The sequence below is a fragment of the Nonomuraea sp. NPDC049750 genome (assembly GCF_040659625.1).
Taxonomy (GTDB): domain Bacteria; phylum Actinomycetota; class Actinomycetes; order Streptosporangiales; family Streptosporangiaceae; genus Nonomuraea.
The window spans coordinates 57,672-173,014 of the sequence record NZ_JBFANB010000021.1; the positions used below are offsets into that span (position 1 = coordinate 57,672).

Genomic DNA, 115,343 nt, shown 5'->3' on the forward strand with positions numbered 1-115,343 from the left:
TGCCGAGCGAATCGAGGCCGAGACCGGGGAGATCGGCATTTTCGGCGAGCTTGTCATCAGGCGGCAGAAACGGCAGCAGTGGCCGCAGGAGTTCTTCGAATCGGGCATCCCACATGACAGCTGATTTCCTTTCTACGGTTATCGCTAACGAGCCCACGGCGCCGACGCTATCCGGCGGCAAGGCGAATGTCCATAATGGGTGGTTCAGATGAGCGCAGATTATTCGCGACCCCTCTACGCGCATTTCCTGCGCGGCCTCGGTATGGCGCCCGAGCGGCCGGCCTTCCGGGCCGGGCCGGACACGGCGAGTTACGCCGAGCTCCATCGGTCGGCGCTGCGCTGGGCCGGCGCGCTGCTGCGGGCCTCGCCCCGCCCGCTCGGTGCCGTAGGGGTTCTGGCCGACAAAGGGGGCACGGCATACGCGGGCCTGCTCGCCGGCCTGTACGCGGGCGCGGCGGTGGTGCCGCTCCAGCCCGACTTCCCGGCCGCCAGGACCCGCCAGATGATCGAGGCCGCCGGGGTGTCGGCGCTGATCGTCGATGATCGCGGCCAGAAGCGGGCGGCCGAGCTCCGCGCCCAGGGGGTGGACGTGCTCGTCCTCACCCCCGACGCGCTCGGCGGCGGGCGGGCACTCGCCGCGCCGCGGCCGGTCGACCCCGCCGACACCGCGTACGTGCTGTTCACCTCGGGGTCGACGGGCCGTCCCAAGGGGGTGCCCATCACCCACGGGAACACCGCGCACTACTTCGACCTGCTGGCCGGACGCTACGACTTCACCCCTGACGACGTGTTCTCGCAGACCTTCGACCTGACCTTCGACTGCGCGATGTTCGACCTGTTCTGCGCCTGGGCCGCCGGCGGGACCGCGGTGGCCGTGCCGCCGCACGCGTACGGAGACCTGCCCCGATACCTGGCCGAGCAGGGGATCACCGTGTGGTTCTCCACCCCCAGCGCGATCTCCCTGGTGCGCAGGACGGGCGGGCTCGATGCGGGCGCGATGCCTACCCTGCGCTGGAGCTTCTTCGCCGGAGAGGCGCTGAAGTGCGCGGACGCCGCCGACTGGCAGCGGGCGGCGAGCGCCTCCATCGTGGAGAACCTCTACGGCCCGACCGAGCTGACGATCACGATCACCGGTCACCGCTGGTCGGGGCAGACCTCGCCCGGCCGCTGCGTCAACGGCCTGTCCCCGATCGGCACGGTGCATCCCGGCCACGGCCACCTCCTGGTGGACGAGGACGGCCGGACCGTCCACGACGAGGGGGAGCTGTGGATCACCGGGCCGCAGCTGACCCCGGGATACCTCGATCCGGCCGACGACAAGGGCCGATTCGTCGAGCGGGACGGCCGCACCTGGTACAACACCGGCGACCGCGTCCGGGTCGCGGACAACGGCGAACTCGTCTACCTCGGCAGAGCCGACGCCCAGATCCAGGTGCACGGCTGGCGGGTCGAACTGGCCGAGATCGATCACGCCGTGCGCGGCGTCGCCGGAGTGGCGGACGCGGTCACCGTGAGTGCCGAAAAGGACGGCACCGCCGTGCCCGTCGTGTTCTACACCGGCGTTCGGCTGCCCCCTACCGATTTCACCACCCGGCTCGTCGAGACACTGCCGGCCGGTCTCATTCCGCGGCACTATCGGTATCTCGACGAGCTGCCGCTGAATCCCAACAGAAAAGTCGACAGAGCGGGTCTGCGAGAGCTGGCCGCGGGCCTGGTGGGTAAACGTGAGCGGGTCGCGGAAGAGGGGAGGGGCGCTTTAGGGGGGCGGTAGGGGTCTATTGGAAATCAGGGTTCGGGATAACTTTTCAATGATTTGCTTTTTCATTGATCGACATTCCTGGAAATTCCTTTTCCCACCTGGGCGGGAGGACGATATTGGACGGGACGCGGTTTCTTCGATCGGGCCTCATCCACGATCTGCTCGATGAGGCCATGGACGCGAGACCCGAGGGCGACGCGGTCCGCGACGCGCGCGGCGCGTGGAGCTACCAGCGGGTCGGCGAGCTCAGCCACGCCGTCGCCCGCCGGCTGGCGGCCAGTGGCGTGGGCCCGGGGGACCGGGTCATCGTCCAGCTGGCCAACCGGCGGGAGACGGTGCCCATCGTCTACGGCCTCTCGCGGCTCGGCGCGATCTTCGTGCCGCTGCACCCCGAGATGAAGGCCTTCCATCTGCGCTCCGTCCTTCAGGACGCGGAGCCCACGCTGGTCATCGGGGGCGGCGAGGCCATGCGCGAGGTCGCCACCATGCCGGTGCGCGACATCGACGACTTCTGGCCCGAGGTCGAGGAGCTGGCGGGGCAGCCGGCCGCGCAGGAGCCGACCACGCGTGAGCACCCGGCCACGCGTGAGCCGGCCGCGCGTGAGCCGGTCAAGGTCCTGCCCTCGGACGTCGCCATCCTGATCTACACCTCGGGCAGCACCGCCGCGCCCAAGGGGGTGATCTGCCCGCACGCGCAGGTCACCTTCGCCGCCTCGGCGATCAACGCGGTGCTCGGATACGGGCCGGACGACGTGGTCTTCTGCCGGCTGCCCATGTCCTTCGACTACGGCCTCTACCAGATCTTCCTCGCCGCCCTCGGCGGCGCGGAACTGGTCCTGGCCGAGGACGGATCCGACCTCATGCTGCTCGGCCAGATCAGCGACGCCGGCGCGACCGTCGTGCCCGTCGTCCCGTCGCTGGGCGGCATGATCGCGACCCTGGCCCGGCGGGCGACCGGCTCGGTGTCGAAGGTGCGGATGTTCACCAACACCGGGGCCGCGCTGCCGGAGGCGACCATCCGCAGCCTGCGCGCCTGCGCCCCCGGCGCCCGGGTGGTGCGCATGTACGGCATCACCGAGTGCAAGCGCGTCACGATCATGGAGCCGGAGCTCGACCGGGACCGGCCCGGCGCGGTCGGCCGTCCGCTGCCCGGCACCCGGGTGGAGATCCTCGACAGCGCGGGCCGCTCGTTGCCGGCCGGGGAGACCGGGGAGATCGTGGTCGCCGGTCCCAACGTGATGGCCGGTTACTGGCGCGACCCCGAGCTCACCGCCCGCGCCTACCGCCGCGAGCCGGTCACCGGCGAGGTCCGCCTGCACACCGGCGACTACGGCCGGCTCGACCAGGACGGCTACCTGTACTTCGAAGGCCGCAGAGACGACATGTTCAAACGCCGGGGCACCCGGATGAGCACGACCGAGATCGAGGCGGCCGCCATGGACGTCCCCGGCGTGCGCGCGGCCGTGGTGCTGCCCCCGGCCGACGGCCGTGACCTCGTGGTCTTCGTCGAGGCCGATCTGGCGCCCAGCAGCGTGCTCAACGCGCTGAAACAGCGGCTCGAACCCGCGAAGGTGCCGGCCGCCTGTCATGTCCTGCCCCGCTTCCCGCTGACGCTCAACGGCAAGAACGAGCGCAAACAGCTGGCCCTGCTGCTCGACGGAGGTCACGCGTGAACTGGTACGCCGAGCTCGCCGCTCGCTACGGCTCCCCGCTGTACGTCTACGACCTGGACCGCGTCGCCACCGCGCAGAAGGACCTGCGTCAGGCCCTGCCCGGCGGGTTCTCGCTGTTCTACTCCTTCAAGGCCAACCCGCACCCGGAGATCGCGCGAGCGCTGCGCGACGGCGGCGCGCTCGCCGAGATCAGCTCGACCGGCGAGCTGAACGCGGCATTCGCCGCGGGCTTCGACGGCTCCGAGGTGCTCCTCACCGGACCGGGCAAGACCACCGAGGAGCTGGAGGTCGCCGTCGACGGCGGCGTCCGCCTGTTCTCCGTCGAGTCGCCCACCGACCTGTGGCATGTCGGGCAGGTCGCCTCACGGCGCGGCGTGCTCGTGGACTGCCTGCTGCGCGTCAACAGCGCCGAGCCCGGCGCCGCCACCAGCATCCGGATGACCGGTGCGCCCTCCCAGTTCGGCTTCGACGAGGAGACGATCCCCGCGCTGATGCCGGAGCTCCGGGCGGTGCCCGGCACGCGGCTGGCGGGGGCGCACCTCTTCTCCCTGAGCAACTCCAAGGACGAGGAGAGCCTCGTCGCCGAGTTCGACCACACCATCTCGGTGGCCGCGCGCCTGGAGCGGGAGACGGGCCTGCCGATCCGCCTGCTGGACATCGGCGGCGGATTCGCCGCGCCGTACCTCACCGGGGGAGAGCGGCCCGTGTACGGCGGCCTGCGCGCCGGGCTGGAGAGGGTCCTCGACGCGAAGTTCGCCGGCTGGCGGGCGGGCACGCCCCAGATCGCCTGCGAGTCCGGCCGTTACCTGGCCGGCGACTGCGGCACGCTGGTCTGCACCGTGGTCAACGTCAAGGAGAGCCGCGGCCGCAGATTCGTCATCCTGGACGCCGGCATCAACACCCTCGGCGGCATGTCCGGCCTGGGCAGGCTCCTACCGGTCTCGGTGGAGCTCAACGGCGCCACCCACGAGGGCGAACGGTCGCCCGCGACCCTGGTCGGCCCGCTCTGCACCCCCGGCGACATCCTCGCCAGGAACGTCTCACTGCCCCCGCTGGCACCCGGCGACGTCGTGACCATCCCCAACGCGGGCGCCTACGGCATGACCGCGAGCCTCGTGATGTTCCTGGGCCACCCCGCGCCCATCGAGGTCGTCGCGCACGGCCACCAGGTGGTGTCCGTCTCCCGGATCGAATTCAACCGCAAGTACGAGTGACACCCCCAGATCGACTTCAGCCGCAAGTACGAGTGACACCCCCGGATCGACTTCAGCCGCGAGTACGAGTGACACCCCCCGGATTGACGTCAACCGCAAGTACGAAATGACATGAGTGAGCGGAGTGTGTGTCTTGAGCGAGCAGCGTCGCTTCCTCGCCGACCTGGTGCACGACCTGACCGTCGAGGTCCTGCGGACCGTGCTCCCAGACGCCCCCGACGCGGTGGATCCCCAGCGCGGCTTCAGGGAACTGGGACTCGACTCGCTGGCCGCCGTCGAGCTGCACGACCGCCTGGCCCAGGCGGTCGGCGCCGAACTGCCGGTCACGATCGCCTTCGACCACCCCACCCCCGAGGCGGTCGTCGAGTACCTGTTCACCGACGTGCTCGGGCTGGCCGATACGGAGGCGGCCGAAGTCGAGCCGGTCACCGCCGGGGCACGGGCGGACGAGCCGCTCGCCATCATCGGCGTCGGCTGCCGCTATCCGGGCGGGATCACCACTCCCGAAGAGCTGTGGCGGCTGGTCGCCGAGAGCGGGGAGACCCTCACCGGGTTCCCCGTCGACCGGGGCTGGGACCTCGACCGGCTGTTCGACGACGACCCGGACGCGCCCAACGCCACCTATGTCCGGTCGGGTCACTTCCTGCACGACGCCGGTGAGTTCGACGCCGACTTCTTCGGCATCAACCCGCGTGAGGCCGTCGCCATGGACCCCCAGCAGCGGCTGGTGCTCGAAGCCTCCTGGGAGGCGTTCGAGCGGGCGGGCATCGACCCGCGCTCGCTGCGCGGCAGCCAGGCCGGCGTGTTCATCGGCGCCGAGCCGCAGGACTACGGCCCCCGGCTGGACAAGGCGCCGGAAGAGGTCGAGGGCTACCTCGTGACGGGCAACGCCCCGAGCGTGGTGTCCGGCCGGATCGCCTACGCCCTCGGTCTCGAAGGGCCCACGCTCACCGTCGACACCGCCTGCTCCGCCTCCCTGGTCGCCCTGCACCTGGCCTGTCAGGCGCTGCGTAACGGCGAGACCGACCTCGCGCTGGCCGGTGGCGTGACCGTGATGTCCACCCCCGGCACCTACACCGCGTTCAGCCGGCAGCGGGTGCTCGCCGCGGACGGCCGGTGCAAGGCGTTCGCCGCCTCCGCCGATGGCACCGGCTTCTCCGAGGGCGTCGGCATCCTCGCGATCGAGCGGCTGTCGGACGCGCGCCGCCGGGGCCACCCCGTGCTCGCGGTCATCAGGGGCTCGGCGATCAACCAGGACGGCGCGAGCAGCGGCCTGACCGCGCCGAACGGTCCTTCCCAGGAACGCGTGATCCGGCGGGCGCTGGGCAACGCGGGCCTGTCTCCGGCCGACGTCGACGTGGTCGAGGCGCACGGCACCGGCACCAAGCTGGGCGACCCGATCGAGGCGCACGCCCTGATGGCCACGTACGGCCGCGACCGGGGCGAGCGCGGGCCGCTGCGCATCGGCTCCCTCAAGTCGAACATCGGGCACACCCAGGCGGCGGCCGGCGTCGCCGGTGTGATCAAGATGGCCATGGCCATGCGCCACGAGACGCTGCCGCGCACCCTGCACGTGGACGAGCCCTCGCCGTACGTCAACTGGTCCCTCGGCGCGGTCGAACTGCTCACCGAGAGCCGCCCCTGGCCCGCGGGCGGTGCCCCGCGGCGAGCCGGCGTCTCCTCCTTCGGCGTCAGCGGCACCAACGCGCACCTGATCCTGGAGGAGCCGCCCGTAGCAGCCACCCCGGATGGGGACGGCGGTCCGCCCCCGGCCGTCGTCCCCCTGGTGTTGTCGGGCAAAGCGCCCGAGGCGCTGCGCGCGCAGGCCGCCCGGCTGGCGGCCCATCTGGCGGAACACGAGGACCTTCGCCCGGCCGACGTCGCCCACTCGCTGGTGACCTCGCGCTCGACCTGGCAGCACCGCGCGGTGGTCGCCGCCGGTGACCGGACCGACCTGCTCGCCGGGCTGACCGCGCTGTCCGAAGGCGAGCCCGCCGCCGAGGTGACCGAGGGCGAGGCCACCGCCGAGCGCCGCGTCGTCTTCATCTTCCCCGGTCAGGGCTCGCAGTGGGCCGGCATGGCGGTGGACCTCCTGGACACCTCGCCGGTCTTCGCCCGGAGCATGGCGGAGTGCGCGGCGGAGATCGAGACCCACGTCGACTGGCGGCTGCTCGACGTGCTGCGCGGCGAGCCGGGCGCGCCCTCGCTGGACCGGCTCGAGGTCGTCCAGCCGGTGCTGTTCGCGGTGATGGTGTCGGTGGCCGCCCTCTGGAAGTCGCTGGGCGTGCGGCCCGCCGCCGTCGTCGGCCACTCCCAGGGCGAGGTCGCCGCCGCGTACGTGGCCGGCGGGCTGTCCCTGGCCGACGCCGTACGCGTGATCGTGCTGCGCAGCCGCCTGTTCGCCGAGCGCCTGGTGGGCAAGGGCGCGATCGCGGCCATCGCCGCGGCGGCCGGTGAGGTGGAGGAACGGCTGGCCCGCTGGGACGGACGGCTGTCCATCGGCGCGAAGAACGGCCCATCGTCGTGCACCGCGGTGGGCGACGAGCAGGCGCTCGCCGAGCTCGTCGCCGAGTACGAGGCGGCGGGCGTCCGCGCCCGTCTCCTGGCCAGCACCGTCGCCTCCCACTGCGACCAGGTCGACCCGCTGCGCGAGGAGCTGACCCGGCTGCTCGAAACCGTGTCCCCGGCCCCGGGAGAGGTGCCGTTCCACTCCACGGTCACGGGTCAACTCCTGGACACCGGCGAGCTGACCGCCGACTACTGGTTCCACAACGCTCGCCAGCCGATCGAGTTCCAGGCCGTGATCGAGGAGCTGCTCGCCGGAGGACACGACGCGTTCCTCGAAATGAGCGCCCACCCGGTGCTCGTGATGAGCGTGCAGGACACGATCGACGAGGCCGGAGCCGACGCGTTCGCCGGCGGCACCCTGCGCCGTGGGGAAGGCGATCTGCGCCGCGCGCTGACCTCGGTCGCGGAGGCGTACGTGCGTGGCGTGGCCGTCGACTGGGCCGCCCTCCTCCCCGGCGCGAACCTGGTCGAGCTGCCCACGTACGCCTTCCAGCACCGCCACTACTGGCTGGAGACCCGCACCTCGGCCGGTGACGTCGCCTCGGCGGGGCTGACCGACGCCGGCCATCCGCTGCTGGGCGCGGCCGTGACACTCGCCGAATCCGGTGGCGCCCTCCTGACCGGACGGCTCTCGCTCCAGCTGCACCCCTGGCTGGCCGACCACGCCGCCGCGGGCACGCCGCTCCTGCCCGGCACCGCCTTCGTCGAGCTCGCCATCCGGGCGGGCGACCAGGTCGGCTGCGGCCTGCTGGAGGAGCTGACGCTGGAGGCCCCGCTGGTCGTACCCGAGCGCGGCGGGGTGTGGCTGCAGGTGTCCGTCGGAGCGCCCGAGGACGCGGGACGACGCGGCATCACCGTGCACTCACGGGCGGAGGACGCCCCGGCCGACGCGCCGTGGATCCGCCACGCGAGCGGGTACGTCGCCCCCGATGACGCACCCGAGGTCTTCGACCTGGCCCAGTGGCCGCCGGAGGGCGCGACGCCCGCGGACCTCGACGGCCTCTACGACCGGCTCGCCGACGCCGGCTACGGCTACGGCCCGCTGTTCCAAGGGCTGAAGGCGGCGTGGCTGCGCGGTGACGAGGTCTTCGCCGAGGTCAGGCTGCCCGAGCAGGCGACCCGCGACGCCGAGCTGTACGGCCTGCATCCGGCGCTGCTCGACGCGGCGCTGCACGCGGGGTCGCTGCTGGACCCCGCCGACGATCGCCTGAGCCTGCCCTTCGCCTGGACCAGCGTGTCCCTGCGCGCCACGGGTGCGGCGGCCGTGCGGGTCCGGCTGTCGCCCTCGGGTCCCGACACCCTGTCGCTGTGGCTGGCCGACGCCTCGGGCGCGCCCGTCGCCACGGTGGGCTCGCTGGTCTCGCGGTCGGCTTCGGCGCAGCAGCTCTCCGCCGCCTCGGTGGCCCATGGGGATTCGCTGTTCCGCGTTGAGTGGACGGCGGCGCCTGCCGCGCAGCCGACGCCGGCTCTGGCCGGGGGCGCCGCGGTGCTCGGGCCGGACCCGTACGGCCTGCGCCGGACGGGCGTCGCGAGGGCCGAGTACGCTGACCTGGCGGCGCTGACCTCGTCGGATCCGCTCCCCGACACCGTGTTCGTGAGCTTCCGGTCGGACAGAGTGAGCTTCTCGCCGGATGGCTCCGCACCGTTCGTGGGCGTCGGGTCGGACGGCACCGCACCGTTCGTGGGCGTCGGGTCGGACGGCACCGCACCGTTCGTGGGCGTCGGGTCGGACGGCTCCGAACCGTTTGCGGGCGTCGGACCGGACGGCTCCGCACCGGGAGAAGTGGTGGGTGGCGCGCGGTCGGCCACGCATCGGGCGCTGGGGCTCGTACAGGCATGGCTGGCCGACGAGCGGCTGACCTCGGCGCGGCTCGTCGTGGTGACCCGCGGCGCGGTGGCGGCGGGGTCGGACGCGGAGGTTCGGGACCTGGCGAGCGCGCCGGTCTGGGGCCTGCTGCGGTCCGCGCAGTCGGAGCATCCCGGCCGGTTCGTGCTGCTGGATCTCGACGACTCCGAGGTGCCGGTGCCCGCCGTGCTGGCGGCGCTCGCCGAGCCGCAGCTGGCCGTGCGATCCGGCGAGGTACTGGTGCCCAGGCTGGCCCGCGCGGCCACCAAGGACACGCTGGCCCTGCCCGTGGGCGTCGCGGAATGGCGCCTGGACGCGGCGGTCAAGGGCAGCCTGGACGGCCTGTCCCTGGTTCCCTGCCCGGAAGCGGCCCGCCCGCTGGGGCCGGACGAGGTGCGGGTGTCGGTGCGGGCGGCCGGTCTCAACTTCCGCGACCTGGTCGTCACCCTCGGCATGGTGCCCGAACACGGCGAGCCCATCGGCGGCGAGGTCGCGGGCGTAGTGCTGGAGGTCGGGTCGGCCGTGGCCGATCTGGCGCCCGGTGATCGAGTGCTGGGGCTGCTGGACGGGGCCTTCGGTCCCGTGGGAGTGACGGATCGGCGGTTGCTGGCGCCGATGCCCGCCGGTTGGTCGTTCGCGCAGGCGGCGTCGGTGCCGGTGGCGTTCCTGACCGCCTACTACGGCCTGGCCGATCTGGCCGACCTTAAAGCAGGTGACCGGGTGCTGGTGCACGCGGCCGCCGGTGGGGTCGGAATGGCGGCGGTGCAGCTCGCCCGGTCGTTCGGCGCGGAGGTGTTCGGTACGGCGAGCCCCGGCAAGTGGGCGTCGACGACCCTGGACGACGCGCATGTGGCTTCCTCACGGACACTGGAGTTCGCGCAGAAGTTCGGCCAGATCGACGTGGTGCTCAACTCGCTGGCCGGTGAGTTCACCGACGCCTCCCTGGACATGGTCGCCGAGGGCGGCCGGTTCCTGGAGATCGGCAAGACCGATCTGCGCGAACCCGGCCAGGTCGCCGACACTCACCCCGGCCTGCGTTACCTCCCCTACTCCCTGATGGAGGCCGGTCCCGACCGGCTGGGCGAGCTGCTGGCCGAGGTGATGGCCCTGTTCGAGCGGGGCGCGCTGTCGCTGCCGCCGGTCCGGGTCTGGGACGTGCGGCGGGCCGGCGAGGCGCTGCGGTTCATGTCGCTCGCCCGGCACACCGGCAAGATCGTGCTGTCGATGCCGCCCACGTTCGGCGGCGGCGGGACGGTGCTGGTCACCGGTGGCACGGGCGGCCTGGGCGCGCTGGTGGCGCGCCATCTGGTGACGGTGCACGGCGTACGGGATCTGCTGCTCGTGAGCCGGTCCGGGATCTCGGCCGCCGGAGCGCCGGAACTGCTGGAGGAGCTGTCCGGGGCGGGCGCGCGGGTGCGGGTCGTGGCCTGCGACGTGGCCGATCGGGCGGCCCTGGCCGAGGTGCTGGCCGAGGTACAGGCCCCGCTGCGCGGGGTGGTGCACACCGCCGGGGCGCTGGACGACGGCGTGGTGGCCGCGCTGACGCCGGAGCGCGTGGACGCGGTGCTGCGGCCCAAGGTCGACGGGGCGTGGAACCTGCACGAGCTGACGCGGGATCTCGACGTGTCGGCGTTCGTGCTGTTCTCCTCCGCGGCCGGTGTCCTGGGCGATGCCGGGCAGGGCAACTACGCGGCGGCGAACGTGTTCATGGACGCGCTGGCCGCGCACCGGCGCGCGCACGGCCTCGCCGCAGTATCGCTGGCCTGGGGCTTCTGGGAACAGCGCAGCAACATGAGCGCCCATCTGCAGGACGCCGACATAGCGCGGATGGAGCGGTCGGGCGCCCGTGGCCTGTCCTCCGAGGACGGGCTGGCGCTCTTCGACGCCGCCCTGACGGTGGACGAGGCCCTGCTGGCGCCGATCCGCCTCGACCTCGCCGCGATGCGGCGCGACCCCGCCGGGGTCCAGCCGATGCTGCGCGGCCTGGTGCACGCGCCCGCGCAGCGCAACGTCGCGGCGGGCGCCGTACCCGGCGGTGTCGCCTCCGCGCTGGAGCGGCAGCTGGCCGGGCTGCCCGAGAACGACCGCGACCAGGTGCTGGTCTCCCTGATCCGGGCGCAGGCCGCCACCGTGCTCGGCCACGCCGACGCCGGCTCGGTGGACGCCGGCCGGGCGTTCAAGGAGCTCGGCTTCGACTCGCTGACCGCCATCGAGCTGCGCAACCGGCTCAACGCCGCCACCGGGCTGCGGCTGCCCGCGACGCTGGTCTTCGACTATCCGACGCCCGCCGCGCTCGCCCAGCACATCAAGGGCAGGCTGCTCGGCGCGGCGGCCACCGTCGCGCCGGTCGCCACCCCCGCCGCCCCGCTCGACGACGATCCGATCGTCATCGTCGGGATGGGCTGCCGCTATCCCGGCGGTGTCGACTCGCCGGAGGCGCTGTGGCGCCTGCTCGCCGAAGGCCGGGACGCGATGTCGGAGTTCCCCGCCGACCGCGGCTGGGACCTGGAGCGGCTCTACGACCCCGACACCGAGAGCGCCGGCAGCAGCTATGTGCGGGTCGGCGGCTTCGTGTACGAGGCCGGGGACTTCGACGCGGCCTTCTTCGGGATCTCGCCGCGTGAGGCCCTGGCCACCGATCCGCAGCAGCGGCTGCTGCTCGAAGCCGCCTGGGAGACCCTCGAACGCGCGGGCATCGACCCCGGCGACCTCAGGGGCAGCTCGACGGGCGTGTTCGTCGGCGCCTCCGCCACCGGCTACGGCACCGGGCCCGGGCCCCTGCCCGAGGAGGTGGAGGGATACCTGATCACCGGCAACTCCAGCTCGGTGATGTCCGGCCGCGTCGCCTACGCGCTCGGCCTGGAGGGCCCGGCCGTCACCTTGGACACGGCGTGCTCGTCGTCCCTGGTCGCGCTGCATCTGGCCTGCGAGTCGCTGCGCCGTGGCGAGAGCACGCTCGCGCTCGCCGGTGGGGTGACCGTGCTGTCCACGCCGGAGATCTTCGTGGAGTTCAGCCGGCAGCGGGGTCTGGCGCGGGATGGGCGGTGCAAGGCGTTCGCGGAGGCGGCGGACGGTACGGCGTTCGCCGAGGGTGTGGGTCTGTTGCTGCTGGAGCGGTTGTCCGACGCGCGCCGTCACGGCCACCAGGTGATGGCGGTCGTGCGGGGGAGTGCGGTCAATCAGGACGGCGCCAGCAACGGGCTCACCGCCCCGAACGGGCCGTCCCAGCAGCGGGTGATCCGCCAGGCGGTGGCCAACGCCGGTCTCGGCCTGGCCGACATCGACGCGGTCGAGGCCCACGGCACCGGCACCACGCTCGGGGACCCGATCGAGGCGCAGGCGCTGCTGGCCACGTACGGGCAAGACCGTCCGCAGGATCGGCCGCTGTGGCTGGGCACGGTCAAATCCAACATCGGGCACACCCAGTGCGCGGCCGGCGTCGCCGGTGTGATCAAGATGGTCCTGGCGATGCGGCACGGCGTACTGCCGAAGACGCTGCACGTCGACGCCCCGTCCTCGCACGTGGACTGGTCGGCGGGCGCGGTGTCGCTGGTGACCGAGGCGACCCCCTGGCAGGACCGCGACGGGCGGCCACGCCGGGCGGGCGTGTCGTCGTTCGGCATCAGCGGGACCAACGCGCACGTGGTGATCGAGGGCGTTCCGGCCGAGGAGCCGGTCCCCGCTGGGGCGCCGGTTGCCGACGTACCGGTGCCGGTGGTGGTCTCCGCGCGTGGCGCGGACGCGGTGCGGGCGCAGGCGGAGCGGCTGCGGGACTTCGTGGCGGCTGCCGAGGACATGGTCCCCGCGCAGGTGGGGTACTCGCTGGTCAGAACGCGGTCGCTGCTGAGCCATCGGGCCGTCGTGGTGGCGGCCGATCGGGCGGAGCTGGTCGCGGGTCTGGCGCGGGTCGCCGAAGGGGCCGAGCCGGTCGATGTCGTGAGCGGTCCCGGGGACACTGAGGGCGCCGGGCTGGGATTCATGTTCACCGGCCAGGGAAGCCAGCGGGTAGGGATGGGCCTGGAGCTGACCAGGGCGTTCCCCACCTTCAAGGAGCACCTGGAGGCGGTCGCGGCGGGTTTGGACCGCCATCTGGACGTGCCCCTGACCGAGGTGATGTGGGGCAGGCCGGACCTCCTGGACCAGACGCAGTACGCCCAGACGGGGCTGTTCGCCGTGGAAGTGGCCCTCTATCGGCTCCTGGAGTCGTGGGGGATGGCGCCGGACTACCTGATGGGCCATTCGGTGGGCGAACTCGCGGCGGCGCACGTCGCGGGCGTGCTGTCACTGGAGGACGCGTGCGCGCTCGTGGCGGCGCGGGGCCGGCTGATGCGGGGGCTTCCGCAGGGCGGGGCGATGCTCGCGGTCGCGGCCGGAGAGGCGACGGTCGCCAAGCTGCTGGCCGAGCTCTCCGACGTGGCGGGCCAGGTGGAGATCGCGTCGGTGAACGGACCGGCCTCGATCGTGGTCTCGGGCGACGAGCCCGCGGTGGAGCGGGTGGCGGCGGAGTTCGGCCGGCGCGGGTTGAGGTGCCGGCGGCTGCGGGTCAGCGACGCGTTCCACTCCCACCGCATGGAGCCGATCCTCGGCGCCTTCGGTGAGGTGGCCGCCGGACTGGAGTACCAGGACGCGGCGATCCCGGTGGTGTCGAACCTGACCGGTGAGCCGGTGTCGCGGTTCTCGGCCGAGTACTGGGTGCGGCACGTGCGGGAGCCGGTACGGTTCGCCGACGGCGTCGCCTTCCTGCGCGAGCGGGGCGTACGGACCCTCCTGGAGCTGGGTCCCGACGCGGTGCTGTCGGGGCTGGTGCAGGAAGGCGCCACGGACCGGGAACCCACACCGGTCGCGGTGCCGCTGCTGCGGCGAGACCGGGACGAGGCCGGGCAACTGGTCACGGCCATCGGCAGGGCGTACGCGCGCGGGGCGGAGGTGGACTGGGACACCTTCTACGCTGGAGCCGGGCGGGTGGATCTGCCCACCTACGCCTTCCAGCGTCGCCATTACTGGCTGAGGCTCGCCCACCACGGCGGCGATCCCGCCTCGCTCGGGCTCGAAGCCGCGGCTCACCCGCTACTGGGCGCCGCGGTCGAGCTGCCCGACACCGGTGGGTCGCTGTACACCGGCAGGCTCTCGCTCGCCGGTCACCCCTGGCTGGCCGATCACCGGATCCTCGGCACCGTGCTGGTTCCGGGCACGGCCTTCGTCGAGCTCGCCGTCGCGGCCGGTCACCAGGCCGGGTGCGACCTCGTCGAAGAGCTGACCCTGGAGGCACCCCTCGTGCTGGGGGAGCGGGACGCCGTCACGATCGAGGTGATCGTCTCCGGGGCGGACGACTCGGGCCGCCGTACGGTGACCGTCTACTCGCGGGCCACCACGGGCGAACGGCCCTGGACCCGGCACGCGACCGGGACGCTCGCCGTCGCGGACCAACCACCCGCCTTCGACCTGGCCGAATGGCCGCCGCCCGGCGCCACGCCCATCGACGTCGGCGACCTCTACGCGCGGCTGGCCGTCGAAGGCACCGAATACGGGCCCGCCTTCCGAGGGCTGCGCGCGGCCTGGCGGCGCGACGGCGCGGTGTTCGCCGACATTGAGCTGCCCGACGGCGTGGTGGCGGACGCGGGCAGCTTCGGCCTGCATCCCGCGCTGTTCGACGCCGTGCTGCACGCCATCGGGCTGGCGACCGAGGATCCCCGGGACGGCAGGGCGATGGCGCCCGGGGATCCTCGGGTCGAGCTGCCCTTCAGCTGGACCGACGTCAGCCTGTACGCGACCGGCGCCACCGCCGCCCGCGTCCAGGTGTCCGCCGACGGCTCGGGCGCGCCGCTGCTGACCGTTGCGGACGCGACGGGCGCGCCGCTGGCCAGCGTGGGCTCGCTGGCCATGCGGCCCGTCTCCGGCGCCGGGCTCGGCGCCGGCCGGAGCGGGGCGGGCGCCTCGCCGTACCAGGTGAAGTGGACGCGCGTGGCCGTCGGCGGCTCGCGCGACGACTGGGCGGTGCTCGGCGCCGACGACGGCGAACTGCTCACGGGCCTGCGCGCCGCGGGACTCTCCGCGCGCGTCGTCCCGGACCTGGCCGCGCTGGCCGCGCTGAGCCCGCCGCCGACGACGGTTCTGGTCCGCGCCGGGTACGAGCCTGCGGGGCTGGTCTCCGCAGGACGCGAACTCGCGTCGGCGGGGCTGGGCCCGGCCGGGCATCAGCCCGCGTCGGCGGATCCTTCGGCGGACGCGCGCGAGCTGACCGGCCGGACGCTCGGCCTGCTGCAGGGCTGGCTGGCCGATGAGCGCTTCGGCGCCGCCAAGCTGGTGCTGGTGACCGGTGACTCCGTAAGGACCGGCGCCGACGACGACACCCCCGACCTGGCCCACGCCCCCGTCTGGGGTCTGGTACGTGCCGCGCAGGCCGAGAACCCCGGCCGGTTCCTCCTCGTCGACGTGGACGGCACGGCGGACTCCTACCGGGCGTTGCCCTCCGTACTGACTGGTCAGGAGCCTGAGCTGGCCCTTCGCGAGGGCGACGCGCTCGCGCCGCGGCTGGCCAGGACCGGCGAGGACGGCCTGCTGAAGCCGCCGCCCGGTGCGGAGTCCTGGCATCTGGAGATCACCGAGCCGGGGACGATCGACGCCCTGGCGGCGATTGCCTGCGACGCGGCCCGGCGGCCCTTGGAGGAGTTCGAGGTACGCGTGTCCATGCGGGCCTGCGGCCTGAACTTCCGCGACGTCCTGATGGCCCTCGGCATGTACCCGGGCGAGACGTCCATCGGCGGCGAGGGCGCCGGCGTGGTCGTCGAGGTCGGCTCCGGCGTCACCCGGTTCGCCCCCGGAGACCGGGTGTTCGGGCTGTTCGAGGGTGGTTTCGGGCCCTATACGGTGACCGATCACCGGATGGTGGTGCACATGCCGGACGGCTGGTCCTTCGTGGACGCGGCCGCCGTGCCGGCCGTCTTCGCGACCGCTTACTACGGCCTTGTTGATCTGGCCGACCTTAAAACAGGGGACCGGGTGCTGGTGCACGCGGCCGCCGGTGGGGTCGGTATGGCGGCGGTGCAGCTCGCGCGGTGGCTGGGCGCGGAGGTGTTCGGTACGGCGAGTCCCGCCAAGTGGGCGTCGCTGCCGCTGGACGACGCGCATGTGGCCTCGTCGCGGACGCTGGAGTTCGCGGAGAAGTTCGGCCAGGTCGATGTGGTGCTCAACTCGCTCGCGGGTGAGTTCACCGACGCCTCCCTGGGCATGCTGGCTCCCGGTGGCCGGTTCGTGGAGATGGGCAAGACCGACATCCGGGACGTGGAGACGATCGCCCCCGGCGTCCGCTACGCGCCGTTCGACCTCTCCGACGCCGGGCCGGACCGGACCCAGGAGATCCTGACCGAGCTGGTGAAGCTGTTCGAGGAGGGCACCTTCGCACCCCTGCCGACCCGCGTCTGGGACGTGCGACGCGCGCCCGAGGCGTTCCGGTACATGGCGCAGGCCCGGCACACCGGCAAGATCGTGCTGACCGTGCCCACGCCCATCGGCGGCGCCGGCACCGTGCTCGTCACCGGCGGCACGGGCGGGCTCGGCGCGCTGGTGGCCCGGCATCTGGTGGCCGAGCACGGCGTGCGCGACCTGCTGCTGGTCGGCCGCAGGGGGCTCGACGCCCCGGGCGCCGACCGGCTGCGCGCGGAGCTCATCGAGCAGGGGGCCCGCGTCGAGGTCGTGGCGTGCGACGTCGCCGACCGCGACGCGCTCGCGGAGCTGCTCGCGGGCCGTTCGCTGACCGCGGTCGTGCACACGGCGGGCGTCGTGGCCGACGGCGTCATCGGCTCGCTCACGCCCGAGCAGGTGGACACGGTCTGGCGGCCCAAAGCCAACGCCGCCTGGCATCTTCACCAACTCACGAAAAATCTGGACCTGTCGGCGTTCGTGCTCTTCTCCTCCTCGGCCGGCACGCTCGACGCCGCCGGGCAGGGCAACTACGCGGCGGCCAACGCCTTCCTCGATGCGCTGGCCGCGCACCGCAGGGCGGCCGGTCTGCCGGGGCTCTCGCTGGCCTGGGGCATGTGGGCGCCGGAGGTGGGCGGCATGACCGCCCAGCTCGGCGAGGCCGACCTGCGCCGGCTGCGTCACTCGGGCCTGCTGCCGCTGTCGGCCGAGGCGGGGCTGGCGCTGTTCGACGAGTCGCTCGCGCTCGACGAGGCCGCGCTGGTGCCGATCCGGCTGGATCTCGCGGCCGTGCGGTCGCGGGAGGAAGGGCCGCCGCCGATGCTCCGTGGCCTGGTCACCGCCCCTGTCGGGCGGGCGCCCGTCACGGCCTCGGTCACGGCCCCCGCCGCCGCACCCGTCTCGTTGACGGACCGGCTGACCCCGTTGTCCAGGGCGGCGCGTGACCGCATGCTGCTCAGCCTGGTACGCACCCACGTCGCCGCCGTGCTCGGCCACGACACCGAGGACCCGGTCGATCCGGTGCGGGGGTTCAAGGAGCTGGGGTTCGACTCGCTGACCGCGGTCGAGCTGCGCAACCGGCTGAGCGCGGCGGCGGACGTACGCCTGCCCGCCACGCTCGTCTTCGACTACCCGACGCCGGAAGCCGTGGCCGCCTTCATCAAGACCGAACTGCTCGGCGACGACGACCCGGCCGCCGAACCGCTGGAGGCCGAGCTGGCCGAGCTCGAACAGGCGTTGGACCGGCTCGTACCGGATCCCGACGGGCACGCGCGGATCACCGCCCGGCTCAAGGCGCTCACGGCGAAGTGGGCCGAGGCGCACGGCCGGACGGAGGACCCGGCGGAGCCGACGCTCGAATCGGCCAGCGCCGAAGAACTTTTCAATATTCTCGACAAAGAATTCTGATGCCATGTCATGGCCGCCGACAAAGAGTCCGATTTTCCGTCCCGAGTACCGTTCATGCCACCGAACCATCCCTGAAGAGGAGGGCACGGATGGCCCTTCAGGCCGATGCGCGGAATATGAATCGGTGATTAGCATCCGTTCTATGAGCAGACCTGCGGACAATCCAAGGAGCGAAGAGGACGACATCGTTCGGTTGAATTCCGTACGACAGACGTACCACACGAGGAAGGGCAGCTTCGAGGCGCTGAGCGGCGTCACGATCGGCTGCCGGAAACGGGCGCTCACCGCGGTCATCGGGCCGTCGCGATCCGGCAAGAGCACGCTGCTGCGCTGCGCGTCAGGACTGGAGCGGCCGGCGTCAGGGTCGGTGCTCCTCGACGGCGAGGAGCTGACCGACCTCGACGACGCGTCGCTGACCAGGCTGCGGCGTGACCGGCTCGGTTTCGTCTTCCAAGGGTCCAATCTGCTGCCCGCGCTCAACGTGGCGGAGAACATCGCGCTGCCCGGCTACCTGACCGGCCGGAGCGTCGACACCGTCCTGCTGGACCGGGTGATCGCCCAGATCGGCCTGACCGACCACCTGCACGACCTGCCGCACCGGCTGTCCTTCGCCGAGCAGCAGCGGGTGGCGGTGGCGCGGGCCCTGGTCGGCCGGGCGCCGGTGATCTTCGCCGACGAGCCCACCTGCGCGCAGGACAACGAGGGCGTCGGCCAGGTGCTCGGCCTGCTGCGCGAAGCGGCGCGGGCGGGACAGACGGTGGTGGTGGCCACGCACGACTCGCGGATCGCGGCCTACGCCGACCACGTCTTCTTCATGGCCGGCGGCCGGGTCGTGGAGGAGCTGGAGCTCCCGCCCGGCAAGGCGGCGGCGGAACGGATGGCCCACCTGGCGATGTGGGACCGGGGAGAGCCGTCCTGATGTGGCGCCTGGCCCTGCGCACACTGTCCCACCGCAGGGGCGCGTTCTCGGCGGTGCTCGCCACGGTCTTCGCCGCCACCGCCATCGTGGCGGCCTGCGCGGGGCTGATGGCGGCGGGGATCCAGGCCGCGTTCCCGCCCGAGCGGCTGGCCGGCGCCGCGGTGGTGGTCGCGGGCGACCCGTCCTACCGGCTGCCGGACGCCGACCCCCGCGACGACGACGCCGAATGGGCGAGCCTGTCCGAGACCGTACGCCTGAGTCGGTCCCTGCTGGAGACCGTGCGGGCGGTGCCCGGCGTCGCCGACGTCATCGGCGACGTCTCCATCCCCGTCACCATGCTCGGCGGGGCCGCGCCCCGGGCCACGGGGCACGAATGGACCTCGGCGGGGCTGCTGCCGTACGAGCTGCGGTCCGGCAGCGCGCCCGCGACGGCCGGAGACGTCGTGCTGGACGCGGCGCTCGCCGCGCGATCGGGCGGCCACGTGGGTGACAGGATCCAGGTCGTGGCCCGTGGCGCCGTCGCCACCTTCCGGGTGACCGGCGTGGTCGCCCCGGCGGCGGGACGTACCGCTACGGCGGCCGCGATGTTCTTCACGCCCTACGACGCGCGGTGGCTGTCCGGCCATCCGGACTCGGTGGACGCGATAGCCGTGATCCCCGTGCCAGGGACGGGCGAGCAGGCGCTCGCCGACCGGGTGCGCGCCACCCTGCGCGGCCAGTCCGCGGTGACGCTCACCGGGGACGACCGCGGGCTCGCCGAGTTCGCGCAGGCGCGCGCCGGCCGCGAGAACCTGATCACCATCGCCGGCCTGATCGGCGGCACGACGCTCCTGGTCGGCATGCTCGTCCTGGTCAGCACCATGAAACTCCTGGTCGAGCACCGGGCGCCGGAGCTGACGCTGCTGCAGGCGATGGGCACGCCGCCGCGCCGCGTCCGCCTGATGATGTTCGGTGAGGTGACGACGATCGCGGTGGTCGCCACGGCGGCGGGCACGGTGCTCGGTGGCCACCTCGGCGGTCAGTTGTTCGGGCACCTGGTGCGCGACGGAGTCGTACCGGCGGCGCTGCGGTTCGACCCGGGCTGGCTCCCGGCCGCGCTCGCGGCCGCGGTGTGCCTGTGCACCGGGCTGGCGGCCGCCTTCTTCCCGATCTGGCGGGCCGCGCGACCTCGCCCGGCCACGGCGCTCAGCTCGGTGCCGCAGGACCATGGGCTCGACCGGGCACGGGCGGCGCTCGCCCTGATCTGCCTCGGCGTGGTGGGCACGACGATCTGCTCGGCCATGGTGATGATCCGCTCGGCCGCGGTGAGCGTCGCCTGCCTCGCCGCGATCGTGGTGATCCTCGGCGTGGCCGTGGTGGCGTCCAGGATGACCAAGGCCATGAGCGGGCTGGTCGGCCGGGCCGTACGCGCCCGGCCCAGGACGATCGGCCGCCTCGCCCTGCTCAACAGCTGCGCCCGGCCGTTCGGCATGGCCACCGCGATCCTGCCCATCATGCTCGCGACCGGGATCAGCACCGCGAACATCTATCTGCAGATGACGCAGGCCGACCAGGTCCGGCAGGTCCGCCTGGAAGACCTGCGGGCCGACCACGTGATCACCGGCGGCCTCGGTCCCGGTCTGCTCGGCCGCGTCCGGTCCGTCCCAGGGGTCATGGCCGCGTCGGAGCTGGCGACCAGCAGCGGGTTCGTCGAGAGCCCGTACGACCCATCGCAGAGCGAGCACGGCTGGCCGCTCCTGGGCCTCACGGCGGACGGCGCGGCGGGGGTCACGGACATCTCCCTCACCGCGGGCACGCTCACCGGGCTGCGTGGCGACTCCGTCGCCCTCACCCGGCAGCACGCCCGCGAGCTCGGCAAGGGGATCGGCGACGCGATCACCCTGCGACTGGGAGACGGCGCCAAAGTGGACCTGAGGGTGGTCGCGCTGCTCGCGGACCGGCCCGGCGGCGAGATGATCCTCATGCCCGCCACGCTGCTCGCCGCCCACACGACCGCCGGCTCGCCGACCCAGATCCTGGTCCGGGCGGCGCCCGGCGGCGACCCGCGCAAACTGCGCGCCGACCTCGTCGAGGCGACGGGCCGCCTGCCCACGCTGCGGGTCAGTGACGGCATCGGGCCGTCCATGACCGCCGTCGAGCAGGGGCGGACCCGGGCCTGGATCAACTATCTGTTCACCGGAGTGATCATCATCTTCGCCGGCATCTCGGTGATCAGCGCCCAGGCGATGGGAGCCGGCTCGCGGCGCAGAGAGTTCCGTCTGCAGCGCCTGATCGGGTTCACCCGTGGCCAGATCCTGCGCATGGTGGGGATCGAGGCCGTGGTGGTCGCCATGGTCGGCGTCGTGCTCGGCACGGCGGCGGTCGCCCCCATCCTGATTCCGTTCGCCATGGCGGTCAACGGCTCACCGATGCCCCCGGGGCCGGCATGGGTCTATCTGGCCGTGATCTGCTCCGCCACGCTGTCCGCCCTGGTGGCGACGCTGTCTCCCGTGTGGGCGATCATCCGGCCGCGCACAGGGGAGCGTGAGGGGTCCCCTAGGGGTCGGGCGGTCATCCGCGCATAGGTAGCGTCCCATTCGACGCGATAAATAATTTGGAGGAATTGTTCATGCGTGTTCTGTTCACTCAACACGCGGCAAACGCGCACCTCTTTCTGATGGTCCCCATCGCCTGGGCGATGAAAGCCGCGGGCCACGAAGTAATCGTTGCCGGCCAGCCGGACATCGTCGACGCCATTACCCGGACCGGCTTGACCGCTTTATCGGTCGGCGGAAAGTCCGATGTGGCCGAGCGGCTGCTGGAAACACCGCTTGACCGGCAGATCTACGGCTCCGGATACGACATCGCGGAGGAGCGCCCCGAGGTGCTCACGTACGAGTACGTCCGCGACTGCCTGGACGCCTTCTGCTCCCCGATGGCCCTGGACTTCATCACTGACGAGTCCATGTACGCCGACCTGGTCGCCTTCTGCCGGAGCTGGCAGCCCGACCTGGTGGTCTGGGATTCCATCACCTTTCCGGGCCCCGTGGCCGCCCGGGCCTGCGGCGCGGCGCAGGTACGGACGACCTTCGGCCGCGATCACTGGGCGCGGATGCGCTCGTTGTTCCTCCGGCTGCGCGCGGAGCGACCGGACGATCCGCGTGAGGACCCCGTGGTCGAGTGGATCACGGCGAAGCTGGCCGCGTACGGCTGCGACTTCGACGAGGAGGTGATCCTCGGCCAGGCCACGGTCGACTCCATGCCGGCCTGGCTGCGCTTCCCCGGCGAGGACGACCACCTGCGCGTCCGTTTCATCCCCTACAACGGCCCCTCGACCATCCCGGCCTGGCTCCGGGAGCCGCCGTCCCGGCGGCGCGTCTGCTTCACCCTAGGGGTGTCCGGCAGGGAGGTCTGGGGTGGGCGCGGCAGCGTCGGGGCCGCCGAGCTGTTCGAGGCCGTGGCCGACCTGGACGTCGAGGTGGTCGCGACCCTGAAGGAGAACCAGCTGGACGGCGCGAAGGTCCCGCCGAACGTCCGCATCGTGGACTTCGTCCCGCTCAACTCCCTGCTGCCCGGCTGCTCGGCCATCGTCCACCATGGCGGCACGGGGACCACCTGCACGGCCATCACCCAGGGTGTGCCCCAGCTCATCGTCCCCGCCCAGCTCTACGACGAGACGGGCATGGCCCTTCAGATCGCCCAGCAGGGAGCGGGCCTGGTCATCGAGCCCGAGCAGCTCTCGGCGCGGACGCTGCGCGACGGGCTGGTGCGGCTGCTGGATGACGAGGGGTTCCGGCGGAACGCGGTCCGGATCCAGCAGGACATGGCGAAGACGCCGACCCCCGCCGACGGCGTACGTGATCTAGAAGAGCTGGTCGCCCGTCACCAGGCGGCTTCCCCGACCCGGAGATGAGCCGTGGACAACGAGACCAGGCTGCTGGAATACCTCAGGCGGGCCACCGCCGACCTGCGGGAGACCCGCCGCCGGCTGCGGCAGGCCGAGGACAGGGACGCCGAGCCCATCGCGATCGTCGGGATGAGCTGCCGCTTCCCCGGCGACGCCGGCACGCCCGAGGAGTTGTGGCGGCTGCTGGTCGCCGGGACCGACGCGATCTCGCCGTTCCCCTCCGACCGGGGCTGGGACGTCGACCTCTATGACCCGGATCCGGACAGTCCCGGCAAGAGCCTGACGAGTTCCGGCGGATTCCTGCACGACGCCGCTCAGTTCGACCCGCACTTCTTCGGGATCAGCCCGCGCGAGGCGCTGGCGATGGATCCGCAGCAGCGGCTGCTGCTGGAGACCGCGTGGGAGGCCTTCGAAGGCGCGGGCATCGATCCGGCCTCCGCGCGGGGCAGCGCCACGGGCGTCTTCGCCGGAGTCATCTACCACGACTACGGCTCCAGGGTCCGCGCCGTGCCCGCCGACCTCGGCGGCTACATCGGCAACGGCAGCGACGGAAGCATCGCCTCCGGCCGGGTCTCCTACCTGATGGGCCTGGAAGGCCCGGCGATCACGGTGGACACGGCGTGCTCGTCCTCCCTGGTGGCGCTGCACCTCGCGGCCCAGGCCCTGCGCCAGGACGAGTGCGCCATGGCGCTGGCCGGCGGGGTCACGGTGATGTCTACCCCGAGCACGTTCGTGGAGTTCAGCAGGCAGCGCGGGCTGTCGCCGGACGGCCGGTGCAAGGCGTTCTCGGCGGCCGCCGACGGGACGGGCTGGGGTGAGGGCGCGGGCATGCTCCTGCTGGAGCGCCTGTCGGACGCCACCCGCAACGGCCACCAGGTGCTGGCCGTGATCCGCGGCAGCGCGATCAACCAGGACGGCGCCAGCAGCGGGCTGACCGTGCCCAACGGCCCGTCCCAGCAGCGGGTGATCGCCCGGGCGCTGGCCGCCGCGGGCCTGACGCCCGCCGAGGTCGACGTGGTCGAGGCGCACGGCACCGGTACGACGCTGGGCGACCCCATCGAGGCGCGCGCCCTGTTCGCCGCCTACGGCCAGGGCCGCCCGCAGGACAGACCCCTCTACCTGGGCTCGATCAAGTCGAACATCGGCCACACCCAGGCCGCCGCCGGCGTGGCCGGGGTGATCAAGATGGTGCTCGCGATGCGGCACGGCACCCTGCCCAAGACCCTGTACGCCGACGAGCCCTCGCCGAACGTGGACTGGTCGTCCGGCAGCATCGCCCTGCTCACCGAGAACGTCCCCTGGGACACGGTGGAGGACACCCCGCGCCGCGCGGCCATCTCCTCGTTCGGCGTCAGCGGCACCAACGCGCACGTCATCATCGAGGAACACCCGCACGCCGAGACCCCCCGCGAGCAGACGGCCTGCCCGGTGGTGCCCTGGATGGTCACGGCCAAGAGCGAGCAGGCGCTGCGGGCCCAGGCCGGGCGACTGGCCGCCCGCGTCGAGCAGGACCCCGGGCTGCCGCCGGTCGACGTCGGCCACTCCCTGGTCAGCTCGCGCGCCGCCCTCCCGTACCGCGCGGCGGTGATCGGCGACGACCGTGACACCCTCCTGGCGGGCCTGCGCGCCGTCGCGGACGCGGTCCCCGCCCCGAACGTCGTGTACGGCACGGCGACCGCCTCGCCCCGGGTGGCCTTCGTCTTCCCCGGCCAGGCCGTCCTGTCGAAGGACATGATCCTCGGGCTGCTCGACGCCGCGCCGCCGTTCGCCGCCCGCATGGCGGAGTGCGCGGACGCGCTCGAGAAGTTCGTGGACTGGAAGCTGATGGACGTCCTGCGCGGCGAGTCGCCCGCGTGGCCACTCGACCGGATGGACGTGATCCAGCCCGCGGCCTGGGCGGTCATGGTCTCGCTGGCGCGCCTGTGGCGCTCCTACGGCGTCGAGCCCGAGGCCGTCGTGGGGCACTCCCAGGGCGAGATCGCCGCCGCGTGCGTGGCGGGAGCGCTGTCCCTCGAAGACGCGGCCAAGGTGGTGGCCCTCCGCAGCCGGGCCATCACCGAGGACCTGTCCGGCCGCGGCGGCATGCTGGCCGTCTCGCTCCCGCCCGCCGAGGCGCTCGACCGGCTCGCCCCGTGGGCGGAGCGCCTGTCGATAGCGGCGGTGAACAGCCCGACCGCGGTCGTGGTCGCCGGCGACTCGGCGGCACTGAACGAACTGCTCGACCTCCTGAAGGCCGAGAACGTCAGAGCCAAGATGATCCCGGTCGACTACCCCTCGCACACGGCCTACGCCGAGCCGCTGCGCGACCGGCTGCTGGCCGACCTGGCCGGGATCGTCCCCTGGACGGCCGAGGTGGCGTTCTGCTCCACGGTGACCGGCGAGCCGCTCGACACCGCCGAGCTCGACGCCGCCTACTGGTACACCAACCTGCGCCGCCCGGTGCGCTTCGAGCAGGCGGTCCAGAGCCTGGTCCAGCAGGGCTACGGAATGTTCGTCGAGGTCAGCCCGCACCCGACGCTGACCGCCGCGGTCCAGGAGACGGCCGAGGCCGCGGGCGCCGGCGTGGTGGCCATCGGCTCGCTGCGCCGCGACGAGGACGCGGCGGCCAGGTTCGTCACCTCGGTCGCGGAGTCCTGCGCGCACGGCGCGCCGGTCGACTGGACGCCGCTGTTCGCCTCGGCCGACGCCCGCAGGGTGGACCTGCCCACGTACGCCTTCCAGCGCGAACGCTACTGGCTGGAGGCCGGCGACTCGGCCGACGTCGAGCAGGCGGGCCTGACCGCGGCCGACCACCCCTTCCTCGGCGGGGCGCTGTCCCTGGCCGACTCCGACGAGGTCGTCCTCACCGGCCGGCTGTCGCTGCGCTCGCACCCCTGGCTGGCCGGCCACACGGTGTCCGGCACGGTCCTGTTCCCCGGTGCGGCCTTCGCCGAGCTGGCCGTCAGCGCGGGCCGCCAGGTCGGCTGCGCCCTGCTGGAGGAGCTGGTCCTGGAGGCACCGCTGCCGCTGCCCGCGCAGGCCGCCGTGGTGGTGCAGGTACGGATCGACGCGCCGGACGAGACCGGGCGACGGCCGCTGACGCTGCACGCGCGCCCCGAGGACGACACGGACTGGACCCGGCACGCGACCGGCGTCGTGTCGGCCGCCCGTCCCGCCGCGGACTTCGACCTGTCCGCCTGGCCGCCGCCGGGCGCCGAGGCCATCGACGTGACCGATGTCTACGACCGCCTCGCCGAGCGCGGTCTGGACTACGACGGGCCGTTCCGCGGGCTCCAGGCCGCGTGGCGGCTCGGGGACGAGGTGTTCGCCGAGGTCACCCTGCCACAGCGGGAGACGGGGGGCTTCGGCCTGCATCCCGCGCTGCTCGACGCCGCGTTGCACGCGGAGTCGCTGCTGGACGGCGCCGCCGCAGGGGTGAGCCTGCCGTTCACCTGGTCCGGTTTGTCGCTGTACGCGGAGGGCGCGTCCACGTTGCGGGTCCGCCTGACCCCGTCGGGTCCGGACGAGATCTCGCTGCGGCTGGCGGACCCCTCGGGAGCCCCGGTGGCCGCCGTGGAGTCGCTGCTGTCCCGGCCGCTCGCGTCGTCGGCGCCGGATCCGCGCCGCGAGTCGCTGTTCCGCGTCAGCTGGATCGCCTCGCCGTACACCGGCGACCCGACGCCGACGCCCTCGCCGAGCCGCTGCGCCGTGGTCGACGCGAGCGGGCTGGGTTCTGGGCTCGCCGCTGCCCTGGGCGCTCCCGTCTATCCCGATCTGGCCTCCTTGCCGTCGGCTCCCGAGCTGGTGTTCGTCACCTTCTCGGGCGGCGGAGACGTGCGGGAGGCGATCCATCGGGCCCTGGCCACCGTACGGTCCTGGCTGGCCGACGACCGGTTCGAGGAGTCCACGTTCGCCCTGGTCACCAGGGGAGCGGTCGCCCTGGACGGCGAGGACGTGACCGACCTGGCCGCCGCCGCGGTGCTCGGCCTGATGCGGTCCGCGCAGTCGGAGCACCCCGGCCGGTTCGTGACGCTGGATCTCGACGACTCCGAGGTGCCGGTGCCCGCAGTGCTCGCCGCGCTCTCCGAGCCGCGGCTGGCCGTACGCGGCGGAGCGGTATGGGTGCCCAGGCTGGCGCGGGCCACGACCGGCGAGGCGCTGCTGCCGCCCTTGGGCGGCGAGCCGTGGCGGCTCGAAGCCACCGGCACGGGCACGCTGGACGGCCTGGCGCTGGTCCCGTGCCCGGAGGCGGCCCGCCCGCTGGAACCGGGCGAGGTACGGCTGTCGATACGGGCGGCCGGGATGAACTTCCGCGACGTCGTCGTGGCACTGGGCATGGTCCCGGAGCGCGACGTCCCGATCGGCGGTGAGGTCGCCGGTGTGGTGCTGGAAGTGGGCTCGGCCGTGACCGATCTGGTGCCCGGTGATCGGGTGCTGGGGCTGCTCGATGGCGCGTACGGTCCCGTGGGAGTGACCGATCGGCGGTTGCTGGCTCCCATGCCCGCCGGTTGGTCGTTCGCGGAGGCCGCGTCGGTGCCGGCGGCGTTCCTGACGGCGTTCTACGGCCTGGTGGACGTGGCCGGTGTGCGGGCCGGTGATCGGGTGCTGGTGCACGCGGCCGCCGGTGGGGTCGGCATGGCCGCCGTACAGGTGGCGCGCTGGCTGGGCGCGGAGGTGTTCGGTACGGCGAGTCCCGGCAAGTGGGCGTCGTTGCCGCTGGATGAGGAGCATGTGGCCTCGTCGCGGACACTGGAGTTCGCGGAGAAGTTCGGCCAGGTGGACGTGGTGCTCAACTCGCTGGCCGGGGAGTTCATCGACGCCTCGCTGGACATGTTGCCGGTCGGTGGCCGGTTCGTGGAGATGGGCAAGACCGACATCCGGGACGCGGAGACGATCGCCCCCGGGGTCCGTTACACCGCCTTCGACCTGATCGACACGGGGCCGGAGCGTCTGGGCGAGATGCTGGCCGAGGTCCTGGGCCTGTTCGAGGAGGGCGTGTTCGAGCGGTCGCCCATCCAGGTGTGGGACGTGCGGCGGGCGCGGGAGGCGTTCCGGTTCATGTCGCAGGCCCGGCATGTCGGGAAGGTCGTACTGACGTTGCCGGTCCCGTTCGACCGGGACGGCACCGTGCTGGTGACCGGAGGCACCGGGATGATCGGCGGGCTGGTGGCCCGGCACCTTGTGGCTGAGCACGGCGTATGCGATCTGGTGCTCGTGGGCCGCAGAGGCATCGAGGCCCCCGGCGCGGAGGAACTGCGCGCCGAACTCGCGGCCTCGGGAGCGCGGGCCGAGATCGTGGCGTGCGACGTCGCCGACCGTACGGCGCTGGCCGGGCTCCTGGACCGCCTGCGCGCGGAACATCGGCTGTCCGCCGTGGTGCACGCGGCCGGGGCGCTGGATGACGGAATGGTGGAGTCGCTCACGGCCGAGCAGGTCGACGCGGTGGTGGGCGCCAAGGCCGAGGCGGCCTGGCAGCTGCACCAGCTGACCGAGGGCCTGGATCTGTCGGCGTTCGTGCTGTTCTCCTCGGCGGCGGGCGTGCTGGGTGAGGCCGGGCAGGGCAACTACGCGGCGGCGAACGCGTTCCTGGACGCGCTGGCGGCCCACCGGCGGGCGCACGGTCTCGCCGCGATGTCGCTGGCCTGGGGCTTCTGGGAGCAACGCAGCGGCATGACCGCGCACCTCGACGACACCGCCATGAGTGGCATGGCACGGTCCGGCTTCGTCCAGATCCCCTCCGCCGACGGATTGGCGTTGTTCGACGCGGCGCGGACCGTGGACGAGCCCGTGCTGCTGCCGATCCGGCTGGACCTCGCCGCGCTGCGGTCGAGCGCCACCCCGCCGCCGGCGCTGCTGCGCGGCCTGGTCCGCGACCAGACCCGCACCCACGTACGGCGGGCCGCCCAGCCCGGCGTCACGACACTGAAACACCGGCTCGACGGCCTGCCCGAGGAGGAACGCAAGGCCGAGCTCGTGCGGCTCGTCCGCGCCGAGGCGGCCGGCGTGCTCGGGCACCCGAGCCCCGACTCGGTGCTACCCGACCGGGCCTTCAAGGAGCTGGGCTTCGACTCGCTGACCGGCGTCGAGCTGCGCAACCGGCTCAGCGCCGCCACCGGCCTGCGCCTGCCCAGCACCCTGGTCTTCGACCACCCCACGCCGAACGCCCTCGCGGACCGGGTGGGAGAGGCGTTCCGCCCGGCCGCCCAGGACTCCGCCGCCGCCGTACTCGCCGAGGTCGACCGGCTGGAAGCCGCACTCACCACGGTGACGGCGACCGACGACCGGCCCGCGATCACCGCCCGGCTGCGGTCACTGGTCCGCAAATGGAACGACCTGCAAGGTGAGACGCCCGAGTCCGAACAGGACGGGTCCGAGCAGTACGAGTCGGCCACGGACGACGAGCTCTTCACAATCCTCGACAACGCGCTTGGCTCCTCGCGACGGAGGTCTGAGTCTGATGGCGAATGACGGCAAGCTCCGCGAATACCTGAGGCTGGCGACCGCCGAACTCCAGACGGTCCATCGCCGGATGGACGAGATGGAGGCCCGGCGGCACGAGCCCATCGCGATCGTGGCCATGAGCTGCCGCCTGCCCGGCGGAGTGAACGACCCCGAACAGCTCTGGCGCCTGGTCGCCGAAGGCCGGGACGCGATGTCGGAGTTCCCCGCCGACCGCAGCTGGGACCTGGAGCGGCTCTACGACCCCGATCCCGAGCGCGCCGGTACGTGCTACGTCCGCACGGGCGGCTTCCTGACGGACGCGGGTGACTTCGACGCGGGCTTCTTCGGGATGAGCCCGCGAGAGGCGCTGGCCACGGATCCGCAGCAGCGGCTCCTGCTGGAGACCTCATGGGAACTGCTCGAACAGGCCGGCCTCGACCCGGCGGCGCTGCGGGGCAGCGAGACGGGCGTCTTCGTCGGCGCCGCCTCCACCGGCTACGGCGTCGGCCCGGCCGGATTCCCCGACGGGGTCGAGGGCCATCTGCTGACCGGCGGCTCCACGGCCGTGATGTCCGGCCGCATCGCGTACGTCCTCGGTCTGGAGGGTCCGGCCGTCACCTTGGACACGGCGTGCTCGTCGTCCCTGGTCGCGCTGCATCTGGCCTGTGAGTCGCTGCGCAGGGGCGAGTGCGCCCTGGCCATCAGCGGCGGCGCCACCATCATCTTCACGCCGGAGATCTTCGTGGAGTTCAGCCGGCAGCGGGGTCTGGCGCGGGATGGGCGGTGCAAGGCGTTCGCGGAGGCGGCGGACGGTACGGCGTTCGCCGAGGGTGTGGGTCTGCTGCTGCTGGAGCGGTTGTCGGACGCGCGTCGCAACGGCCATCAGGTGATGGCGGTCGTGCGGGGGAGTGCGGTCAATCAGGACGGCGCCAGCAACGGGCTCACCGCGCCGAACGGGCCGTCCCAGCAGCGGGTGATCCGCCAGGCGCTGGTCGACGCCGAGCTGTCTCCCGCCGACGTGGACGCCGTGGAAGCCCATGGCACCGGTACGACCCTGGGCGATCCGATCGAGGCGCAGGCGCTGCTGGCCACGTACGGCAAGGACCGTCCGGAGGATCGGCCGCTGTGGCTGGGCACGGTCAAGTCCAACATCGGGCATACCCAGGCCGCCGCCGGCGTCGCCGGTGTGATCAAGATGGTCATGGCGATGCGGCACGGCGTACTGCCCAGGACCCTGCACGTCGACACCCCGTCCTCGCACGTGGACTGGTCGGCCGGGAACGTCCGGCTGCTGACCGAGCCGATCCCCTGGTCCGGCGGCGAGCGCGCGCGCCGGGCGGGCGTGTCGTCGTTCGGCATCAGCGGGACCAACGCCCATGTCGTCCTGGAAGCGGTCGAGGCGTCGGACGAAGAGCCGGTGGCGCCGGCGGCTCTGCCGGCCCTGCCGCTGCCGATCTCCGGGAGGAGCGCGGCCGGGTTGCGCGCTCAGGCGGAGCGGCTGAGGTCCTACCTGGAGGAGCGGGAAGACGCTGCTCTGCCGGACGTGGCCTACTCGCTGGCGACGGCGCGGGCGGCTCTGGAGCATCGTGCCGTGGTGACCGCGTCGGATCGCGCCGGGCTGCTGGCGGGTCTGTCGCAGGTGGCCGACGGCGTGGTGAGCGGCGGGAAGCTGGCGTTCCTGTTCACCGGACAGGGGAGTCAGCGCGTGGGGATGGGGCGCGAGCTGGTGGCGGCCTATCCGGTGTTCGCCGAGCACCTGGCTGCGGTGTGCGCGCGGCTGGACCCGCTGCTGGAGCGTCCGCTGACGGAGGTGATGTGGGAGCGGCCGGAGCTGCTGGACCAGACGGGGTACACCCAGGCCGCCTTGTTCGCGGTGGAGGTGGCGCTCTATCGGCTGGTGGAGTCGTGGGGCGTCCTTCCCGACTTCCTGCTCGGGCACTCGATCGGAGAGGTGGCGGCCGCGCACGCGGCGGGAGTGCTGTCGCTGGACGACGCGTGCGCGCTCGTGGCGGCCCGGGGCAGGCTGATGCAGGCGTTGCCGACCGGCGGGGCGATGGTCGCGGTCCAGGCCGGAGAAGAGGAGACCAGGCGGATCCTCGCCGAGGTTGGCGAAGAGGACGCCGGGCGTGTCCTCGCGGGCGTCGGGAACGTGGACGCCGGGCAGGTTCTCTCAGACACCGGTGGAGTGGTGATCGCGGCGATCAACGGGCCCGCCTCGGTGGTCCTGTCCGGTGACGAGGAGGCGGTACTGCGGGTCGCGGGCCGCTTCGCCAAGTCCCGCCGGTTGCCGGTCAGTCACGCCTTCCACTCACCCCGGATGGAGCCGATGCTGGCCGCCTTCCGCGAGGTGGCCGAGGGCCTGTCGTACGGGAGCGCGTCGGTCCCGGTCGTGTCGAACGTGACCGGTGCGCCGGTGCGGGAGTTCACGGCCGAGTACTGGGTGCGCCATGTCCGCGAAGCGGTGCGGTTCGCCGACGGCGTCGCCTTTCTCCATGGCCAGGACGTACGGACCTTCGTCGAGCTTGGCCCCGACGGGGTGCTGTCGGGGATGGGGCAGGAGTGCGTGCCCGAGCCCCAGGACGGGCGCGGCCCGGTGTTCGTACCGGCGCTGCGTCGCGGCCGGGACGAGGCCGAGCAGGTGGTGACGGCGGTCGGGCAGGCGCACGCCGGTGGCGCGGCGGTGGACTGGGAACGGTTCTTCGCCGGGACCGGCGCCCGCCGGGTGGACCTGCCCACATACGCCTTCCAGCACCGGCGCTACTGGCTGAACGCCGCGCAGTCGAGCGGTGACCCTACGTCCATCGGGCTGGACGCCCCGGACCATCCGCTGCTGGGCGCCGGGGTCGAGCTGCCCGACTCGGGCGGATTCCTGTTCACCGCCCGGCTCTCCCTCGCCTCGCACCCCTGGCTCGCCGATCACGTGGTCGGCGAGGCGGCCGTGTTCCCCGGCACCGGCCTGGTGGAACTCGCCATCAGGGCGGCCGACCAGGTCGGCTGCGGGAAGGTCGAGGAGCTGACCTTGGAGCGGCCGCTGCTCGTTCCGGGGCACGGGGGCGTCCGGCTGCAGATCGTCGTAAGCGATCCGGACGACTCGGGCACCCGGACGATCACGATGTACTCACAGACCGACGACGCCCCATGGGACAGACACGCCACCGGCGCCCTCGCCCCGAACTCCTCGGGCTCCCCGGTCAGCGCGTTTGAGGCGAGTTCGTGGCCGCCGGCCGATGCCCAGCAGGTCGAGGTGGATGGACTCTACGAGCGGCTCGCCGATCTGGGGCTTCCCTACGGTCCGACCTTCCGTGGGCTGCGGACCGCCTGGATCCGTGGCGAGGAGGTCTTCGCCGAGATCGAGCTGCCCGAGCACGCGGCGGCGGACGCGGCCCGTTTCGGCCTGCATCCCGCACTCCTCGACGCCGCGCTGCACGCCTTCGGGTTCAGTCCCGCCTCGGCCGAGCACACCGCATTGCCGTTCACGTGGGCCGACGTGGAACTGCACGCCGCCGGGGCGTCCAGCCTGCGCGTACGGGTGACCCCGATGGGAGAGGACTCCTTCCGCCTGGAGGCGGCCGACCCGCTCGGTCAGCCGGTGGTGTCGATCGGCTCGCTGGTCCTGCGCCAGATCACCCTCGACACGCTCTCCGGTCCACGACCCGGCGCGGAACGCGCGCTGTACCGCCTCGACTGGACGCCGATCCCGGCCGAGCCGGTGTCCCTGGCCCGGTGCTGGACCATCGGCGGCGGTGAGATCGCCGGTGCCGAGACATACGACGACCTGGCCGCGCTGCTCCGGGCTCTCGACTCGGGAGAGGACCCACCCGAGCTCGTCATCGTGAACCCCACCGTCACGGACCGGCCCGTCACCACCAGCGACGCGACCGGCGATGCCACGGCCGACGCGACCACCCACGCGACCACCCACGCGACCGCCGACGCGGTCCGCTTGGCGGTCCACCGTGCGCTCGATCTGGTTCGGACCTGGATCGCCGACCCGCGCTTCGCCGAGTCGCGGCTCCTCTTCGTCACCAGGAAGGCGATCGCCCCCGACAGCGGGCGCGACCTCCCAGGCGCCGCGGTGTGGGGCCTGGTCCGATCCGCGCAGGCCGAGAACCCCGGCCAGTTCGTCCTCCTGGACCTCGACGACCGCGACGACCGCGACGACCGCGACGACCGCAATGATCGCGACGGCCGCGACGGCATCGGCGACCACGCCGTCTCCACCAGCCTGATTGCCGCCGCCGCCCACAGCGGCGAGCCGCAGCTCGTCCTGCGAGAGGGCACCCTGCTCGCGGCCCGGCTCACCCCCGCGCCCGACCCCGGCCTCACACCGCCGTCCGATGGCGCCGCCTGGCGGCTGGACAGTCGGGCCAAGGGCACGCTGGACGGTCTGGCCTTCGTCGACGCGCCCGAGGCCGTCGCGCCCCTGCGGCCGGGCGAGATCCGGATCGCCGTACGCGCGGCCGGCATGAACTTCCGCGACGTGCTCAACGCCCTCGGCATGTACCCGGGCGAGAGCGGTGCGATGGGGCTGGAGGGCGCCGGCGTGGTCGTCGAGGTCGGCTCCGGCGTCACCGGGTTCGCTCCCGGAGACAAAGTGTTCGGGCTGTTCGACGGCGGTGCGTTCGGCCCGCTGATGGTCACGGATCACCGGCAGGTGGCGCCGATGCCCGCCGGTTGGTCGTTCGCGGAGGCGGCGTCGGTGCCGGTGGCGTTCCTGACCGCCTACTACGGCCTGGTCGATCTGGCCGGCCTGCAAGCAGGGGACCGGGTGCTGGTGCACGCGGCCGCCGGTGGGGTCGGCATGGCGGCGGTGCGGCTCGCCCGCTGGCTGGGCGCGGAGGTGTTCGGTACGGCCAGTCCTGGCAAGTGGGCGGCGACGACCCTCGACGACGCGCATGTGGCTTCGTCGCGGACGTTGGAGTTCGCGCAGAAGTTCGGCCAGGTCGATGTGGTGCTCAACTCGCTGGCCGGTGAGTTCATCGACGCCTCCCTGGGCATGCTGTCAGCGGGTGGCCGGTTCGTGGAGATGGGCAAGACCGACATCCGGGACACGGAGCCGATCGCTCCCGGCGTCCGCTACACGCCGTTCGACCTCGTCGAGGCCGGTCCCGAGCGGATCGGTCAGATGCTGCGCGAAATTCTGCGCCTGTTCGAGCAGGGCGAGATCAAGCCGCTCCCCATGAGGGCCTGGGACCTCCGGAGCGCCCCCGAGGCGTTCCGGTACATGTCGCAGGCCCGGCATATCGGGAAGGTCGTACTGACGGTCCCGGCGCCCCTCGACCCTGAGGGGACCGTGCTGGTGACCGGCGGCACCGGCGCGCTCGGCAGGCTCGTCGCCCGCCATCTCGTCGCCCGGCACGGCGTACGCGATCTGCTGCTCACCAGCCGTCGCGGCGCCGCCGTCGAGGGTGCCGAGAAGCTCCGCGCCGAGCTCGCGGAGCTCGGCGCGCGGGTCGAGATCGCGGCCTGTGACGTCGCCGACCGCGACGCGCTCGCCGAGCTGCTCGCGGGCCGTCCGCTCACGGCCGTGGTGCACGCCGCGGGCGTCCTGGACGACGGACCGATCACCGCGCTCTCCCCCGAGCGGATGGACGGTGTGCTGCGGCCCAAGGCGGACGCGGCGCTCAACCTGCACGAGCTGACGCACGACCTCGACCTGTCGGCCTTCGTCATGTTCTCCTCGGCCGCCGGGACGATGGGCAGCGCGGGGCAGGGCAACTACGCGGCCGCCAACGCGTTCCTGGACGCGCTGGCCCACCGGCGGCGGGTGCGGGGGCTCCCGGCAACCTCGCTGGCCTGGGGCCCGTGGACCGGCGGCGGAGGCATGCTCGACACGCTCGCCGAGGCGGAGGTCGCCCGGATGGCCCGCGAGGGCATCGTCCCGTTCACCCCGGAGACGGGCCTGGCGCTGTTCGACACCGCCCTGCTCCGGGCCGAGGCGGCCCTGGTTCCGATTCACCTGGACGTCAAGGCGCTGGGCGCGCGCGGCGACTCACTGCCGCCGCTGCTCAGCGAGCTGGTACGAGCCCGCCCGCGCCGCGCCGCCTCCGCCGACCGCGGCTCCGGCGCCGGTCTGCAGGCCAGACTGGCCGGGCTTCCGGAACCGGAGCGGCGGCGGATCCTGCTCGACCTGGTGCTCGACCAGGTCACCGCCGTGCTCGGGCACGCCTCCGCCGAAGAGGTGGACCCGCACCGGCCGTTCGACGAGCTGGGGTTCGACTCGCTGACCGCGGTAGAGCTGCGCAACCGGCTGAACGCCGCCGTCGATCGGCGGCTGCCGTCGACGCTGGCCTTCGACCACGCCTCGCCGATCGCGCTGGCCGAATACCTGCTCACGGAGATCGCGCCCGACGACCGGCCCACGGGCGAGCGGGCGCTGGAGGAACTCGACCGGCTGGGACGCCTGCTCGGCGCGCTCACGCCCGACGAGGAGACACGGTCGACGGTCACCGCCCGGCTGCGCGGACTGCTGGCGCAATGGCGCGGCGAGCAGGCGGACACCGGCCAGACCGTGGAGTCGGCGAGCGCCGATGAGCTGTTCGCGTTGATCGACAAGGGGCTCTGAAACTTCCGGAAGGTGACGTGACGTGGCGGACGAGCAGAAGCTCCTCGACTACCTCCGGCGGGTGACCGCCGATCTCCAGCAGGCCAGGGAACGGCTGCGCGAGGCCGAGGCCCGCGAACACGAGCCGATCGCGGTGGTCGCCATGAGCTGCCGGTTCCCCGGGGACGTGCACGACCCCGAGGGGCTCTGGCAGCTCGTGGCGGACGGCCGCGACGGTGTGTCACTGTTCCCGGACGACCGGGGCTGGCAGCTGTCCACCCTGTACGACCCGGACCTGACTCGTCCGGGCACCACGTACACGCGCGAGGGCGGGTTCCTGCACGACGCCGCCGACTTCGACGCCGGATTCTTCGGCATCTCACCTCGGGAGGCGCTGGCCGCCGACCCGCAGCAGCGCCTGATGCTGGAGGTGGCGCTGGAGGCGTTCGAGCGAGGCGGCATCGACCCGCGCTCGCTGAAGGGCAGCCAGGTGGGCGTCTTCGTCGGCGCCTTCGCCGACGGGTACGGAGGCAGCCTCGGCGCACCCGCCGAAGGAGCGGAGGGCCACCTGCTGACGGGCAACTCCACCGCGGTGATCTCGGGCCGGATCTCGTACGTGTTCGGGCTCAAGGGACCCGCGGCCACCATCGACACGGCCTGCTCATCGTCGCTGGTGGCGCTGCACTGGGCGTGCGAGTCGCTGCGCAGCGGAGAGAGCACGCTCGCGCTGGCCGGCGGGGTGACCGTCATGCCCACCCCCGACATCTTCGTGGAGTTCAGCCGCCAGCGCGCCCTGGCGCCCGACGGGCGGTGCAAGGCGTTCTCCGACGACGCCGACGGCACCGGCTGGGGCGAGGGCGCCGGTCTGTTGCTGCTGGAGCGGTTGTCCGACGCGCGCCGCAACGGTCATCCGGTGCTCGCGGTCGTCCGCGGCTCCGCGATCAACCAAGACGGCGCCAGCAACGGCCTGTCCGCCCCGAACGGGGTGTCCCAGCGGCGGGTCATCCGCCGCGCGCTGGCCGACGCCGGAGTCGCAGCGGCCGACGTGGACCTCGTCGAGGCGCATGGCACCGGTACCACGCTGGGCGATCCCATCGAGGCGCAGGCGTTGCTGGCCACCTACGGCGCCGACCGCCCGGCCGACCGGCCGCTCTGGCTGGGGTCGATCAAGTCCAACATCGGCCACACCCAGTCCGCAGCCGGGGTCGCCGGGGTGATCAAGGCGGTGCTGGCCATGCGGGCGGGCCTGCTGCCTAAGACGTTGCACGTGTCCGAGCCCTCGTCCCACGTGGACTGGTCCGCCGGGAACGTCCGGCTGCTGACCGAAGCCGTCGACTGGCCGGACAGCGGCGGGCCTCGGCGCGCCGGGGTGTCCGCGTTCGGCGTCAGCGGCACGAACGCGCATGTGATCCTCGAACAGGCCCCAACAGACGACCCCGCGCCGACCAACCCCGCGCCGACCGACCTCGCCTCGACTGACGCCGCCCCGGCCGCCCTCGCATCTCCAGCGGACGCGACGGCGACAACGGGTGCGGTCGCGTGGACGGTGTCGGCCAAGAGCGCGGCCGCCCTGCGTGCCCAGCTCGACCGGCTCGGCGCCCACGTGGCGCGCCCCCCCGGCCAGTCCGCCGCCGACATCGGCTTCTCCCTGGCCACCACCCGTACGGCCTACCGTCATCGCGCCGTCGCAGTGGGCCGGGACCGTGCGGAGCTGCTGGCCGCCGTCCGCGCCCTCGCCGCGGGCGAACAGGTCCCCGCCGGAGTAAGCGGGGTGGCCGGAGCACCGGGCAAGACGGTGTTCGTCTTCCCCGGCCAGGGTTCGCAGTGGACAGGCATGGCCACCGAACTGCTCGACGAGTCGCCGGCCTTCGCCGAGCACTTCGCCGCCTGCGAGCGCGCGCTCCAGCCGTTCGTGGACTGGTCGCCGGCCCGGGTGCTGCGCGGCGAGCCGGGCACGCCGCCGCTGGAGCGGGTGGACGTGGTCCAGCCGCTGCTCTGGGCGGTCATGGTGGCGCTGGCCGGGCTGTGGCGCTCGTACGGCGTGCGTCCCGACGCGGTGATCGGCCACTCCCAAGGCGAGATCGCCGCCGCCACGGTGGCGGGCGGCCTGTCGCTGGAGGACGGCGCCCGCGTGGTCGCCCTGCGCAGCCAGGCCATCGGCGCCGTGCTCGCGGGCCGTGGCGGCATGGCCTCCGTCGGGCTGCCGGTCGAAGAGCTGACCGAGCGCCTTGCCCGGCGACCGGATGAGTACTCACTGGCCGCGGTCAACGGCGCACGCTCGGCCGTGGTCTCCGGGGCACCTGGCGCGCTCGGCGACCTGGTCGCGGAGCTCACCGCCGAGGGGATCCGGGCCAAGCTGATCCCGGTTGACTACGCCTCACACTCGGCCCAGGTCGACGAGCTGCGCGAACGCCTGCTGCGCGACCTCGCGCCGATCACCCCGAAAACGGGCGACGTGCCGATGATGTCGACGGTGACCGGTGACTGGATCGACACCGCCGGGCTCGACGCCGCGTACTGGCACGCCAACCTGCGTCAGACCGTACGGTTCGACGCGGCCGTCCACGCGCTGGTCGGACAGGGTCACACGGTCTTCGTCGAGTCCAGCCCGCACCCGGTGCTCACCATGGGCATCCAGGAGACCCTCGACGCCCTCGGCCGGGACGCCGTGGTCATCGGCACGCTCCGCCGTGAGCAGGGCGGGCCGGTCCGCATGCTCACCTCGCTCGCCGAGCTGCACGTACGCGGCGTCGGCGTGGACTGGACCGCGCTCTACCCCGGCGCCCGCCGGGTGGACCTGCCGACCTACGCCTTCCAGCGGGAGCGCTACTGGCTGGAGTCCGCGCCCGCGATCACCTCGCCCGCCGATCCGCTCGACGGCCGGTTCTGGGAAGCGGTGGACCGAGGGGAGGTGCCGCGGTTCGCCGAGGTGGACCCGGCCGCCCTGGACGAGGTACTGCCCGCGTTGTCCGCGTGGCGCCGCCAGATGCGGCAGGCGGCGACGCTGGACTCCTGGCGCTATCAGGTGGCCTGGCGGCCGGTACGGGAGGCGGCCGACGCGACGCTGACCGGAGCCTGGATCGTCGCCCTGCCGGACACCGACGGCGTCGACGCCGCTTCGATCGTCAACGGGCTGGCCAAGGCGGGCACCCAGGTGGTGCCGATCCAGGTGCGGGACCACGACCGGGCCGCGCTCGGGCGTACCCTGCGCGACGCGCTCCCCGACGAGCCGGTCACCGGAGTGCTGTCCCTGCTGGCACTCGACGACCGCCCCCACCCGGCCCACCCCGTCCTGTCCCGTGGCTCGGTCATGACCGTCACGCTGGTGCAGGCGCTCGCGGACGCGGAGATCTCCGCGCCGCTGTGGGCGATCACCTCGGGCGCGGTGGCCGTGGAGCGCGCGGCCGAACTCCAGTCCCCCGCCCAGGCGGTGACGTGGGGCATCGGCACCGTCCTCGCGCTGGATCATCCCGACACCTGGGGCGGGCTGATCGACGTGCCCGCCGAACTGGACGAACGCGGCGTCGCCCGCCTCTGCGGCGCGCTGTCCGGGCTGGACGGCGAGGATCAACTGGCGGTACGGGCGGCGGGCGTCTTCGCCCGGCGGATGGAGCGCGCGCCGCTCGGCGAGGCGGCACCCGAGACCCCCTGGCGGCCGCACGGCACCGTGCTCATCACCGGCGGCACCGGCGGCGTCGGCGCGAACCTCGCCCGCCGCCTGGCGGCCCGCGGCGCCGATCACCTCGCGCTGATCAGCCGCCGTGGCCCGGCCGCCCCGGGCGTCGTCGAGCTGGAGGCCGAGCTGACGGCGCTCGGCGCCAAGGTCACCGTCACCGCCTGCGACGTCGGCGACCGCGACGGGCTGAGCCGCGTGCTCGACGCCCTGCCCGGCGGGCACCCGCTGACCGCGATCGTGCACGCGGCCGGGGTCGTGGGCGACGACGTGCCGCTTGCCGACAGCACGCTCGCGGAGTTCGCGGAGACGGTCGAAGGCAAGATCGCCGGAGCGCTGCTCCTCGACGAGCTGTCGGCCGGCCACCCGGTGGAGCGATTCGTGCTGTTCTCCTCGGGTTCGGCGGTGTGGGGCCAGGCGGGACAGGCCGCGTACGCGGGAGCCAACGCGTTCCTGGACGCGCTGGCCCACACGCGGCGCGCTCGCGGGCTCCCGGCCACCTCGGTCGCCTGGGGCGCCTGGGGCGGCGGCGGCATGGTGGACGAGGAGGTCGGCGCGCGCCTGCGCCGGCTCGGCGTCCGCGTCATGGAGCCCGACGCGGCGGTGAGCGCCCTGGAGCAGGTCCTCGACCACGACGAGTCGCACCGCGTGGTGGCCGACATCGACTGGACCCGCTTCGCCTCCGTGTACACCCTCGCCAGGCCGCGGCCGTTGCTCCGCGCGCTGCCCGACGTACAGGCGATCCTGGCCGCCGACGGCGACGCGGCCGGTCAGGACGCGCACGACCCGTCGTTCGCGGCGGAGCTGGCCGGGCTGCCGGCCGAGCAGCGGGTCGAGCGGCTGCGCGACCTGGTGCGGGCGCACGCCGCGCGGGCGCTGGGTCACTCCGGGGCCGACTCGATCGCCCCCGACCAGAACTTCCTGGAGGCCGGGTTCGACTCACTGACCTCGGTCGAGCTGCGCAACAGCCTCGCCGCGGCCACCGGCCTGCGCATGCCCGCCACCGTGGTCTTCGACCACCCCAGTCCCGCCGCCCTGGCCCGGCACCTGTCGGAGGAGTTCGGCGGTACGCGGACCGGCGACCCGCACGCGGGCGACAGCCTCAGCGCGCTGTTCGGCGAGGCGGCCCGCACCGGCAAGACGCACGAGGGCCTGGCCGTGCTGCGGGCCGTGGCCGACCTGCGCCCCTCCTTCGGCTCGCCCGACGAGCTCGGTGAGATCCCGCCGCCGCTCAAGCTGGCGACCGGCCCCGCCGAGCCCGCGCTGTTCTGCTTCAGCACGCCCATGGCGCTGGGGGGAGCGGCCCAGTTCGCCCGGCTCGCGGCGAACTTCCAGGGGGTGCGCGACCTGCTCGCCCTGCCCGTCCTCGGCTTCGCCCCAGAGGAGAGTCTCCCTGGTACGGCCGACGCCGCGGTGCGGATGTGGGCGCACAGCGTGCTCAACGCGGCGGACGGCAAGCCCTTCGCCCTCCTCGGCTACTGCGCCGGCGGGATCTTCGCGCACGCCGCGGCCACCTATCTGGAGGGCATCGGCGTCCACCCGGCCGGGCTGATCCTGCTCGACACCTTCATGCCCGAGGACAAGGTGATCGACGACCTCGGGACGCAGATGGTCGAGGGCATGTTCGACAGGGAAGACGCGTTCGGGCCCTTCACCAACTCCCGCCTGTCGGCGATGGGCCGCTACTACAAGCTGTTCCGCGAATGCGAGCTCGGCGAGGTGGCGGCGCCCATCCTCTTCCTCCATCCGGACACGCCGCTGTCGCAGTCCCCCTCGGGGGACTGGCGCGCCACCTGGCACACCGAACACACCGAGCGGGAGGTGAAGGGCGACCACTTCACGATGCTGGAGGACCAGGCTCCGTCCATGGCGCACGCCATCGAAACCTGGCTCTCCTGACCGGGCTACGTGGCCGGTAGTTCGCTGTACGGGTTGACGCCGTCGTACTGGACCTCCAGGTGACGCGGACCCCGCAGGGTGGAGCTCGGGCGGTAGGGCGGCGGGTCGGTGACCAGGCGGGGGTTCACCAGCCGCCGCGCGAGCTCGCGGAGCGCGATCTGGGCTTCCAGGCGCGCCAGCGGAGCGCCGAAGCAGTGGTGGACGCCACCGCCGAAGCCCAGGTGCTGGATGTAGGGACGGTCGGGGTCGAAGTGGTCGGGGTCGCGCAGGTGCGCGGGGTCGCGGCTGCCCGAGGCGAGCGCGAGGATGATAGGGGAGCCCTTGGGGATGGTGACTCCCGCGATGGTGATGTCGTCGAGGGCGACCCGGTTGGGCAGGAAGTGCACCGGCGGCTCGTAGCGCAGCAGCTCCTCGATGGTGTGGATGGCAAGGTCCGGCTCCTTGCGCAGCCGTTCCAGCAGCCACGGGTTGCGCAGCATGGTGAGCATGCCGTTGGCGATGAGGTTGACCGTGGTCTCGTGGCCGGCGATCAGCAACAGCGCGCCGGTCCCGATCACCTCGTGCTGCGACATCGTCCCGTTGGGGCCCTCGTCGGTGATCAGCCCGGACAGGATGTCGTCGCCCGGGTTCTCGCGGTGGGCATCGGTCAGCTCGGACAGGTACTCGCCCAGCGTGAGCAGCGTGGCCTGGCGTTTCTTGATCCGCTCCGCCATGTCGCCCTCACCGGGGCCGAGGTTCTCCACGAGCTCGTCCGCCCATTGGCGGAAGCGGGGTTCGTCCTCCAGTGGCACGCCGAGCAGGCGGCAGATCACCGTGACCGGGAACGGGTAGGCGAAGTCGTCGACGATGTCGGCCTGTGTCCGGTCCGCGAGGCCGTCGATCAACTCCGTCACGATCTGGAGCAGCTCGCCGCGCAGGCTGTCGACCTTGCGCGGCGAATGCGGCGGCCCGAAATGGCGCATCGTCAGCCGCCGGAGCCGGTCGTGCTCGGGCGGATCGGTGGAGATGAAGGAGGGCAACTGTCCCCCGCCGAGGGACGGATCAGCGAGGTTGCGGCGATCGGAGCTGACCCGCGGGTCGTGCAGCAGCGCCACGATCTCCTCGTACGTGCTGACGACGTAGCTGCCGTCCTCCTGCCGCGCGACAGGCGTCTTGCGCAGTTCGGCGTACAGCGGATACGGGTCGGCCCGGTTGGAGAACTGGAGAATCTGCTGGTAGCTGCTTGCCGGCTCCACGAAATGCCTCCCTTGGACGCGTGGTTCGAGATGGTCTTACCGCTGAGGGCGTACGAGCGTGACGCGGCGTTCGCCCGGATCGTGGCCGGTCACCACCACGGTCGCTCCTTCGGCGGGCTTGATCCGCTCCGGCACTTCGGCCGGAACGGGCCGTGATCCGTCGAGCCGGTCGACCGTGCGGAAGTCAGGGGGGAACGGCGCGGCCTGCTCGATCAGGCGCCGGTAGAAGTCCAGCCACATCCCGTGGTCGAAGGTGACCGCGGCGGTGATCCTGCCCCGGTAGCCGTAGACGGCGACGAACCGCCGCTCGGCCAGCGAACCCTGCGCGATCATGACCTCGTCGGCGAAGCTCGGCACACCGACCGACTTGATGTTGACGCCGAACTGGTTGGACCAGAAGACCGGCAGCGACAGATGCGGCCAGCGATGCGCCTGGTCGCTGATCATGTTGTGCGCCGCGACCTCGGCCTGGGCGACGGCGTTGCCCCAGTGCTCCAGCGCGAGGAACTGGTAGTGGAAGACCGGGTGCGGGAAGCGGGCCACATCACCGGCGACGAACACGTTGTCGGTGACCACGCCGTTGACGTCGAAGGCCCGGCAGCCCGCGTCGGTGGCGATCCCCCACACCCCGCACGCCAGCCCGGACCCCTCCAGCCATTCGATGTTGCGGACCGCGCCGAGCGCGACCACCGCCACGTCGGCCTCCACGGTGCTGCCGTCGGACAGCCGGGCGCCGCGCAGCCGTCCCTCCGCGTCCCCTTCCAGCTCCGCCACCGTGACCTTGCAGCGCAGGTCGACACCGGCCGCGCGCTGCATGTCCGCCGCGACCGCGCCGATCACGCCGCCCAGCGCGCCGCGCAGCGGAACGGGCCCGTGGTCGACGAGGGTCACCGGCAGGCCCATCTCGCGGCAGACCGACGCGACCTCCGACCCGGTGAATCCGCCCCCGATGATCAGCACCCTGCCGACGCCGGCGGCCAGCCGCTCCCGCAGGCGCCTGGCCTCGTCGAGCGTGCGCAGGACGTACACGCCGTCGAGCGCGGCCTCCGTCTCCTTTGGCCACGGCCGGGCCCGCGCGCCGGTGGCGATCAGGACCTTGTCGAAGCCGATCTCCCCGCCGTCGGCGAGCCGTACTTTCTGGGCGGACAGGTCCAGCCCGGTCGCCCTGGTCTCCGGCAGCCAGTTGACATCGACCTCGCGCAGCTGGGGGAGCAGGGTGCGCTCGGCGGGCACCTTGCCGGTCAGGACCTGCTTGGACAGCGGCGGCCGGTCGTACGGCTGGTACGGCTCGTCCCCGATCAGGGTCAGCGAGCCCGTGAAGCCGTCTCTGCGCAGCACTCCGGCGGCCCGCCCGCCGGCCAGGGAGGCGCCGACGATGACGATGCGGCCCTGGCGTTTGAACGCCTCGCCGTCGCCCGTGGGGGAGGGGCTCAACTCCGGCCGCATGGTTCTGTGCTGGGTGGTCATCCGGTCGAGGTGAATGGCCTGGACCGGGCATGCCGCCGCTGCCTGGAGCACCCGCTCGCGCTGGTCGTCGGCCGGGCCGGTGTCGTACATGAGCGCTTCCTGGCCGTGCATCGAGAACACGTCCGGCGCCAGGAAGACGCACTGCCCGTAGCCCTGGCAGCGCGTGAGATCAACGACAACTCGCACAGTAACTCTCCCCGTCGGAAACTCTCCCCGTCGGACCGGGCGGCCAGCTGCCGCCAAGCCGCCCTTTTCACGACTTACCCGACGCCACATAGCTGATTTGGCGCTAAGGGTCATTTGTTGGGCAGGTCTGCGGAGATCATCCGGGGATGGGCGGCGATCAGGAAGCAGCCCACGATCAGGACCCAGACGGGAAAGACGATCTCCGACCAGGCGACGTGGCTGACGACCAGGAGGAGCACCAGCCCGATGAGATAGCCGAGCCAGGACAGCCACCGGGGGAAGATGCCGAGACGCGTCGCGATGGTCGTGGTCGTCAGGGTGAACACCGCGGCCATGCGCGGCGCGTACTCGGTCAGCAGGGCCAGGGTGAGGTGGCGCCCGTAGTGCCAGAAGGCCATGGGCCGCGACGGGTCCCGCATCGTGCCGATCGTGGCCAGAAAAGCGTCCGCCGTCGCGCCGAAGACGAAGAGCGTGGCCACGAACAGCAGGCCGGCGCCGAGGAAGACGGTCGCGAAGAACCGGTCCTCCCGCACCCCGATGGAGTCGCGTACGGCGCCCATGAACCACAGGAAGAAGATCCCCCCGAACGGCAGCAGGACCAGCGCCACCCGCAGGGCGTGATGGCCGGCGGTGTCGGCGAGGTAGGCGGCCGCGCCGATCGGCTGGTCGGGCACCGCCCTGCGCACCAGGATCATGGCGCCGCCCAGCGGCAGCGCGGCGAGGATCCCCGCGGCTCCCGCGGCGCGCGGCGTCCGCAACGCCCTCGCCGGCGATCCGGCAATGCCCTGCATGGAGCCCTTCCTCCCACGACGCCGAAGCCTGTACAGCCTGTACGACGCTACGTGTCCAGCCGATACGCTCGGTAATCATCGTGCGTGGTACGAAGCGGGCGCGTCGCGATGGTTAGGTGTGTCCTGTGACCCTTGATCGTGATTCCGAGATCGCCGATGTGCTCCGTACGATGGCCGAGAAGATCGCGGCCGGAGCGCCCGCGGGATGGCGGCGGGCCGAGCTGCAGGGGTTCGCGACCGGCCCGGACGGGTCCGGCCACCGCGGACTGAGGGTCGAGCCCGGCGAGGCGGATGACATCGACCTGCACGCGGAGATGTGCGAGATCTACACCCTGGCCGGGGCGAGCGGCGACCACCTCGCCATCGAGCTGGTGGTCGAGGCCAAGGGCCGGTTCGAAGCGGTGGTCAGCGAGTCGCTGGACCGCGTGGATCACGGCGAGCACGGCTTCCTGTACGTCCTCGATCGGGGCGTGCTGCCGCCCGAGCCCGCGGAGTTCCAGCGGGGCCGGCCGGATGCCGCCCCGGCGGGAGATCCGAAGGAGGTCGTCGCGCTGCTCGGCGCGTACTTACGCGAGCGTGACCGGGTCCTGGGCGGTCCCGGCACGGACAAGTACGCCCCGCCCCCCGCGCTCCCCGAAGCGCGCCGCGCCTGGCTGGAGGCCCAGCTCCGGGTCCGGTACGGCGTGACGCTCCCCGAGGACCTGCGCGCCCTTTACGCGCTGGTCGACGGCGACGGCGGTGAGGGCCTCCTGGACCGGCACCCCTGGTTCGGCCTCGAACTGCTGGAGGACCAGAGCCGCCCGGAGAACCGCTGGTGGGCGGCCGGCCGTAGCTGGAGCCACCAGCCGTTCATCACCGGCGTGGGCCCCTCGCTGGCGATGCGGCGGGCCTCGGACCACCCGTGCTGGATCCCGTTCGCCACCAGCACCGGGGGCGACTTCCTGGCGGTGGACCTGGCGCCCGGCCCGGACGGGCGGCCGGGCCAGGTCATCCGCATGGGCACGCACCATGACGAAGGCCCTGTCTATGTCGCCGACTCCGTGACCAGCCTGCTGCGGCGGCACGTCACCGCTTTGCAGGCCGGCGCCTACGCGGTCGAGAACGGCGAGTTGTGGATCGACCTCGGCGACATGAAGGAGCCGAACCGGCACGCCCACGAGCAGACCCGTTCGCTGACGGTCGCCGGCCCCGACGCGGCCACCATCCGGGGCTGGGAGCCGCGGATCCAGCGCCTGTCGGTGCTCAACGCACCCTGGGTCGACTTCGGGCCCGTGCGCGGGGCGCCGGTGCTGTGGCAGGTGAAGGTGGACAACTGCCCGGGCGCGGACCTGACCCCGCTGCGCGACACTCCGGTGGAACTGCTCGACCTGGCCATGGACGGGATCGACCTGGCGCCGCTGGCGGGCCACGTCACGCTGCGGTCGCTGACCCTGCGCACCGAGCGGCCCGTGGACCTGACCCCGCTGCTGTCCTGCCCGCGGTTGTACGCGCTGGATCTGTCCCGCGCCGCCGTGGGCGACCTCGGCGTGCTGAGCGAGCTGAAGGGCCTGCTCTACCTCAACCTGCGCCGGGGGCAGTGGGCGGAGCTGCTGGAGCGGGGCGGTCTCCCGGCGGGGCTGGCGGCGGCCGGGCTCGCCGCCGAGCCGCGCCGGGAGAAGACCTGGTGGTGGTCGGTCGACCGGGCCTACCACGCCCCGGAACCGTCGCTGAAGACGGCGGTCAGATGGGCGAGCGACCTGGCCGGGGAGGCGGCGGACGTACGGGTCTTCACGGGCCGCTTCCCCCGGCGGCGGCGCTGAGACCCGCGCGGGTCAGCCTCGGGTGGAGATCAGCCGCAAGGCGAGGTCGTGCTGCTCCTGGGACGGCGGCCGGGTCCACGTGATGCCGGGGCGTCGCTCGGTGAGCATCCGGGCCAGGGCGGCGGACATGACGTCCACGGGCTGGGCGTGCGGCATGCGCGGGCGAAGCTCCTGGTAATCGGCGAGCACCCGGCTGTAGTCGTACATCAGCGTGTTGGTGAAGCGGCTCTGCTCGCCGTCGGCGCGCTCGAGCCCCGCGACGAACTCGGGCTCCGGCTCCTCGATCACCGCCTTGTAGACGTCGAGGCGGTTGCGGATCTCGCCGGGCGAGGCGTGGCTGTGCGCTTCGTCGTACATTCTCCGCACATGCGCCGGTACCTCGGTGAGCACCGTGAGCATGCCGTAGCCGGCGTCCTCGTTCCCATAGCCGCCGACGCCCCCGTCGACGCCCTGTGCGTGCGTGGCCATGCCCATCTCGCGGGTGAAGTCGTACTTGTCCAGGCCGTCGACGGGCTCCTCCATCCACTCGTCGTCGATGTAGAGCACACCGTCGATCTCCGCCTCCGCGGCGCGGCCGATCAGGTGCCGTACGGCGCCCGCCGGATCCGCCAGCGCCCCCGGGCCCATCGCGGCGAACTGCTCGGTGAGGAGGAACAGCGAGACCATCATCTGCGGGTTGTAGACGTGCAGCGCCCCCGCCTCCCGGTGCGGGAAGACGGTCCGCTCCTCGTCGTAGGCCTCCAGCCCGGCCATGAAGGCCCGCTCCTGCTCCTCGGTGAGGACGAGCTCCCAGGCCCACGTACGCTCGACGTGGAACTTGTAGAAGTCCTCACCTCTGAGCGGGTCGCGGAACTTCCACCACAGCGCGACGCCGACGATCAGCGCGACGATCACGCCCAGTGCGATCAACATCTAGATCCCCCACTTCCTGACATATCCCGTTTCCTGGTGTCAAGCACAGAGCGGGAAGCCTAGCGGTGAGGGTCCGCCGGAGCATTGGAAACGATCAAACGCGGGTCCTAGACCCGGATGACCCGGATGCCGGCGTCCGCGAATCCGGCGGTCAGCTCCGGCGCGGCCGTGGAGTCCGTCACCAGGACGTTGATCCTGCTCAGCGGGCAGACCAGGGCGAACGCCCGGCGGCCCAGCTTCGAGCCTTCGGCCACCACGATCACCTGGCGGGCCTTGGTGGCCATCAGCCGGTTGACGGCGGCCTCGCCCTCGCCATGGGCGCTGGCGCCGTGCTTGACGTCGAGCGCGTCGACGCCCAGCACCACCACGTCGAGCGCGACGTCGGCCAGCATGCCCGTCGCCACCGGGCCCACCAGCTCGTACGATTCGGCGCGGGCGGAGCCGCCCGTGGTGAGCACGTGCAGATGCGGCCGCACGGCCAGCTCGTGGGCGATGTTCAGGGCGTTGGTCACCACGGTGAACGCCGGGCCGCGGCGGCCGGAGGGCGGGTCGGGGCGGTTGGCCAGCACCCTGGCCACCTCCGTCGTCGTGGTGCCGCCGTTGAGCCCGACCGTCGCCCCCACCGGCACCAGGGCCGCCGCGGCGGCGGCGATGCGCTGGTTGTCCGGCGCGTGCTGGGCGACCTTGTAGCGCTGCGGCAGGTCGTAGGAGACGCTGTGCGCGATGACGCCGCCCCTGGTCCTGGTCAGCAACTGCTGGTCGGCGAGTTCGTCGAAGTCGCGCCTGATCGTGGCCGCGGACACGCCGAGCTTGCGCGCCGTCTCCGACACGTTCAGGCGGCCGGCCTCGGCGACGAGCTCTAACAGCATGTTCCAGCGTTCGTACCGGTTCACCGTCTAATCATGCCCGAAACCCGGCTGAAGCTCTTATCTGTCGGTTTTATGGGAAAATACTCGCCAAATGCTACGGACATCCACAGTCGTGCTCCCCGTGTCCCCGCTGGGTCCGGAGAACCCGCTGCCGCCGCTGCGCACGCTCCCCGATCCGCGTGGCGGGCTGAGGACGGCCGCCGCCGACGCCGAGATGGCGGCCCAGCTGGCTTATGGGCACGCCGAATCGCTCCTGCCGTACACCTTCCAGGACGGCTACGGCCGCGAGCGGGAGGAGCGGGAGCTGAAGACGGCGGTGCTGGAGAACGAGCTGCTGCGCGCGGAGTTCCTGCTGGAGTACGGCGGGCGGCTGCGCTCGCTGGTGCACCTGCCGACCGGGCGCGAGCTCCTGCACAAGCCGCCCCACCTGCAGCTGGCCAACCTCGGGCTGCGCAACGCGTGGTTCGCGGGGGGAGTGGAGTGGAACCTCGGCACCTTCGGGCACACCGCGCTGGCCTGCGCGCCGGTCCACGCCGTCCGGGTGGCGGGGCCCGACGGGGTGCCGGTGCTGCGGATGTACGAGTGGGAACGGATGCGGCGGCTGGTCTACCAGCTCGATGTCCACCTGCCGCCCGGCTCCCCGGTGCTTCTCGTACACGTCCGCATTTATAACCCTTCGGCGGTGGATGCCCCCGTCTACTGGTGGTCGAACGCGGCGGTGCCGCAGACGCCGGGCAGCCGGGTGCTGGCGCCGGCGCGCCAGGCGTACCACTTCTCCTATGACGGGATGCTGCGCCGGGTGCCGGTGCCGCGCTGGCGCGAGGCCGACCAGTCCTACCCGGCCCGCAACGAGCAGGCCGCCGACTTCTTCTACGAGCTGCCGCGCGGCGAACGCCGCTGGATCGCCGCCCTCGACGCGGACGGCGGCGGGCTCGCGCAGGTCTCCACCGACCTGCTGCGCGGCCGCAAGCACTTCCGCTGGGGCACCGGCGCGGCGGGCCGCAACTGGCAGGACTGGCTGTCCGGCCCCGACCGGCCGTACCTGGAGATCCAGGCGGGCCTGACCCGCACCCAGCTGGAGCACGTACGCCTGCCCGCCCGCTCCGCCCTGTCCTGGACCGAGGCGTACGGCCTGCTCCAGGCCGACCCCGCGCGATCCCACGGCCCCTGGCCCGAGGCGCTCGGCCACGTGAGCCGGGCCGTGGACCGGCTGATCTCCCGCGACCGCCTCCAAGCCGCGCACGAGCAGGCCGTAGAGCTGGCCTCGGCGGTGCCCGTGGAGGTCCTGCACGTCGGCAGCGGCTGGGGCGCGCTGGAGCGCCGGGCCCTGGCCAAGCGGCGCAGCCGGGCGCTCAACCTGCCCGGCACGCCGTTCGCCGACTGGACGATCGGACGCGACCAGCAGTCGTGGCTCGCCCTGGTGCGCAAGGGCTCGATTCCCACACCCGCCCCCGCCCTGCCGCCGTCCTCCTACACCGTCGGCCCCGAGTGGCGCACGCTGCTGGAGAAGTCGGTCGAGGAGTCGGGCGGCACCTGGTTCACCCTGCTCCACCTGGGCGTGAACCTCTATCACGACGGCGACCACGACGGTGCACGGGCCGCCTGGGAACGCTCCCTGGCATGCGCCGAGAACGCGTGGGCCCTGCGGAACCTGGCCGTCCTCGCCCCGTCGCGCGCCGCCGACCTGTACGAGCGGGCGCACGCGCTGTCGCCGCGGCTGCGCCCCCTCACCATCGAGACCCTCGCCGCCCTGCTCGCCGCCGGCCGCCCGGACGAAGCCCTGGTCCTGATCGACAAACTCGGCCCGAAGGACCGCTGGCACGGCCGGATCCGCCTCCTGGAGTGCCGCGCGGCCCTGGACACGGGCGATGTCGGCCGGGCCGGGCGGGTGCTGGAGACGGGGCTGGTGGTGGACGACCTGCGGGAGGGGGAGGACACGCTGGACGAGCTGTGGTGGGACTATCACGAACGGCTCAATCCGACGGGGCGGGCGCGGGTGCGGGCGGAGAATCCGCTGCCCTGCCGGTATGACTACAGCGTCAAGCAGTATTAGGGGCGAAGATCTCGTCGAGGGTTTTCGCGGTGCAGGCGCGGTTTATCCATTGAGTCAGCTGGTCGTGGTCTGTGCATTGGGTGATGCGGTCGCGGACGTCTTGATGGACGGTGATCTCGTGTATGTCGAGCACTTTGACCACAGCCTCGGCCATGGCTTTGATCAGGCGTTCATCATGATTTCCGACAATCCCGTCGATGTAACCTTCGACGTATCCTCTGCTGAAGTGCGCTTTGGCGAAGGGGCTGTATACCGGCCATTCCATGGACGACATAAGATTCCTGAAATAGGCGCCGGGCCCCGATCGAGGCCCGGCGGAAGCGTATGCGGTGTTAAGCGGTGTAAGGCAGAGCTCATCTGAAGACGTCGTCGATGGATGCCGCGCTGGCTGCTCGGACGATCCACTCTTCCATTTGGTCGGGGTCTTTGCATTCGGCAATGCGGTCGTGGGCGTCCTGGGGGACGCTGATGGCGCGCGCTTTGAGGATCTTGATCAGTGCGGTAGCTTCGCCTTTGCTGACAAGCCCTCGGAGGATGGGGCTCTGTAGGGGCCAAAGGTCAAGCGACATGATCTCCTCCATAATGCGCCGGGTGGCGAGCGAAGCCAGTCTGTATGCGTATTCATAGTGCTGCAGAGAGTCACCGTCGGGGAGCTTGTTCAGGGCCGTCATGTAGGCCTCTGTCACGGTTCGCTGCTGACCGTGCATCATCACGGACATGGCGGCGAGTTCGAGGCAGTCCGCGGCTTGGACGTGATCGGTGATAGCGGGGACTTGGTCCGGCCCGAAGGCTTGGGGCTGGAGGACGAAGCCGGGCAGGCTGGTGACGATCGGCTCCGCCGCCCACGTCGCGACCCGGGTGTCGGGGCAGAGGGCCAGCACTACTACCGGACATTTCAGCTGCAGCCAAAGCGCAGCCGCATAGCGGGCCCAGGCTGTGCGTTTGTGTTCCTTGGTGTCCTGCTGGATCTCGACGATGACCCCGAAGATCGGGTCCTGGCGCGGCCCTACGGTGATCACCGTGTCTGCCTGGAAGTCCAGGGACGGGCGGTCATTGAAGTCGTTTCCGGCGACCTCTATCAGTACGTCCGGGGGCAGATCGACGTCGAAGACATCCCGGAGGATCTCGACGGCGAATGCCGGACGGTTGCGGAAGAGCGCATTGAGTGTGTCATGCGCAGGGGAGGCATGTCACGGAACGGTATCAGTCATGTACAGTGCGTGATCAAGCTTTGGTCAACTTGCGGAAAAGACCGCCTCGCCGCGCTTGCCGTACCAGGCGCTCCAGGCCGCGATGAGCGCGAGGGTGCCGAGCAGTAGCGCCGTCGACAGGCCGGCCATCACGTCCACCGGCAGCAGATAGATGAGCGGGAGCCGGATCGCCGACTCGATGAGGAAGGCCGCCGCCCAGGTCAGGGTCATGACGTAGTAGACGCGGCGGAACGCGGGCTCGGTCAGATAGAGAGCGTCCCAGCGGGCGGAGGTGGTGGCGTCCCCGGCGCCGAAGCGTTTGGCTAAGGGGAAGGCGGCGGGGCGCCCCGTCACGCAGGTGGCGACGAGGATGGCGGCGATGACGGCCGTGGTGATCGACTTGACCGCCAGCATGAGGCGCTCGTCCCCGGTGGCGAAGGACAGGACCAGGCCGAGGCCGAAGATCAGGCACATGAACGCCGCGTATCCGTCCAGGCGGCGTTCTCTGACGCCGACATAGGCGGTGCGCAGGAGGCCGACGGCCGTGGCCGAGAGCAGGGCGGCGTACTCGCCCACGTTCAGCGCGCGCAGCAGGTAGCAGGCGACGACGCAGGGGAGCACGTCCCACAGCGCCACCTTGAGCACGGAGCGGTTCATGCGAAGACTCCTTAATGCGAATATTTTCGCTTCAGGGTAACCACGGCGAGAGCGTTAACGCAAGAGAATTCGCGTTAAGTTGGGTTGCATGGAACCAGTACGCAGGCCGGGCGGCCGCAGCGCGAGAGTCCGCACGGCGGTGCATGAAGCCGTCCTCGACCTGCTGAGGAAGGAGGATTGGGACAGCCTGAGCCTCGCCCGGGTGGCGGAACGCTCCGGGGTGCACCAGGCGACCCTCTACCGGCGCTGGGGCACGCTCGGCGCGCTCATATCGACGACGTGGTGACCGAGCGGCTTTCGCAGGGGTCACCGGTGCCCGACACGGGCATGCGCGGCGACCTGGAGGCCTACGCCGTCCAGGTCGCGGCGGACGTGGCGGGGCCGCTGGGGCCTCTTTACGTCAGGGCCGCCCAGGTCGGCACTCGCGTCCCGGACGACGACCAGCCGTACTTGACGGACCGGGCCGTGCAGCTCCAGGGCATGCTGGAGCGGGCGGCGGCGCGCGGCGAGAGCCCGCCGACGCTGCTGGAGCTGATGGAGGTGGTGATCGCGCCGCTCTACTACCACGCGATCTTCTTCAACCGTCCGGTCGGCGCCGGCCACGCCAGGACGCTGGTCGACCGGTTGCTCAGCCTGCCCCGGTGAAGGTAGCGGTCCCGGTGAGGGTCAGCGGTCGACGATCTCGTTCTTGCCGATGACCACGATCCCGCCCCTGGTCAGCGCGAAGCGGGTGCGGTCGTAGTCCAGGTCGAAGCCGATCCGCGCGCCGTCGGGGATCACCACGTTCTTGTCGATGATCGCCTTGCGGACGATCGCGCCCCTGCCGACCTTGACGTTCTCCATCAGCACCGAGTCCTCGACCAGCGAGTGCGAGTGCAGCACGACCCTGGGCGACAGGATCGACCTGTTCGCCGTGCCGCCGGACACGATGACGCCCGGGGACACCAGGGAGTCGATCGCCCGGCCCACCCGGTCGCCGTCGTTGTGCACGAACTTGGCCGGCGGCAGCGGGTCGTGGCCGGTGTGGATCGGCCACTTGTCGTTGTAGAGGTTGAAGATCGGGTGCGCCGAGATGAGGTCCATGTGCGCCTCGTAGTAGGCGTCGAGCGTGCCCACGTCGCGCCAGTAGCCGCGGTCGCGCTCGCTCGAACCCGGCACCACGTTGTTCGCGAAGTCGTAGACGTCCGCCCCGCCGGACTTGACGAGCATCGGGATGATGTTGCCGCCCAGGTCGTGCTTGCTCGTGGGGTCGAGGGCGTCCTCCCGCAGCGCGTCGATCATCGCCTGGGTCTTGAAGACGTAGTTGCCCATCGAGGCGTACACCTCGTCGGGGGAGTCGGCGAGCCCCACCGCGTCCTTCGGCTTCTCCCGGAACGCGACGATCCGCCGCCCCTGCGGATCGGTCTCGATGACGCCGAACTGGTCGGCCAGCGACAGCGGCTGCCGGATCGCCGCCACCGTCACGTCCGCGCCGGAGTCCTCGTGCTGCTCGACCATCTGCCGCGGGTCCATACGGTAGATGTGGTCGGCGCCGAACACGATCACGTGCTCGGGCATCTCGTCGTAGATCAGGTTCAGGTTCTGGAACAGCGCGTCGGCCGAGCCGGAGAACCACCGCGGGCCGAGCCGCTGCTGGGCGGGCACCGGGGTCACGTAGTTGCCGAGCATCGCCGTCAGCCGCCACGTACGCGAGATGTGGCGGTCGAGACTGTGATTCTTGTACTGGGTCAGTACGACGATCTGCAGGTATCCGCCGTTGGCGAGGTTGGACAGCACGAAGTCGATGAGCCGATACATTCCGCCGAACGGAACGGCCGGTTTGGCGCGATCCGCCGTGAGCGGCATGAGCCGCTTTCCCTCTCCACCTGCCAGTACGACCGCAAGAACCCTCCTGGACCTCATATCCGTGACGCTACCCTCAAAATGCCGATCTATCGACGAAACGCCCACCGAACGTAGTTCGTGCCTGGAGCTCATGGAAGATGGCGTCCCACAGCCCGCCGCTACGGCTTGTCTGGCTGTGCCCGGCGGCCCGATGGATCGTAAGGTCGTGTCATGCGCGTTGATCTGCTCACCCGGGAGTACCCGCCGGATGTGTACGGCGGTGCCGGGGTGCACATGGAATATCTGGCCAGAGAGCTGCGGCGGCTGGCCGACGTCCGGGTGCGGTGTTTCGGGGCCGCACGCGACGAGCCGGGCGTCTCCGCCTACCCCGTGCCCGCCGGGCTCGCGGACGCCAACGCGGCCCTGCAGGTGCTCGGGGTCGATCTGGAGATGGCCGCCGCGTGCGCGGGCGCCGGGGTGGTCCACTCCCACACCTGGTACGCGAACTTCGCCGGGCACGTCGCCAAGATGCTGCACGGCATCCCGCACGTCGTCACCACCCACAGCCTGGAGCCGCTCCGGCCGTGGAAGGCCGAGCAACTGGGCGGCGGCTACACCGTCTCCTCCTGGGCGGAGCGGACCGCACTGGCCGGTGCCGACGCGGTCATCGCGGTCTCGGAGGGAATGCGGCGCGACGTACTCCTCGCCTATCCCGAGATCCCGCACGAGCGGGTGAGCGTCATCCACAACGGCATCGACACCGCCCAATACGCCCCCGACCGGGGCGACGACGTGCTGAAGAAGCACGGCGTCGACCCGGCGCGGCCGTACGTCATCTTCGTCGGGCGCATCACCCGGCAGAAGGGGCTGGTCCACCTCCTGCACGCGGCACGGACCTTCGACGCCGGCGCGCAGATCGTGCTCTGCGCGGGCGCGCCCGACACGCCGGAGATCGAGGCCGAGGTGACGAGCCTGGTGCGGGAGCTCGGCCGGGAGCGCGACGGGGTCATCTGGATCTCCGAGATGCTGCCCAAGCCGGAGGTGATCCAGCTGCTCACGCACGCGTCGGTGTTCGTGTGCCCGTCGGTGTACGAGCCGATGGGGATCGTGAACCTGGAGGCGATGGCCTGCGAGACGGCCGTGGTGGCGACGGCGACCGGCGGCATTCCCGAGGTGGTGGCCGGCGGCGAGACCGGGCTGCTGGTGCCGATCGACCAGGGGATCGATGGGACGCCGCACGATCCGGAGCGGTTCGCCGCCGACTTCGCCGAGCGGGTCAACGCGCTGCTGGGGGATCCGGCGCGGGCCGCGGCGATGGGGGTGGCCGGGCGGGCCAGGGCCGTCGAGCACTTCTCGTGGGAACGCATCGCGCACCGGACCATGGAGCTCTACACCTCACTGACCTGAGGATTCAGCCGAGGCTGATCCGCCAGAGTATGGCGCGGGTCAGGTCCTTCTCGGGGTCGGAGGAGCCGGCCGCGTAGACCTGGCTCGTGCCGGGGCGCTGGGCGAGGGCGTTGATCGTGCCGTCTACGGTCTGCGACGTCCAGCGTTCGCGGCTGAAGTGCAGCAGCCGCGACCCCGTCGAGTCGAGCACCCACATCCCGTCCAGGCCGTCCGGCTCGGCCTGGGTGAACGTCGGCCCCAGCGCGCCCCACCGGCATCGCCACTCGCCGCCGTCCCAGTGCAGGGCGACCGGGCGGGAGCGCTCCAGCGGCTCGTTGTCCTTGGTGAACTCGCCGGGCACCAGCCATGACACCCCGCCGACCACCCACACGTCGGCCGGGCCGAGCACCACGACGTCGTTGAGCCGGACGCGCGGGGACTCCGCCTTGTCCGGCGCCCCGAGCACGGGCAGGTCGACCCGCTGCCACGCCTCGCCGTCCCAGCGGGCGGCCGGTCCCTGGTCGATCAGCGGACCGCTGACCGTCCACACGTCGCCGCCGCGCTTGCCGCCGCCGCTGTTCCCCGAACCGCCGCCGCTCCCGCTGCCGCCGCCCACCGCGCCGGCCGGGGCCGGGAGGTCGTGGTGCTGCCAGGTCGAGCCGGTCCACCACAGCGCCGACGTGCCGCTGACCGCCCACGCGCCACGCGCCGCGGTGCCGCCCGCGCCGAAGGTGTCGCCGAGCCGGCCGGTGAGCCGCCGCGCCGCCCATGTGTCGTTCTGGAAGGCGCCGACGAGCCCGGTTCTGCCGTCCGCCAGGCCGAACACCCACGCGTTGGCGGCCGAGGTCGCGCTGAGCGCGGTCACCTGAACGCTCGGCAGCGGGTACGACGTCCACCCCTTGCCGTCCCACCGCCGCAGGCCCGCGAAGGCCGTCTCCACGGACTCGGCCGTCAAGCGCTGGGTGAGGTGGGTGGCCCAGACGGCGCCGTCGCGCCCCACGGCGAGGTCGTGCAGCTTGCCGTACCCCTCGCCGGTGGACACGACGCGCCAGCCGGAGGCGGCCTTCGTGGCGCGGATGTCGTCGGTGTCGGCCGGTGGCTGGGCGCAGGCGGCGGGCTTGGCGGGGAGCGCGGGCCGCCCGCCTCCGGGCACCGGCACCGGCGAGATCGACGTGCTGGGAGCCGAGGTACTTGGGGTCGCCGTGCCGGGACGCGTGGTGGTGGCGGCGCCCGTGCCCGGCGCCTCGGTCGCCGTCGGCGGGGTGGAGGTGCAGGCGGCGAGCGCCAGCACTGCCAGGCCCGCCGTACAGGCGCGTGCGACTCGGCTCACCCAGCCCGCCCCCTTCGCGTGACCCCCTGCTTTTCGCAGGCCTCGTGATTTTCGCAGGATAGGCCAGTCCGGGCCGCCGCGCCCCTTACGAAATCGGTTACGTTCGCGATATGTGATGCAAGATCACGTTATGTACGTGGTGCGCCTTGTTGTCGCCGCGGAAGTCGACCTCGTACGTGTGCGTCCCGACGTGAATGGCGATCGCGCCCGAGGAGAAGAACCCGCCGGCGAACGACTTGTTGCTCACCACGCTCACCGCGGAGATCTTGCTGTAGGGGATGCTGGTGATCGCGACGCGCTTGCCGACGAACGACTTGTCCTGCACGATGACCCGCCGATCGGTCAGCCCGAGGAACCCCGTCCCGGCGCCGATGGCGTCGTACACCGCGATGATCTGCTCGCCCGGCATCAGCCCGCTCTCTATCTGCTTGAGCTGTTCTTTCCTGTCATAGGGGATGTCAGCCATGTCTGGGCAACGAACAGGGCAAGCGACAGCGTTCCGCAAGCGCCGATTGGGTCTTGTAGCCGATGGGGTTCTGGATCACCCTGAACGCACAGGAGGCCTGACATGTCGCATCCACTCGGAGTAAGCCGCCCAGATCTCAACGTCACAGACCTTCCGACACCGGAAGAGGTGTTCAAGGTCTCCAGGATCGGCCCGAAAGAGCTGGTCAAGTACGCGATCGGGCCCAGCCTGATCGCCCTCGGCATCTCGATCGGAAGCGGCGAGTGGTTGCTCGGGCCGCTGAACGTGGGGCAGTACGGCTTCGTCGGCGTCGGCTGGGTGATTCTGGTCTCCGCCCTCCTCCAGACGTTCTACAACGTCGAGTGCTCCCGCTACGTCCTCGCCACCGGGGAGACCCCGGTCGTCGGCTGGGGCCGGGTGCCGCCGGGCTGGAAGCTGTGGGTTCCGCTGTCCGTACTCGTGGTGATCTTCGCCTTCATCGCGGGAGGGTGGGCCGCCTCGGCCGGCCAGGGCGTCTACGCGCTCGTCCACGGCGTGGTCGCGCCCGCGGACGCCGAGGAGCCGCGGCTGTGGGCCATCGCGCTGTTGGTGCTGGTCTTCCTGATCACCGCGTTCGCCAAGCGGATCAGCCGGGCGCTGGAGCTGGCCAACTGGGTGATGGTCGGCACCATCCTCCTCGCCTTGCTCGCCGTCGACCTGCTCATCGTGCCGTGGAGCCAGTGGTGGGAGGGCATCCGTGGCTTCGTCACCCCGGCCGCGCCGCCCGCGGGCATCACCGCGACCCAGCTCGGCGGCCTGGCCGGCTTCACCGCCCTGGCCTCCGGCCTGAACTGGTACGTGATGGGCCACTACCGCGACAAGGGTTACGGCATGGGCTATCGCGGGGGGTTCCTGTCGGGGATGCGCGGCGAGCGGCGCGAGATCCTGGCCAGCGGCGTCACCTTCCCCGACGACGACCTCAACCGGGGGCTGTGGCGCAGGTGGTACCGGCTGCTGCTCACCGACATGTGGGGTGTCTTCTTCGTCGGTGCCATCCTCGGCATGCTGCTGCCGACGCTGCTCATGTCGCAGGCGGTCACCCTGTCGGGCCAGAAGCCGACGCGGGCGGACGTGCCGACGTTCGTGGCGGGGGTGCTCGGCGACGAGTACGGCCGGGCGCTGTTCTACGTGGCGCTGGTGCTGGGAGTGCTGATCCTGTTCTCCACCCAGCTGGGCATCTTCGAGGCCATGGTCCGGGTGACCACGGACGCGGCGCACGCCACCAGCCCCCGGCTGCGCGGGCTGATCGAGGGCGACCCGCGCCGCTTCTACTACCCGTTCATGATCGTGCTGTTAGTGATCATCTCGGTCATCATCCACTTCTCGCTGCCGGTCGGGCTGGTGGAGTGGTCGGCCAACATGTCGAACCTGGGCGCGCTCATCTACCCGTTCCTGCTGATGTACCTGAACAGCAGGCTGCCCCGTCCCGCCCGCCCCCGGCCGTGGCACTATGCGATCCTGATCCTGAACTTCCTGTTCTTCGGCTTCTTCTTCGTCAACTTCATCGCCGACTTCATCGGCGATCCGCTCGTCACGTTCTAGGGCGGCTACCCCTTCAGGCAGTCGAGGATCCTTGGCTCGTGGTGGATCGGGAAGTTCGTGGAGTTGGCGATGAAGCAGAGCTTGTTGGCCTCGGCGTGCAGCTCCAGGGCCTTGGCGTGCAGGCTCGGCGTGGTGATCATGACCGTGGGGCGCAGGGTGACCTCGGAAAAGCGGCCGCCGCCGGTGCCGGCGTCCACGACCATGGTGCCCTCCGGCTCGTCGACGTAGGAGGTCACGACGATGCCGTTGACCGAGCACAGGTGGAGATACCACAGCATGTGGCACTGCGACAGCGACGCCACCAGCAGCTCCTCCGGGTTCCAGCGAGCCGAGTCGCCACGGAAGCCGGGGTCGGCCGAGCCGGGCAGGGCGGGTTTGCCCTCGGCGGCCACCTCGTGGTCGCGGCCGTAGGACCGGTAGCCGGAGGTGCCCTCACCGAGGTTGCCGGTCCAGGTGACGGTGACGCGGTAGTGGTGTTCGCTGCTCATGGGTTCATCATCTGTCACTCACGTCCCAGGCGGACCGTCCGCCCCGCCGTATCCGAAGGGCGCGGCGGCGGTGCGCCGCGTCCGGGCGGATATGGCGGACCGTCCGCCCCGCCGTACGACAGTCCGGCCGGGGCGGGCTCAGCGGTCAGCCGGTGATGGGGTCGAGGACGACGATCGGGATCTTCCGATCGGTCTTCTGCTGGTAGTTGTCGTAGTCGGGCCAGGTGGCGGCCATCAGCCGCCACAGTTCGGGCCGCTCCTCCTCCGTGGCCGTGCGGGCGCGGGCCTTGAACTTCTCGGCCTTCACCTGCACCCCGACCTCGGGATTGGCCTGCAGGTTCTTGTACCACTCGGGATGGTCGGGATCGCCGCCCTTGGAGGCGACGACGACGCAGACGCCTCCGTGCTTCTGGTAAATGAGCGGCGTCGTGTACGACTTGCCGGACTTACGGCCCGTGGTGGTGAGAAGGAGGGTCGTGGTGTTGTTCCAGTCGTGTCCCTCGGCGCCGTCGGTCTCCTGATAGCGCTGGACGTGTTCCTTGCCATAGAGCATGCCTGCCGCCTACCCCATATCGCCGTAACCGCACCGTTACCGGACGAGGTCTGTACGAGATGTTGACACGCCTGACAGACTGCCTTTCTGTAAGCGCTTACACAGCTGCGGGTGGAAGCGCTTACACAAAAAGGAGCAGCCTGGATGGACGTGACGATCTACGAGGTGGCGCGGCGCGCGGGCGTGTCGATCGCGACCGTGTCGCGCGCGCTGCGGGGCACGGGGCCGGTCGCGCCCAAGACGCGCGAGAAGGTGCTGAAGGCGGTCGAGGAGCTCCGCTTCACCCCCAGCCGCCTCGGCGTCAGCCTGGCCGAGGGCCGCCACGCCGCCAACGGCATCGTCTTCCCCAACCTCGCGGGCCCGTACTACACCGAGGTGCTGCTCGGCTACGAGGAGGTGGCCTCCGAGCTGGGCCGGTCGGTGGTGATCTTGTCCACCAAGGGCCGTAGCCGCGTGCACGACCTGGTCAAGGATCTCGCGGGGCGGGTGGACGGCCTGATGGTGTTCGGCCACACGGTTCCGGACGACCTGGTCGCCGAGCTGGTCCGGATGCGGATGCCGCTCGTGTTCGTCTCCCGCGAGCCGCTGGCCGGGGCCGACACGCTGCGCAGCGAGAACACCGCCTCGGCCCGCGCACTGGCCGAGCACCTACTGGGACACGGCTACCGGCGCTTCGCCTTCCTCGGCGCGCCGATCGCGACGGGTGACGACGTGGACGAACGCTGGCAGGGGGTCAGGTCCGTCCTCGGCGCCGCGATCGAGGCGGTGCCGACGGAGCACTACACCGTCGAATGCGGCTACCAGGCCGCCCTGACCCTGCTGCGCGCTCCGGCGCGGCCCGAGGCGATCGTCTGCTCCGACGACGAGGTGGCGCTGGGCGCCCTGCTCGCCGCCGAGGAGCTCGGGCTGGCCGTACCCGACGAGCTGGCCGTGACCGGGTGGGACGACATCATGGCCGCCCGCCACGCCCGCCCGGCGCTGACCACCATCCGCCAGCCGATGCGCGAGCTGGGCGCGCGCGCCGCGCGGGCGCTCGACGAGCTGATCACCGGCGCCCGCGACACCCCGAAGCACCTCGTCCTGACCACCGAGCTGGTGCTGCGCGCCAGTTGCGGTCACCACCCCCAGGAGGAACCCAAGTGAACCCCTCGACCCGGAGCTCCGCCGCCGGTCTGCTCACTCTCGCGATACTGATCACCGGCTGCGGGCGCGGTGCCGACAAGGCGCCCGAGAAGGCGCAGGACGTCAAGACCGGCGCGGCCGCCGGCGAGATCACCGTCTGGGGGATCGGCGAGGAGGGCAAGGCGCTCGGCGCGTTCGCCAAGGACTTCGAGAGCGCCAACCCGGGCGTCAAGGTGAACGTGACGCCGATGGGCTGGGACGTCGCCCACGACAAGATCACCTCGGCCATCGCGGGCAGCGCCACCCCCGACATCAGCATGATCGGCTCGACCTGGGCGGGTGAGCTGTCCAAGACCGGCGTGCTGGACCCCACGCCCGGCAACCTCATCGACAAGGCCGCGTTCTTCCCCGGCGCCTGGCAGACCGTGGACGTGAACGGCACCGCGTACGGGGTGCCGTGGTACGTCGAGACCCGCGTCCTGTACTACCGCACAGACCAGGCCGAGAAGGCGGGCGTCAAGCCGCCGGCCACCTGGGCTGAGCTCAACACGTTCGCCAAGGCGTTGAAGGAGAAGGGCGGCGCCAAGAAGGGCTTCCAGCAGGGCTACACCGAGGGCTCCTGGCAGGAGCTGGTGCCGCTGATCTGGCAGGCCGGCGGCGAGATCGTCAAGGACGGCAAGTACACCTTCGACACCCCCGAGGCGGTGACCGCGCTCAAGCAGTACGCCTCGCTCTTCCAGGAGAAGCTGGCCCCGAACGACACCCCCAAGGGCGCCTTCCCGCAGAGCTTCATCAAGGGCGAGGTCGGCGGCTTCTTCTCCGGCCCCTGGATGGTCGGCGTGCTGAACAACGACGGCGGCGCGGACTTCAAGGACAAGTTCGACGTCGCGCCCTATCCGAAGGGCCCGGTCTCGGCGACCAGCTTCGTCGGCGGTTCCGATCTGGTGGTCTTCAAGCAGGCCAAGAACCGCGACGCCTCCTGGAAGTTCATCCAGTGGCTCACCGACCCCAAGGTGCAGGCCAAGTGGTACACCACGGTGAAGGCGCTGCCCAGCGTCCAGTCGGCCTGGCAGGAGCCGGAGCTGGCCTCGGACAAGCAGCTCGCGGTCTTCGGCGAGCAGCTCAAGGACGCCAAGACGCCGCCGCCGTACCCGACCTGGGAGCAGGTGGCGAAGGTGTTCGAGACCGAGCTGGAGAAGCTGGCGCTCGGTAAGCAGACGCCGGAGCGGACGGCCAAGGCCATCCAGGCGCAGGCCGACACGATCGGCACCGGCCTGTAGTGATGACGCTGCTTCGCAGAGGCGGCCTCGGCTGGGTGTTCGTGCTGCCGTTCGTGCTCATGTTCGTGGTGTTCTACCTCGGGCCGCTGCTGGCCGGGCTGGGCATGAGCTTCACCGACATGCGCAGTACGGACGTCACCGACCCGCTTGCCGTCGACCCGGTCGGCGTCGAGAACTACATCAGGCTGGCCGGCGACGAGGCGATGCGCAAGGCGGCGCTGAACACCGCGATCTTCGTCATCACCGGGCTGCCGCTGACCATCGGGCTCGGCCTGGCCGCCGCCGTGGCGCTGAACTCCGGCATCGCCCGCCTGCCCGCCACGTTCTTCCGGCTCGGCTACTACCTGCCGCACATCACCAGCATCATCGGCGTCGCGGTCGCCTGGAAGTTCCTGCTGGAGCCGGAGGCGGGACTGGTCAACCGGCTCTTGGGGCTGGTCGGCCTCCAGGGGGCCGCCTGGCTGCAGGATCAGGCCACCGCACTGCCGTCGATCATCGTGATGACGGCCTGGCGCAGCTTCGGGTTCGACATGGTGGTCTTCCTCGCGGCGCTGCAGGGGATCCCCCGGGAGCTGTACGAGGCGGCGGAGGTGGACGGGGCCGGGCGCTGGACGCGGTTCAGGTCGGTCACGCTGCCGCAGCTGCGGCCGGTGATCCTTTTTTGCACCGTCTACAGCTCGACCGGGTTCCTGCAGTTCCTGGAGGAGCCGCTGATCATGACCGGCGGCGGGCCGCTGAACTCCACGCTGTCGGCCTCGCTGGCCATCTTCAAGCAGTTCGGCGTGGGCAACTACGGCTACGCGGGCGCCGCCGCGACCGTGCTGTTCACGGTGATCATCGCGCTGGCCGTACTCCAGCTCAGGATCGGGAGGGCGCGGTGAGGCGGACCCGCAGGCAGAACCTGATCACCTATCTCGGCCTGAGCGTCGGGCTGTTGCTGGTCGTCGGGCCGTTCTTGTGGGCGGGGCTCAGCTCGCTCAAGCCGGAGCCGGAGATCCGGCGCGACCCGCCGACGTTCTGGCCGGAGACGTTCACGCTGGACAACTACACCGAGCTCCTGCAGCGGGTGCACATCGGGCAGGCGTTCGCGAACAGCGTGTTCGTCGCGCTGGTCATCGTCGCCGGCAACCTGCTCTTCTCCTCGATGGTCGGCTACGGGTTCGCCAAGATGCGCTTCCGTGGCAGGGACGCCGTCTTCGGGCTGGTGCTGGTGCAGATGGCGGTGCCGGCGATCGTGCTGATGATCCCGCAGTTCGTGCTGATCGCCAGGCTCGGCATGGTCAACACCTTCCTCGGCATCATCCTGCCGGGGCTGATCACGCCGCTGGGCGTGTTCATGATGCGGCAGTTCATCGCGGAGCTGCCCGACGAGCTCATCCACGCGGCGCGGGTGGACGGGGCGGGGGAGTTCCGGATCTTCTTCAGGATCGTGCTGCCGCTCTGCAAGCCCGCGATGGCCACGCTGGGCCTGATCACCTTTCTCGGATCATGGAACAACTTCCTCTGGCCGGCCGTGGTGGCGCAGTCGGAGGACGTCTACACACTGCCCGTGGCCCTGAACATCCTCAACAGCCACGAGAGCAGCCACTACAACCTGCTCATCGCCGGGGCGATGATCGTGGTCGCGCCGATCCTCGTCCTGTTCGTCTTCCTGCAGCGCTTCTTCATCCAGGGCATCGCTACATCCGGCCTCAAGTAGAGGAGCACCCCTCATGCGCAAGACCGCCGTGATCGCCGGCCTGCTCGTGCTGGCCGCCGCCGCTGTGCCCAGCCCGGCCAGCGCTTCATCCGGAAATAGCACGTTATTTCAGTACGCAAAGGACACGTGGCGGTCGATGGCCGCCATGGTCGACCCCGCCACCGGCATCCCGTCCGACAAGGTCACCGGCGACCTGAAGACCAGGGCCAAGGTCACCTCGCCCACCAACATCGGCACCTATCTGTGGAGCACGCTCGTCGCCCGCGACCTGCGCGTCATCGCCTCCGGCGAGGCCACGGCCCGCGTCGGCAAGGTGCTCGACGCGCTGGAGCGGATGGACCGCGACACCCCGACCGGCCAGTACTACAACTGGTACGACCCGGCGACCCTCCAGCTCGTCCACACCTGGCCCGACAACGGCGACCCCGTGTCGCTGTTCGCCTCCAGCGTCGACAACGGCTGGCTGGCCACGGCCCTGATGATGGTCCGCAACGCCGTGCCCCGATACTCCGCGCGGGCCTCGAAGCTGGTCACGTCCATGAACTTCAAGTCCTACTACGACCCGGCCGCCCGCCCTGACGCGGGCACCGGCCTGCTGCGCGGCGGCTTCTGGCCGCAGAAGCCGGAGGGCTGCTCGGTCGAGAGCGACTACGCCGGCACCGGCACCAAGGTCTGGTCCACCTGCCACCACTACGGAGCGCCCGCCGAGACCCGCATCGGCCAGTACGTGGGCATCGCGCTCGGCCAGATCCCGCCCCAGAGCTACTTCGGCCCCTACCGGACCTTCCCCGACAACGGCTGCGACTTCGGCTGGCAGGACCAGAAGCCGGTCGGGGCGTGGAAGACGTACCTGGGCGTCAACGTCTGGGAGGGCACGTACGGCTATCGCGGCATGCGGTTCGTCCCGAACTGGGGCGGCTCGATGTTCGAGGCGCTGATGCCGGACCTGGTCGTTCCCGAGGCGAAGTGGGCGCCGAAGAGCTGGGGCCGCAACCACCCGGTGTTCGTCAAGGCGCAGATCGAGCACGGCCTGAACGAGGCGAAGTACGGCTACTGGGGCTTCTCGCCGTCCAACGACCCGCGCGGCGGCTACCGCGAGTACGGCGTGGACCCGCTCGGCATGGACACCCCGGGCTACACCTCCGACGAGGAGCGCACCAGCACCGATCCCGGGTACGAGGGCTGCCGCCCGGCCCAGCCGGAACCCACCGCCTACGGCGAGGGCGTCGTCACTCCGCACGCCAGTTTCCTGGCTCTGCCGTACGCGCGGGCCCAGGCGATGGATAACCTGGCCAAGATCCGCAAGAACTTCGACGCCTACGGGCCCGGCGGTTTCTACGACTCCGTCGCGGTCCGCTCGGGCGTCGTGTCGAAGTGGTACCTCGCGCTCGACCAGGGCATGGTCATGGCCGCCCTGGGCAACGTGCTCACCGGCGGCGACCTGCACCGTTACTTCGGCGGCGCGGGCGTCGAGGCGAAACTCCGTCCGGTGATGGAAATCGAGGAGTGGGCCGTTCAGGGGGTCCCTCCCGCCAACTGACCCTCCAACAGATCGGGGAATCCCAGATGACTACGGCTGATGCCGCCCACCGTGACTGGCGGGAACGCATCCACCAGGCGTCGGGGCAGGCGGTTCCGGCCGCCGAGCTGAGCCTTCAGGCGCCGGCCGGGCTGCGCGCCGTCCCCGGCGTCGGCCACGTGACGCTGACGTGGGAGCCCGTGCCGGAGGCGATCGGATACCTGGTGCACAGGGATGGCGTCGCGGTGTCGCAGCCCGACGTGGACGTGGCCGCCGTGCCCGCCTGCCGCTATGTCGACACAGGGCACGGCGCGGCGTCGTACACGGTCGCGGCGATCGCCTCCATGGAGACCGTCGGGCCCGTCTCGGCGGCGGTCCCGGCGGCTCCGCTGGCGGGCGGACCGGCGGCGGTCAGCGTGCGGGTCGACGCCGCCGCCGTGGCCCGCGACCTGCCCCGGCCGTGGCGGTACATGATCGGCTCCGAGCACCTGTCGTACCTGCTGAGCAAGGACGAGACGGGCGGCCGGCCCATCGGCGCGGAGCTCACCGAGGCCCTGCGCGTCGTGCGCGCGGAGTTCGGGGTCGAGACGGTCCGCGCCCACGCCATCTTCGGCGACGACCTCGGGGTCTACAAGGAGGTCGACGGCCAGGCGGTCTACGACTTCGGCAAGGTCGACGAGGTCTACGACACGATCATGGCGCTCGGCCTGCGGCCGATCGTCGAGCTCGGCTACATGCCGCGCGACCTGGCCGCCGACCCGTCCAAGACGGTGTTCGGCTACGAGGCGATCGTGTCCCCGCCGAAGGACTTCGAGGCGTGGAGCGACCTGGTCAGAGCGTTGGTCGAGCACCTGGTCGACAGGTACGGGATCCAGGAGCTCATTGAGAACTGGGCCTTCGAGGTGTGGAACGAGGCCAACCTCGCCGTCTTCTGGACGGGCACGCCCGAGGAGTACTTCCTGCTCTACGACGTCAGCGCCGCCGCTGTGAAGAACGTGCACCCGTCGCTGCGGGTCGGCGGGCCCGCCTCGGCGGCCAACGGCTGGGTGGAGGAGCTGCTCGCGCACGTCGCCGAATCGGGCGCGGAGCTCGACTTCATCTCCACCCACACCTACGGCAACGCCCCGCTCGACTGGCGCCCGGCCCTGGCCAGGTACGGCATGCCGGACACCCCCATCTGGTGGACCGAGTGGGGCCCCACCCCGACCCACTTCCACGGCATCGGGGACGGGCCGTTCGGGGCCACGTTCCTGCTGCACGGCATGAAGTCGGCGGCCGGCCGGCTGGCCGCCGTGTCGCACTGGGTGGCCTCGGACCACTTCGAGGAGCTGGGGCGCCCGCCACGGCTCTTCCACGGCGGCTTCGGCCTGCTGACGGTCGGCAACCTGCGCAAGCCCCGCTTCCACGCGCTCACGCTGGCCACCCGCCTGGGCGATGAGGAACTGGCGACCGTGGTCGAAGGTGACGCCGGCGGGGTCGAGGTCTGGGCGGCGCGGCACGCGGACGGACGCGTCGGGGTGCTGGCCTGGAACGGCACGCTCAACCAGGCGCAGGCCGACGGGGCCCCGGAGCTGTCGCGCGCGATCTCCCTGACGGTCGCGGGTCTCGACGGGGACTACACGCTCACCCACCACCGTGTCGACGAGTGGCACTCCAACATCGGGGCGGTCTGGCGGGCGATGGGCGGTGGCGACTGGCCCCTGGAGCACCAGTGGGACAAGCTGCGCTCGGACAACACCCTGGACGAGCTGACCCCGGCGGCGGTGGTCACGGCGGAGGGCGGTGCGGTGACGGTGGACTTCAACCTGCCGATGCCGGGCGTGTCGTTCGTCGAACTGACCCCGCGCTGACGCCACTGACGCCTGCACCCCTGGCGCCTGTACGTCTGACGCCTGCACGCCTTGACGCCTGTACGTCTGGCGTCCGTACCTCTGGCCCCTGTGCCGCTGCCGTCGGACGGGGTCAGAGGTAGGGGCGGGTGACCGTGACCAGGTCGGCGGCGGCGTCGCGGGTGCCAACGTAGACGGCCGTGTCGGGGGTGCGCTCCCGCACGTCGCGGTCGCGGATCGCGAACACGGCGGGCGAAGCCCCCACATCGCCGTAGCGGGAGGTGACGGCGGCGTCGATCGCCCGGCGCGCGTCGGCCACCACGTCGCGCGAGGTGTGCCCGGTCCCGGAGGCGGCCAGGTAGCCGAGCAGCGCCGCGAACCGGGGCTCACCCTCGGCCGGCGGCCGCTGCCGGGGCAGCACCGGGCGGTCGAGCCAGAACACCTTGCCCGCCAGGAACGCGGCGTAGCTCACGTCGTCATGGTCGAGCGTCCGCGCCGTCTCTGCCAGCAGCTCCCCGAACTCGGCCAGGTCCGCCTGCGGCGGCAGGTCCGTGGTGACGAACAGGGGCACGATCAGCGAGTCCAGCATGTGGGTATCCCTCCGTGAGGAGCCTCATCGTAGGGTGCGCCACCGACAATCCCGCGTGACGCCACAGCCGTGTCGCCAGAAGGCAGCCTCAGAAGACGGCGCCCCAGGTTACTTGCCCAGGTTCGCGGCCAGCAGGTCGAGCAGCGGCTGCCGTCGTACGCACTGCTCCAGAGCGAAGGAGTCGGCCAGCTCCACCACGTCGTCGTTGGACAACCCCCTGAACAACTCGGCGTACTCGGGCAGCATCGCCTGCGCGATGAGGATGTGCCTGATCAGGTCGTCGGCCTGGTATCGCGCCCCCCACGGATAGGGAGCCCAGCCGGGCGCCTCGGTGTCGAGCAGCGTGTGCAGCGGCGCCAGGACGTCGGCCGACTCCTCCATGGTGGAGCCCCACCGGTCCGCGCCGAGCCGCCCCTTCTTGCCGATGAACGCCCCGAACCTGTCGAGGTACGGCCCCGCCGCGTGGACCAGCCCCTGCAGCCCCACATCCTTGTACGTCCACAGCGACCAGCCGGCCCCGTGCTCGTCGTAGATGTCGAGCTGGTCGCGCAGGATCCGGTAGCGCTGCTCGTCGATCTCGGGTTGGCCGGTGTAGACGGGCCCGAACTCACCCACCCACAGCGGTGTCCCCGTGGCGCGCTGGAAGCGGGACCGCTTCTGGAAGGTCCGCTCCAGCTCTTTCCGGTCGCACCACTCGCCGCGGGTGTAGCCGGGGTACGGCCCGCCGTGCGCGAACCCGGCCAGGGCGTAGTCGTGGCAGACGAAGACCGTGTTCCCGTACACCTCGCGGAAGATCGAGAAGTCCGTGGCGTAGGTGTTGCCGTCGAGGAACAGCACGTGATGCGGATCGGCGGCGCGCATCGCCTTGACCAGCCGGTCGTAGAACGGCCCGATCACCTTGCCGCTCGGATCGCCGGGCTCGTTGACCGGGTTGTACCCGGCCACCCACGGGTGCTCGCGGTAGCGGTCGGCGATGGCCTCCCAGAGGTGGATGGCCCGGTCTTGGAAGTGGCGATGGTTCCAGAACGCGGCGACATGGGTGGGATTGTCGGAGTGCCAGTGCTGGTTCTGCGCGCCGGGCAGGGCGTGCAGGCCGATGACGCTGTACACGCCGTACGAGCCGAGCAGGTCGACCACCCGGTCGAGGTGGCGGAAGCCGTGCTCGATGACCTCGAAGGGCCGCTGGTCGGCTTCGAGGCGGCGGTAGTTGACCGGGATGCGCACGCAGTTCACCCCCAGCCCGGCCAGCAGCGCCGCGTCCTGTTCGGTGAAGAACGAGGTCAGCAGCCGCTCGAAGAACAGCTCCGCCCGATCCTCGCCCAGCACCCCCTGTACGGCCTCGCGCATCGCCGTCTCGTTGGCGGGGTAGCCGGTGATGAAGTTCTCCATGTTCAGCCAGCCCCCGAGTCCCACCCCGCGTAGCCGTACCGGAGTGGAGTCGGCGGTGACGAGCCGGCTTCCGGACACCTGCAGCATGTTCACCCTTTCGTGGCACCAGCGGTAAGGCCACCGATCAGGTGGCGTTCGGCGATGGCGTAGAACCCGAGTGCGGGCACCATGGCCAGGACGAGGTAGGCGAGGATCCGGGCGGTGTCGGTGCTGTACTGGCCCTGGAACTGCTGGATGCCCAGCGGCAGCGTCCATCCGGACTCGTCGCTGAAGACGACCAGCGGCAGCATGAAGTTGTTCCAGCTCCCGACGATCGCCAGGACGGAGACGGTGGCCAGCGCGGGCCGGGCCATCGGAAGCAGGATGCGCCAGAAGAAGCCGAAGGCCGAGCAGCCGTCGATGGTGGCCGCCTCCTCGATCTCGCCGGGGATGCTCCTGAAGAAGCCGCGCAGGATGAGGATCGTCAGCGGCAGTCCGAAGGCGGCCTGCGTCAGGATCACGCCGAGCGGACTGTCGAGCAGGCCGAACGTACGCAGCAGCACGAAGATCGGCAGGATCGCCACCGCGAACGGGAACATCAGCCCCATCGTGAACAGCGTGAACAGCATCTCCCTGCCGCGGAAGGCGAACCTGGCGAAGACGAAAGCGGCCAGCGCCGACAGCGCGACGACGAGCACGGTCGAGGCCAGCGCGATGAACGTGCTGTTCCACAGCTGCCGCCAGAACGAGCCCTGGGTGAGCACGTCGGTGTAGTTCGCCGGGACCCACGGGTCGGGCAGGCCGAACGGGTTGACCGACAGCTGGGCGGTGCTCTTGAAGCCGCCGAGCAGCGCGTAGATCACCGGGATGAGGATGAACGCGCCGACGATCCACGCGATCACGTGCAGGGGCAGCGTCTGCCGTCTCATCGGCGGTCTCCCATCCTGGTGGTCGCGCCCTCGAGGTCGCGGCGCATCACGAAGCGCTGGTAGGCGAGGGCGAAGACGAGGCTGAGGGCGAACATCACCACGCTGATCGCGCTGGCGTAGCCGACCTGGGACCGCTTGAACCCGAACTCGAACATCGTGACGGCCATCGTCTCCGAGGAGTGCGAGGGCCCACCCTGGGTGAGGATCCAGACCAGGTCGAACAGCTGGATCGTGTAGATGACCGACAGGAATACGCTGATCCTGATCGTCGGCCCCAGCAACGGCAGCGTGACGTGCCAGAACACCCGCCACGCAGTGCCGCCGTCGATCTGGGCGGCCTCGATCAGCTCGTCGGGGATGTTCTGCCGCCCGGCCAGGTAGATCATCATGTGGAAGCCGAAGTACTTCCACGTCATGACCAGGAAGAGCGACAGCATCACGGTGTCGGGATCGGCGAGCCAGTCGGAGTTCAGCCCGACCAGGCCCAGGATCCGGTTGGCCACCCCCGCGTCCGGCGACAGGATCAGTGAGAACAGCACGCCGGTGATCACTTCGGAGAGCACGTACGGCGCGAAGAACACCAGCCTGTACAGCGTCCGCCCGCGGATGCGCTGGTTGAGCAGCATGGCGATGCCCAGCGCGATGGGCAACTGCACCACGACGGTCAGGACGACGAGGACCGCCAGGTGCCAGACGTCGTCCCGGAAGACCTCCGTGCCGAACAGCCGGGTGAAGTTGTCCAGCCCGATGAAGTTCGTCGGCAGCCCGCCGAAGCCGTTCCACTTGAAGGCGCTGGCGTAGAAGGCGATGAGGATCGGCGCCACGACGAGCAGCAGGAACAGCACCAGCGCGGGCAGCACGAACAGCGCGATCGTCACCCAGCCGCGCCGCCGCCCCCGGGAGGGGGAGGCGGGGGCCGGGAGCGTGGACGTCGCCGGCCCCCGGGTCAGCGTCGTCATTCGCTCTTGGCCACTTCCGTGATGGCCTCGACGACCTGCTGGGGCGTCTTGGTGCCGCCGATGAGCTGCGCCACGCTGTCGTTGACCTCCTGGCCGACCGCGGGCGGGTACGCCTGGTCGAGGAAGAGCTGGAAGCCGGTGGCGGAGGCCAGCGACTGGGCCACCACCTTCAGGTTGGCGTCCTTGACCGCGCTCTCCTCGCCCTTCAGCACGGGAAGCACCCCTCCGGCCTCGACGGCCTTGGCGTGATTGCCCTTCTCGGTCATGAACTTCACGAACTCCACCGCCTCCGGAGGCGCGTCGGCGCCCACCGAGATGCCCCCGCCGCCGCCGAACGCCTCGGTGATCGCGCCCTTGCCGCCGTCGACCGTCGGGAAGGGGAAGAAGCCCAGGTTGTCGCCGAGCCCCTTGCCCGAGGACGCCTGCACGCTCGGCGCCCACTGGCCCATCAGCTCCATCGCGGCCTTGCCGTTGGACATGGTCGCGGCCTGGCCGTCAGGGGTGCCGTAGCCGGCGCCCAGGAAGCCCTTCTGGAACGGCTGCAGGTCGACCAGCGCCTTGAGCTGCTGGCCGGCGGCGACGAAGTCGGGCTTGGTGAAGTCGTGGTCCACCCCGGCCTGCTGCAGGGCGGGCAGCCCGCCGATGCGCATGGCCAGGTAGGCCCAGTAGTAGTGGCCGGGCCACTTCTCCTTGCCGGCCAGCGCGATCGGGGTGGTTCCCGACGCCTTCAGCTTCTTGACGGCATCCAGGAACTGCGTCCACGTGACGGGCGGCGCGGTGATGCCCGCCTTGGCGAAGAGCTGCTTGTTGTACCAGAAGCCGACCATCCCGATGTCGGTCGGCAGCGCGTACGTCTTGCCGTCGAACTGGTAGGCCGCCAGCGACGCCTTGGTGAAGCCGTCCAGGACAGGAGCGACGTCGCTGGTGATGTCCTTGACCAGGCCCGCGTCGATCTGTTGCTTCAGGACGCCACCGCCCCACGTGGCGAACAGGTCGGGCGCCTTGCCCGACTGCGTGAGCGTGGTGATCTTGGCCTTGTAGGCGTCGTTCTCCAGGACGGTGAGCTTCATGGTGACGTTGGGATGCGCGGCCTGGAACTCCTTGGCCCTGGTCGCCCAGAGCGTCTTCAACGGCTCGGAGGTCGACAAGTGCCACCATTCGAGCGTCACTTTCGCGGCCGAGGCCGGCTTGCCGTTCTGTGCGGGCTCCGCGGTCCCGCCACCGCCGCAGCCGGCGAGGAGTAAGGCCGTGGCGACCAGTACGAGACTGCGCCTCATAGGGGTTCCCTTCTCCGCTGCTGAAAGTTTCGTAAAACCCCCGATAATTTCGTTGCCCGGAGCATAAGTAACCTCTCTGTAATGCGTCAATAGCCATCGTGGAGGTGATCCCGACTCAGGGCCGAAAGTTTCGGTTAGACTCCGGCTCATGCCAGCGAAGAGGCGGGTGACGATCGCCCTGATAGCCGAGGAGGCCGGGGTCTCGATCCCCACGGTGTCCAAGGTCATCAACGGCCGTCCCGAAGTGGCCCCAGAGACTCGCCACCGCGTCGAACGGCTGCTGCACGAGCACGGCTACCAGCGGCGCACCAGCCAGGACGACACGCCCTCGGGCCTGGTGGACCTGGTGTTCGCCGAGATCGAGTCACCGTGGGCGATGGAGATCGTCCGCGGCGCCGAGTCCGCGGCCCGCGACGCGGGGGCGAGCGTCGTCATGTCGGTCCTGCACACCCACGCGGGACCCGGCAGAGACTGGCTGGACCGGCTGGCCTCGCGGCGGACGGACGGCGTGGTCGTCGTGGCCTCCAAGCTCTCGACCGGGGTCCAGGCGCAGCTGAGCGCCCGTTCACTGCCGTTCGTGGTGGTCGATCCGGAGGGCGAGCCGGCGCCGGGCGTGGTCTCGGTGGGCGCCACCAACTGGCACGGCGGCCTGGCGGCCACCCGCCACCTGCTGGAGCTGGGCCATCGCCGGGTCGGCATGATCAGCGGGCCGGGCGACATGCTCTGCAGCCAGGCGCGCATCGACGGCTACCGGGCGGCGCTGGAGACCGCGGGCGTCGAGGTGGACCCCACGCTGATCCGCAGAGGCACCTTCCTGGTCGATTCCGGCCACGACCAGGGCCATGCCCTGCTCTCCCTGCCCGACCCGCCGACGGCGATCTTCGCGGGCAGCGACCTCATGGCCTTCGGCGTTTTCGAGGCGGCCCGCCAGCGCGGTCTGCGCGTACCCGAAGATCTGAGCGTCGTCGGCTTCGATGACCTGCCGCTGTCGAAGTCGGCCTGGCCCCCGCTCACCACGGTCCGCCAGCCGCTGCAGGAGATGGCCGCCCTGGCGACGCGCACGGTCCTGGCCATGAAGCGCGGGGAGGCCCCGGAGAGCCGACGCGTGGAACTGGCCACGGACCTCATCGTCCGCGAGAGCACGGCGGCACTGGTCAAGCCCGAGGCTTGAGAGCCGCCCGCACCGGGCGGCTCGGATCATGCGTTCAGGCCGCCGCGGTTGGTCCGCGGCGGCCCGGACAGCGTTGTCGGATCGACAGCGTTGTCAGGTCGCGAGCTGGCTTCCGTAAGCCCGCGCGACGAGCTCGGCCACCGCGCTGTGCGCGCCGAGCGGCTCGGAGTGGCCCGCGCGGACCGCCGTGGCGGCCTGCTCGACCACCTCCGCCGACGCCTCGTGGCCGATCAGGCAGGGGGCGATGGCCAGGCGCGTGGCGCCGGCGGCCCGCAGCCGTTCGGCCGCCACCGGCACGCCCGGATCGCTGTCGAGGGAGGCGGCGACCACGGGGAGCGTGAGCCGCGAGGCGAGCAGCACCGCGGTCGCCTGGACGGCGTGCACGGCCCGCTCGCCGCCGACCGTGCCGAGGATGATGGCGTCGACGGGGCTGGAGACGTTCAGCAGCCGGACCCGGTCGGCCCTGGCCAGGCCGCGCTCGGCCAGCCTGATGTGCAGCGCCTCGGCCAGCAGCGGGTGCGGGCCGAGCGCCTCCGTCACGACCGCGTTCGACCCGGACGCCGCGACGGCCTTGCCGATCTCGGCCAGGACGATCGGATCGTCCCAGGTCAGCAGCGGCACCACGATCGACTCGCGCCCCGAGGGGAGCGAATCGGCAAGATCGGTAACGCTGGTGAGGCGTACCTCGATCTGAGGGTTGTCGACGCGTACCACGGCCGCGATCTCCGCTGCCACGCCCGAGGTGCTGCCCGGCACCGCGAGGACGAGGACAGGGGCGTCCGGCGGCAGGGACGTGGGCACGGGACGGCGGTGTCGACCGCCGCCCGGCCGGGGGGAACGTTCACGTACAGGCAGGCTCACAGGCGCGCAGTTTATGCCTATAAAGGGACCCGTGTTCTGCGAAATGGCCGCGATTCAATCACAACGCTGGCTGTGTGACCGAGATCACATCGTGATAGCCACAAATCTTGACTTATCTGGATAAAGCGGCAAACTCAACAGCAACTAGAAACGCGTTCTAGAGCGACAGTCACGCACCGTCCCCTAAGGACCGGGTAATGAAGCCGTTCTATGTCCGCGAGTTGAGCGTGTACCCCGTCGGCCGCCGACGGGTCTGGCTCCTGGCGATCGCCGTGCTGGCGAGTCTGGTGGCCAATTTCGAGACGACGATCGCCACCATCCTGCCGTTGCTGCTGGACGACCTGAAGATGTCCCTGACGGTCTACGGGCAGATCGCCGCCGTCTCGGTGCTGGTGGGCGGGTTGTCGGCCGGGTTCGGCGGCATCCTGTCCGACCGGTGGGGCCGGGTCACGATCCTGGTGCCCACGCTGACCGTCACCGCGGCCTGCAACTTCCTGCTGGCCACCGTGGACTCGGTCGGCGAGCTGTTCGCGGTGCGCTGCCTGATGCTGTTCATCGAGGGCGCGGGCATCACCATCACCGCCTCGCTCGTCCGCGACTTCTCGCCGCGCCTGGGCCGCGCGCAGGCGTTCGCGTTCTGGACCTGGGGGCCGGTCGGCGCCTCCTTCCTCGCCTCGTTCATCGCCGGCTTCACGCTGCCGATGTTCGGCAACGCCTGGCAGTCACAGGCGATCATCATGGGCGTCGTCTCGCTGATCCTGTGCGGGATCATCGTCTGGCAGATCGCCGAGCCGTCGGCGGCCCTGCGGGCGCAGATCATGCGGCAGGAAGAGGCGGTGGTCTCCGAGGAGAAGATCGATCCGGGCAAGGTGAAGGAGTTGTTCCGGCATCCGCACCTCTGGGCCCACGTGCTCGGCAACACCGGCTGGCAGGTGCTCTACTGGACCTTCGCGATCTTCGGTCAGACGATCCTGGCCGACTCCTTCCGGATGGAGACCGCCGAGGCCAACCGCGTCGTCGCCCTGGGCATCCTGCTCAACGCGCTGGCCGTCATCGTGGTCGGCCGGATCTCCGACCGGTTGGAGCTGCGCAAGCCGTTCACGGCCGTGGGCATCGTGCTGACGGTCGCGACGCTCGCCTACTTCATCAGCCTCGTCGGTACGAGCGCCACGGTCGGTCACGTCACCCTGGTCTACGCGATCCTGTTCCTGGTCCTGGGCGTCGCCTACGTCCCTTGGATGGCGAACTTCTCCGAGGACGCCGAAGACGTCGACTCCCGGCTCCAGGGCGCGGCACTGGGCCTGTGGGGCATGGTGGTCCGGGTCATGATCGTGGCTCTGCTGGTGATCTCGCCGATGGTGGTGAAGGCCGGCGGCGGGTGGGGAACCTGGCTGTGGGTGGCGCTGGCCGGCCAGGTGGTCTTCCTGCTCTCGATCGCCGCCTTCAAGGGCTCCTGGCGCCGTCCCCGCGCCGACGAGTCACCGAAGGTCACGGCCTGACACCACCAGCCACAGGTACGGCACCGGCAACGCGAACAGCCAGAACCGGTGCGCCTCGTCCCAATGACCGAACCCGCACGTCGGCGGCCACAGCCTGACCTCCGGCGGCAGCAGGATCGTGCCCAGCACCAGAACGAGCTGCACGACCACGGCGGCCATGGCGGCCTGCCGTCCGGCGGCGTACCGGACGGCGGTCGCCGCGGCCGCCAGCCCGATGCCCAGGCAGACACCCACCTCGATCAGCATGTCCCCGACCGGGAACAGGGTCTCCTCCGGCAGCCTCGACAGCACGTAGGCGAAGGCGCCCAGCCAGACGGCGACGGCGACGCCGCCGGCGAGCAGGCACCGCTGAGCTTGCCGCAGCCGGTGTGGCACCGGCTCCGGGCCGCCGGACATGGCGTCGACCAGCGCGAAGGCGGCGGCGGAGCCCAGGAGCGTGCCGGAGATCCGCAGCAGGATGAGCCCCATGGCGCTGGTGAGCGGCTGCCCGAAGTCGGCCAGCGTGACCAGCCCGGCGGTGAAGAGCGTGACCACCGCCAGTGGGGCCCAGTCGATGGCCCGGACGAGCGGCCGCAGGAGCAGGAGCGACACCGCGAGCCGCGCCGTCCTCGGCACGGTTGCCGGCGAGGTCGTCGGCGGGCTTGTCGGCGCGGTCCCAGGCGCGCGCGGAGACGTGGTCCCGGGCGTGGGTGGAGGCGCGGTTCCGGGCGTGGGCGCGATTCTTCGCGCGGTCATCGACATGGGGTCCCTTTCGGCTTGGTGATCGGGTAGCGCTGGGGGAGTCCGAGCAGCGCAAGCGCCTGCTCGACGGTGGTGGCGGGGCGCATGAGCGTGTCCCAGTTGGCCCAGACGCGTTCCCGGGCGCCGGAGGACTGGAGCAGGAGCTTGGCGTATCCGATCTCGCTGTCCCCGTAGTCGATGAGGGAGCGTACGGCCGTGCGCCCGTCCATGTTCAGGGTTTCCTGAGGGAGGGCCATCGCCGAGGCTTGCCCCATCAGCCAGAGGGCGACGACGATGCGGGCCTGTCCACGCGCGTCGCACGCGTTGTCGAAGTCGTCGATGATGTCGAGCGCGACGCTCTGCGCCAGCAGCTTGCGCTGGTCAGACGCGCCCCACGCCATGGGCGCGATGGCGACCCGATCTTCATCCGTGTACCACCAGGTCGAGGTGTACTGCTTCACCAGGGGAACACGATCGCGCGCGCCCGGTGGCACGGCGCGGACGATGGGCGCGACCACTCCGGCCCACAGCGGGATCCACGACGCGTAGTCCGACAAGGCGCAGTAGCGGACTCCCTCACGCCGCTCGCACCGGTAGGCGTCCCGGCCGAAGTACTTCTCCCGCACGCGCGTGTCGACGTCGTCAATGGTCAGTGTTCTTCCGGTCGGGAAGAGGGCCACGGGCCGTACCGCCGCCGCGGTGGCCCCCGCGGGCACCGCGACGGCCAGCGCGACCACGGCCGCGACGAGCGTTACCGACCGGCGCCCGTGCCGCAGCAGCGCGACCAGGCCCGCCAGCACGGCCAAGGCCAGGACGTAGACCAGGTGGGGGCCGGTCGGCCGGTCGGGCCAGTCCATCCAGTGCGTCTGCATCACCGGCAGCCACCAGGTGCCGGGGTTGGTGTTGAAGAAGATGAGCAACCCCAGCCCGGCCACGACCACCGGCCCCGCGATCAGCCAGCGGAACCATCGGCCCACGGCCACGCCGAGGGTGGCGGCCAGCGCGCCGACGCCGAGCGCGGTCAGCGGCTCGAACACGTCCAGCCGCCCGCCGGCGGGCCCGCTCAGCGCCCGTACCAGCAGGTAGCCGCCGACGACCAGCGCCTGTCCCACCACGGAGACCACGATGGCCGCGAACAGCACCGCCCTGGTACGCACCTCGGCCCGCCCCGGCAGACCCGCGAGAAGCTCCGGCATCCGATGCCGCCCGTCGCGTGACACGGCCAGGCTCGCCACCACGAGCAGCGCCCCGGCCAGGCAGGCGGCGATCCCGGCGGCGTGGACCGGATCGACGGTGCGGTCCGGCTGCTGATCCCGGCTCAGGTGCAGCTGCACGGCCAGGACCAGCGCGGCCATGCCCCACACCAGCGGATGCCTGGCCATCCGGCGCAGCTCGACCCGGAAAAGCTGCCCTGTCATACTGCCACTTCTGTCAGCGGGCTCGGACATGTGATCGCTTCCGCCAGAGGACAGCCGCGCCGTCGTGCGGCGCCTGCCGTCAGTGGACAGTCGCGCCGTCGTGTGGCCGCTCCCGTCAATGGATCGTCGGTCACGCGGCCTCCCCGATCAGCAGCAGATAGCCGTCCTCCACACCTGGATCGGTGGGTTCGGCCCCGGGCGGGCGGTCGCCGAGGGTGCGGTAGCGGCCGTCGGCGGTGCGCCAGAACAGCCGCGACTCCGTCGGCGGCCGGTCCGACAACCACACCTGCCCGGCCGCGGTGGCGGCCAGCCCGCCCGGGGTTCCGTCGAAGACGACGCGGCCGCGGGCCATAGTGACCACGCGCTCGCAGAGCGCCGCGACGTCCTCCGTCTGGTGGGTGGAAAGGAGCACCGTACGGCTCTCGCCGAGCCGGGAGACGAGCGCCCTGAACAGCATCCGCTGCTCCGGGTCCAGGCCCACGGTCGGCTCGTCCAGGATCAGCAGCTCCGGCTCGCCCAGCAAAGCCTGGGCCAGGGCCAGCCGCTGACGCATGCCGCCGGACAGTTTGCGGACCTTCGTCCTGGCCTGGTCGGTAAGGTCCACCTCGGCCAGCACCCGCCGCACCTCGCTGTGGCGGTGCCGCCTGTCGGTCAGCTCCTTGAGTATCGCCACGTAGTCGACCAGGTCGAACGCGGTGAAGTGCGGGTAGTGGCCCGGGTCCTGCGGCAGGTAGCCGAGCCTGCGCCGCAGCGCGGTGCGCTGGGTCGCCTGCGCGGGGTCCAGGCCGAACGCGTCGACGTGGCCGCTGTCGTAGGAGAGCGTGGTCGCCAGGCAGCGCAGCAGCGTGGTCTTGCCCGCGCCGTTCGGCCCGAGCAGGCCGGTCACGCCGGGGCCGACGGACAGGGTCAGCCCGTCGAGCACCTGCTTGTGGCCGTACTTCTTGGTCAGGTCACGGATATGGAGCATCAGGCGGTCACCTTGGAGTAGAGGCGTAGGGACATCAGCAGGGCCGCGCAGCCGTACCCGATCTGCGCGGCGAGCCCGAAGGCGGCGAGCAGGTCACCGGTGGCGCCGCCGACGGCGGCCACCCCCAGGAGCCAGAGGCCGCCCGTCATGAGCGCGGACAGCGGCACGGGCAGCCGCGACGACAGCAGGAGGCAGCAGGACGTCATGGCGAGCGACGGCAGCAGCCACGCGGCGCTCAGCCACGCGGGGGCGGGCAGCAGCGGCGACGCCCCCGCGGCCAGCACCACGGCGACGGCCAGCGTGCCGGTGGCCCTGATCAGCAGCAGGCGCGCCCCCGACAGCGGGGTCGCGGCCAGCGACTCGTGCACCGGATCCACCCGCGGCCCGTAGGCGAGGGCGATCCCGGCCAGCGGCAGTACCGGCGCGACGGCCAGGAACAGCGGCAGGAACGTGGCCGACTCTCTGGCCGCGAGCACCGCGAACGTCAGCGCCGCGACCACCGCGGCGACCCATGCCCCGCTCATCGTCGGCGTGACGGTCAGCAGCCTGGCCACGTGCTGGGGGACGCCGCAGAACCGCAGCAGCCGCTCCATCGGCGACGGGCGCGGGCTGAGCACCTCGGCCTCCAGCCGCCGCCATGAGTCCCGCAGCCAGTCCTCTTCGTACGGCACCGCCGCCCGGCAGTCCGGGCAGCCGCCGAGATGCGCGTCCACGGACATCGCCCGGGCGGGATCGAGCCCGCCTGACCGGTAGGCGTCCATGAGATCGTCGGTGATGTGCCAGCTCATGCGAGTTCCTCCCTGAGCCGAGCCCGCGCCCGCATCGCCCGGGTCTTGATGGTTCCTTCCGGGACGCCGAGCAGCCGGGACGCCTCCTTGACGGTCAGCCCGTCGAGAACGGTCGCCTGGATGACCGCGCGCAGCTCCGGCGAGAGGCGGTTGAGGGCGGCGCCGAGGTCCCCGTGCTCGACGCCGAGGAGCGCGACGTCCTCGGCCGACGCGATGGCGTGCTCTTCGACGGCCCGCTCATCGAGGGCCCGCCCGTCGACCGGCCCGCTGCCGAACCGGTGCGGGCCGAACCGGTGGGAGCCGCGGCCGCGCAGGGCCGAGACGAGGCGGCGCAGCGCGATCGTCCACAGCCAGCCCGCCGCGTTGCCCCCGTCGAAGCGGGCCGCCGCCTTCCATACCGCGAGGAAGGTGTCCTGCAGGGCGTCGTCCACCGCGTCGGGGTCGGCGCAGCGGCGGGCCAGCCGGGTTCTGAGCCAGGGGGCGTGCCGGCGGTGGAGCAGGCGCAGCGCCGTGACGCTCTCCGCGGCGATCGCGGCGATCAACTCGGCGTCCGTGCTGTCGGAGGTGACGTCCGGAGGCTCGCGCCAGCTGAGGTGGAACCGTTTCACACCTCAGCTATCGCACACGAGTGCCCGGACGGTTCTCAACGGGCCGAGATCACTCAACGGGCCGGGAATCACTCAGCGGGCCGAGATCACTGCGTGGACCGGGATCAACTCAGCGGGCCGGGACCAACTCAGCGGGCCGGGACCACGATGGACTGCGGGTTTCCCGGGGCGTAGACGGTGATGCCCTGGGGGAGTGACTTGAGCTTGTCGATCTCGGCGCAGGCCGGGCACTTGTCGTAGCCCTCCTGCCGGGCCTGGTTCGCGGCCGACTCGGCCTTGGCCTGGGCCACCCGGGCCTGGGCCTCGGAGACGGCGGCGTTGGCGGCCAGCGATCTGTCCACGGCCTGCTGCACCTCCACCGGCAGCGTCACCTTGGCCAGGGTGAACCGCAGGCCGGTGAAGAACTCGCCGCCCAGCGTCTCGGGCAGGTCCCGGGCCAGGGTGGCGTTGACGGCGTTCTGGACCCTGGTGATGTTCGTGTTGCTGTCCTGGGTCTTGGTGTCGGCGCCCTGGTCCTTGAGCGCGGTGTTCGCCAGCAGGGAGCAGGAGGGGACGAGTTCGGCGCAGCGCATGTTGCCCAGCTGCCCGCGCAGCGCGTTGTCCACCACGGGGCGGACGGCCTGGCCGAAGAACGCCGACCAGCCGTCGTCGCCGTCCCACGCGGCCGGCGACTCGCCGTTCTGGGCGCGGTACGTGCGCGTGCCGTACTTGTCGTCGAACTTCTTCAGCGTGTCGTGGTCGAGGTTGAGCGTGAAGTACAAGGTGCCCTCGATGCCCAGGTTCACGCCGTCGCTGCTCGGCACCGTCACCACGTCCACGCCGAGCGTGGTGGCGCGCTTGGCGTCGGCGGTGATCGTGTAGAAGCGCTGCTGCGCGGGATAGGGGTGGACGGAGGACCACATGCCCGTCCAGGTCAGGCCGGAGCCCGGGTCGATGACCTGGCGTACCTGGTTGTCGTCGAACCAGCCGCCGTCGCGGACGACGGCGATCTCGCCGCCTTCGGTGCTCTCCAGGCCGCCGATCGCCCCGATGACGGTGGGGATCGCGAGCAATGCGGCGAGGACCAGGATGACCGACAGGGTGATGCGCACGGAGACCTCCCGCGCGGGCGGCGGTGGCAGCCACCGCCCGCGCATTTCGCGGCAGACTTGCGGAGGTACGGCCGACGGTTTCCGGCCGAAGGTAGGGCGTTCAGACTCGTTGCGCGATGTCGCCGGGGTCGGCGGTGATGTCCAGGTCGCGGGTCTCCGGCGCGATGGCCAGGCCGACGGCCGTGACGGCCAGCGCGGCCACCACGTAGAGGGAGACCGCCGTCGTGGTGCCGTACGCGGCGAACAGCTTCAGCGCGATGATCGGCGCCAGCGCGCCCCCGACGATCCCGGCGACCTGGTATCCCATGGACGCGCCGCTGTAGCGCAGCCTGGTGCTGAACAGCTCGGCGATGAACGCGGCCTGCGGGCCGTACATCGCCGCGTGGGTGATGAGCGCGACGATCGCGGCCAGGGCGATCAGCGGGAACGACTTGGTGTCGAGCAGCAGGAAGAAGACGAACACCCAGACCGCGGCGCCGATGACGCCCGCCAAGTAGACGGGCCGCCGGCCGATCCGGTCCGACAGCGCGCCGAACAGCGGGATCAGCGCCAGCTGCAGCGCGGACGCGATCAGCACCGCGTTCAGCCCCACCGAGCGCTCCAGCTTCAGCGGGCCGGTGATGTAGACCAGGATGTAGGCGGTGAAGGTGTAGAAGGCCACGTCCACGCCGATGCGCGCGGTGAAGGCCGACAGCAGCGCGCGCGGGTGCGTACGCAGCACCTCCAGCAGCGGCATCTTCGCCTTGGCGCCCTGCTGGGCCAGCTCCGTGAACAGCGGCGACTCCGTGACCTTCAGCCGGACCCAGAGCCCGACCAGCACCAGCACGCCCGACAGCAGGAACGGCACCCGCCAGCCCCACGACAGGAACGCCGCGTCCGACAGCGTGAACGACAGGATCGCCAGCGTCCCGGTGGCCAGCACGTATCCGGCGGGCACGCCCACCTGCGGCCAGCTGGCGTTGAAGCCGCGACGGCGGTCGTCGCCGTGCTCCAGCGACATGATGACCGCGCCGCCCCACTCGCCGCCCAGGCCCAGCCCCTGTATGAACCTGAGTGTGGCCAGCAGGACCGGCGCGAGCGCGCCGACGCTGTCGTAGCCGGGCAGCACGCCGATGAGGAACGTCGAGACGCCCATCACCAGCAGCGTCACGACCAGCACGGTCTTGCGGCCCGCGCGGTCGCCGAAGTGGCCGAACACGATCCCGCCGAGCGGCCTGGCCACGAACGCGACCGCGTTGGTCGTCAGGGCCAGCAGGGTCGCGTTGAGCGGGTCGAAGGTGGGAAAGAACAGCTTGCCGAAGACCAGCGTCGCCGCGGTCGTGTAAAGGAAGAAGTCGTACCACTCCAAAGAGGTGCCGATCAGGCTGGCGAGGATCACCCGCCGGGTCTGCCGCGTGGAGCCTGTCATCGTCGCTCCTTCGATCAGGGGGTTCCTATCAACATAAGGATCGTTGAACAATTCGACAAGAGGTTTGTTGGATGATTCCCTGTTGACTGTGGACGACGTGGCGGACAGCCCTCTTGCGGATCTCGAACATGACCGGTCCAGGCTGGGCCGCAGCAGCACGGCCGAGCGGGTGGCCGACATCCTGCGCGACCGCGTCACCGAGGGCTTCTTCGAGCCAGGTCAGCGCCTGTCCGAGGAGGCCATCGCGGACGCGCTGGGCGTGTCGCGCAACACGCTGCGCGAGGCGTTCCGGCTGCTCGGCCACGAAGGGCTGCTGGACCACCGGCTCAACAGGGGCGTGTTCGTACGGATCCTGTCGGCCGAGGACGTCGCGGACCTCTACCGCGTACGCCGGGTGATCGAGGGCGCGGCCGTCCGGCGCCGCCCGAGCGGCCAGGAGCTGGCCGTGATCAGGGAGGCCGTGGCCGACGCCGAGCGGGCCGCCGCCGACGACGACTGGCGCGGCGTGGGCACCGCCAACATCCGCTTCCACCAGGCGCTGGTGACGCTCAACCAGAGCCCCCGGCTCGACGAGGCGATGCGCCAGCTCCTGGCCGAGCTGCGGCTCGTCTTCCACGTCATGAAGAATCCGCGCGCCTTCCACGAGCCGTTCGTCACCCGCAACCGCAAGCTCCTCGAGCTGCTCGAGGCCGACCGGCCGGACGAGGCCGCCGCCTTCCTCGACGCCTACCTCGACGACGCCGAGCAGCTGCTCGTGCGCGCCTACGAGCCCAACCGGTGACGGCGCCGAGCGCCTACGCGCCCAGCCGGTGGCGTTCGCCGGATCCCTTGCCCACCCGATAGCGTTCGGGCATGGCCAGGACGTTCACCCTCGATGAGGCGCGCTCGCTCATGCCGTCGGTCATCGACGACGCCGGCGTGCTGATCGCCGCCCGCGCCGACCTGGCCGAGATCGCCTTCGACCGCGAGAACGCCGGCGTATCCACGCTGGGCGGCATCCCCGAGATGAAGGCGATCGAGGCGCGCATCGAGGAGATCCTGAGCACCTGGACCGGGCAGGGCATCGAAGTGAAGGGGATCGCGCCGGTCCTCATCGACTTTCCCGCCGTGCTCGACGGGGTGTCCGTACGCCTGTGCTGGATCGAGGGCGAGACCGAGCTGACCTGGTATCACCGCACGGCCCTGGGCTTCGCGGGCCGCCGCCCGTTGCGCTGACTCCCTGTCCTGGCGGGCACATGAATGTGTCTCACCTGTGATCAACCCGTTTCACTCCGCCGGTATCTAACCGGACGAGTGAAGGGAACACCACCATGAGGTACACCTCAGCGACCGCCGCGCTCCTCGCGTCGGCGGTCATCGGCGGGCTGGGGATCACTCCCCCCGCCGCGCACGCCCAAGCAGGCCCTTCCCAGGTCCGGGCGGCCTGGATCAAGACCTGCACCGACAAGAAGAACGAGACCACCTACCCCTGCGGCCACTGGCAGCTGATCACGCGTGACGGCGGGAAACTCACCGTCAAGGACGCCGCCGCCACCGAGATCGACGGCAAGGGCAGGAAACTCGACGACGCCGGCGTGTTCGCCATCAGCGGCGACGGCCGCGTGATCGCCTACGAGCGGGCCGGCGACCACCGCATCGTCGTACGGCAGGCGGCGGGCGGAGCGGTCAAGGTACTGGCCGCGTCCCTGGTGCCCAAGCGGTACGGGACGAGCCCGCTCAGCCTGTACCTGTCGCCCCAGGGGGACAGGCTGCTGGTCGACTCCACCGATGAGAAGGAGCGCGTCCCGTCCAAGGTGGTCACGATCGCCACCGGCAAGATCGTCGAATTGCCCGCCAAGGACTCGATGAACGGCTTCAGCGCTGACGGGGGCGAGGTGCTGGCCCAGCGCTTCAACCGCGACAACACCCTCACGCTGATCGCGTACCGGGCCGACGGCACCTCGGTCAGGCGCACGCCGTCGCAGGTCGTGGCGAACTCCGCCATGACCGCGCTGGCCGCCGACGGCAAGACCGTCGCGGTGATCATCTCCGGGGACGAGGAAGCCAAGAAGGCCCCTCGGCTGCGGATCTACGACCTGGAGACCGGGGACCTCTCCGCGGGCGTGGATCTGGCGCTGAAGCCGGCACAGACGCCGTACCTCGCCCAGTGGAGCGCGGACGGGCGGCTCACGGTGCTCGTGCAGACAGGTGACGAAGGCTCGACGGCGGTGGTACGGGAGTTCACCGTCGACACGGAGACCGGCGCCGCCACGCAGACGGACAAGTACTCGATCAGCAAGACCAGGTACGCCTTCAGAGTGGCGGGGGAGTGACGACGATGAAGATCAGGATCGCCGTGGCGATCGCGGCGGGGCTGGCCGCCCTGGTGACCGCGCCTCAGGCCGCCCAGGCCATGCCACATGACCACCACGACGGCATCCGCTACGCCTCGATCAAGGGCTGCACGGTCAAGGGCGAGCAGCGGCCGTGCGGTGAGTGGCGGCTGATGATGCACAGCGGGGAGAAGGGCTCCCTGCCCGACGCCGAGACCATCGCCCGCGAGGCGAACGGCAAGTCGTCGCACACCCAGGTCGCGCCCATCGCCGTCAGCGGTAACGGCCGGCGCGTCGCGTACTTCACCAAGTCCGGGCGGCTGGCCGTACGGACCATGGGGGGCGGGGTGAAGGTCTTCGCCAAGGACGCGCTGCCGCGCGTGGCCCAGTACGACGTGACGTTCCAGCTCTCCGACGACGGCGGCCGGCTCGCGGCCGTCTTCGCCACCGACAAGGCGGTGAAGACGCGGATCTTCGACACGGCCACCGGCGCCCTGCTCGGCTCGACGCCCGGCCGGCAGACGCTGCTCGGCTTCAGCGCCGACGGCGGCGAACTGCTGACCGAGGTCTCCGCCGACGAGTCCGTCACGGACCTGATCGCCTACAGCGAGTCCGGCGAGCAGTTGTACCGGGCCACGCCGCCGCAGATCGTCGCCGCGAACTCCCCGTCGGCTCTCGCGGCCGACGGCCGGACGACCGCGAACGTCGTCATGGGCGGCGCCAAGTCCCGGCTCGTCCTGTACGACATGCAGAGCGACCAGGTCATCGCCAAGCGGAAGGTCAAGCTGCCGGCCGGCGACCTCAACATGATCGACTGGACCGGCGAACGGCAGGTGACGCTGCACCTCGTGCAGTACCCCGACGGCAAGGCGAACAAGATGACGATCGTCCAGATCGACACCGAAACCGGGGCCGTCAAGGTCCGGGACCACTATTCGCTCCTGAAGGACAGCTACGTCTTCGCGGCCTGCGGCGGCTGAGCTCTCGTCAGGTTCGACGCGGTACGGCGGGGCTGGGGGAGCCCCGCCGTTTCCGTGTCCGCGGGCATACGCTGCTGGCGTGGCGGTTCACTCGACCAAAGCGATGGCGGCCCGGGCCGTGGCCCTGTGCGTCGCGCTGCTGCACGAGGAGCCGTCGGCGGAGTCCGTCGCGCGGGTGCTGCGCGACCACGGCGAAACCGGCGACCTGGACCTGGGCGAGGCCGACCTGGCGGCGATGCGGGCCGCGGCGGAGCGGCTGGTCGCCGTCTTCGCCGCCGCCGGCCCCGACCTGGCGGCCGCCCGGCTGAACGATCTTCTGGCGACGGCCGCGCGGGCGCCCCGCCTGACGAACCACGGGGACACGACCCCGTGGCACCTGCACGTGGACGGCGACGACTACGCGCCGTGGGGGGAGTGGTTCCTGGCCTCCTCGGCCCTGGCGCTGGCCGTCCTGCTGGCCGATCACCAGCGAATGCCGGGCGGGCTGTGCGCCTCGGCCGCCTGCCGCCGGCCGTACCTGGACCTGGGGGGCGGCAGCCCGCGGCGCTACTGCAGCACCCGCTGCGCCACCCGCGAACGCGTAGCCGCCCACCGCGGCCGCACCTGACCGACACGGCGGCAAGCGGCGGCGTCGATAGCCGACATATCGGGTAACGGGCGCCAACGGGCAGCGTGGTAACAGGCGTGACGGGCGGGGATGCCCGATACTGGACCCGTGGGGATCGGCGGCCTGCGTGGCCGCCCCGGTCTGTACGGGCTGCGTGCCGTACAGACCGGGCGGGTGGGACGACGAGCCGCGCGCCCGGCCGTCACGGCCGGGCGCAGCCGGTCTGCGGACCTAATCGAATGAATGTTTGAACGATCGCCTACACTTGATGCCATGACGGCTGTTTTCCAAGCTTCTCTGCTGGGAGCCGACGAGCTCGTCGGCTCGGCGATCCGCCGGACGCCTCTGGAGCGCGGGGCGTGGATCGACTTCGGGCCCGGCTGGCTGGCGGAGGCCGACGCGCTGTTCTCCCGGCTGTGCGAGGTGGTGCCGTGGCGGGCCGAACGACGCCGGATGTACGACAAAGTCGTCGACGTGCCGCGGCTGCTCGCCTTCTACGACGAGGACGAGCCGCTGCCCGACCCGGCGCTCGACGACGCCCTGCGCGCGCTCAACGAGCGCTATGCCAAGGAGCTCGGGGAGCCGTTCCGCACGGCCGGGCTCTGCTTCTACCGCGACGGCCGCGACAGCGTGGCCTGGCACGGCGACACCCTGGGCAGGGGCGGCAGCGAGGACACCATGGTCGCGATCATCTCGGTCGGCGCCCCGCGCCCGCTGCTGCTGCGCCCCCGGGGCGGCGGCGCCTCGATCCGTCACGACCTGGGACACGGCGACCTCATCGTGATGGGCGGCAGCTGCCAGCGCACGTGGGAGCACGCGATCCCCAAGACCACCCGCCCCACCGGGCCGCGCATCAGCATCCAGTTCAGGCCGCGCGGCGTGCGCTGAGAGCCGGAAAGGCGTTAGGCGGACTGGCGTCCCCTCGGCTCAGAGCGGTTGATTGTGCTGCTTGATCTACTGGCGCAGGATCGACAATGCACCGCCGCCTGCGGGAGCTCGCGTGATCACTTCTCCGGCCGCAGCACCGAATACAGGAGCTGGTCGTGCCAGCTCCCGCCGCGCCACTGGGCCCGGCGGATCACGCCTTCACGTTCGAACCCGGCGTTGGCCAGCGCGCCCTGCTCGGCGAGGTTGGTGACATCGGTGATGGCCTCGATCCGTTCGGCCCGGGTGTGGTCGAACAGGTACGTCACCAGCTCGCGGTGCGCCCGGCTGCCGACCCCCTTGCCGCGGTGGCGCGGGAAGATCACGATGGACAGCGACCAGCACCAGGAGGTGTGCCGCGGACCCCAGAGCCGCTGGAACCAGTGCATCCACCCGGCCACCTCACCACGGGCGTCAATGGTGAAATAGCCGCCCTCGGGGCTCAGCAGCCCGCTCACCGCGAACTCCTCGCGCATCGCGTGCAGGGTGCGATGGCCGAACCACTGCTGCTCGCCGGTCCCCTTCGAGTTGCCCAGATTCTCCTCGAACACATCCAGGTCCGCCGCACGGACCGGGCGCAGGCTCACGTTCACTCGGGTTCCCTTCCTCAGAGCCGTACAGGATAGGGGAGCGCGCCACCGAGTGATCACGGAGGGTGGCCTTAAGACAGCGGCGAGCGCTAGAAAGTCCTGGATCTCCGCAGCGCGGGAGGCCGCCCGTCGGGATCGACCGCCAGGCGGTAGAGCGGCGTGGCGAGCAGCCCGCGCACCCGGGGGAGCTCGGGGTAGGAATGCGGTCGCAGCCGCCCCGGCGGTCGCGGACCCTTACGGCCGCCGGCGTGCCAGGCTTCGAGCCGCGCCGCCGCGTCGGCGAAGGCGTCGAACGCGGCCACGGGATCGCACAGCTCATCGCGATCCGCGCCGTCCTCGGGCAGGTCCAGGTGCTCGCCCATCAGCGTCAGGCGCAGCTCGCGGGCGAACCGCCGGGCGCCGTGCGGCTCGCGCGGATCCTCCCGCTCATCGAGTACGGCACAACTCAGCTCCGAGTCGTAGCTCCATGAGCGCAGGTTGACGTTGTCGGACCCGACCGAGGCCCACACGTCGTCGACCACGCAGACCTTGGCGTGCACGTAGACGGGGGTGCCCTCATGGTTCTCCAGGTCGTACAGGGCGACCCGGTCGCCGCCCGCCCGCAGCAGCCGGTTCAGCGCGTGGACCCGGCCGATCAGGCTCGCGGGCCCGGCCAGCCAGCCGTCCTGGTCGGGGTGGCGGGGCACCACGATGACCATCCGCAGGCCGGGCTCGCGCTCCAGCGCCTCGGCGAACGGCTCGATCACATCCGTGGACCACAGATACTGATCTTCCAGGTAGACCAGCGAACGGGTCCGGCCGAGCACCTTCTGGTAAGCGTGCGCCACGCTCCGCTCGCCGTCCGGCGCGAACGGGTAGGCGCTGCGCCTGGCGGGATAGGTGCGCAGGATCTGTACGGTGTGCGTGCCCGCAGGGGGCGGCGGCGGCCCCGGCTCGGGCAGCGGAGGAACGTCGTCCATCCTGGCGAAATGGTCGCGCAGCCGCCTGATCGGATCCCTGGTCTCCGGCGCGGGATCCTCCCACCGCTCGCAGAACACCTTCTCCACCTCCGCCACCGCGGGGCCGTGGATGGCGACCTGGACGTCATGCCACGGGGGCCGCCGGCCGTACTCGCCGGGCATCGGGCACGGCTGCGGATCGCCGAGGTGGTCGGCGTCGTCCCGGCGGCTGTGACACAGGTCGATGCCGCCGAGGAAGGCCACGTCGGCGACCGGATCGCCGTCATGACGGAGGATGACGAACTTCTGGTGGTGCGAGCCGCCCGGCTTGGTCCGCGTGTCGAGGACGGCCTGCCCGCCCGCGGCCTCGATCGCCTCGCCCAGGTGCCGGTTCTCGGCCGAGCTGAAGCGTAACCGGTCCAGGTGCGAACGCCAGATGAGCCCTCTGACCAGCGCGCCCTTGTGCGCGGCGGCGGCCATCGCGTCGCCCACGGAGGGCCCGTCCTCGGTGAGCCGCTCGTCGGGATCGCCGCGCCAGTCGGCGAACAGGAGTAAGTCGTCCTCGCGCAGCGCCTCGAGGCAGGTCTTCAGCTCGGCGAAGTAGGTCGCGCCGTGGATCAGCGGGCGTACGTCGTTACCCGTCGACCAGGCGTCGAGCCTGGACGCCGGATTTCCTCTTTCCTGGTCCGTGAGGAACCAGTCCTGGATCCGCATCCGCTCCCGGCTACCCGGGCGGCGGGCCTCCATGCGTGGCCCGGGCGGTTTCGAACAGGAGGTGCTCCCCACCGGGACGGCAGACGAGCTGCAGCCCGACCGGCAGGCCGCGCACCGTTCCGGCCGGGACACTCAGCGCCGGAAAACCGACCACGTTCCACATGCTCGTCAGGGCGAGCAGCGCGGCTCGCACGGCGACGGACCCGCCGTCCAGCTCGGTCGCCCGCTGACCGAGGAACGGCGCGGTGAGCGGTACGGTCGGCATCGCGAGCACGTCATGCCGCTCGAACAGCGCGCGGACGCTCTCGGCGAGCCGTGGGCGGGCCCGCATGGCCCGTACGTATCGCCAGCCCGGCATCTCGGCGGCGCCGCGCACGCGTTCGAGCAGCTCGGGGTCGAACAGCTCGGGCGCCTCGGCCAGCCGGTCGGCGTGTACGGCCGCCGCCTCGCTGCTCTGAATGGCGGTGAAGGTCTCGCGCAGCTCGTCCACGTCCTTGGCAGGAAAGGCGAGCTCCTCCAGTGGGCCGGTGCCCGCCTCCACAGCCCGCCGTACCGTACGGGCCGCCTGCGGGTCGCAGGCGAACACGCCGGTGGGATCGAGCCAGGCGACCCGCGCCGGCCAGCCGTCGTTCTTCTGGACACCGTCGGGGACGAGGGACCGGTAGGCGATCAGGCAGTCCCGCTCGTGGCCCGCGAGGAGGCCGACGGTGTCGAAGGTCTGCGCCAGGGGGAAGACGCCGTCGACCGGGATCGCCCCGTACGCGGGCTTGAAACCGGCGACGCCGCATAAAGCCGCCGGAATGCGGACCGAGCCACCGGTGTCGGTGCCGAGGGCCAGCGGGACCATGCCCGCCGCCACGGCTACCGCGCTGCCGCCGCTGGAGCCGCCCGACATGCGCGCGGGCTCCCACGGATTGCGCGACGGGCCGGCGGCGGAACGATCACCCGTGGGACCGTACGCGAACTCGTGGGTGTTCGTCTTGCCGACGACGACGGCGCCGGCCTGGCGCAGGCGGGTCACGCAGGCGGCGTCGGCGACCGCGACATGACCGGCGAAGTGCCGCGAGCCCATGGTCGCGGGCAGCCCGGCCACCATGATGAGATCCTTCACCCCGACCGGCACACCGTGCAGCGGCCCCCGGTCGACGCCCCCGGCCAGCTCCTCGTCCGCGCGCCGCGCCGCGGCCCGCGCCCCGGCGGCGTCCACGGTGATGAACGCGTTGAGCAGCGGGTCGAGCTCGGCGATGGCGTCGAGCGCCAACTGGACGAGCGCCGTGGAGGTGGTCCGGCCGTCGCGCAAGTCGCGTGCGAGGCCGTCGATCGTACGTCCGGTGAAGCGACCAGAGGGTGTCGGCATAGGACCACACGGTAGAGGTATTCCGCGCATGGTTCCTTGCTTCGCAAGGTAGCATGCAGAGCATGGAAAGCCAGACTGGTCTCGCCACGGCGCTTCGCCGCGGAACCCTGGAGTTCTGCGTGCTGGCCCTGCTCGAAGACGAGGAACGCTACGGCGTGGAGCTGGTCAGCCGGCTCGGCGCCGAGACGGCCCTGACGACCAGCGAAGGAACGCTCTATCCCCTGCTGTCACGGCTGCGCAGAACCGGCTGGGTGGCCACCACCTGGCAGGAGTCACCCACCGGTCCACCCCGGCGCTACTACGGGCTGACCAGTAACGGCAAGGCGGCGCTGGCGCACTTCCGGTCCGAATGGGCCGCCTTCCGCGACGCCGTGGACCACATCGTCGGAACGGAGAACTCATGAACCGCTCAACGGATCCCTTGGACCCGCTCGTCGAGGACTACCTGGCCGAGGTCGCGTACGCGACCGCCGGCCTGTCCGCCGCGCGCCGCGAGGACCTCCTCGCCGACTTACGCGAGCACATCACCGTGGCCCGCGCCGACCTGGACCCACCGACCCAGGCCGGGATCCGCACGATCCTCGACCGACTCGGCGACCCCGCCGCCATCGCCGAGGAGGCCCACCTGGGCGAACCGGCCCCCACCGCTTCGACCGGCGCCTCCCCGCACGCCTCTTCTTATGCCGCCACCATGCTCCGCCCATCCGCGGTCCGGTCCCGGAGGTCGCCGGGCAGGCTCGCGCTGGTGCTGGTGTCCGTACTCGTCGTCATCCTGGTTGTGGTGGGCGCCTGCGCGGTGACCTTCTTCGCCTCCAGTACGGAGAGCAGAGGGCCCGCGCAGGTTTCCCCATCCTCTCGATGACACCGACGTGGGGCGGCCGACGGGACTCAAACCCGCTTTCACCAAGATCACAACTTGGTCCCTCGTTCGCTTCGGGATCGGCCGCAGTGCCTTCGGCCGGATTCGAACCGGCGTCCTCCTGCTCCGCAAGCAGGCGCGCTCTCCACTGCGCCACGAAGGCCCGGTAGCGGGTGTGGGGATCGAACCCACCTGGGGCGGCTTATGAAACCGCCGGGCACACCAGCACCCTCACCCGCCGTCGGGAAATCATTAGGGGAAACAAAAACCGCCCAGACCGTGTGGTCCTGGGCGGCGGCTCGCTGACTGTGACGTCAGTGACGAAGACCCCAGGGCATACGGCCATGGCGGACCATATGACCGTGGCGCATCGCGTCGCTGCTGAGGTTCTTCATGTCGAGAAGCATGCCGGACAGATCATCGCGGGGCAACGCATTTATTCACTGAGCCGGTGCGTCGGCCCACGCCGGCAACGGCTCGCAGGCGCAGCGCCGCTCGCTGGGCCTCAGACGCGCAGCAGACGCAGGCAGAGCCGCTTGAGAGTCTCGCGCAACTCGTCGTCGCCCAGGTGGGTGAGGCACATCGACCTGCTTTCATGGCACCCGCTCCGGCGGCGTCGGCTGCAGGTACACCGCCGACGCGATCGAGACCTGCTCCCTGATCCGCCGCTCCGTCTCCGCCAGCGCCTGCGCGGCCCCGTCCACGTCGCCCGATGAGTGCATCGTCACCCGGGCGGCGATCAGCAGGTCCTCTGGCCCCAGGTGCAGGGTCCGTACCTGGGCGAACGCCTGGATGGACGGGTCGCCGTCCAGAACCTTCTCGATGGCGTCCTGAACGGCGGGCGTGGCCGCCTCGCCGATGATCATGCTCTTGGTCTCCCTGGCCAGCGTCACCGCCACCGCGACCAGCAGCAGCCCGATGGCGATCGAGCCGAGGCCGTCGAAGGCGGAGTTGCCGGTGAGCACCGTCAGCCCGACGCCGACGAGCGCGAACACCAGCCCGGCCAGCGCCGCCGTGTCCTCCAGCAGCACCACCGGCAGTTCGGGTGCCTTCGCGTCGCGGATGAACCCGGCCCACGACCGGCCATCACGCACCCGGTTGGAGTTGCGTACGGCGGTCCGCAGCGAGAGCGACTCCATGACGATCGCCGCCACCAGAACCCCGACCGCCCACGGCCAGCTCTCCAGCGGATGCGGGTGGGTGATCTTCTCGTACCCCTCGTACAGGGCGAACAGCCCGCCCCCGAAGAACAGCACGAGCGACACCAGGAAGCCGTAGAAGTAGCGCTCACGCCCGTAGCCGAAGGGGTGGTCGGCACTCGGCTCGCGCTTGGCCCGCCGCCGCCCCAGCATGAGCAGGCCCTGGTTACCCGTGTCGGCGATGGAATGGATGCCCTCGGCGAGCATCGCCGAGGAGCCGGTGAAGAAGAAGGCCACGAACTTGGTGGCCGCGACTCCCACGTTGGCGGCCAGCGCCGCGAGAGTCGCCTGATGTGATCCGTCGCCGCTCATGCGGCCCCCTCTACCCAGGTGGCGGCAATCTTGACATTCGGCGGCCTACGACGCTGCGGCCGCTGGCGGACAATCTGCACGATACCTCGACGATCATCCGCAGGTTTGTCCACCTCCGCCACCCAGGCAGCCTCAGCCGGTCGTTCCGCCACCTGCCCGCGGCGGGCCGCGCCGTCTCGGCGTCCGTACGGTGAGCGCGGCATTCGACGCGGTCTCGCGGGAAACGCCGTTACGATCATTCGGGTCTCGCGTCCGACCCCGTCCATCAGCGACAGGAGTGCGTGCCGATGCCGGAAGCACCGCCGCAGGTCGTGATCATCGGAGGCGGCCTCGGCGGCCTGTGCGCGGCCCATGGGCTGCGCGCCGCCGGGATCGAGGTGGCGCTCTATGAGCGCGACCCCTCGCTGGACCACCGTCCACAGGGCTACCGCATCCACCTGGACTCCCGTGGGGCGGGCGGGCTGCACGAGTGCCTGCCGCCCCGCCTGTACGAGCTGTTCGTCGCCACGGCCGGGCTGCCCAGCCGCCGGGTCGCGATCGTGAACGAGCGGCTGCGGGAGCTGCACGCCGTCCAGTTCGACGGCGTGTCGGCAGGGGAGGACCCCAAGACGTTCAGCGCCGCGGTCGACCGGATGACTCTGCGCCAGGTCCTCCTGGCGGGGCTGGACGACGTGGTCCACTTCGGCGCCGAGTTCACCCACTACGAGCACGAGGGCGAACGGGTGCGCGCCTGGTTCGCCGACGGCACCAGCGCGGTCGGCGACCTGCTAGTGGGTGCCGACGGTGTCGGCTCCCGGGTGCGCAGGCAGTACCTACCGCACCTGGAGATCAGAGACCTGGGCACCAGGTGCGTCTACGGCAAGACGCGGCTGGACGATCGCGTGGCCGAGCTGCTACCGCCCCGGCTGACCGACGGTTTCATGTCGGTGCGGTCGAGACGGGCCGGCATGGCGCTCGGCCTGGTACGACTGCGCGAGGATCCCGCCGAGGCAGCCGCGAGGCTCTGGCCCGGCCTGAGCCTGAGCTGGGCGGGTGACTACGTGATGTGGGCGCTGGCCGTACCCTCGGCCGGGCTGCCCGGCACCGACGCCGAACTGTCGGCGGCGGGCGGCGCCCGCCTGCACGAGCTGGTGCGGGAGCGGATCACCGGCTGGCATCCCGACCTGATGGCGCTCGTCGCGGCCGCCGAGGCGGACCAGACCTTCTACGTCCCCATCAGGAGCTCCACGCCCATCGAAGCCTGGGAGCCGACGAACGTCACCGTCCTGGGCGACGCCGCCCACGCGATGAGCCCGGCCCAGGGCTCAGGAGCTAACTGCGCGCTGCTGGACGCCGCGCTGCTGTGCCGCGCGGTGGCCGCGGGCGGGCCGCCGGCCGACGTGATCGGCGACTACGAGCGGCGGATGACCGAGTACGGCTTCGCCGCGGTCCGTGCCTCGGAGGCGGCGGCCGCGGGGTCCGGCGGCGGCCTGCTGGGCAGGATGTTCGGCTGGCTCGGGCGATTGTCGCGCTAGTACGGGGGCGGATACCAGAAGCCGTGGAAATGGCCTGCCTGGAGGCTGACGTCCGGCCGGCTGTCTGGGAGATGTCACAGCCTGCGGACGTTGAGGGCGCGGAACTGGAAGCTGTCCTGCTGCCCTTCCTCGATGTCGAACTCCACGACATCGCCCTGCTGGAGCTCCCGGAAGCCGTCGCCGACGACCTCGCTGAAGTGCGCGAAAGCGTCACCACGCCCGGCGGGGAGGTCGGCGGAGGAGATCGCCCCCCAGCCTTTCTCGGCCTTCCAGAACTTCACCGTGCCACGAGCCATGATCCCAGTGTGGCAGCGAAAGGACGCGACGGCCGACCGCACGTCATGAAGCCGCATCACGGGCTCACCGGCGTATCTGTGGCGGCCGCCCGCCGCAGGAGACGTTCCAGGCTGTTGAGGGCCTGATCGGTGTCGGTGCCGGCGCGCCGCTCCTAGGCTGGTCGCATGGCTACCGGCTACCACCACGTGGACGTTTTCTCCGATCGCCCCTTCACCGGCAACAGCCTCGCCGTCTTCGTCGACCCTCCGCCGCTCGGCGAGAGCCAGATGGCGAGGCTGACCCAGGAGCTCCGGCATTTCGAGACGATCTTCGTTCGGACCACCGATGCGCCGGATGTCGTCCACGCGCGGGTCTTCGACCTGATGGGGGAGCTCGACTTCGCCGGGCATCCCGTGCTGGGCGCGGCGGCCGTACTCCATGAACGCGCAGGGGCCGCGTACGGCGAGGAGCGGCACTGGAGTTTCGCGCTCGGCGCCAGGAACGTCGACGTCACCACGCGTGGTTACACCGCCGGCCAGGTCTCGGCCTTGCTGGACCAGGGACGACCCGAACTCCTGCCGCCGACCGTCCCCCGGGAGCCGGTTGCCGCGGCGCTGGGCCTCACCGCCGCCGACCTCGACGACACCTTGCCGCCGGAGATCATCTCCACGGGCCTGCGCTATCTCGTCGTACCGGTGCGCGACGCTGACGTGCTCGCCCGAGCCCGCATCACGCACCCGGACTTCGAGGGCTTCCTCGGCGGGCTCGGCGCGCAGTACGTCTACGTCCTCGACGCGGACGCCATTGAGGGCCGGCACTGGAACAACGACGGTGTGCTCGAAGACGTCGCGACCGGCAGCGCGGCCGGTTGCGTGGCCGCCTACCTAATGCGGCACGGCCGGGCCCGCGATGGCCAGGAACTGTCGCTGGCGCAGGGCCGCTTCACCGGACGGCCCAGCAGGATCGCCATCACCGCCTACGGAAGGCCCGACGCCGTGGAACGGGTCACCGTCGGGGGAGGAGTAGCGATGGTCGCCACCGGCACCCTGCGCGCGCTCCCCGAGTGAATGCGGCCCGCAGCCGACACCCGAAATCGGACTGGGCGGTCAGCGATGATCGTCACATTCCAGCAATCAACTTGGCCGCTTTCTAGGCCCGCGCCCCAGCCCGTTCAGCGGCTGGCGACTACGAGGAGCGGACCTCTGTCCAGTGCCACTTCCCTACTCCCGTACACGTTCAGCCCGTCCTGCCTCGACGATGACGGCGGTGAGGACCTGACGGTGGATGTACGGCGCGTAGAAGCAGCGGCTCCTAGTCATTACTGCGGACGCCGAACCTCAGGGCTCCCACGACCCCCCACCTGGCGTGAGCCTGGTGCACGTTCATCCCGCCAGACGGGAAGGTGATCCATCCACCGTCCGCGTTTTTTCCCACCACCTTATAAGTCTTCACACCGTTCGCTTCGGCCGTGTCGGCGAACACCGTTCCCCATTCCGAGCGGCCGACCGTGCGCCATACGAGCACCCCGCCCTCGGGAAAGGTGATGCCCCCGTCGCCGCTGTTCGGCCCTCCTGCCCAAAGGGTGGTCACGCTGTTGAAGAGGCCCTTGTCGGCCGTCACGGTTCCCCAGTTTTGGCTCCCGTTCTGGTACACGTTCAGCCCGCTCTTCGGGAAGCTGATCCATCCGTCGTCGGCGTTTCTTCCCTGCACCCATTCGGTGTTCACACCGTTGACGTCGGCCTTGGCGGCCCACACGGTCCCCCGATCCTGAGAGCCGCGCAGGCGCCACACGTTAAGCCCGCCCGGGGAAAGGGAGATACTTCCGTCGTTGTCGTTCGGACCTTGCACCCACGGAGTAGTGACCCCGTTGACGATGGCCTTGTCGGCCGTCACGGTTTCCAGGACGGGATTGCGCACCTGAACGGTCGTGGTGAGGAAGTGTTTCCGCGTGGGCGTGCTGCGGGAGGTGGCGACGAGGATGTAGGTGGCGTCCCGTTTCGGAGCGGTTTTGGCCTTCGGTGACCACTTGCCCTGGCTGGCGGCTTCCTCGGCCCCGTCTGGCAGGACAATCTTGTAGTCGAAGTCATTGGATCCGTCCCAGAGCAGGACAACGTCTGTTCCAGCGTCCACCATTGACTTTTCCGGACGGAAGTTGCGCGGCGCCGGAGTCTCCTTTGGAGCGGTCTTCACCAGCGCCATCGGCACGAACTTGTCGCTCGTCTTCTTCGCGCTCGGGGTTTTGCTGCTCTCGGTCACCATCAGCACGGCCACCCCGGCCATGGGAGCGACGGGGACGTTCTCCAGCGTCAGCACCATGTAGTCGCCGCGCTTGAACTGGGAACCAGCCGAGCCGGTGGCGTGGAAGACGTCGTCCTGCCGCTTGACGGTCACCTGCGGGGGAGTGCCCGATTTGGGGACGTATTTGACCGTGGGCACGATCTTGGTGATGTTCGAGGTGAGGTCGTCGCCACCGGGGCCGGCGGGCACCTGTACCTTGATCGTGGTCCAGTCCACCGGTTCCTTCCCGGTGTTGGCGACGACCAGGTACACCGTTCCCGGCCCGGTCGCTGACGCCTCCAGCGGGGCCGGATGGGTGAGGAGGGTGTAGGTCAGCATGGTCATGGTCACGACTCCTTCTCTTGGAGGACGGCGCTGGCCGATGATCGGCGCGCTGTGAGAGGACGGGTCGGGCAAGCCAGGCGGTGGCGGCGGCGCGGGTGGTGCGTCAGTATCGGTCGCGGTGCGCCGCAGAAGATCACCCCCAGATCCACACGCCAGTATGAAAGCGCGGCAAGAGCAGCACAAGGTGGCCGTAACGGGGCGGTTTTCCAGTATTCGCAGCATCCCAGCAAGCGTTCGGATCACGCGTCACTGCGGGCCGCTCCGTGAGCGCCCGTCACTCCCGTCGGGACCTTTGTTCGGCGCCGCGACGAGCGGCACTCCGCATCCGTCCGGCGCGGACAGACCCTGCTCCGGCCCCGCCAGGATCACTACCATGCGGGCTACCGTCTGCAACACATGCTTCCGCACGTAGCGCGCTGAAGCGCCGTGCTTGACGTGCTGCCCGGGACGGGCGAGTTCGGCAACTCATGTACTAGTCCATGAAGAGGCGGAAGGCGAAGTAGACAGGTGGGAGATCAGACGGGCTGGTAGTCCACGTGGTCGATGCCGCGTTCCCAGACGGCCTCGAAGGCCGCGGCACACAGTCGGGCAGCTTGTACTTGGTCTTGTTCGGACAAGGGCGGAACGCTGTCAGGCGGACCGGTAGCCGCGGTGCGGGATGGCCAGGTCCCACAGAGCCGAGAATGCGTCAGCGCAGTGCTTCAGGATGGCGGAGTCTCGGTAGAGCTGAATCTCGGCGCGCCTGTCCGTCGTGCTGATCTCAGCCACAATCAACCCGGAACAGCAAAAAGCCCCAGACTCCCGGCAGGTGCCGCAAGCTGGGGCTATAACTCCTGTTTGACCAGGTCTTGCGCTGAAGCGTGGTGGACGATACTGGGATTGAACCAGTGACCCCTTCCGTGTCAGGGAAGTGCTCTCCCGCTGAGCTAATCGTCCTTGGAGGTGGAGACGGGATTTGAACCCGTGTGGACGGCTTTGCAGGCCGCTGCCTCGCCTCTCGGCCACTCCACCGAGTCGCCCATCCGAGCGGAAGACGGGATTCGAACCCGCGACCCTCACCTTGGCAAGGTGATGCTCTACCACTGAGCCACTTCCGCGTTGCCCCATAACTCTAGCGGGTTTTCTGACCGGATGCTCACTTGCGGAGCTGGCGGGCCACGCTCCGTTCCGTCGCGGGCAGGCTGAGGAAGATCTCCAGGATGCGGGTGAGGCGGTGCACCTCGATGCGGTGGAAGGCCGGGCCGTCGCTCCTGGCCAGGAGCAGGGTGAGGGCCAGCGGCGGTAGTGGGGCGTGGATGACGTGCAGGCCGTCGTCGAGCGTGAGGGCCATCGGGCGAGATGGTACGTCCTTCGGCAGCGTCACCTGCTGCGGCGCGCGCCAGCTGGCGTAGATGACGCCGCGCTCGGCGGCGGTGGCGGCCCAGTCGGCGCTGAACAGCACCGGAAGTGAGTCGACCAGGGTGGTCAGCGCCCTGTCGCCCGCCGTGGTGATGTATTTGAGGATCTCCAGCTCCGGGTAGGTGCCCGGGGCCTCTCGGGTGGTCCAGATGCCTTCCACCGCCACGTCGGCGACGCTCTGCAGGCTCTTGAGCAGGGTCTGCTTGGGGGTGCCGTCGGGGCAGAAGACCGTGATGTCGTCCACGGCGCGGCCGGCGCCCCTGTCGAGAACGGTGAACTGGGTGATGTCAGCGCCGACAGTGCCGAGGACCCGGGTGATCTGGGCCAGCGAACCCGGCCGGTCGGGCAGTGCGATGCGTACTCGCAGAAGCATCCGTCCCCTCCCCACTAGATGCCAGTTCACAGACTATCCGCGAATACCCGTCACGGCCTGACCTGCGCTACAACTGACTGAGTGAAGATTGGACCGATAGGGGTGTGGCCGCCGGTCGTTCTGGCGCCGATGGCGGGCATCACCAACGCGGCGTTCAGGGTGCTCTGCCGCGAGCAGGGCGCCGGGTTGTTCGTGTGCGAGATGATCACCACGCGGGCGCTGGTGGAGCGTAACCCCAAGACGTTCAGGATGATCAGGTTCGCGGAGTCGGAGCGGCCCAGGAGCATTCAGCTGTACGGCGTCGACCCCGACACCGTGGGGCGCGCGGCCAAGATGATCGCCGAAGAGGACCTGGCCGACCACATCGACCTGAACTTCGGCTGCCCCGTGCCCAAGGTCACCAGGCGCGGCGGCGGCTCCGCGCTGCCGTACAAGAGGAATCTGCTGCGGCGGATCCTGCGTGAGGCGGTGGCGAACGCCGGCCCGCTGCCCGTCACGATGAAGATGCGCAAGGGCATCGACGACGATCACCTCACCTACCTCGACGCCGGCCGGATCGCCGTCGAGGAGGGGGTCGCGGCGATCGCCCTGCACGCGCGTACGGCCAAGCAGCACTACGGCGGCGTGGCCGACTGGGAGGCGATCGCTAGACTGAAGGAGGCGGTGCCGGAGGTTCCGGTGCTGGGCAACGGCGACATCTGGTGCGCCGACGACGCGTTGCGCATGGTGGCGCGGACCGGCTGCGACGGGGTGGTGGTCGGGCGCGGGTGCCTGGGGCGGCCGTGGCTGTTCAGGGATCTGGAGAACGCCTTCAACGGCAGCCCGGAGCGGGTACGGCCGAGCCTCGGCGAGGTGGCCGGGATGATGGCCAGGCACGCCGAAGGGCTCACCGAGTGCTTCGACATCGAGCGTTTCGCGATCGCCGACTTCCGCAAGCACGTCGGCTGGTATCTGAAGGGGTTCACGGTCGGCGGCGAGCTGCGGCGCGAGCTGGCCACCGCCGAGTCGCTCGACGGGCTGCGCGAAGGGCTGGCCAAGCTGGAGCACGACCAGCCGTGGCCGCCCAACACCGACACCCCGCGCGGCAAGTCGGGAGAGCGCGGCAAGGTGCTGCTGCCGGACGGCTGGCTGGACGACCCGTGGGATTGCGTCGTGCCTTCTGACGCCGAGTCCGATATATCCGGCGGCTGACCTCCTGGCTCAGGAATCTCGCCGTCCAAGCGCGAGGCGCGGGCTGGCCTAGTGCGGGCCTGCCGCCTCTGTGCCGCAAGGGCCGCCGCCGGTGGCGGGCTGGAGCTGGACCGGGTCGCCCGACATCGTGAGCGTCGGGTAGTAGGCGGAGATCCGTTCGGCCGAGCGGCCCGCGTAATGGCAGATGAAGCTGCGCCTGAACCGGTCGGCCGTGCTGTTCGGCTCGGAGCCGTGGACCAGGCTGCCGTTGAAGAACAGCACGTCGCCCGGATCCATGTCCACCGGCACCCGCTCCAGGCCCGGCGGCGGGGGGACGTAGTCCTTGGTGAAGGAGACGTCGTTGTCGGCCTCCTCGGGACAGAACAGGTCCATCAGGTGCGTGCCGGGCACCACCTCCAGGCCGCCGTTGGCCCGGTCGACGCGGTCCAGCGCCACCCAGGCGGCCACACACGTGCCCGGCTCGACCCGCAAGTAGAAGTTGTCCTGATGCAGCGCCTGCCCGCGCGCGCCGGGCGGCTTGAAGTAGAACATGCTCTGGGCTGCTATCGGCTCCTCGCCGAGCAGGTCGCGGAGCACGGCGGCGATCCGGGCGTCGAGGAGGTACCGTAGCGCGACGTCGTTCACCTGGTGGGGGTGCATGACGCGCGGGTAGTCGCGCAGGATGTCGTACGGTTGGCCGGGGTCCTGCGGCTTGGGGGAGAAGTGACCCGGGATCGGACCCCGGGCGTGCAGCGCCATGAACTCCTCCCGCAGCTCCACCACCTCATCCGCGGCCAGAAGACCGGGCACCAGGACGAACCCTCGATCATGGAAATCTGTCAGCCTCATACCTTCACGCTAAGGAGCCGGACCGGTGAACGGTATGCCTGTGACCGCTGAGGAGATGTCTGTTCCTGCTGCGGAGCTGACGATCGTGGGCCACTTCGACAACCGCCCCGGGTACGCCACGCGGCGCGTCAGCGGCTCGCCGAGCTGGCTGCTCATGTGGACCCAGGACGGGGCGGGGCTGGTCGAGCAGGCGGGGGTGTCGTTCACGGCCGGGCCGGGGGATCTGGTGGTGCTCGGGGCCGACGCCGCGCAGCACTACCGGGTCGCGCCGGGGGCGGAGCGGTGGCGCTTCTGGTGGGCGCACTTCCAGCCGCGCCCGGCCTGGCTGGGCTGGCTCGCCGAGCACGCCCGAGCCCCGGGCTGCCACCTGGTCGAAGGCGTGCCCGAGCCGACCCGCGCCCAGATCGACGAGGCTTTCGGCCGCGCCGCCAGAAACGCCCGCTGGCTCCCACCCGCAGTCCGTTCCCTAGGAGCGCAGGCGCCTGCTGCTCGACTCGCGCGCGAGTACGCGCCCGCTGTCGCCGTCTCCGGGCCCGCCCGTGAGCTGGTGCTGAACGCCGTCGAGGAGGTGATCGTGCTGGCCACCGCCGCCGCGCGGCCGGTCGGCGACGCCCGGCGCGCCGAGGAGCCCGGTGACGCGCGGGTCCACCGGGCGCTGGCCCTGATCGCCGCCGAACCGGGCGCCCCCCATTCGGTCGCCTCCCTGGCCAGGGCCGTCGCCCTGTCGCCCTCCCGGTTCGCGCACCTGTTCACGACCGAGACGGGCCACCCGCCCATGCGGGCCGTACGGAGGGCGCGGATCCGGCACGCGGCCCGGCTGCTGGAGGTGACGGACATGGACGTCGGCCAGGTCGCGGCGGCGTCGGGCTTCGTCAGCCCGTTCCACTTCAGCCGGGCCTTCAGCCACGAGTACGGCATGCCGCCCCGCGACTTCCGCTCCCGTCTCCGACGGCCGAATGTCTGAGAGTCAGCCGCTCCCACCTTCGCCCGAATGCCCGACAACCTCTGACGAGCCGAGCGCCCACGAGCCCATGGCGAGCCGTCAGCGCAGCGGCGTCAGCGGGGCGTCGGAGGTGAACAGTTCGCTGTCCAGGTGGTCGGCGGCGTAGTCGATGGCGCCCATCACCACACATTCGTCCCCCAACGTGGACGCGCGTACCTCCGGCATCCGCATGCAGGCCCGCTCCAGCCGCTCCCGCAGCGGCGCCAGCAGGACGTCGGCCGAGCGGGAGAAGCCGCCGCCCAGCACCACCATCTGCGGGTCCAGCACCAGCACCATGGCCGCCGTCCCCACCGCGAGGTCGTCCACGTAGCGGTTGACCGCCGCCAGGGCGACGGGGTGGCCGTCGCGGGCCGCCGCCAGCGTATAGCCCGCGGCGTCCTCGGGCGCGGTGCCCTCCGGCACGACCTCGCAGGCGTTGAGGTGCTCGGGGGCGTCGTACCAGCGGGCCTCCGGCAGCATGACGATCTCGCCGGCGGCGGCGCCGAAGCCCCGGTGCACCTTGCCGTCGATGATGAGGCCGGTGCCCATGCGCCGTCCGACGTGCAGGAACACCACGTCTCGAGCGCCCTGTGCGGCGCCCCGGCGGGCTTCGGCGAGTGCGGCCAGGCGGCTGTCGTTCTCGATCAGCACCTGGCACGGGAACATCTCGCGCAGCTGGGCCGCCAGGTCCAGGCCGGTCCAGGCGGGGATCGCGGCCGAGAACGCGATGCGGCCCTCCGGCGTGAGCACGCCCGTGGTGCCGACGGCCACCGTCCAGAGGTCCGCGGCCGACCTGCCGCTGAGCGCCAGGCAGCCGGAGACCGCGCGGTCTATGGCGGCCAGGCGCTCCTCCAGCGGCGCGTCCGGCAGGACGGGCTGCCGGGTCTCGGCCAGGATCTCGCCGTCGAGGTCGGACAGCGCGGCCCGTACGTTGTGCCCGCCTATGTCCACCCCGACCAGACAGCCGCTGTCCGCGCGGAACCGGTAACGGCGGGCCGGCCTGCCCATCGTGCCCGGTGAAGGCGGCACCTCCTCCACCCAGCCCAGCTCCATGAGCTCGTCCGCGACCTCCTTCATGGAAGGCCGCGACAGCCCCGTCCGCTCGGCCAGCGCCGAGAGGGTGAGCGGTCCGGCGCCGCGCAGCGCCCGTATCGCGGTCAGCGAGTTGAGCTGCCTGAGCCGGGACAGGTCGCCGCCGCGCAGGTTCGCCATCGCCGCCCCTAACGTAGGTGTCCTCTGTAACTCGCCATTATGCCAGCGTTCGCTTCTGCTTAAGCACCCGCACTTCCGCGCAGAATCGGGCATTGACCCTCCCGAACCCCTGGTGCTACTAATGAAGCGCTCCTTCGTAAGTAGATCAACAGGAATTGAGGGTCTGATGTCGTTCGCAGACGTGGGCGAGGTCGTCCATCAGCCAGGGCAGGCCCGGGTCTTCGAGCACGGGTGGCAGTCGTGGAGCCCGACCGGCGCCTACCGCCTCGGCGAGACCCCGCCCAGGCCCGCGGACGACAACATCCAGATCCTCTGCTACCGCCCCGAGACGCCGGCGCCCGCCGGGGTGTTCCAGGGTGAGGGGCTGCTCGCGATCGACCCCGGCGGCGGGGCGCCGCTGGAGCTGTGGTCCGCGCCGAGCCCCGTGGAGGTGCCCTCCATCCGGGCGCGTGAGGAGGGCGGGCGCCTGATCGTGAGCGCGAACGGGCCCGTACGCCACCTGACCGGCGAGTCGCTGGAAACCTGGGCAGAAGGCATGGCCGAGGGGTACGCGCCCAGGACGTTTCCGGCCGTACCCCCTATGTGGTGCACCTGGTACGGCTACTGGGGCAAGGTCACCGAGGACGACGTCCTGGACAACCTCCGCCTGTCGGAGCGGCACGAACTGGGCGCCGACATGTTCCTCGTCGACGACGGCTACGAGGCCGAGATCGGCGACTGGCTGGAGCCGCGCCCCGGCTTCGGCTCGCTGCGAAAAGTGGCGGAAGCCCTGGGAGAGGCGGGCCGGCGTACCGGCGTCTGGACCGCCCCCTTCCTGGTCGGTCACCGCAGCCGGATCTTCCGCGAGCACCCCGACTGGCTGGTCGGCGGCGCCCACGCGGGCCGCATGTGGGACCAGGACCTGGCGGTGCTCGACGTCACCCACCCGGATGCCGCCGCCCACCTGGTCGAGGTGTTCAGGACCTTCGCCGCGTACGGCATCACCCACTTCAAACTCGACTTCATCTACGCCGGGGCACTGGCCGGCAGCAGGCACGAGGACCTCGGCCCGATCGCCGCCTACCGGCGCGGGCTGGAGCTGATCCGCGAGGGCACCGGCCCGGACGCCACCCTGCACGGCTGCGGCGCGCCCATGCTGCCCAGCATCGGCCTGGTCGACATCATGCGGGTCAGCCCGGACATCGCGCCCACGCTGCACCCGAAGTCGGGCGACATCAGCCAGCCGTCACAGCTGGGCGCCCGGCTCACCGGCGCGGCCCGCGAGTTCCTGCACGCCCGCTGGTGGGTGAACGACCCCGACTGCATCATCCTGCGCCCCGAGGTGGAGGCCAGGCAGGAGTGGGCCGCCCACATCGAGGCGACCGGCGGCCTGCGCGGCTCCAGCGACCCGATCGCGGCGCTCGACGACTGGGGCCTGGAGACGACCAGGCGCCTCATGATCCCCACCACGACGGAGCCGTCACGTCCCCTTCGTCCGCTGCTCGCGACGGAGCCGTCGTGACGAGGAGCGTGCGGCGGAGAGGGCGCGACTGGCACGCCTACCTGTTCATCGGCCCGAGCCTGCTGGGCGTGCTGGCCTTCCTGCTGCTGCCGATGGTCATCGTCTTCGTGCTGAGCTTCTTCCACTGGGAGCTCCTGTCGCCCCCGACCTTCGCCGGGCTGGACAACTACCGCCGCCTGGCCGGCGACGGGGAGTCCTGGCACTCCCTCGGGATCACCGTCGTCTACGTGCTGCTCTGCATCCCCCTGCAGACGGTCTTGGCGCTGGTGCTGGCCCTGCTGCTCAACCAGCGGATCAAGGGCGTCAGGGTGTTCCGCTCGCTGTTCGTGGTGCCGTGGATGGCCACCCCGATCGTCATGGGCCTGGTCTGGAACTGGATCTTCGACCCGCGTGACGGCGCGATCAACAGCGCCCTGGCCGTGATCGGCGTCACCGGCCCCGACTGGCTGTTGGACGCCACCTGGGCCCTGCCCGCCATCGCGCTGGTCAACGTCTGGCAGTACACCGGCTACAACATGCTGTTCTTCCTGGCCGGGCTGCAGGGCATCCCGAGGGAGCTCTACGACGCGGCCGCCACCGACGGCGCCACCCCGCGCCAGCGGTTCTGGCGGGTGACGCTGCCGCTGCTCAACCCCACGATGTTCTTCGTCATGGTGACGAACCTGATCGGCGCGTTCCAGGTCTTCGACACCGTCTTCGTGATGACCAACGGCGGGCCCAGCCAGAGTACCGAGGTCATCAACTTCAAGATCTTCGGCACCGCGTTCAGGGAGTTCGACTTCGGCTACGCCTCGACGCTGTCGATGCTGCTCTTCGCGGTCATCCTGGCCGTGACACTGGTGCAGGTCAGGTTCTTCGGCAAGCGCACCACCTACGACATGAGCTGAAGGACGACATGACCAAGCGCATCCTGCTCTATGCCACGCTCACCCTGGGCGCCTTCGTCGCCGTCTTCCCCTATCTGCTCGTGGTGCTGACCGCCTTCAAGACCCAGGGCCAGCTCAACTCGACCGAGCCGTGGGTGCCCGGCCTGCCGCCCACCACCGCCAACCTGACCAAGCTCCTCGGGGGAGAGTTTCCCCGCTACCTGCTCAACACGGTGGTGATGACCGCGCTGCTCACGCTGGGCCAGCTGGTCTTCACCACGTTCGCCGCCTACGCGTTCGCGCGGCTGCGTTTTCGCGGGCGCGAGGTGCTCTTCTGGCTGTACGTGGCCACGATGATGGTGCCCAGCGCCGTCACGATGATCCCGCTGTTCCTGATCATGCGGGAGCTCGGCCTGGTCAACACGTGGTACGGCCTGCTCGCGCCGTACATTCTGGGCACCCCGTACGGGATCTTCCTGATGCGGCAGTTCTTCCGCGGCCTGCCCGCCGGGCTCGAAGAGGCGGCGCGGATCGACGGGGCGGGCCCGCTGAAGATCCTGACCCGGATCCTGCTGCCGCTCTGCCGCCCCGCGATCGGCACGCTGACGATCATCACGGTGATCTCGTCGTGGAACAGCTTCATCTGGCCACTGATCATCACCAGCGGTGACGAAACCAAGGTCATGACGGTCGCCCTGGCCACCCTCAACTCCGGCATCGGCGTGGACTACAACCTGATCATGGCCGGCGGGCTGATCGCGCTGGTGCCGATGATCGCGATCTTCATCTTCTTCCAGAAGTACATCGTCCGGTCGGTGGTCCTCACCGGCCTCAAGTAAGAGAGGTCATATGCGATCCCCCCGCATACGCGAGCTCCGCCATGCCGTGACACTGCTGGCCGCCGCCGCGCTCACCCTGACCGCCTGCGGCTCGGGCGGCGGCGATGAAACCGGCGGCAAGGTCACCTTGACCTACCGGCTCTGGGACGACCAGCAGAAGGTGGGCTACGACAAGGTCATGGCGGCCTTCGAGAAGGCCAACCCCAACATCGACGTCAAGATCGAGCTGATGCCGTACGACGAGTACTGGACCAAGCTCACCGCCGACGCGGTGGCCGGTACGGCGCCGGACGTGTTCTGGATGACGCCGTCGCAGTTCCCCGAGTTCGTCACCAAGGGCGTCCTGGCCGACATGTCGCCCCTCAAGCTCGATGCCACGAAATTTCATCCAACAGTGGTCGGGACGTTTACCTACCAGGACAAGCTGTATGGGGTGCCCAAGGACTGGGGCATCGTCGGCCTGCTTTACAACAAGGAGCTGTTCAAGAAGGCCGGTGTCGAGATGCCGGCCACTCTCACCTGGAAGCCCGACGGCTCCGGCACCTTCCTGGAGATCGCGCGCAAGCTGACCGTGGACGAGGCCGGCAAACACCCCGAGGACCCCGGCTTCGACCCGGCCAAGGTCAAGACCTACGGCTTCGCGTCCTGGAACCACTACCAGACCCAGTGGATGAACTGGATCAACTCCAACGGCGGCAAGCTGCTCGACCAGCCGTTCGGCAAGTACGCCTTCAACGACGACGCCTCCGTGCAGGCCCTGCGGTTCGGCGTCGACCTGGTGAACAAGTATCACGTCTCGCCGCCCGCGACCCAGACGAACCCGCCGACCGGCAAGGCCACCGACATGTTCAAGGCGGGCGAGGTGGCGATGTTCCCCGCCAACAACGCGCTGCTGCCCTACGTCGCGCCGGAGGCGAACTTCGAGATGGGCGTCGCCCTCATGCCCGAGGGCCCGGCCGGCCGCGCGGTCAACCTCAACGGCCTGTCGGAGGCCGTGTACGCCAAGAGCAAGCACCCCCAGGAGGCCATGAAGCTGGCCGCCTACCTCGGCAGCGAGGAGCCGCAGAAACTGATGGCCGCCGACGGCTACATCTTCCCCGCGCTCAACGGCCTCACCCAGGGCTACGTCGACTACTGGCAGAAGAAGAAGATCGACGTCTCGCCGTTCGTCGAGGAGTCGAAGGGCACCACGTTCCCGCTGCCCGTCACCACCGGGTTCACCGGCTTCGAGACCAAGCTCAACCAGATCTTCAACGAGATGTACCTCGGCAAGCTCGACCCCAAGCAGGCCGCGGACCAGGCCGTCACGGAAGGGAACGCGACCGTCAAATGATCAGCCGGCGCTCACTCCTCGCTGGGGGCGCCGGACTGGGACTGACCGCCGCACTGGGTGCCTCACCCGTGCGCGCGGCGGCCCGCCGTGCCCCGATCTCCGACCCCTTCCAGCTCGGCGTCGCCTCCGGCGAGCCGGCCCCCGACGGCGTGGTCCTGTGGACCCGCTTGGCCATGGACCCCGTGGCCCTCGACGGGCTCGGCGGCATGCCGTCGCGTCCGGTCCCGGTCGAATGGCAGCTCGCCAAGGACGAGAACTTCCGCCACGTCGTACGGCGCGGCGCCGACCTCGCCCGGCCCGAGGCCGCCCACAGCGTCCATGTCGAGCTCGACGGCCTGAACCCCGGCACCGAGTACTTCTACCGCTTCAAGGCCGCCGGCGAGATCTCCGCTCGGCCGCACCCTGACCAGCCCCGCCCGCGGCACGCGCAGCCGCGCGCTCAACCTGTCGTTCACCTCCTGCGCCGACTACCAGACCGGCTGGTTCACCCCCTACCGCAGGATGGCCGAGGACCAGCCCGACCTGATCGCCTTCCTCGGCGACTACATCTACGAGTACGGCGACTACAAGTACCCGGTGCGCGACCAGGCCGGGGGAGAGTGCTTCGACCTGGCCGGATACCGGCTCAGGCACGCCCAGCACAAGGCCGACCCGGAGTCTCAGCTGGCCCACGCCATCGCCCCCTGGGTGGTGGTGTGGGACGACCACGACATCGAGAACGCCTGGGCCGGCGACGTGCCCGAGCAGCCCGACCCGCCCTTCCTCGCCCGCCGGGCGGCCGCCTTCCAGGCGTACTACGAGAACATGCCGCTGCGCCGCGCCCAGAAGCCGGACGGGGCGGCGCTGAAGCTGTATCGGAGCATCCGCTGGGGCGCGATCGCCAACCTGCACCTGTTAGACACCCGTCAATATCGCGACATCTACCCCTGCACCGGCAAGAGCGGCACTGTCGGCGCCGACTGCCTGGAGCGCTTCGCCCCCAACCGGACCATCCTCGGCGCCGCCCAGGAATCCTGGCTCGACGGGGAGCTGCGCGGCTCGAAGGCCACCTGGGATCTGCTCGGCCAGCAGGTCTTCTTCATGGAGATGGACTGGACCAACGGCGAGGGCAAGGGCTACTCCAACGAGGGCTGGGACGGCTACGTCGCCTCCCGCAACCGCCTGGCCGCCGCCATCGACGACTACAAGCGCAACGGCGTCGTGCTCACCGGCGACGTGCACTCCCACTGGGCGGGCGAGATCAAGCGCGACTACCAGGACCCCGCCTCCAAGTCGGTCGCCGTCGAGCTCGTCACCACCTCGGTCACCAGCGCCGGCAACGGCCTGGACGAGTACCCGAACACGCAGGTCCTGCTCGAGGAGAACCCGCACGTCAAGTTCTTCAACGGCCGCCGCGGCTACGTGCGGGCCAAGCTCACCGAGCGGGAGATGAAGGTCGACTTCCGCTCGCTGTCGCGCGTCACCGAGCCCTACGCCCCCGCCTACACCTCCGGCTCCTTCGTCATCGAGCCCGGCGACCCGGCGCTCCACCCAGCCTGACGGGACCCCCATGCGCACAACCACGGCCGCCCTCGCGGCGGCCCTCATCACCCTGCCCTTCATCCCGTTACCGGGCAACGCCGACGCCGCCCCGCAAGGGCCGCCGATGGGCTGGAGCAGCCGTACGCTCGGCTGCTCGGTCTCGGAGGCGTCCGTACGGCAGGCGGCCGACGCCCTGGCCGCGCTCGCCCCGGCCGGCTACGACCACGTCATCCTGGACGACTGCTGGCTGGCCGCCCAGCGTTCGGGCGGCGCCCTGGCCCCCGACGCCACCCGCTTCCCCTCCGGCGTCAAGGCGCTGGCCGACTACCTGCACGGCAAGGGGCTCAAGCTCGGCCTGAGCCTGTCGGCGGGCACCAAGGCGTGCTCCGGCGGCGGCGCCGGCTCCTACAAGAGCGAGGCCGCCGACGCCGAGCAGGTCAAAGGCTGGGGCGTCGACTACGTCAAGTACGACTGGTGCAACGTCCCCGCCGCCGACTTCCCCGGCCAGAACGTCCAGCAGATCGCCCAGACCCTCTACCCGCGCATGCGTCAGGCGCTCGGCGACGCGATCGAGTTCGCGATGAACAACGAGGACGGCAGCACCGTGCCGTGGCTGTGGGGCAAGGAGGCGAAGGCCACCACCTGGCGGACCAACGTCTACAACAAGCCCCTGCCCGACAGCTACGCGACCATGGTCGACGTCTGGGAGACCAACCAGCTCAGGGTCCAGTACGCGGGTCCGGGCAGCTGGGCGGACCCCGACCTGGTCCAGGCGGGCCGGGGCGGCATGACCGACGCCGAGTACCGCACCCAGATCAGCCTCTGGGCCGTCGGCGCCGCCCCGCTCATCCTCCAGGCCGACCCGGCCAAGGCGCCGCCGGCGATCGTCGCCAACCCCAAGGTGATCGCCGTCGACCAGGACGCGCTGGGCGTGCCGGGCCGGTTCGTGACCTCCGACGGCTGGTACCACGTGCTGTCCAAGCCCCTGGCGAACGGGGACCAGGCGATCCTGCTGTTCAACGAGAGCGACCGGGCGGCGACGATCTCCACCAAGCTCAAGCCCGCCCGCTACCGCGTCGAGGAGCTGTGGACCGGCGCGGTCACGACCACGGAGGGCGACCTGGCGGCCCAGGTGCCCGCCCACGGGTCCGTGCTCTACCGGGTGAGCCAGAGCCGGGAGAAGGCCCCGCCCGCCGTGCTGGTGGAGGTGGATCCGGGACTCCTGGGCGACGATCACCCGTCCGTGCTGGAGCCGGGCAAGGAGCGGGAGGTCGTCACCAGGGTCACCAACACCGGGGCTACGGACCGGCTGCGGGATGTCGAGGTGGCGCTGGCCGTGCCTGAAGGGTGGCGGGCCAGGGCGCGCACGGCCACCAGGACCGGGCGGCTGGACGGCGGCGAGGCGTTCACCGTGAAGTGGGCGGTCACGCCGCCCGCCGGCGCCGAGCTCAAGGACTATGAGGTCACGGCCACCGCCGCCAAGGCCGCGGCCACCGCCGTGGTCAAGGTCGCGCGGGCGCCCGGCTCCGGCCGGACGTACCTGAGCGACCTGCCCTGGACCCGTGTCGCCAACTACTTCGGCCCGGTCGAGAAGGACACCAGCAACGGCGAGAAGGCCGCCGGAGACGGCAAGCCGATCACCATCGAGGGGGTCACGTACGCCAAGGGGGTCGGCACTCACGCGCCCGCCGACATCGAGTTCTACACCGCCGGCCGCTGTTCGACCGTCGAGTTCCAGGCCGGGATCGACGACGAGGTGGGCCAGGCGGGCTCGGCCGACCTCGAAGTATGGGCCGACGGCGGCCGGGTCGCCCACTCGGGCATCGTCACCGGCGCGCAACCCGCCAGGAAGGTCACCGCGTCCGTGAAGGGCGCCACCTACGTCCGGCTGGTCGCGACCAACGGCGGCGACAACGCGACGTCGGACCACGCCGACTTCGCCGACGCCTCCATCACCTGCCAGTAGAAAGAGAGCTCATGATCGTTCCCAAGCCCGTCCGGTACGAGATCCGGCAGGGCCGCTTCGTCCTCGATCGGGACACCTCGGTGACGGCGTCGCCGCCGCTGGGCGAGGTGGCCTCCTGGTTGCGGGGCGAGCTGAGCCCGGTCGTCGGCGGAGAGCTGCTGCCGGGGCCGGGCTCGGGAACGATCACGCTCGGGCTCCGCGACGATCTGCCGCCCGAGGCGTACCGGCTGAGTGTGGCGGGCGACGGCGTGGTGATCGAGGGTGGCGGCCCGGCGGGGGTGTTCTACGGCGCGCAGAGCCTGCGGCAGCTGCTCCCGCCCGCCGCGTTCAGGAAGGCGTCGGCGGGCGGGCCGCTGGTGCTGCCGGCCGTCCTGATCGAGGACGAGCCGAGGTTCGGGTGGCGCGGCTGCATCCTCGACGTCGCCCGGCATTTCATGGTCAAGCAGGATGTGCTGCGCTTCATCGATCTGATGGCCCTGCACAAGCTCAACGTGCTGCACCTGCACCTGACCGACGACCAGGGCTGGCGCGTCGAGATCAAGCGCTACCCCCGGCTGACCGAGGTCGGCGCCTGGCGCAAGGAGAGCCAGACCGGCTGGAACGGCCCCATGGACGGCCGCCCGCACGGCGGCTACTACACCCAGGACGACATCCGGGAAATTGTCGCCTACGCGGCGCGCCGGCACATCACCGTCGTGCCGGAGATCGACCTGCCCGGCCACACCCAGGCCGCCATCGCCGCCTACCCCGAGCTGGGCAACCTCGACACCCCGCTGGAGGTGCGCACCACCTGGGGCGTCGGAGTGAACGTGCTGAACGTCGAGGAGAGCACGATCGCCTTCTTCCAGAACGTCTTCGACGAGGTGTTGGAGCTGTTCCCGAGCCCGTACGTGTGCGTCGGCGGCGACGAGTGCCGCAAGGACCAGTGGCGCGACAGTCCCGCCGCGCGGCGCCGCATCCGCGAGCTCGGGCTGCGGGACGAGGAGGAGCTGCAGAGCTGGCTCATCCGCCGCTTCGACGACTACCTGGCCGAGCGGGGGCGCCGGCTGGTGGGCTGGGACGAGATCCTGGAAGGCGGTCTCGCGCCGGGCGCCGTGGTGGCCTCCTGGCGCGGCGACCTGGGGGCGGTGTCGGCCGCCCGCGCCGGGCACGACGTGATCACCTGCCCCAACACCTCCGTCTACTTCGACTACCGGCAGGGGACGGGGGAGGAGGAGCCGGTGCCGTTCGGGACCGTGCTGACGCTGGAGGATGTGTATGCCTTCGACCCGATTCCGGGGGAGTTGCGCGACGATCCGGCAGAGGCGCGGGTCCTCGGGTCGCAGTGCGGCCTGTGGAGCGAACTGATCGACTCCAACCGGCACATGGACTACATGGCCTTCCCGAGGGTGGCGGCGTTCGCGGAGACGGTGTGGAGCCCGCCCGCCCGGGACCTGGCCGACTTCCGCCTGCGGCTGACGGCGCACCTGCCCCGGCTGGCCGCGGTCGGGGTGGAGTACCGGCCGGAGTCGGGGCCGCTGCCCTGGCAGACCCGGCCCGGCGTCCCCGGCCGCCCGGAGGACCGCGCGCGTTGGCAGGCCAAGATCGACGCCTGGACCAGCAACATCCGGAGTTAGAGCTCCACCGGCCCGCCGCTGCGCCAGTAGACGTTGTCGTGCCTCGACAGCAGGTCCTCGTCCACCAGATAGCGGCGCAACGCCGCGTAGTCATCGTGGAAGGCCCGCAGCGCCACGTTCACGTCCTTCTCCGAATAGCGCACGCCGGGCTCGAACACCCGCGAGATGTAACGCAGCACCACGAGCTTCTTGTCCCGTTTCGTGGGCATGGTCGTCAGCCGCCCGTCCACCAGGAACGTCCGGAGCAGCCGCTCCTCGGCGCCGACCGCGTCCGAGGGCTCGGCGGCCCGTGCCCGGAGCAGTTCGCGGAACTTCTCCGGCGCCGCCCGCCACGCGCCGTCCTCGCCCCGCACGGCCAGCCCACCGGCGGCCAGTCGGGCGAGGACCTTCGGCGACAGCCCGTCGGCGACACCAAGGACCAGCGAGGCGAACGCCCGGAGCGTGTCGTCCTGGGCGAGCAGACCGAGCACTCGTCGGTTCTCTTCATCGCTCATCCGGATATTTTGTCCCAAGATCGCCGGATCGATGCCCGCGGCGGGATCCCGGCCAAATGTCCCGATCTTGAGACATTGTCATGACCTTATGGCGAACTTATCTATCGGAGACTTGAGGAACGCGCGTGTGCCGGAGCGCCCTTGCCAGTCCGTTCCGGCACACGGCTTTATCACAATCTGTTGAGACCCTGTACGTGCACCACCGCGCGGCCCTCTTCATCGGAGGCGGCCAGGTCGATCTGCGCGTCGATGCCCCAGTCACCGTCACCCGCCGGGTCCTTGACGGTCTGGCGCACCTTCCACAGCCCGCTCTCCTCCTCGATGCGCAGCAGCGCGGGACCCCGCGCGTCGGCGTCGGTGAAGATCTCCTCGTGCTCGGCGTAGTAGGCGTCGAGCGCCGAGCCCCAGTCGACGTCGGGCGCCAGCTCTCCCAGCTCGTCCTCCTTCTCGATGGCGCAGAGCTCGACCAGGCGGAACATCGCGTTGCGCACCAGCACCCGGAAGGCCCGCGTGTTGGCGGTGACCGGCCGGACCTTGGCCTCCAGCTGCTCCTGGCGCTCCAGCGCCTCCTCCGGGTTGGCCAGCTGCTCCCACTCGTCGATCAGCGAGGAGTCGACCTGCCTGACCAGCTCGCCCAGCCACTCGATCAGGTCGATCAGGTCCTCGGTCTTGAGGTGCTCGGGGACCGTGCGCGACAGCGTCCGGTAGGCGTCGGCCAGGTAGCGCAGCACCGTGCCCTCCGACCTGGCCAGCTCGTAGAACTGGATGTAGTCGGCGAACGTCATCGCCCGCTCGTACATGTCGCGCACCACGCTCTTCGGGCTGACCGTGTAGTCGCCCACCCACGGATGCCCGTGCCGGTAGGTCTCATAGGCCCCGAGCAGCAGATCGTCCAGCGGCATC

The 115,343-nt window shown here is 71.1% G+C and carries 81 protein-coding genes, 6 tRNA genes and 1 pseudogene (2 of these 88 cut by a window edge); 44 read left to right on the forward strand and 44 right to left on the reverse strand.

The genetic code is table 11. The annotated features are described in order from the left end of the window. Nucleotides 1–115: the 5' portion of a phosphopantetheine-binding protein gene (locus tag AB0J16_RS39940; protein WP_357951452.1), read on the reverse strand. 128 nt of this gene lie to the left of the window's left edge; the window shows 115 of its 243 coding nt (coding positions 1–115); it begins with the start codon at nucleotides 113–115; the stop codon falls past the left edge of the window. 93 nt (nucleotides 116–208) lie between these two features. Here AB0J16_RS39940 and AB0J16_RS39945 point away from each other — a divergent pair, with 93 nt between their 5' ends. From AB0J16_RS39945 to AB0J16_RS39990, 10 genes are all read left to right on the forward strand, one after another. Beyond that, nucleotides 209–1,771: an AMP-binding protein gene (locus tag AB0J16_RS39945; protein WP_358549875.1), complete on the forward strand. Its 1,563-nt coding sequence runs from the start codon at nucleotides 209–211 to the stop codon at nucleotides 1,769–1,771. A 161-nt stretch (nucleotides 1,772–1,932) separates the two neighbouring features. Then, nucleotides 1,933–3,432 carry an AMP-binding protein gene (locus AB0J16_RS39950; protein ID WP_358549877.1) on the forward strand — a complete coding sequence of 500 codons (1,500 nt, stop codon included), beginning with the start codon at nucleotides 1,933–1,935 and terminating at the stop codon, nucleotides 3,430–3,432. Beyond that, nucleotides 3,429–4,646, forward strand: a complete 1,218-nt coding sequence (locus tag AB0J16_RS39955; protein ID WP_358549879.1) for a type III PLP-dependent enzyme — start codon at nucleotides 3,429–3,431, stop codon at nucleotides 4,644–4,646. Before AB0J16_RS39950 ends, AB0J16_RS39955 begins: the two co-directional genes overlap by 4 nt. A gap of 133 nt (nucleotides 4,647–4,779) precedes the next feature. Beyond that, nucleotides 4,780–17,886: an SDR family NAD(P)-dependent oxidoreductase gene (locus AB0J16_RS39960; RefSeq protein WP_358549881.1), complete on the forward strand. Its 13,107-nt coding sequence runs from the start codon at nucleotides 4,780–4,782 to the stop codon at nucleotides 17,884–17,886. Nucleotides 17,887–18,028: 142 nt separating this feature from the next. After that, nucleotides 18,029–18,805, forward strand: a complete 777-nt coding sequence (locus tag AB0J16_RS39965; RefSeq protein ID WP_358549883.1) for an ATP-binding cassette domain-containing protein — start codon at nucleotides 18,029–18,031, stop codon at nucleotides 18,803–18,805. Beyond that, on the forward strand, nucleotides 18,805–21,369 hold the full coding sequence (locus tag AB0J16_RS39970) for an ABC transporter permease (protein ID WP_358549885.1): 2,565 nt from the start codon (nucleotides 18,805–18,807) through the stop codon (nucleotides 21,367–21,369). Before AB0J16_RS39965 ends, AB0J16_RS39970 begins: the two co-directional genes overlap by 1 nt. A gap of 44 nt (nucleotides 21,370–21,413) precedes the next feature. Further along, nucleotides 21,414–22,697, forward strand: a complete 1,284-nt coding sequence (locus AB0J16_RS39975) for an activator-dependent family glycosyltransferase (RefSeq protein ID WP_358549887.1) — start codon at nucleotides 21,414–21,416, stop codon at nucleotides 22,695–22,697. A gap of 3 nt (nucleotides 22,698–22,700) precedes the next feature. Next, nucleotides 22,701–29,138 carry an SDR family NAD(P)-dependent oxidoreductase gene (locus AB0J16_RS39980; RefSeq protein WP_358549889.1) on the forward strand — a complete coding sequence of 2,146 codons (6,438 nt, stop codon included), beginning with the start codon at nucleotides 22,701–22,703 and terminating at the stop codon, nucleotides 29,136–29,138. Beyond that, on the forward strand, nucleotides 29,128–35,676 hold the full coding sequence (locus AB0J16_RS39985; protein WP_358549891.1) for a type I polyketide synthase: 6,549 nt from the start codon (nucleotides 29,128–29,130) through the stop codon (nucleotides 35,674–35,676). The genes AB0J16_RS39980 and AB0J16_RS39985 overlap by 11 nt, the downstream gene beginning before the upstream one ends. Nucleotides 35,677–35,698: 22 nt before the next feature. After that, nucleotides 35,699–41,227 carry a type I polyketide synthase gene (locus AB0J16_RS39990; RefSeq protein WP_358549893.1) on the forward strand — a complete coding sequence of 1,843 codons (5,529 nt, stop codon included), beginning with the start codon at nucleotides 35,699–35,701 and terminating at the stop codon, nucleotides 41,225–41,227. A 5-nt stretch (nucleotides 41,228–41,232) separates the two neighbouring features. Here the strand turns inward: AB0J16_RS39990 and AB0J16_RS39995 are convergent, their stop codons facing one another. The 3 genes from AB0J16_RS39995 to AB0J16_RS40005 form a co-directional block, all read right to left on the reverse strand. Then, nucleotides 41,233–42,462, reverse strand: a complete 1,230-nt coding sequence (locus AB0J16_RS39995) for a cytochrome P450 (RefSeq protein ID WP_358549894.1) — start codon at nucleotides 42,460–42,462, stop codon at nucleotides 41,233–41,235. Between the two features lie 36 nt (nucleotides 42,463–42,498). Further along, complete coding sequence (locus tag AB0J16_RS40000) at nucleotides 42,499–44,115, reverse strand: FAD-dependent oxidoreductase (RefSeq protein ID WP_358549896.1); 1,617 nt, start codon at nucleotides 44,113–44,115, stop codon at nucleotides 42,499–42,501. 110 nt (nucleotides 44,116–44,225) lie between these two features. Beyond that, nucleotides 44,226–44,906: a hypothetical protein gene (locus AB0J16_RS40005; protein WP_358549898.1), complete on the reverse strand. Its 681-nt coding sequence runs from the start codon at nucleotides 44,904–44,906 to the stop codon at nucleotides 44,226–44,228. A gap of 125 nt (nucleotides 44,907–45,031) precedes the next feature. Between AB0J16_RS40005 and AB0J16_RS40010 the strand changes: the two genes are divergently transcribed. Next, nucleotides 45,032–46,705 (forward strand): SMI1/KNR4 family protein, encoded by a 1,674-nt coding sequence (locus AB0J16_RS40010; protein WP_358549900.1) that lies wholly within the window; start codon nucleotides 45,032–45,034, stop codon nucleotides 46,703–46,705. 12 nt (nucleotides 46,706–46,717) lie between these two features. On the opposite strand, the gene AB0J16_RS40015 is transcribed toward AB0J16_RS40010, so the two are convergent. Both AB0J16_RS40015 and AB0J16_RS40020 read right to left on the reverse strand, forming a co-directional pair. Then, nucleotides 46,718–47,617: a hypothetical protein gene (locus AB0J16_RS40015; RefSeq protein WP_358549902.1), complete on the reverse strand. Its 900-nt coding sequence runs from the start codon at nucleotides 47,615–47,617 to the stop codon at nucleotides 46,718–46,720. A gap of 107 nt (nucleotides 47,618–47,724) precedes the next feature. Beyond that, nucleotides 47,725–48,510, reverse strand: a complete 786-nt coding sequence (locus AB0J16_RS40020; protein ID WP_358549904.1) for a DeoR/GlpR family DNA-binding transcription regulator — start codon at nucleotides 48,508–48,510, stop codon at nucleotides 47,725–47,727. 97 nt (nucleotides 48,511–48,607) lie between these two features. Between AB0J16_RS40020 and AB0J16_RS40025 the strand changes: the two genes are divergently transcribed. Beyond that, a complete protein-coding gene (locus tag AB0J16_RS40025; RefSeq protein ID WP_358549906.1) occupies nucleotides 48,608–50,539 on the forward strand; it encodes a DUF5107 domain-containing protein in 1,932 nt (643 codons plus the stop codon). Here AB0J16_RS40025 and AB0J16_RS40030 read toward each other — a convergent pair. From AB0J16_RS40030 to AB0J16_RS40040, 3 genes are all read right to left on the reverse strand, one after another. After that, nucleotides 50,526–50,804, reverse strand: a complete 279-nt coding sequence (locus AB0J16_RS40030; RefSeq protein ID WP_358549908.1) for a hypothetical protein — start codon at nucleotides 50,802–50,804, stop codon at nucleotides 50,526–50,528. The genes AB0J16_RS40025 and AB0J16_RS40030 overlap by 14 nt on opposite strands. An 88-nt stretch (nucleotides 50,805–50,892) precedes the next feature. Next, nucleotides 50,893–51,558 (reverse strand): hypothetical protein, encoded by a 666-nt coding sequence (locus AB0J16_RS40035; RefSeq protein WP_358549910.1) that lies wholly within the window; start codon nucleotides 51,556–51,558, stop codon nucleotides 50,893–50,895. A 216-nt stretch (nucleotides 51,559–51,774) separates the two neighbouring features. Then, a complete protein-coding gene (locus AB0J16_RS40040; RefSeq protein ID WP_358549912.1) occupies nucleotides 51,775–52,386 on the reverse strand; it encodes a VC0807 family protein in 612 nt (203 codons plus the stop codon). 88 nt (nucleotides 52,387–52,474) lie between these two features. Between AB0J16_RS40040 and AB0J16_RS40045 the strand changes: the two genes are divergently transcribed. Together AB0J16_RS40045 and AB0J16_RS40050 are read left to right on the forward strand one after the other, a co-directional pair. Then, nucleotides 52,475–52,672: a TetR family transcriptional regulator gene (locus AB0J16_RS40045; RefSeq protein ID WP_358549914.1), complete on the forward strand. Its 198-nt coding sequence runs from the start codon at nucleotides 52,475–52,477 to the stop codon at nucleotides 52,670–52,672. Then, a complete protein-coding gene (locus tag AB0J16_RS40050; protein WP_358549916.1) occupies nucleotides 52,669–53,031 on the forward strand; it encodes a TetR-like C-terminal domain-containing protein in 363 nt (120 codons plus the stop codon). The genes AB0J16_RS40045 and AB0J16_RS40050 overlap by 4 nt, the downstream gene beginning before the upstream one ends. A gap of 21 nt (nucleotides 53,032–53,052) precedes the next feature. Here the strand turns inward: AB0J16_RS40050 and glgC are convergent, their stop codons facing one another. Then, on the reverse strand, nucleotides 53,053–54,288 hold the full coding sequence (gene glgC, locus AB0J16_RS40055) for a glucose-1-phosphate adenylyltransferase (RefSeq protein WP_357951489.1): 1,236 nt from the start codon (nucleotides 54,286–54,288) through the stop codon (nucleotides 53,053–53,055). Between the two features lie 153 nt (nucleotides 54,289–54,441). On the opposite strand from glgC, the gene glgA reads away from it, so the two are divergent. Continuing rightward, a complete protein-coding gene (glgA, locus tag AB0J16_RS40060; RefSeq protein WP_358549918.1) occupies nucleotides 54,442–55,617 on the forward strand; it encodes a glycogen synthase in 1,176 nt (391 codons plus the stop codon). 4 nt (nucleotides 55,618–55,621) lie between these two features. On the opposite strand, the gene AB0J16_RS40065 is transcribed toward glgA, so the two are convergent. Beyond that, complete coding sequence (locus tag AB0J16_RS40065; RefSeq protein WP_358549920.1) at nucleotides 55,622–56,926, reverse strand: hypothetical protein; 1,305 nt, start codon at nucleotides 56,924–56,926, stop codon at nucleotides 55,622–55,624. A gap of 97 nt (nucleotides 56,927–57,023) precedes the next feature. Then, entirely contained in the window at nucleotides 57,024–57,392 is a 369-nt protein-coding gene (locus tag AB0J16_RS40070; protein WP_214638874.1) for a PH domain-containing protein, read from the reverse strand. A gap of 102 nt (nucleotides 57,393–57,494) precedes the next feature. Between AB0J16_RS40070 and AB0J16_RS40075 the strand changes: the two genes are divergently transcribed. After that, nucleotides 57,495–58,973 (forward strand): Nramp family divalent metal transporter, encoded by a 1,479-nt coding sequence (locus AB0J16_RS40075; RefSeq protein ID WP_358549922.1) that lies wholly within the window; start codon nucleotides 57,495–57,497, stop codon nucleotides 58,971–58,973. Between the two features lie 5 nt (nucleotides 58,974–58,978). On the opposite strand, the gene AB0J16_RS40080 is transcribed toward AB0J16_RS40075, so the two are convergent. Further along, nucleotides 58,979–59,461: an OsmC family protein gene (locus AB0J16_RS40080; protein WP_358549924.1), complete on the reverse strand. Its 483-nt coding sequence runs from the start codon at nucleotides 59,459–59,461 to the stop codon at nucleotides 58,979–58,981. Nucleotides 59,462–59,606: 145 nt separating this feature from the next. After that, entirely contained in the window at nucleotides 59,607–60,014 is a 408-nt protein-coding gene (locus tag AB0J16_RS40085; protein WP_358549926.1) for a nitroreductase family deazaflavin-dependent oxidoreductase, read from the reverse strand. 144 nt (nucleotides 60,015–60,158) lie between these two features. Here AB0J16_RS40085 and AB0J16_RS40090 point away from each other — a divergent pair, with 144 nt between their 5' ends. Genes AB0J16_RS40090 through AB0J16_RS40115 form a run of 6 tightly spaced genes read left to right on the forward strand, consistent with a single transcriptional unit; the run spans nucleotide 60,159 to nucleotide 67,484 of the window. Beyond that, complete coding sequence (locus AB0J16_RS40090) at nucleotides 60,159–61,157, forward strand: LacI family DNA-binding transcriptional regulator (RefSeq protein WP_358549928.1); 999 nt, start codon at nucleotides 60,159–60,161, stop codon at nucleotides 61,155–61,157. Beyond that, nucleotides 61,154–62,416, forward strand: a complete 1,263-nt coding sequence (locus tag AB0J16_RS40095) for a sugar ABC transporter substrate-binding protein (RefSeq protein ID WP_358549930.1) — start codon at nucleotides 61,154–61,156, stop codon at nucleotides 62,414–62,416. The genes AB0J16_RS40090 and AB0J16_RS40095 overlap by 4 nt, the downstream gene beginning before the upstream one ends. A 2-nt stretch (nucleotides 62,417–62,418) precedes the next feature. Further along, nucleotides 62,419–63,297 carry a sugar ABC transporter permease gene (locus AB0J16_RS40100; RefSeq protein ID WP_358549932.1) on the forward strand — a complete coding sequence of 293 codons (879 nt, stop codon included), beginning with the start codon at nucleotides 62,419–62,421 and terminating at the stop codon, nucleotides 63,295–63,297. Further along, on the forward strand, nucleotides 63,294–64,115 hold the full coding sequence (locus AB0J16_RS40105; protein WP_358549934.1) for a carbohydrate ABC transporter permease: 822 nt from the start codon (nucleotides 63,294–63,296) through the stop codon (nucleotides 64,113–64,115). The genes AB0J16_RS40100 and AB0J16_RS40105 overlap by 4 nt, the downstream gene beginning before the upstream one ends. A gap of 13 nt (nucleotides 64,116–64,128) precedes the next feature. Further along, nucleotides 64,129–65,655, forward strand: coding sequence for a glucoamylase family protein (locus AB0J16_RS40110; protein WP_358549936.1), 1,527 nt, complete (start codon nucleotides 64,129–64,131; stop codon nucleotides 65,653–65,655). Nucleotides 65,656–65,681: 26 nt separating this feature from the next. Further along, the gene (locus AB0J16_RS40115; protein WP_358549938.1) at nucleotides 65,682–67,484 is read left to right on the forward strand and encodes a hypothetical protein; all 1,803 of its coding nucleotides are present in this window, start codon (nucleotides 65,682–65,684) and stop codon (nucleotides 67,482–67,484) included. 112 nt (nucleotides 67,485–67,596) lie between these two features. Here AB0J16_RS40115 and AB0J16_RS40120 read toward each other — a convergent pair whose 3' ends face one another. The 5 genes from AB0J16_RS40120 to AB0J16_RS40140 all read right to left on the reverse strand — a co-directional run bounded on the left by AB0J16_RS40120 (nucleotide 67,597) and on the right by AB0J16_RS40140 (nucleotide 72,585). Continuing rightward, nucleotides 67,597–68,052, reverse strand: a complete 456-nt coding sequence (locus tag AB0J16_RS40120; protein ID WP_358549940.1) for a hypothetical protein — start codon at nucleotides 68,050–68,052, stop codon at nucleotides 67,597–67,599. Between the two features lie 108 nt (nucleotides 68,053–68,160). Further along, nucleotides 68,161–69,528 carry a cellulase family glycosylhydrolase gene (locus AB0J16_RS40125; RefSeq protein WP_358549942.1) on the reverse strand — a complete coding sequence of 456 codons (1,368 nt, stop codon included), beginning with the start codon at nucleotides 69,526–69,528 and terminating at the stop codon, nucleotides 68,161–68,163. A gap of 2 nt (nucleotides 69,529–69,530) precedes the next feature. Next, nucleotides 69,531–70,349: a carbohydrate ABC transporter permease gene (locus AB0J16_RS40130; RefSeq protein ID WP_358549944.1), complete on the reverse strand. Its 819-nt coding sequence runs from the start codon at nucleotides 70,347–70,349 to the stop codon at nucleotides 69,531–69,533. Beyond that, nucleotides 70,346–71,308, reverse strand: coding sequence for a sugar ABC transporter permease (locus AB0J16_RS40135; RefSeq protein ID WP_358549946.1), 963 nt, complete (start codon nucleotides 71,306–71,308; stop codon nucleotides 70,346–70,348). The genes AB0J16_RS40130 and AB0J16_RS40135 overlap by 4 nt, the downstream gene beginning before the upstream one ends. Further along, on the reverse strand, nucleotides 71,305–72,585 hold the full coding sequence (locus AB0J16_RS40140; RefSeq protein WP_358549948.1) for an extracellular solute-binding protein: 1,281 nt from the start codon (nucleotides 72,583–72,585) through the stop codon (nucleotides 71,305–71,307). Before AB0J16_RS40140 ends, AB0J16_RS40135 begins: the two co-directional genes overlap by 4 nt. A gap of 148 nt (nucleotides 72,586–72,733) precedes the next feature. Here AB0J16_RS40140 and AB0J16_RS40145 point away from each other — a divergent pair, with 148 nt between their 5' ends. After that, a complete protein-coding gene (locus tag AB0J16_RS40145; RefSeq protein ID WP_357951517.1) occupies nucleotides 72,734–73,756 on the forward strand; it encodes a LacI family DNA-binding transcriptional regulator in 1,023 nt (340 codons plus the stop codon). A 93-nt stretch (nucleotides 73,757–73,849) separates the two neighbouring features. On the opposite strand, the gene AB0J16_RS40150 is transcribed toward AB0J16_RS40145, so the two are convergent. After that, entirely contained in the window at nucleotides 73,850–74,557 is a 708-nt protein-coding gene (locus tag AB0J16_RS40150; RefSeq protein ID WP_357951519.1) for a hypothetical protein, read from the reverse strand. Between the two features lie 257 nt (nucleotides 74,558–74,814). On the opposite strand from AB0J16_RS40150, the gene AB0J16_RS40155 reads away from it, so the two are divergent. Further along, nucleotides 74,815–76,116, forward strand: coding sequence for an MFS transporter (locus tag AB0J16_RS40155; RefSeq protein WP_358549950.1), 1,302 nt, complete (start codon nucleotides 74,815–74,817; stop codon nucleotides 76,114–76,116). Here AB0J16_RS40155 and AB0J16_RS40160 read toward each other — a convergent pair. From AB0J16_RS40160 to AB0J16_RS40190, 7 genes are all read right to left on the reverse strand, one after another. Then, entirely contained in the window at nucleotides 76,096–76,707 is a 612-nt protein-coding gene (locus tag AB0J16_RS40160; RefSeq protein WP_358549952.1) for a hypothetical protein, read from the reverse strand. The two genes, AB0J16_RS40155 and AB0J16_RS40160, sit on opposite strands and share 21 nt — an antisense overlap. Before the next feature lie 140 nt (nucleotides 76,708–76,847). Continuing rightward, nucleotides 76,848–78,254, reverse strand: a complete 1,407-nt coding sequence (locus AB0J16_RS40165) for a hypothetical protein (RefSeq protein ID WP_358549953.1) — start codon at nucleotides 78,252–78,254, stop codon at nucleotides 76,848–76,850. A gap of 130 nt (nucleotides 78,255–78,384) precedes the next feature. Beyond that, complete coding sequence (locus AB0J16_RS40170; protein WP_358549955.1) at nucleotides 78,385–79,221, reverse strand: ABC transporter ATP-binding protein; 837 nt, start codon at nucleotides 79,219–79,221, stop codon at nucleotides 78,385–78,387. Further along, nucleotides 79,221–80,009, reverse strand: coding sequence for a zf-HC2 domain-containing protein (locus tag AB0J16_RS40175; RefSeq protein WP_358549957.1), 789 nt, complete (start codon nucleotides 80,007–80,009; stop codon nucleotides 79,221–79,223). The genes AB0J16_RS40170 and AB0J16_RS40175 overlap by 1 nt, the downstream gene beginning before the upstream one ends. Then, nucleotides 80,006–80,617, reverse strand: coding sequence for an RNA polymerase sigma factor (locus AB0J16_RS40180; protein WP_358549959.1), 612 nt, complete (start codon nucleotides 80,615–80,617; stop codon nucleotides 80,006–80,008). The genes AB0J16_RS40175 and AB0J16_RS40180 overlap by 4 nt, the downstream gene beginning before the upstream one ends. A gap of 128 nt (nucleotides 80,618–80,745) precedes the next feature. Then, the gene (locus AB0J16_RS40185; RefSeq protein WP_358549961.1) at nucleotides 80,746–81,708 is read right to left on the reverse strand and encodes an SPFH domain-containing protein; all 963 of its coding nucleotides are present in this window, start codon (nucleotides 81,706–81,708) and stop codon (nucleotides 80,746–80,748) included. Between the two features lie 100 nt (nucleotides 81,709–81,808). Then, entirely contained in the window at nucleotides 81,809–83,116 is a 1,308-nt protein-coding gene (locus AB0J16_RS40190; protein ID WP_358549963.1) for an MFS transporter, read from the reverse strand. A gap of 88 nt (nucleotides 83,117–83,204) precedes the next feature. On the opposite strand from AB0J16_RS40190, the gene AB0J16_RS40195 reads away from it, so the two are divergent. The 6 genes from AB0J16_RS40195 (at nucleotide 83,205) to AB0J16_RS40220 (ending at nucleotide 87,903) form a co-directional block, all read left to right on the forward strand. After that, a complete protein-coding gene (locus AB0J16_RS40195; protein ID WP_358550051.1) occupies nucleotides 83,205–83,897 on the forward strand; it encodes a GntR family transcriptional regulator in 693 nt (230 codons plus the stop codon). 71 nt (nucleotides 83,898–83,968) lie between these two features. Beyond that, nucleotides 83,969–84,331 carry a DUF2203 domain-containing protein gene (locus AB0J16_RS40200; protein ID WP_358549965.1) on the forward strand — a complete coding sequence of 121 codons (363 nt, stop codon included), beginning with the start codon at nucleotides 83,969–83,971 and terminating at the stop codon, nucleotides 84,329–84,331. A gap of 95 nt (nucleotides 84,332–84,426) precedes the next feature. Then, nucleotides 84,427–85,428 (forward strand): hypothetical protein, encoded by a 1,002-nt coding sequence (locus AB0J16_RS40205; protein WP_358549967.1) that lies wholly within the window; start codon nucleotides 84,427–84,429, stop codon nucleotides 85,426–85,428. Nucleotides 85,429–85,433: 5 nt separating this feature from the next. Further along, complete coding sequence (locus AB0J16_RS40210) at nucleotides 85,434–86,408, forward strand: hypothetical protein (RefSeq protein WP_358549969.1); 975 nt, start codon at nucleotides 85,434–85,436, stop codon at nucleotides 86,406–86,408. A 79-nt stretch (nucleotides 86,409–86,487) separates the two neighbouring features. Next, nucleotides 86,488–87,015: a CGNR zinc finger domain-containing protein gene (locus AB0J16_RS40215; RefSeq protein ID WP_358549971.1), complete on the forward strand. Its 528-nt coding sequence runs from the start codon at nucleotides 86,488–86,490 to the stop codon at nucleotides 87,013–87,015. A gap of 273 nt (nucleotides 87,016–87,288) precedes the next feature. Beyond that, a complete protein-coding gene (locus tag AB0J16_RS40220; protein ID WP_358549973.1) occupies nucleotides 87,289–87,903 on the forward strand; it encodes an alpha-ketoglutarate-dependent dioxygenase AlkB in 615 nt (204 codons plus the stop codon). Nucleotides 87,904–88,019: 116 nt separating this feature from the next. On the opposite strand, the gene AB0J16_RS40225 is transcribed toward AB0J16_RS40220, so the two are convergent. The 3 genes from AB0J16_RS40225 to AB0J16_RS40235 all read right to left on the reverse strand — a co-directional run bounded on the left by AB0J16_RS40225 (nucleotide 88,020) and on the right by AB0J16_RS40235 (nucleotide 91,538). Then, the gene (locus AB0J16_RS40225) at nucleotides 88,020–88,532 is read right to left on the reverse strand and encodes a GNAT family protein (RefSeq protein ID WP_358549975.1); all 513 of its coding nucleotides are present in this window, start codon (nucleotides 88,530–88,532) and stop codon (nucleotides 88,020–88,022) included. A gap of 86 nt (nucleotides 88,533–88,618) precedes the next feature. Then, nucleotides 88,619–90,181 carry a phospholipase D family protein gene (locus AB0J16_RS40230; protein ID WP_358549977.1) on the reverse strand — a complete coding sequence of 521 codons (1,563 nt, stop codon included), beginning with the start codon at nucleotides 90,179–90,181 and terminating at the stop codon, nucleotides 88,619–88,621. 10 nt (nucleotides 90,182–90,191) lie between these two features. Further along, on the reverse strand, nucleotides 90,192–91,538 hold the full coding sequence (locus AB0J16_RS40235; protein WP_358549979.1) for an amidase: 1,347 nt from the start codon (nucleotides 91,536–91,538) through the stop codon (nucleotides 90,192–90,194). Between the two features lie 62 nt (nucleotides 91,539–91,600). On the opposite strand from AB0J16_RS40235, the gene AB0J16_RS40240 reads away from it, so the two are divergent. Both AB0J16_RS40240 and AB0J16_RS40245 read left to right on the forward strand, forming a co-directional pair. Next, nucleotides 91,601–91,942 (forward strand): PadR family transcriptional regulator, encoded by a 342-nt coding sequence (locus AB0J16_RS40240; RefSeq protein ID WP_225301054.1) that lies wholly within the window; start codon nucleotides 91,601–91,603, stop codon nucleotides 91,940–91,942. Beyond that, nucleotides 91,939–92,400: a hypothetical protein gene (locus AB0J16_RS40245; protein WP_358549981.1), complete on the forward strand. Its 462-nt coding sequence runs from the start codon at nucleotides 91,939–91,941 to the stop codon at nucleotides 92,398–92,400. Before AB0J16_RS40240 ends, AB0J16_RS40245 begins: the two co-directional genes overlap by 4 nt. Before the next feature lie 8 nt (nucleotides 92,401–92,408). On the opposite strand, the gene AB0J16_RS40250 is transcribed toward AB0J16_RS40245, so the two are convergent. From AB0J16_RS40250 to AB0J16_RS40265, 4 genes are all read right to left on the reverse strand, one after another. Next, nucleotides 92,409–92,485 (reverse strand) — tRNA-His (locus tag AB0J16_RS40250). Between the two features lie 2 nt (nucleotides 92,486–92,487). Further along, nucleotides 92,488–92,560: transfer RNA gene (locus tag AB0J16_RS40255), tRNA-Arg, on the reverse strand. A gap of 4 nt (nucleotides 92,561–92,564) precedes the next feature. Continuing rightward, nucleotides 92,565–92,637, reverse strand: a tRNA-Met gene (locus AB0J16_RS40260). A gap of 353 nt (nucleotides 92,638–92,990) precedes the next feature. Beyond that, nucleotides 92,991–93,908 carry a cation diffusion facilitator family transporter gene (locus AB0J16_RS40265; protein WP_358549983.1) on the reverse strand — a complete coding sequence of 306 codons (918 nt, stop codon included), beginning with the start codon at nucleotides 93,906–93,908 and terminating at the stop codon, nucleotides 92,991–92,993. A 287-nt stretch (nucleotides 93,909–94,195) separates the two neighbouring features. On the opposite strand from AB0J16_RS40265, the gene AB0J16_RS40270 reads away from it, so the two are divergent. Then, nucleotides 94,196–95,422: an FAD-dependent monooxygenase gene (locus AB0J16_RS40270; protein WP_358549985.1), complete on the forward strand. Its 1,227-nt coding sequence runs from the start codon at nucleotides 94,196–94,198 to the stop codon at nucleotides 95,420–95,422. 74 nt (nucleotides 95,423–95,496) lie between these two features. Here AB0J16_RS40270 and AB0J16_RS40275 read toward each other — a convergent pair whose 3' ends face one another. Next, nucleotides 95,497–95,718, reverse strand: a complete 222-nt coding sequence (locus AB0J16_RS40275) for a cold shock domain-containing protein (protein WP_358549987.1) — start codon at nucleotides 95,716–95,718, stop codon at nucleotides 95,497–95,499. Between the two features lie 165 nt (nucleotides 95,719–95,883). On the opposite strand from AB0J16_RS40275, the gene AB0J16_RS40280 reads away from it, so the two are divergent. Beyond that, entirely contained in the window at nucleotides 95,884–96,765 is an 882-nt protein-coding gene (locus AB0J16_RS40280; RefSeq protein ID WP_358549989.1) for a PhzF family phenazine biosynthesis protein, read from the forward strand. A gap of 244 nt (nucleotides 96,766–97,009) precedes the next feature. On the opposite strand, the gene AB0J16_RS40285 is transcribed toward AB0J16_RS40280, so the two are convergent. The 5 genes from AB0J16_RS40285 to AB0J16_RS40305 form a co-directional block, all read right to left on the reverse strand. Continuing rightward, nucleotides 97,010–98,542: a hypothetical protein gene (locus AB0J16_RS40285; protein ID WP_358549991.1), complete on the reverse strand. Its 1,533-nt coding sequence runs from the start codon at nucleotides 98,540–98,542 to the stop codon at nucleotides 97,010–97,012. A 639-nt stretch (nucleotides 98,543–99,181) separates the two neighbouring features. After that, a tRNA-Val gene (locus AB0J16_RS40290) sits at nucleotides 99,182–99,256 on the reverse strand. Between the two features lies 1 nt (nucleotide 99,257). Continuing rightward, a tRNA-Cys gene (locus AB0J16_RS40295) sits at nucleotides 99,258–99,331 on the reverse strand. Nucleotides 99,332–99,345: 14 nt separating this feature from the next. Beyond that, nucleotides 99,346–99,417, reverse strand: a tRNA-Gly gene (locus tag AB0J16_RS40300). A 38-nt stretch (nucleotides 99,418–99,455) separates the two neighbouring features. Continuing rightward, nucleotides 99,456–100,091 carry an ACT domain-containing protein gene (locus tag AB0J16_RS40305; RefSeq protein WP_357959398.1) on the reverse strand — a complete coding sequence of 212 codons (636 nt, stop codon included), beginning with the start codon at nucleotides 100,089–100,091 and terminating at the stop codon, nucleotides 99,456–99,458. An 81-nt stretch (nucleotides 100,092–100,172) separates the two neighbouring features. Between AB0J16_RS40305 and dusB the strand changes: the two genes are divergently transcribed. Continuing rightward, nucleotides 100,173–101,282: a tRNA dihydrouridine synthase DusB gene (gene dusB, locus AB0J16_RS40310; protein ID WP_358549993.1), complete on the forward strand. Its 1,110-nt coding sequence runs from the start codon at nucleotides 100,173–100,175 to the stop codon at nucleotides 101,280–101,282. 48 nt (nucleotides 101,283–101,330) lie between these two features. On the opposite strand, the gene AB0J16_RS40315 is transcribed toward dusB, so the two are convergent. Continuing rightward, nucleotides 101,331–102,110: a phytanoyl-CoA dioxygenase family protein gene (locus tag AB0J16_RS40315; protein WP_358549995.1), complete on the reverse strand. Its 780-nt coding sequence runs from the start codon at nucleotides 102,108–102,110 to the stop codon at nucleotides 101,331–101,333. A 34-nt stretch (nucleotides 102,111–102,144) separates the two neighbouring features. On the opposite strand from AB0J16_RS40315, the gene AB0J16_RS40320 reads away from it, so the two are divergent. Then, complete coding sequence (locus tag AB0J16_RS40320; RefSeq protein WP_358550053.1) at nucleotides 102,145–103,074, forward strand: helix-turn-helix domain-containing protein; 930 nt, start codon at nucleotides 102,145–102,147, stop codon at nucleotides 103,072–103,074. 78 nt (nucleotides 103,075–103,152) lie between these two features. Here AB0J16_RS40320 and AB0J16_RS40325 read toward each other — a convergent pair whose 3' ends face one another. After that, nucleotides 103,153–104,304 (reverse strand): ROK family protein, encoded by a 1,152-nt coding sequence (locus AB0J16_RS40325; protein WP_358549997.1) that lies wholly within the window; start codon nucleotides 104,302–104,304, stop codon nucleotides 103,153–103,155. A gap of 166 nt (nucleotides 104,305–104,470) precedes the next feature. On the opposite strand from AB0J16_RS40325, the gene AB0J16_RS40330 reads away from it, so the two are divergent. From AB0J16_RS40330 to AB0J16_RS40365, 8 genes and pseudogenes are all read left to right on the forward strand, one after another. Next, on the forward strand, nucleotides 104,471–105,805 hold the full coding sequence (locus tag AB0J16_RS40330) for a glycoside hydrolase family 36 protein (protein ID WP_358549999.1): 1,335 nt from the start codon (nucleotides 104,471–104,473) through the stop codon (nucleotides 105,803–105,805). Next, nucleotides 105,802–106,692: a sugar ABC transporter permease gene (locus AB0J16_RS40335; protein ID WP_358550001.1), complete on the forward strand. Its 891-nt coding sequence runs from the start codon at nucleotides 105,802–105,804 to the stop codon at nucleotides 106,690–106,692. Before AB0J16_RS40330 ends, AB0J16_RS40335 begins: the two co-directional genes overlap by 4 nt. An 8-nt stretch (nucleotides 106,693–106,700) precedes the next feature. Beyond that, a complete protein-coding gene (locus tag AB0J16_RS40340) occupies nucleotides 106,701–107,510 on the forward strand; it encodes a carbohydrate ABC transporter permease (protein WP_358550003.1) in 810 nt (269 codons plus the stop codon). 10 nt (nucleotides 107,511–107,520) lie between these two features. Then, nucleotides 107,521–108,843: a sugar ABC transporter substrate-binding protein gene (locus tag AB0J16_RS40345; RefSeq protein WP_358550005.1), complete on the forward strand. Its 1,323-nt coding sequence runs from the start codon at nucleotides 107,521–107,523 to the stop codon at nucleotides 108,841–108,843. 173 nt (nucleotides 108,844–109,016) lie between these two features. Then, nucleotides 109,017–109,172: pseudogene (locus AB0J16_RS40350) on the forward strand (PhoD-like phosphatase N-terminal domain-containing protein); the annotation flags it as partial. Between the two features lie 172 nt (nucleotides 109,173–109,344). Next, the gene (locus AB0J16_RS40355) at nucleotides 109,345–110,382 is read left to right on the forward strand and encodes an alkaline phosphatase D family protein (protein WP_358550007.1); all 1,038 of its coding nucleotides are present in this window, start codon (nucleotides 109,345–109,347) and stop codon (nucleotides 110,380–110,382) included. Nucleotides 110,383–110,392: 10 nt separating this feature from the next. Beyond that, nucleotides 110,393–112,330 carry an NPCBM/NEW2 domain-containing protein gene (locus tag AB0J16_RS40360; protein ID WP_358550009.1) on the forward strand — a complete coding sequence of 646 codons (1,938 nt, stop codon included), beginning with the start codon at nucleotides 110,393–110,395 and terminating at the stop codon, nucleotides 112,328–112,330. 11 nt (nucleotides 112,331–112,341) lie between these two features. Further along, nucleotides 112,342–113,946, forward strand: coding sequence for a beta-N-acetylhexosaminidase (locus tag AB0J16_RS40365; protein WP_358550011.1), 1,605 nt, complete (start codon nucleotides 112,342–112,344; stop codon nucleotides 113,944–113,946). Here AB0J16_RS40365 and AB0J16_RS40370 read toward each other — a convergent pair. Then, the gene (locus AB0J16_RS40370) at nucleotides 113,943–114,440 is read right to left on the reverse strand and encodes a DUF2087 domain-containing protein (RefSeq protein WP_358550013.1); all 498 of its coding nucleotides are present in this window, start codon (nucleotides 114,438–114,440) and stop codon (nucleotides 113,943–113,945) included. The two genes, AB0J16_RS40365 and AB0J16_RS40370, sit on opposite strands and share 4 nt — an antisense overlap. Nucleotides 114,441–114,610: 170 nt before the next feature. Next, nucleotides 114,611–115,343 carry the final stretch of a DUF3516 domain-containing protein gene (locus tag AB0J16_RS40375; RefSeq protein ID WP_358550055.1) on the reverse strand. 1,775 nt of this gene lie beyond the right edge of the window, so only the last 733 of its 2,508 coding nucleotides appear in the window; its start codon lies off the right edge, out of view; it ends in the stop codon at nucleotides 114,611–114,613.

Bases quoted from the DNA above. Each gene is read 5' to 3' on its own strand.
- AB0J16_RS40285 (WP_358549991.1), bottom strand. From the start codon at position 98,542: ATGCTGCGAATACTGGAAAACCGCCCCGTTACGGCCACCTTGTGCTGC.
- AB0J16_RS40210 (WP_358549969.1), top strand. From the start codon at position 85,434: ATGAAGATCAGGATCGCCGTGGCGATCGCGGCGGGGCTGGCCGCCCTG.
- AB0J16_RS40110 (WP_358549936.1), top strand. From the start codon at position 64,129: ATGCGCAAGACCGCCGTGATCGCCGGCCTGCTCGTGCTGGCCGCCGCC.
- glgA (WP_358549918.1), top strand. From the start codon at position 54,442: ATGCGCGTTGATCTGCTCACCCGGGAGTACCCGCCGGATGTGTACGGC.
- AB0J16_RS40235 (WP_358549979.1), bottom strand. From the start codon at position 91,538: ATGCCGACACCCTCTGGTCGCTTCACCGGACGTACGATCGACGGCCTC.
- AB0J16_RS40340 (WP_358550003.1), top strand. From the start codon at position 106,701: ATGACCAAGCGCATCCTGCTCTATGCCACGCTCACCCTGGGCGCCTTC.
- AB0J16_RS39975 (WP_358549887.1), top strand. From the start codon at position 21,414: ATGCGTGTTCTGTTCACTCAACACGCGGCAAACGCGCACCTCTTTCTG.
- AB0J16_RS40140 (WP_358549948.1), bottom strand. From the start codon at position 72,585: ATGAGGCGCAGTCTCGTACTGGTCGCCACGGCCTTACTCCTCGCCGGC.
- AB0J16_RS40190 (WP_358549963.1), bottom strand. From the start codon at position 83,116: ATGACAGGCTCCACGCGGCAGACCCGGCGGGTGATCCTCGCCAGCCTG.
- AB0J16_RS40085 (WP_358549926.1), bottom strand. From the start codon at position 60,014: ATGCTCTATGGCAAGGAACACGTCCAGCGCTATCAGGAGACCGACGGC.
- AB0J16_RS40355 (WP_358550007.1), top strand. From the start codon at position 109,345: ATGGCCGAGGACCAGCCCGACCTGATCGCCTTCCTCGGCGACTACATC.
- AB0J16_RS40320 (WP_358550053.1), top strand. From the start codon at position 102,145: ATGCCTGTGACCGCTGAGGAGATGTCTGTTCCTGCTGCGGAGCTGACG.
- AB0J16_RS40330 (WP_358549999.1), top strand. From the start codon at position 104,471: ATGTCGTTCGCAGACGTGGGCGAGGTCGTCCATCAGCCAGGGCAGGCC.
- AB0J16_RS40165 (WP_358549953.1), bottom strand. From the start codon at position 78,254: ATGACAGGGCAGCTTTTCCGGGTCGAGCTGCGCCGGATGGCCAGGCAT.
- AB0J16_RS40080 (WP_358549924.1), bottom strand. From the start codon at position 59,461: ATGAGCAGCGAACACCACTACCGCGTCACCGTCACCTGGACCGGCAAC.
- AB0J16_RS40365 (WP_358550011.1), top strand. From the start codon at position 112,342: ATGATCGTTCCCAAGCCCGTCCGGTACGAGATCCGGCAGGGCCGCTTC.
- glgC (WP_357951489.1), bottom strand. From the start codon at position 54,288: ATGAGGTCCAGGAGGGTTCTTGCGGTCGTACTGGCAGGTGGAGAGGGA.
- AB0J16_RS40120 (WP_358549940.1), bottom strand. From the start codon at position 68,052: ATGCTGGACTCGCTGATCGTGCCCCTGTTCGTCACCACGGACCTGCCG.
- AB0J16_RS40170 (WP_358549955.1), bottom strand. From the start codon at position 79,221: ATGCTCCATATCCGTGACCTGACCAAGAAGTACGGCCACAAGCAGGTG.
- AB0J16_RS40015 (WP_358549902.1), bottom strand. From the start codon at position 47,617: ATGTTGATCGCACTGGGCGTGATCGTCGCGCTGATCGTCGGCGTCGCG.
- AB0J16_RS40315 (WP_358549995.1), bottom strand. From the start codon at position 102,110: ATGAGGCTGACAGATTTCCATGATCGAGGGTTCGTCCTGGTGCCCGGT.
- AB0J16_RS39965 (WP_358549883.1), top strand. From the start codon at position 18,029: ATGAGCAGACCTGCGGACAATCCAAGGAGCGAAGAGGACGACATCGTT.
- AB0J16_RS40270 (WP_358549985.1), top strand. From the start codon at position 94,196: ATGCCGGAAGCACCGCCGCAGGTCGTGATCATCGGAGGCGGCCTCGGC.
- AB0J16_RS40305 (WP_357959398.1), bottom strand. From the start codon at position 100,091: ATGCTTCTGCGAGTACGCATCGCACTGCCCGACCGGCCGGGTTCGCTG.
- AB0J16_RS40125 (WP_358549942.1), bottom strand. From the start codon at position 69,528: ATGCTGCAGGTGTCCGGAAGCCGGCTCGTCACCGCCGACTCCACTCCG.
- AB0J16_RS40155 (WP_358549950.1), top strand. From the start codon at position 74,815: ATGAAGCCGTTCTATGTCCGCGAGTTGAGCGTGTACCCCGTCGGCCGC.
- AB0J16_RS40240 (WP_225301054.1), top strand. From the start codon at position 91,601: ATGGAAAGCCAGACTGGTCTCGCCACGGCGCTTCGCCGCGGAACCCTG.
- AB0J16_RS40325 (WP_358549997.1), bottom strand. From the start codon at position 104,304: ATGGCGAACCTGCGCGGCGGCGACCTGTCCCGGCTCAGGCAGCTCAAC.
- AB0J16_RS40220 (WP_358549973.1), top strand. From the start codon at position 87,289: ATGACGGCTGTTTTCCAAGCTTCTCTGCTGGGAGCCGACGAGCTCGTC.
- AB0J16_RS40360 (WP_358550009.1), top strand. From the start codon at position 110,393: ATGCGCACAACCACGGCCGCCCTCGCGGCGGCCCTCATCACCCTGCCC.
- AB0J16_RS40200 (WP_358549965.1), top strand. From the start codon at position 83,969: ATGGCCAGGACGTTCACCCTCGATGAGGCGCGCTCGCTCATGCCGTCG.
- AB0J16_RS40230 (WP_358549977.1), bottom strand. From the start codon at position 90,181: ATGCGGATCCAGGACTGGTTCCTCACGGACCAGGAAAGAGGAAATCCG.
- AB0J16_RS40115 (WP_358549938.1), top strand. From the start codon at position 65,682: ATGACTACGGCTGATGCCGCCCACCGTGACTGGCGGGAACGCATCCAC.
- AB0J16_RS40075 (WP_358549922.1), top strand. From the start codon at position 57,495: ATGTCGCATCCACTCGGAGTAAGCCGCCCAGATCTCAACGTCACAGAC.
- AB0J16_RS39970 (WP_358549885.1), top strand. From the start codon at position 18,805: ATGTGGCGCCTGGCCCTGCGCACACTGTCCCACCGCAGGGGCGCGTTC.
- AB0J16_RS40040 (WP_358549912.1), bottom strand. From the start codon at position 52,386: ATGAACCGCTCCGTGCTCAAGGTGGCGCTGTGGGACGTGCTCCCCTGC.
- AB0J16_RS39945 (WP_358549875.1), top strand. From the start codon at position 209: ATGAGCGCAGATTATTCGCGACCCCTCTACGCGCATTTCCTGCGCGGC.
- AB0J16_RS39950 (WP_358549877.1), top strand. From the start codon at position 1,933: ATGGACGCGAGACCCGAGGGCGACGCGGTCCGCGACGCGCGCGGCGCG.
- AB0J16_RS40070 (WP_214638874.1), bottom strand. From the start codon at position 57,392: ATGGCTGACATCCCCTATGACAGGAAAGAACAGCTCAAGCAGATAGAG.
- AB0J16_RS40090 (WP_358549928.1), top strand. From the start codon at position 60,159: ATGGACGTGACGATCTACGAGGTGGCGCGGCGCGCGGGCGTGTCGATC.
- AB0J16_RS40265 (WP_358549983.1), bottom strand. From the start codon at position 93,908: ATGAGCGGCGACGGATCACATCAGGCGACTCTCGCGGCGCTGGCCGCC.
- AB0J16_RS40175 (WP_358549957.1), bottom strand. From the start codon at position 80,009: ATGAGCTGGCACATCACCGACGATCTCATGGACGCCTACCGGTCAGGC.
- AB0J16_RS40030 (WP_358549908.1), bottom strand. From the start codon at position 50,804: ATGGAATGGCCGGTATACAGCCCCTTCGCCAAAGCGCACTTCAGCAGA.
- AB0J16_RS40275 (WP_358549987.1), bottom strand. From the start codon at position 95,718: ATGGCTCGTGGCACGGTGAAGTTCTGGAAGGCCGAGAAAGGCTGGGGG.
- AB0J16_RS40280 (WP_358549989.1), top strand. From the start codon at position 95,884: ATGGCTACCGGCTACCACCACGTGGACGTTTTCTCCGATCGCCCCTTC.
- AB0J16_RS40205 (WP_358549967.1), top strand. From the start codon at position 84,427: ATGAGGTACACCTCAGCGACCGCCGCGCTCCTCGCGTCGGCGGTCATC.
- AB0J16_RS40100 (WP_358549932.1), top strand. From the start codon at position 62,419: ATGACGCTGCTTCGCAGAGGCGGCCTCGGCTGGGTGTTCGTGCTGCCG.
- AB0J16_RS40135 (WP_358549946.1), bottom strand. From the start codon at position 71,308: ATGACGACGCTGACCCGGGGGCCGGCGACGTCCACGCTCCCGGCCCCC.
- AB0J16_RS40130 (WP_358549944.1), bottom strand. From the start codon at position 70,349: ATGAGACGGCAGACGCTGCCCCTGCACGTGATCGCGTGGATCGTCGGC.
- AB0J16_RS39985 (WP_358549891.1), top strand. From the start codon at position 29,128: ATGGCGAATGACGGCAAGCTCCGCGAATACCTGAGGCTGGCGACCGCC.
- AB0J16_RS40370 (WP_358550013.1), bottom strand. From the start codon at position 114,440: ATGAGCGATGAAGAGAACCGACGAGTGCTCGGTCTGCTCGCCCAGGAC.
- AB0J16_RS40345 (WP_358550005.1), top strand. From the start codon at position 107,521: ATGCGATCCCCCCGCATACGCGAGCTCCGCCATGCCGTGACACTGCTG.
- AB0J16_RS40045 (WP_358549914.1), top strand. From the start codon at position 52,475: ATGGAACCAGTACGCAGGCCGGGCGGCCGCAGCGCGAGAGTCCGCACG.
- AB0J16_RS40245 (WP_358549981.1), top strand. From the start codon at position 91,939: ATGAACCGCTCAACGGATCCCTTGGACCCGCTCGTCGAGGACTACCTG.
- AB0J16_RS40145 (WP_357951517.1), top strand. From the start codon at position 72,734: ATGCCAGCGAAGAGGCGGGTGACGATCGCCCTGATAGCCGAGGAGGCC.
- AB0J16_RS40005 (WP_358549898.1), bottom strand. From the start codon at position 44,906: ATGCAGGGCATTGCCGGATCGCCGGCGAGGGCGTTGCGGACGCCGCGC.